Annotated in this window: 100 protein-coding genes and 1 riboswitch (1 of these 101 running past the window's edge); of the genes, 26 read left to right on the forward strand and 74 right to left on the reverse strand. The window is 72.2% G+C overall.

All coding sequences use genetic code 11. The features are described from left to right. Positions 1–288: hypothetical protein (locus ACZ6MA_RS15590; RefSeq protein WP_469434141.1), on the forward strand; the 288-nt coding region annotated here is incomplete at its 5' end. Between the two features lie 7 nt (positions 289–295). Here ACZ6MA_RS15590 and ACZ6MA_RS15595 read toward each other — a convergent pair. The 3 genes from ACZ6MA_RS15595 to thyX all read right to left on the reverse strand — a co-directional run bounded on the left by ACZ6MA_RS15595 (position 296) and on the right by thyX (position 3994). Beyond that, positions 296–1981, reverse strand: a complete 1686-nt coding sequence (locus tag ACZ6MA_RS15595) for a ribonuclease J (protein ID WP_365381243.1) — start codon at positions 1979–1981, stop codon at positions 296–298. Positions 1982–2119: 138 nt separating this feature from the next. Then, positions 2120–3019 (reverse strand): 4-hydroxy-tetrahydrodipicolinate synthase, encoded by a 900-nt coding sequence (gene dapA / locus ACZ6MA_RS15600; protein WP_469434143.1) that lies wholly within the window; start codon positions 3017–3019, stop codon positions 2120–2122. 234 nt (positions 3020–3253) lie between these two features. Further along, positions 3254–3994 carry an FAD-dependent thymidylate synthase gene (thyX, locus tag ACZ6MA_RS15605; protein ID WP_469434144.1) on the reverse strand — a complete coding sequence of 247 codons (741 nt, stop codon included), beginning with the start codon at positions 3992–3994 and terminating at the stop codon, positions 3254–3256. Between the two features lie 251 nt (positions 3995–4245). Between thyX and ACZ6MA_RS15610 the strand changes: the two genes are divergently transcribed. Together ACZ6MA_RS15610 and ACZ6MA_RS15615 are read left to right on the forward strand one after the other, a co-directional pair. Further along, a complete protein-coding gene (locus ACZ6MA_RS15610; protein ID WP_469434146.1) occupies positions 4246–4488 on the forward strand; it encodes a hypothetical protein in 243 nt (80 codons plus the stop codon). A gap of 110 nt (positions 4489–4598) precedes the next feature. Further along, the gene (locus ACZ6MA_RS15615; RefSeq protein WP_469434147.1) at positions 4599–5153 is read left to right on the forward strand and encodes a hypothetical protein; all 555 of its coding nucleotides are present in this window, start codon (positions 4599–4601) and stop codon (positions 5151–5153) included. A gap of 273 nt (positions 5154–5426) precedes the next feature. Here the strand turns inward: ACZ6MA_RS15615 and ACZ6MA_RS15620 are convergent, their stop codons facing one another. The 6 genes from ACZ6MA_RS15620 to eccD form a co-directional block, all read right to left on the reverse strand. Then, on the reverse strand, positions 5427–5885 hold the full coding sequence (locus tag ACZ6MA_RS15620) for a hypothetical protein (protein WP_469434149.1): 459 nt from the start codon (positions 5883–5885) through the stop codon (positions 5427–5429). Positions 5886–5890: 5 nt separating this feature from the next. After that, the gene (dapB, locus tag ACZ6MA_RS15625; RefSeq protein WP_469434150.1) at positions 5891–6643 is read right to left on the reverse strand and encodes a 4-hydroxy-tetrahydrodipicolinate reductase; all 753 of its coding nucleotides are present in this window, start codon (positions 6641–6643) and stop codon (positions 5891–5893) included. A 47-nt stretch (positions 6644–6690) separates the two neighbouring features. Beyond that, positions 6691–8070: a M16 family metallopeptidase gene (locus tag ACZ6MA_RS15630; RefSeq protein ID WP_469434151.1), complete on the reverse strand. Its 1380-nt coding sequence runs from the start codon at positions 8068–8070 to the stop codon at positions 6691–6693. After that, on the reverse strand, positions 8067–10283 hold the full coding sequence (locus ACZ6MA_RS15635) for a polyribonucleotide nucleotidyltransferase (protein WP_469434153.1): 2217 nt from the start codon (positions 10281–10283) through the stop codon (positions 8067–8069). Before ACZ6MA_RS15635 ends, ACZ6MA_RS15630 begins: the two co-directional genes overlap by 4 nt. 275 nt (positions 10284–10558) lie before the next feature. Beyond that, positions 10559–10846 (reverse strand): 30S ribosomal protein S15, encoded by a 288-nt coding sequence (gene rpsO / locus ACZ6MA_RS15640; protein WP_130880217.1) that lies wholly within the window; start codon positions 10844–10846, stop codon positions 10559–10561. Positions 10847–11058: 212 nt separating this feature from the next. Continuing rightward, entirely contained in the window at positions 11059–12525 is a 1467-nt protein-coding gene (eccD, locus tag ACZ6MA_RS15645) for a type VII secretion integral membrane protein EccD (protein ID WP_469434155.1), read from the reverse strand. Between the two features lie 259 nt (positions 12526–12784). On the opposite strand from eccD, the gene eccCa reads away from it, so the two are divergent. The 5 genes from eccCa to ACZ6MA_RS15670 all read left to right on the forward strand — a co-directional run bounded on the left by eccCa (position 12785) and on the right by ACZ6MA_RS15670 (position 20516). Then, on the forward strand, positions 12785–16738 hold the full coding sequence (eccCa, locus tag ACZ6MA_RS15650) for a type VII secretion protein EccCa (protein ID WP_469434156.1): 3954 nt from the start codon (positions 12785–12787) through the stop codon (positions 16736–16738). A gap of 110 nt (positions 16739–16848) precedes the next feature. Then, entirely contained in the window at positions 16849–17334 is a 486-nt protein-coding gene (locus tag ACZ6MA_RS15655) for a type VII secretion target (RefSeq protein WP_469434157.1), read from the forward strand. A gap of 15 nt (positions 17335–17349) precedes the next feature. After that, positions 17350–19593 carry a hypothetical protein gene (locus ACZ6MA_RS15660; RefSeq protein ID WP_469434159.1) on the forward strand — a complete coding sequence of 748 codons (2244 nt, stop codon included), beginning with the start codon at positions 17350–17352 and terminating at the stop codon, positions 19591–19593. Positions 19594–19694: 101 nt separating this feature from the next. Then, positions 19695–20261 carry a hypothetical protein gene (locus ACZ6MA_RS15665; RefSeq protein ID WP_469434160.1) on the forward strand — a complete coding sequence of 189 codons (567 nt, stop codon included), beginning with the start codon at positions 19695–19697 and terminating at the stop codon, positions 20259–20261. A gap of 21 nt (positions 20262–20282) precedes the next feature. After that, on the forward strand, positions 20283–20516 hold the full coding sequence (locus ACZ6MA_RS15670) for a DUF397 domain-containing protein (RefSeq protein WP_469434162.1): 234 nt from the start codon (positions 20283–20285) through the stop codon (positions 20514–20516). Positions 20517–20582: 66 nt separating this feature from the next. On the opposite strand, the gene ACZ6MA_RS15675 is transcribed toward ACZ6MA_RS15670, so the two are convergent. The 6 genes from ACZ6MA_RS15675 to eccB all read right to left on the reverse strand — a co-directional run bounded on the left by ACZ6MA_RS15675 (position 20583) and on the right by eccB (position 27330). Continuing rightward, on the reverse strand, positions 20583–20858 hold the full coding sequence (locus tag ACZ6MA_RS15675) for a WXG100 family type VII secretion target (RefSeq protein ID WP_469434163.1): 276 nt from the start codon (positions 20856–20858) through the stop codon (positions 20583–20585). Positions 20859–20893: 35 nt separating this feature from the next. Further along, positions 20894–21238 (reverse strand): WXG100 family type VII secretion target, encoded by a 345-nt coding sequence (locus ACZ6MA_RS15680; protein ID WP_469434165.1) that lies wholly within the window; start codon positions 21236–21238, stop codon positions 20894–20896. Positions 21239–21371: 133 nt separating this feature from the next. Then, entirely contained in the window at positions 21372–22808 is a 1437-nt protein-coding gene (locus ACZ6MA_RS15685; RefSeq protein ID WP_469434166.1) for an outer membrane protein assembly factor BamB family protein, read from the reverse strand. A gap of 55 nt (positions 22809–22863) precedes the next feature. Next, complete coding sequence (locus tag ACZ6MA_RS15690; RefSeq protein ID WP_469434168.1) at positions 22864–24324, reverse strand: outer membrane protein assembly factor BamB family protein; 1461 nt, start codon at positions 24322–24324, stop codon at positions 22864–22866. Then, positions 24321–25736, reverse strand: a complete 1416-nt coding sequence (gene mycP, locus ACZ6MA_RS15695; protein ID WP_469434170.1) for a type VII secretion-associated serine protease mycosin — start codon at positions 25734–25736, stop codon at positions 24321–24323. Before mycP ends, ACZ6MA_RS15690 begins: the two co-directional genes overlap by 4 nt. Positions 25737–25740: 4 nt before the next feature. Then, positions 25741–27330 (reverse strand): type VII secretion protein EccB, encoded by a 1590-nt coding sequence (eccB, locus tag ACZ6MA_RS15700; RefSeq protein ID WP_469434172.1) that lies wholly within the window; start codon positions 27328–27330, stop codon positions 25741–25743. A gap of 195 nt (positions 27331–27525) precedes the next feature. On the opposite strand from eccB, the gene eccE reads away from it, so the two are divergent. The 3 genes from eccE to ACZ6MA_RS15715 all read left to right on the forward strand — a co-directional run bounded on the left by eccE (position 27526) and on the right by ACZ6MA_RS15715 (position 32713). Further along, on the forward strand, positions 27526–28848 hold the full coding sequence (gene eccE, locus ACZ6MA_RS15705) for a type VII secretion protein EccE (protein ID WP_469434174.1): 1323 nt from the start codon (positions 27526–27528) through the stop codon (positions 28846–28848). Next, positions 28845–29618, forward strand: coding sequence for a hypothetical protein (locus ACZ6MA_RS15710; RefSeq protein WP_469434175.1), 774 nt, complete (start codon positions 28845–28847; stop codon positions 29616–29618). The genes eccE and ACZ6MA_RS15710 overlap by 4 nt, the downstream gene beginning before the upstream one ends. A gap of 377 nt (positions 29619–29995) precedes the next feature. Continuing rightward, positions 29996–32713 (forward strand): SCO5717 family growth-regulating ATPase, encoded by a 2718-nt coding sequence (locus ACZ6MA_RS15715; protein WP_469434177.1) that lies wholly within the window; start codon positions 29996–29998, stop codon positions 32711–32713. A gap of 82 nt (positions 32714–32795) precedes the next feature. Here ACZ6MA_RS15715 and ACZ6MA_RS15720 read toward each other — a convergent pair whose 3' ends face one another. The 9 genes from ACZ6MA_RS15720 to rimP all read right to left on the reverse strand — a co-directional run bounded on the left by ACZ6MA_RS15720 (position 32796) and on the right by rimP (position 45447). Next, entirely contained in the window at positions 32796–33761 is a 966-nt protein-coding gene (locus tag ACZ6MA_RS15720) for a bifunctional riboflavin kinase/FAD synthetase (RefSeq protein ID WP_469434178.1), read from the reverse strand. Between the two features lie 50 nt (positions 33762–33811). After that, the gene (locus ACZ6MA_RS15725; RefSeq protein WP_469434179.1) at positions 33812–37903 is read right to left on the reverse strand and encodes a trypsin-like peptidase domain-containing protein; all 4092 of its coding nucleotides are present in this window, start codon (positions 37901–37903) and stop codon (positions 33812–33814) included. A gap of 268 nt (positions 37904–38171) precedes the next feature. Next, positions 38172–39221, reverse strand: coding sequence for a tRNA pseudouridine(55) synthase TruB (gene truB, locus ACZ6MA_RS15730; protein ID WP_469434181.1), 1050 nt, complete (start codon positions 39219–39221; stop codon positions 38172–38174). Next, a complete protein-coding gene (gene rbfA, locus ACZ6MA_RS15735) occupies positions 39218–39703 on the reverse strand; it encodes a 30S ribosome-binding factor RbfA (RefSeq protein ID WP_130880200.1) in 486 nt (161 codons plus the stop codon). The genes truB and rbfA overlap by 4 nt, the downstream gene beginning before the upstream one ends. 31 nt (positions 39704–39734) lie before the next feature. Beyond that, a complete protein-coding gene (locus ACZ6MA_RS15740; protein WP_469434182.1) occupies positions 39735–40028 on the reverse strand; it encodes a DUF503 domain-containing protein in 294 nt (97 codons plus the stop codon). Between the two features lie 155 nt (positions 40029–40183). Continuing rightward, the gene (gene infB, locus ACZ6MA_RS15745; protein WP_469434184.1) at positions 40184–43261 is read right to left on the reverse strand and encodes a translation initiation factor IF-2; all 3078 of its coding nucleotides are present in this window, start codon (positions 43259–43261) and stop codon (positions 40184–40186) included. 146 nt (positions 43262–43407) lie between these two features. Beyond that, complete coding sequence (locus ACZ6MA_RS15750; protein WP_469434185.1) at positions 43408–43704, reverse strand: YlxR family protein; 297 nt, start codon at positions 43702–43704, stop codon at positions 43408–43410. 157 nt (positions 43705–43861) lie between these two features. Next, positions 43862–44911, reverse strand: coding sequence for a transcription termination factor NusA (gene nusA, locus ACZ6MA_RS15755; RefSeq protein ID WP_469434187.1), 1050 nt, complete (start codon positions 44909–44911; stop codon positions 43862–43864). Positions 44912–44913: 2 nt separating this feature from the next. Then, positions 44914–45447, reverse strand: coding sequence for a ribosome maturation factor RimP (rimP, locus tag ACZ6MA_RS15760; RefSeq protein ID WP_469434189.1), 534 nt, complete (start codon positions 45445–45447; stop codon positions 44914–44916). Positions 45448–45617: 170 nt separating this feature from the next. On the opposite strand from rimP, the gene ACZ6MA_RS15765 reads away from it, so the two are divergent. Genes ACZ6MA_RS15765 through ACZ6MA_RS15775 form a run of 3 tightly spaced genes read left to right on the forward strand, consistent with a single transcriptional unit; the run spans position 45618 to position 47601 of the window. After that, positions 45618–46127 (forward strand): hypothetical protein, encoded by a 510-nt coding sequence (locus ACZ6MA_RS15765; RefSeq protein WP_469434191.1) that lies wholly within the window; start codon positions 45618–45620, stop codon positions 46125–46127. Further along, positions 46124–46618, forward strand: a complete 495-nt coding sequence (locus ACZ6MA_RS15770; RefSeq protein WP_469434192.1) for a ferritin-like domain-containing protein — start codon at positions 46124–46126, stop codon at positions 46616–46618. The genes ACZ6MA_RS15765 and ACZ6MA_RS15770 overlap by 4 nt, the downstream gene beginning before the upstream one ends. Positions 46619–46647: 29 nt before the next feature. Continuing rightward, positions 46648–47601, forward strand: a complete 954-nt coding sequence (locus tag ACZ6MA_RS15775; protein ID WP_469434194.1) for an aminoglycoside phosphotransferase family protein — start codon at positions 46648–46650, stop codon at positions 47599–47601. Between the two features lie 890 nt (positions 47602–48491). On the opposite strand, the gene ACZ6MA_RS15780 is transcribed toward ACZ6MA_RS15775, so the two are convergent. From ACZ6MA_RS15780 to ACZ6MA_RS15840, 13 genes are all read right to left on the reverse strand, one after another. Continuing rightward, the gene (locus tag ACZ6MA_RS15780) at positions 48492–50195 is read right to left on the reverse strand and encodes a proline--tRNA ligase (RefSeq protein ID WP_469434195.1); all 1704 of its coding nucleotides are present in this window, start codon (positions 50193–50195) and stop codon (positions 48492–48494) included. A 103-nt stretch (positions 50196–50298) separates the two neighbouring features. Further along, complete coding sequence (locus tag ACZ6MA_RS15785) at positions 50299–50832, reverse strand: GNAT family N-acetyltransferase (RefSeq protein ID WP_469434196.1); 534 nt, start codon at positions 50830–50832, stop codon at positions 50299–50301. Positions 50833–50881: 49 nt separating this feature from the next. Beyond that, complete coding sequence (locus ACZ6MA_RS15790) at positions 50882–51727, reverse strand: GNAT family N-acetyltransferase (RefSeq protein WP_469434198.1); 846 nt, start codon at positions 51725–51727, stop codon at positions 50882–50884. Positions 51728–51900: 173 nt separating this feature from the next. Beyond that, positions 51901–53055, reverse strand: coding sequence for a flavodoxin-dependent (E)-4-hydroxy-3-methylbut-2-enyl-diphosphate synthase (gene ispG, locus ACZ6MA_RS15795; protein WP_469434199.1), 1155 nt, complete (start codon positions 53053–53055; stop codon positions 51901–51903). Positions 53056–53451: 396 nt separating this feature from the next. Beyond that, positions 53452–54753: a M50 family metallopeptidase gene (locus ACZ6MA_RS15800; protein WP_469434201.1), complete on the reverse strand. Its 1302-nt coding sequence runs from the start codon at positions 54751–54753 to the stop codon at positions 53452–53454. Further along, positions 54750–56027: a 1-deoxy-D-xylulose-5-phosphate reductoisomerase gene (gene dxr / locus ACZ6MA_RS15805; RefSeq protein WP_469434203.1), complete on the reverse strand. Its 1278-nt coding sequence runs from the start codon at positions 56025–56027 to the stop codon at positions 54750–54752. Before dxr ends, ACZ6MA_RS15800 begins: the two co-directional genes overlap by 4 nt. Positions 56028–56214: 187 nt before the next feature. Further along, positions 56215–58149, reverse strand: a complete 1935-nt coding sequence (locus ACZ6MA_RS15810; protein WP_469434204.1) for an acyl-CoA dehydrogenase family protein — start codon at positions 58147–58149, stop codon at positions 56215–56217. A gap of 190 nt (positions 58150–58339) precedes the next feature. Then, positions 58340–59047: a response regulator gene (locus tag ACZ6MA_RS15815; RefSeq protein WP_469434205.1), complete on the reverse strand. Its 708-nt coding sequence runs from the start codon at positions 59045–59047 to the stop codon at positions 58340–58342. Further along, on the reverse strand, positions 59044–60297 hold the full coding sequence (locus tag ACZ6MA_RS15820; protein ID WP_469434207.1) for a sensor histidine kinase: 1254 nt from the start codon (positions 60295–60297) through the stop codon (positions 59044–59046). The genes ACZ6MA_RS15815 and ACZ6MA_RS15820 overlap by 4 nt, the downstream gene beginning before the upstream one ends. Positions 60298–60472: 175 nt before the next feature. Beyond that, positions 60473–61453, reverse strand: a complete 981-nt coding sequence (locus tag ACZ6MA_RS15825) for an NADP-dependent oxidoreductase (RefSeq protein WP_469434209.1) — start codon at positions 61451–61453, stop codon at positions 60473–60475. A gap of 195 nt (positions 61454–61648) precedes the next feature. Continuing rightward, the gene (locus ACZ6MA_RS15830) at positions 61649–63094 is read right to left on the reverse strand and encodes an aldehyde dehydrogenase family protein (RefSeq protein WP_469434210.1); all 1446 of its coding nucleotides are present in this window, start codon (positions 63092–63094) and stop codon (positions 61649–61651) included. A gap of 503 nt (positions 63095–63597) precedes the next feature. Then, positions 63598–65274: a PucR family transcriptional regulator gene (locus tag ACZ6MA_RS15835; RefSeq protein WP_469434212.1), complete on the reverse strand. Its 1677-nt coding sequence runs from the start codon at positions 65272–65274 to the stop codon at positions 63598–63600. A 93-nt stretch (positions 65275–65367) separates the two neighbouring features. Beyond that, positions 65368–67635, reverse strand: a complete 2268-nt coding sequence (locus ACZ6MA_RS15840; protein ID WP_469434214.1) for an ATP-binding protein — start codon at positions 67633–67635, stop codon at positions 65368–65370. Between the two features lie 311 nt (positions 67636–67946). On the opposite strand from ACZ6MA_RS15840, the gene gabT reads away from it, so the two are divergent. Further along, complete coding sequence (gene gabT, locus ACZ6MA_RS15845; RefSeq protein ID WP_469434216.1) at positions 67947–69305, forward strand: 4-aminobutyrate--2-oxoglutarate transaminase; 1359 nt, start codon at positions 67947–67949, stop codon at positions 69303–69305. Positions 69306–69666: 361 nt separating this feature from the next. Next, the gene (locus tag ACZ6MA_RS15850) at positions 69667–70347 is read left to right on the forward strand and encodes a phosphatase PAP2 family protein (protein WP_469434218.1); all 681 of its coding nucleotides are present in this window, start codon (positions 69667–69669) and stop codon (positions 70345–70347) included. On the opposite strand, the gene ACZ6MA_RS15855 is transcribed toward ACZ6MA_RS15850, so the two are convergent. From ACZ6MA_RS15855 to ACZ6MA_RS15890, 8 genes are all read right to left on the reverse strand, one after another. Beyond that, positions 70271–70726 carry a bifunctional DNA primase/polymerase gene (locus ACZ6MA_RS15855; RefSeq protein ID WP_469434220.1) on the reverse strand — a complete coding sequence of 152 codons (456 nt, stop codon included), beginning with the start codon at positions 70724–70726 and terminating at the stop codon, positions 70271–70273. The two genes, ACZ6MA_RS15850 and ACZ6MA_RS15855, sit on opposite strands and share 77 nt — an antisense overlap. Before the next feature lie 194 nt (positions 70727–70920). After that, a complete protein-coding gene (locus ACZ6MA_RS15860; RefSeq protein ID WP_469434221.1) occupies positions 70921–72333 on the reverse strand; it encodes an NAD(P)/FAD-dependent oxidoreductase in 1413 nt (470 codons plus the stop codon). 4 nt (positions 72334–72337) lie between these two features. Continuing rightward, a complete protein-coding gene (locus ACZ6MA_RS15865; protein ID WP_469434222.1) occupies positions 72338–73153 on the reverse strand; it encodes an ABC transporter permease in 816 nt (271 codons plus the stop codon). After that, positions 73153–74091, reverse strand: a complete 939-nt coding sequence (locus tag ACZ6MA_RS15870; RefSeq protein WP_469434224.1) for an ABC transporter permease — start codon at positions 74089–74091, stop codon at positions 73153–73155. Before ACZ6MA_RS15870 ends, ACZ6MA_RS15865 begins: the two co-directional genes overlap by 1 nt. Further along, positions 74091–75260, reverse strand: a complete 1170-nt coding sequence (locus ACZ6MA_RS15875; protein ID WP_469434226.1) for an ABC transporter ATP-binding protein — start codon at positions 75258–75260, stop codon at positions 74091–74093. The genes ACZ6MA_RS15870 and ACZ6MA_RS15875 overlap by 1 nt, the downstream gene beginning before the upstream one ends. Positions 75261–75342: 82 nt before the next feature. Then, complete coding sequence (locus ACZ6MA_RS15880; protein WP_469434227.1) at positions 75343–76536, reverse strand: polyamine ABC transporter substrate-binding protein; 1194 nt, start codon at positions 76534–76536, stop codon at positions 75343–75345. Positions 76537–76934: 398 nt separating this feature from the next. Then, the gene (locus tag ACZ6MA_RS15885) at positions 76935–78449 is read right to left on the reverse strand and encodes a gamma-aminobutyraldehyde dehydrogenase (protein WP_469434228.1); all 1515 of its coding nucleotides are present in this window, start codon (positions 78447–78449) and stop codon (positions 76935–76937) included. Positions 78450–78683: 234 nt separating this feature from the next. Continuing rightward, on the reverse strand, positions 78684–79130 hold the full coding sequence (locus tag ACZ6MA_RS15890) for a DUF4190 domain-containing protein (protein WP_469434230.1): 447 nt from the start codon (positions 79128–79130) through the stop codon (positions 78684–78686). Between the two features lie 100 nt (positions 79131–79230). Between ACZ6MA_RS15890 and ACZ6MA_RS15895 the strand changes: the two genes are divergently transcribed. Beyond that, positions 79231–79911 (forward strand): NADAR family protein, encoded by a 681-nt coding sequence (locus ACZ6MA_RS15895; protein ID WP_469434232.1) that lies wholly within the window; start codon positions 79231–79233, stop codon positions 79909–79911. Here the strand turns inward: ACZ6MA_RS15895 and ACZ6MA_RS15900 are convergent. Then, on the reverse strand, positions 79851–80666 hold the full coding sequence (locus ACZ6MA_RS15900; RefSeq protein ID WP_469434233.1) for a DUF4190 domain-containing protein: 816 nt from the start codon (positions 80664–80666) through the stop codon (positions 79851–79853). The two genes, ACZ6MA_RS15895 and ACZ6MA_RS15900, sit on opposite strands and share 61 nt — an antisense overlap. A gap of 105 nt (positions 80667–80771) precedes the next feature. On the opposite strand from ACZ6MA_RS15900, the gene ACZ6MA_RS15905 reads away from it, so the two are divergent. Then, the gene (locus tag ACZ6MA_RS15905; RefSeq protein ID WP_469434236.1) at positions 80772–81794 is read left to right on the forward strand and encodes an adenosine deaminase; all 1023 of its coding nucleotides are present in this window, start codon (positions 80772–80774) and stop codon (positions 81792–81794) included. Between the two features lie 79 nt (positions 81795–81873). Then, complete coding sequence (locus ACZ6MA_RS15910; protein ID WP_469434238.1) at positions 81874–82638, forward strand: glycerophosphodiester phosphodiesterase; 765 nt, start codon at positions 81874–81876, stop codon at positions 82636–82638. 27 nt (positions 82639–82665) lie between these two features. Here the strand turns inward: ACZ6MA_RS15910 and ACZ6MA_RS15915 are convergent, their stop codons facing one another. The 3 genes from ACZ6MA_RS15915 to ACZ6MA_RS15925 all read right to left on the reverse strand — a co-directional run bounded on the left by ACZ6MA_RS15915 (position 82666) and on the right by ACZ6MA_RS15925 (position 85689). Beyond that, complete coding sequence (locus tag ACZ6MA_RS15915) at positions 82666–83829, reverse strand: polyamine ABC transporter substrate-binding protein (RefSeq protein WP_469434692.1); 1164 nt, start codon at positions 83827–83829, stop codon at positions 82666–82668. A gap of 14 nt (positions 83830–83843) precedes the next feature. Beyond that, entirely contained in the window at positions 83844–84164 is a 321-nt protein-coding gene (locus ACZ6MA_RS15920) for a hypothetical protein (RefSeq protein ID WP_469434240.1), read from the reverse strand. A gap of 73 nt (positions 84165–84237) precedes the next feature. Next, on the reverse strand, positions 84238–85689 hold the full coding sequence (locus ACZ6MA_RS15925; RefSeq protein ID WP_469139918.1) for a gamma-aminobutyraldehyde dehydrogenase: 1452 nt from the start codon (positions 85687–85689) through the stop codon (positions 84238–84240). Positions 85690–85866: 177 nt separating this feature from the next. On the opposite strand from ACZ6MA_RS15925, the gene ACZ6MA_RS15930 reads away from it, so the two are divergent. The 6 genes from ACZ6MA_RS15930 to ACZ6MA_RS15955 all read left to right on the forward strand — a co-directional run bounded on the left by ACZ6MA_RS15930 (position 85867) and on the right by ACZ6MA_RS15955 (position 92412). Continuing rightward, positions 85867–86355 (forward strand): Lrp/AsnC family transcriptional regulator, encoded by a 489-nt coding sequence (locus ACZ6MA_RS15930; RefSeq protein ID WP_469139917.1) that lies wholly within the window; start codon positions 85867–85869, stop codon positions 86353–86355. Further along, positions 86340–87719 carry an aspartate aminotransferase family protein gene (locus tag ACZ6MA_RS15935; protein WP_469434242.1) on the forward strand — a complete coding sequence of 460 codons (1380 nt, stop codon included), beginning with the start codon at positions 86340–86342 and terminating at the stop codon, positions 87717–87719. The genes ACZ6MA_RS15930 and ACZ6MA_RS15935 overlap by 16 nt, the downstream gene beginning before the upstream one ends. A 395-nt stretch (positions 87720–88114) precedes the next feature. Beyond that, a complete protein-coding gene (locus ACZ6MA_RS15940) occupies positions 88115–88852 on the forward strand; it encodes an ABC transporter ATP-binding protein (protein ID WP_469434243.1) in 738 nt (245 codons plus the stop codon). Then, positions 88834–90036: a hypothetical protein gene (locus ACZ6MA_RS15945; RefSeq protein ID WP_469434245.1), complete on the forward strand. Its 1203-nt coding sequence runs from the start codon at positions 88834–88836 to the stop codon at positions 90034–90036. The genes ACZ6MA_RS15940 and ACZ6MA_RS15945 overlap by 19 nt, the downstream gene beginning before the upstream one ends. A 92-nt stretch (positions 90037–90128) precedes the next feature. Further along, entirely contained in the window at positions 90129–91277 is a 1149-nt protein-coding gene (locus ACZ6MA_RS15950; protein ID WP_469434246.1) for an LOG family protein, read from the forward strand. Between the two features lie 184 nt (positions 91278–91461). Beyond that, positions 91462–92412, forward strand: a complete 951-nt coding sequence (locus ACZ6MA_RS15955) for a hypothetical protein (protein ID WP_469434248.1) — start codon at positions 91462–91464, stop codon at positions 92410–92412. Positions 92413–92505: 93 nt separating this feature from the next. Here ACZ6MA_RS15955 and ACZ6MA_RS15960 read toward each other — a convergent pair whose 3' ends face one another. From ACZ6MA_RS15960 to rpsB, 9 genes are all read right to left on the reverse strand, one after another. Further along, positions 92506–93567, reverse strand: a complete 1062-nt coding sequence (locus tag ACZ6MA_RS15960) for an ABC transporter ATP-binding protein (protein WP_469434249.1) — start codon at positions 93565–93567, stop codon at positions 92506–92508. Continuing rightward, positions 93568–95262, reverse strand: coding sequence for an ABC transporter permease (locus tag ACZ6MA_RS15965; RefSeq protein WP_469434251.1), 1695 nt, complete (start codon positions 95260–95262; stop codon positions 93568–93570). Next, positions 95238–96320, reverse strand: a complete 1083-nt coding sequence (locus tag ACZ6MA_RS15970) for a thiamine ABC transporter substrate-binding protein (protein WP_469434253.1) — start codon at positions 96318–96320, stop codon at positions 95238–95240. Before ACZ6MA_RS15970 ends, ACZ6MA_RS15965 begins: the two co-directional genes overlap by 25 nt. Beyond that, positions 96316–96421: riboswitch (TPP riboswitch) on the reverse strand. It overlaps the preceding gene by 5 nt. 38 nt (positions 96422–96459) lie before the next feature. Further along, entirely contained in the window at positions 96460–97566 is a 1107-nt protein-coding gene (gene rlmN / locus ACZ6MA_RS15975) for a dual-specificity RNA methyltransferase RlmN (protein WP_130880155.1), read from the reverse strand. A gap of 114 nt (positions 97567–97680) precedes the next feature. Next, complete coding sequence (locus ACZ6MA_RS15980; RefSeq protein WP_469434254.1) at positions 97681–98763, reverse strand: phosphatidate cytidylyltransferase; 1083 nt, start codon at positions 98761–98763, stop codon at positions 97681–97683. Continuing rightward, positions 98763–99320, reverse strand: coding sequence for a ribosome recycling factor (gene frr, locus ACZ6MA_RS15985; RefSeq protein ID WP_130880153.1), 558 nt, complete (start codon positions 99318–99320; stop codon positions 98763–98765). Before frr ends, ACZ6MA_RS15980 begins: the two co-directional genes overlap by 1 nt. A 169-nt stretch (positions 99321–99489) precedes the next feature. After that, positions 99490–100269, reverse strand: a complete 780-nt coding sequence (pyrH, locus tag ACZ6MA_RS15990; RefSeq protein WP_469434256.1) for a UMP kinase — start codon at positions 100267–100269, stop codon at positions 99490–99492. 162 nt (positions 100270–100431) lie between these two features. Continuing rightward, on the reverse strand, positions 100432–101268 hold the full coding sequence (tsf, locus tag ACZ6MA_RS15995; protein ID WP_469434258.1) for a translation elongation factor Ts: 837 nt from the start codon (positions 101266–101268) through the stop codon (positions 100432–100434). A 95-nt stretch (positions 101269–101363) separates the two neighbouring features. Further along, positions 101364–102245 (reverse strand): 30S ribosomal protein S2, encoded by an 882-nt coding sequence (rpsB, locus tag ACZ6MA_RS16000; RefSeq protein WP_365371563.1) that lies wholly within the window; start codon positions 102243–102245, stop codon positions 101364–101366. A 313-nt stretch (positions 102246–102558) separates the two neighbouring features. Here rpsB and ACZ6MA_RS16005 point away from each other — a divergent pair, with 313 nt between their 5' ends. Then, complete coding sequence (locus ACZ6MA_RS16005) at positions 102559–103314, forward strand: murein hydrolase activator EnvC family protein (protein ID WP_469434260.1); 756 nt, start codon at positions 102559–102561, stop codon at positions 103312–103314. Between the two features lie 121 nt (positions 103315–103435). Here ACZ6MA_RS16005 and ACZ6MA_RS16010 read toward each other — a convergent pair whose 3' ends face one another. The 16 genes from ACZ6MA_RS16010 to rpsP all read right to left on the reverse strand — a co-directional run. Then, positions 103436–103993, reverse strand: a complete 558-nt coding sequence (locus ACZ6MA_RS16010) for a TetR/AcrR family transcriptional regulator (protein WP_469434693.1) — start codon at positions 103991–103993, stop codon at positions 103436–103438. A 74-nt stretch (positions 103994–104067) separates the two neighbouring features. Beyond that, on the reverse strand, positions 104068–104904 hold the full coding sequence (whiG, locus tag ACZ6MA_RS16015) for an RNA polymerase sigma factor WhiG (RefSeq protein ID WP_469434262.1): 837 nt from the start codon (positions 104902–104904) through the stop codon (positions 104068–104070). A gap of 241 nt (positions 104905–105145) precedes the next feature. Further along, the gene (gene dprA, locus ACZ6MA_RS16020) at positions 105146–106366 is read right to left on the reverse strand and encodes a DNA-processing protein DprA (protein WP_469434264.1); all 1221 of its coding nucleotides are present in this window, start codon (positions 106364–106366) and stop codon (positions 105146–105148) included. Beyond that, positions 106363–107982 carry a YifB family Mg chelatase-like AAA ATPase gene (locus ACZ6MA_RS16025; protein ID WP_469434265.1) on the reverse strand — a complete coding sequence of 540 codons (1620 nt, stop codon included), beginning with the start codon at positions 107980–107982 and terminating at the stop codon, positions 106363–106365. The genes dprA and ACZ6MA_RS16025 overlap by 4 nt, the downstream gene beginning before the upstream one ends. After that, the gene (locus ACZ6MA_RS16030; RefSeq protein WP_469434266.1) at positions 107982–108341 is read right to left on the reverse strand and encodes a YraN family protein; all 360 of its coding nucleotides are present in this window, start codon (positions 108339–108341) and stop codon (positions 107982–107984) included. Before ACZ6MA_RS16030 ends, ACZ6MA_RS16025 begins: the two co-directional genes overlap by 1 nt. A gap of 82 nt (positions 108342–108423) precedes the next feature. Further along, positions 108424–108732, reverse strand: a complete 309-nt coding sequence (locus ACZ6MA_RS16035; protein WP_009714730.1) for a DUF2469 domain-containing protein — start codon at positions 108730–108732, stop codon at positions 108424–108426. Positions 108733–108771: 39 nt separating this feature from the next. Further along, positions 108772–109260: an NUDIX hydrolase gene (locus ACZ6MA_RS16040; RefSeq protein ID WP_469434268.1), complete on the reverse strand. Its 489-nt coding sequence runs from the start codon at positions 109258–109260 to the stop codon at positions 108772–108774. Then, positions 109253–109996 carry a signal peptidase I gene (lepB, locus tag ACZ6MA_RS16045; protein ID WP_469434269.1) on the reverse strand — a complete coding sequence of 248 codons (744 nt, stop codon included), beginning with the start codon at positions 109994–109996 and terminating at the stop codon, positions 109253–109255. Before lepB (ACZ6MA_RS16045) ends, ACZ6MA_RS16040 begins: the two co-directional genes overlap by 8 nt. Positions 109997–110079: 83 nt before the next feature. After that, positions 110080–111117 carry a signal peptidase I gene (gene lepB, locus ACZ6MA_RS16050; RefSeq protein ID WP_469434695.1) on the reverse strand — a complete coding sequence of 346 codons (1038 nt, stop codon included), beginning with the start codon at positions 111115–111117 and terminating at the stop codon, positions 110080–110082. Continuing rightward, positions 111059–112066: a signal peptidase I gene (lepB, locus tag ACZ6MA_RS16055; RefSeq protein ID WP_469434270.1), complete on the reverse strand. Its 1008-nt coding sequence runs from the start codon at positions 112064–112066 to the stop codon at positions 111059–111061. The genes lepB (ACZ6MA_RS16050) and lepB (ACZ6MA_RS16055) overlap by 59 nt, the downstream gene beginning before the upstream one ends. After that, the gene (gene lepB / locus ACZ6MA_RS16060) at positions 112029–112946 is read right to left on the reverse strand and encodes a signal peptidase I (RefSeq protein ID WP_469434272.1); all 918 of its coding nucleotides are present in this window, start codon (positions 112944–112946) and stop codon (positions 112029–112031) included. Before lepB (ACZ6MA_RS16060) ends, lepB (ACZ6MA_RS16055) begins: the two co-directional genes overlap by 38 nt. Before the next feature lie 45 nt (positions 112947–112991). Further along, entirely contained in the window at positions 112992–113339 is a 348-nt protein-coding gene (rplS, locus tag ACZ6MA_RS16065; protein ID WP_184739423.1) for a 50S ribosomal protein L19, read from the reverse strand. 132 nt (positions 113340–113471) lie between these two features. After that, positions 113472–114287: a tRNA (guanosine(37)-N1)-methyltransferase TrmD gene (gene trmD, locus ACZ6MA_RS16070; protein ID WP_469434274.1), complete on the reverse strand. Its 816-nt coding sequence runs from the start codon at positions 114285–114287 to the stop codon at positions 113472–113474. Next, positions 114287–114907, reverse strand: coding sequence for a ribosome maturation factor RimM (gene rimM / locus ACZ6MA_RS16075; protein WP_469434275.1), 621 nt, complete (start codon positions 114905–114907; stop codon positions 114287–114289). The genes trmD and rimM overlap by 1 nt, the downstream gene beginning before the upstream one ends. A 124-nt stretch (positions 114908–115031) precedes the next feature. Continuing rightward, positions 115032–115271: an RNA-binding protein gene (locus ACZ6MA_RS16080; RefSeq protein WP_362211881.1), complete on the reverse strand. Its 240-nt coding sequence runs from the start codon at positions 115269–115271 to the stop codon at positions 115032–115034. Between the two features lie 2 nt (positions 115272–115273). Continuing rightward, positions 115274–115343: the end of a 30S ribosomal protein S16 gene (rpsP, locus tag ACZ6MA_RS16085; protein ID WP_130880136.1), read on the reverse strand. The gene runs 371 nt beyond the window's last position; the window shows 70 of its 441 coding nt (coding positions 372–441); its start codon lies beyond the right edge, outside the window; the stop codon is at positions 115274–115276.

Raw genomic sequence — 115343 nt, forward strand, 5'->3', positions numbered from 1 at the left:
GGCGCTTCCCTTCGGTATTTCGTGTTCCGACTCTATCAGATCCTTTTCCGTGCCGTTCCCGGCTCGAATTCGTTTCCGATCCCCGTCGAAAGGGGTTTCGCCTTCTTGCTTTCGCTTTCCGGCGATTCCGACTTTATCAGGTTTCCCTGGGCCGGATTTCCACCTGCCTTCCGGAAGATCCCTTACGCACGAAGCGTTGCGGGTTCCCGTTGCGGCGGAGACGTAAACGTACTGGACGGCCGCGCCCGGATGCAAATCGGCACCGGCGCGGCCGTCCCATACGGGTGACGCTACGTCAGACCTCGACGACCACGGGGAGGATCATCGGACGCCGACGGTAGGTGTCGGACACCCACTTGCCCACGGAACGCCGGACCAGCTGCTGGAGCTGGTGCGGCTCCACCACGCCGTCGGAGGCGGACTTGGCGAAGGCTTCCTCGATCTTCGGGACGACCGCGGAGAACGAGGCGTCGTCGATGCCGGAGCCCCGGGCGTGGATCTGCGGGCCGCCCACGAGCTTGCCCGTCGCGCTGTCGACGACGAGGAAGACGGAGATGATGCCCTCGTCCCCGAGGATGCGGCGGTCCTTGAGCGAGGTCTCGGTGACGTCACCGACCGAGAGGCCGTCCACGTACACATAGCCCGCCTGGACCTTGCCGACGATCTTCGCGGCACCGTCCACCAGGTCCACCACGACGCCGTCCTCGGCGATCACGATGTGGTTCTTCGGCACCCCGGTCAGCGCGCCGAGTTCGGCGTTGGCGCGCAGGTGACGCCACTCGCCGTGGACCGGCATGAGGTTCCGCGGCTTGCAGATGTTGTAGAAGTACAGCAGCTCGCCCGCGGAGGCGTGGCCCGAGACGTGGACCTTGGCATTGCCCTTGTGGACGACGTTGGCGCCCCATCGGGTCAGGCCGTTGATCACGCGGTAGACCGCGTTCTCGTTGCCCGGGATGAGGGACGAGGCCAGGATGACCGTGTCGCCCTGGACGATCCGGATCTGGTGGTCGCGGTTGGCCATCCGGGACAGCGCGGCCATCGGCTCGCCCTGGGAACCCGTGCAGACCAGCACGACCTCGTCCGCCGGAAGGTCGTCGAGGGTCTTGACGTCCACGACGAGGCCGGCCGGAACCCGCAGATAGCCGAGGTCACGGGCGATGCCCATGTTGCGGACCATCGAGCGGCCGACGAAGGCGACCCGCCTGCCGTACTCGTGCGCCGCGTCCAGGATCTGCTGGATGCGGTGCACATGGCTGGCGAAGCTGGCCACGATGATGCGGCTCTGGGCACCGGCGAAGACCGTGCGCAGCACGTTGGAGATGTCGCGCTCGGGCGGGACGAAGCCGGGGACCTCGGCGTTCGTGGAGTCCGAGAGCAGCAGGTCGATGCCCTCCTCGCCGAGCCGCGCGAAGGCGGGCAGGTCGGTGAGGCGGCGGTCCAGCGGCAGCTGGTCCATCTTGAAGTCGCCGGTGTGCACGGCCATGCCGGCCGGGGTGCGGATGGCGACCGCGAGGGCGTCGGGGATGGAGTGGTTGACCGCCACGAACTCGCAGTCGAAGGGGCCGATGCGCTCGCGGTGCCCCTCCTTGACCTCGAGGGTGTAGGGGCGGATCCGGTGCTCCTGGAGCTTCGCCTCGATCAGCGCGAGGGTCAGCTTCGAGCCGATCAGCGGGATGTCCGCCTTCTCGCGGAGCAGGTAGGGGACGCCACCGATGTGGTCCTCGTGGCCGTGCGTGAGCACGATGCCTTCGATGTCGTCCAGACGGTCACGGATGGACGTGAAGTCCGGCAGGATCAGGTCGACTCCGGGCTGCTCCTCCTCGGGGAAGAGCACTCCGCAGTCGACGATCAGCAGACGGCCGCCGTACTCGAAGACCGTCATGTTGCGGCCGATCTCGCCGAGGCCACCGAGCGGGGTGACGCGCAGGCCGCCCTCGGGCAGCTTCGGCGGGGGACCGAGTTCAGGGTGCGGGTGACTCAAAAGACTCTCCTCACCACGCACGCCACATGCCTCTGGGGCACATGGCGCGCGTGACATTGGTGCACTTGCAGTTGTTTTCGGTGTTCAGTTGTGAAGTCTGTGGAGTTCCGGTCCCGCTATGCGGGGAACGGCCCCTGGTTACAGCTGTACCCCACCGCCGGAAAGATCGCGCTTGAGCTGCTCGGTCTCCTCCGGCGACAGCTCGACGAGCGGCAGTCGCAGCGGGCCGGCGGGCAGGCCCTGCAGGGCCAGAGCGGCCTTGGTGGTGATCACGCCCTGGGTACGGAACATACCGGTGAAGACCGGCAGTAGTCGCTGGTGGATCTCCGTCGCCTTGGTGACGTCCCCGGAGCGGTGCGCTTCGAGCAGCGCGCGCAGCTCGGGGGCGACGACGTGGCCGACGACGGAGACGAAACCGGCGGCGCCGACGGAGAGCAGCGGCAGGTTCAGCATGTCGTCGCCGGAGTACCAGGCGAGGCCGGACCGCGCGATAGCCCAGCTGGCGCGGCCGAGGTCGCCCTTGGCGTCCTTGTTGGCGACGATCCGGGGGTGGTCGGCCAGCCGGACGATCGTCTCGGTGTTGATCGGGACGCCGCTGCGGCCGGGGATGTCGTAGAGCATCACGGGCAGGCCCGTGGCGTCGGCGACCGCGGTGAAGTGCCGGTAGAGGCCTTCCTGCGGCGGCTTGTTGTAGTACGGGGTGACGACGAGCAGTCCGTGCGCTCCGGCCTGCTCGGCGGCGCGGGCCAGCTCGATGCTGTGCGCGGTGTCGTTCGTGCCGGCTCCGGCGACGACGTGGGCTCGGTCTCCGACGGCTTCGACCACGGCCCGTACGAGCTGGGCTTTCTCCGCGTCGCTGGTGGTGGGCGACTCGCCGGTGGTGCCGTTGACGACGAGGCCGTCGTTGCCGGCGTCCACCAGATGGGTGGCGAGCCGCTGGGCACCGTCGAGGTCGAGGGCACCTTCGGGCGTGAAGGGCGTCACCATCGCGGTCAGGACCCGCCCGAAGGGCGTCTGCGGTGTGGAGGTCGGAGCCATGGGGGCCACGCTACTCGTTGCTCACCGTGAGGTGCTCCCTCGGGGAGTGCGAAAGGGATCCCGGCACTGCCTGCTCGGGGGTTCAAGCAGTGCCGGGTCCGTTTGTTCAGCGTAGATGAAGGTGACGAAATGCCGCAATACGGACACTTCGCCTACCGGGCCGTACATCAGTGCGTCACATGATCACGTCACGCCCGCGTGGGCGGCCGTGACGCGGTGCGAGCGCACTCGCCCTTACGGGGCGACGCGGCCGTTCTTGTTGAAGGCGGCGTAGGTGAGCGGCATGAGCTTCGCCCACTCGGCCTCCATCTTCTCGCCGACCATCTCGATCTCCCGCTGCGGGAACGAGGGGACGGTCGCCAGCTCGTGCTGGGTGCGCAGCCCGAGGAAGTGCATCAGCGAGCGGGCGTTGCACGTGGCGTACATGGAGGAGAAGAGACCGACCGGCAGGACCGCGCGGGCGACCTCACGGGCGACGCCGGCGGCCAGCATCTCCTGGTAGGCCTCGTAGGCCCGGCGGTAGGAGTCCTCCATGACGCGGCTGGTCAGCTCGTGCTGCTCGGGGGTGCCGTCGACGAAGACGTACTTGCCCGGGCGGCCCTCCTGGACCAGCTTGCGGTCCTGGCCCGGAACGTAGAAGACCGGCTGGAGCTCGCGGTAGCGGCCGGACTCCTCGTTGTACGACCAGCCGACGCGGTGACGCATGAACTCGCGGAAGACGAAGATCGGAGCACTGATGAAGAAGGTCATCGAGTTGTGCTCGAAGGGGCTGCCGTGGCGGTCCCGCATCAGGTAATTGATGAGGCCCTTGGACCGCTCGGGGTCCTTCGTGAGTTCTTCCAGGGACTGCTCGCCGGCGGTGGAGACGCGAGCCGCCCACAGCACGTCGGAGTCGGCGGCGCTGTGCTTGACCAGCTCGACGGTCACGTCGCTGAGGAATCCGGGCTTGGCGGTCTCGGTGGGGCTGTCGGTCACCGACGGGGTCCTTCCAGTTGCGATGCTCGGGCGGCGACAAGCCTACGGGCCGCCACTGACACCCGGTCCGGCCTGACGCGCTGGCAACGCCGCCGAGTGCCGCCGAGTGCGGCCGGCCGAGCAGCACGGGTGGGGGAAGCGGGTCCCCGGTTGAGATTTTTCACAGAAGTTGTCGGAAACGGGCACCCACCGGGCCGAACGAACGTCCTTATAGGTAACAGCCGACTTCGAGGTTGCTAGGAGAGGTCTTCATGTTCCGCCGGCGAGAGCCCGTGCCGTTCGCCTTCGTCGCCGAGGCCGAGCGCTACCGCAGCAACGTCACGCCGCCGCCCCGAGATCGCGCGAGTCGGTCGCAGATAGCCGGCCGGGTGCTCGTGGGGCTGACGGTCACGACCGGGCTCGTCGGGGCGCTGTTGTTCGGCATGCCGTCGCTTGAGACGGGTCCGCAGAACACGCACCACGCGCAGCAGTCGGAAGCGTCCGACGGCCGTTGATCGAACGTACGGGGGCCCGACCACCCACCCTGGAGTGGTCGGGCCCCCGTACGCATCGATAACCTCACCGGGCACAGCCAGTGGAGCGTGCTCGTACGTGAGGAACCGTCGTGCCCCTGCCCTTCTTGACCGTCGATCGCGACGCCCTCGCGCCCGCCGCCGCGTCCGGCGAGAACCTGCCCTATGACGACCTCGACCGCTGGCGGCGTGCCTACCGCCCCGGCCCCTGGCGGGTCGGCGGCGCCGCGCTGGTGCTGCTGCTCGCCTCGTACGTGCTGTTCTCGACCCTGATCATCGCGCTCGCCGGTTCACTGCCCGGCGCGGGAATCTGCCTCGCCGTCGCCGCACTCATGATCACCGTCGCGGTGCGGCTGGTGCGCGTGGGGCTCTGGGTGAGTCCGCGGGGGCTGCGGCAGCTGCGGCTGGCGTCCGTCACTACCGTGGCGTGGTCGGAGGTCGCGGGCGTACGGACGGCCCAGCAGCCGGTCCGCTGGCTGGGCCTGCCGCGCACGGTGCAGGGGCAGGCCCTGATCGTCGACCTGGCAGGGGGCGGATCGCTTCCCGTGGTGGTCACCGACCGGAGCGGGGACTTCCTCGGCCGTCCGGAGGCGTTCGCCGTCGCGGTCGATGCCGTGGGCGACTTCGTCGCCGGGTATCGGGGTTGAGGGTTCGGCGGTCTCTTCGGCTGCGGGCCGTCGTTGCCGCCTGCGGCGGCGAGCCTCTCGCCTGGCCGGCGGTCTCTTCGGCTGCGGGCCGTCGTTGCCGCCTGCGGCGGCTCAGCGCCCTGCGGGCGCGTCCTCAATCGCCGGACGGGCTTGATTTGGCTGGGCCCGGCCGCAGCCAGCCCGGACGGGCTGAAATCAGCCCGTCCGGCGATTGAGGACAGAGCACAGCAGCCCGTCCGGCGATTGAGGACAACCGCCGCGTCGCCGTAAGGGCTACGCCTCGGCGCGGAGGGGTTTTCCGTCGTGCAGGGCGATCGCCCGTTGCATGGCCTTGCGGGCTCGCGGGGTGTCGCGGGCGTCGTGGTAGGCCACGGCCAGGCGGAACCACGAGCGCCAGTCGCCCGGGGCGTCCTCCGTCTCGGCCTGGCGGCGGGCGAAGACCTCGTCCGCGGAGTCACGGTCGATACGGCCGCTCGGGGTCCGCACCAGTTCGTCGACGGGCAGACCGCCCTCCGCGTCCAGCTCCCGCGCCAGCCGGTCGGCGGCGCGGGCGAACTTGGTGGTCTGGTACAGGAACCAGGCACCGATGAACGGCAGGACCAGCACGGAGACACCGAAGGCGACCGTGATCACCGTGCCCTGCTGGATGAGCATGACGCCACGGCTGCCGACCAGGACGAAGTAGGCGACCAGGACGGCGGCCAGGGCGAAATAGACGATCTTTGCGCGCACGGTTCTCAGCCCAGATCCAGGAAGTGTTCCAGCCCGAAGGTCAGGCCCGGGGTGTTCACCACGCGGCGCGCGCCGAGCAGGATGCCCGGCATGAAGCAGCTGTGGTGCAGCGAGTCGTGCCGGATGGTCAGCGTCTCGCCGGTGTCGCCGAGCAGCACCTCCTGGTGGGCCAGCAGCCCGCGCAGCCGCACCGAGTGCACCGGTACCCCGTCGACGTCCGCGCCGCGCGCCCCGTCCAGGGCGGTGGTCGTGGCGTCGGGCTGCGGGGCGCAGCCCGCCTCCCGGCGCGCGGCCGCGATGAGCTGCGCGGTGCGGGTGGCGGTGCCGGAGGGGGCGTCGGCCTTGTTCGGGTGGTGCAGCTCGACGACCTCGACCGACTCGAAGAAGCGGGCCGCCTGCTGCGCGAAGGCCATGGTCAGCACGGCCCCGATGGAGAAGTTCGGGGCGATGAGCACACCCGTCGAGGGCGACGCGTCGAGCCAGGAGTTCAGCTTCGCGAGGCGGTCCTCGGTCCAGCCGGTGGTGCCGACCACGCCGTGGATGCCGTGGGCGACGCAGAACTCGAGGTTGTCCATCACCGAGTCCGGGTGCGTCAGCTCGACCGCGACCTGGGCGCCCGCCCCGGTCAGCGCGTCCAGCTTGTCGCCCCGGCCCAGCGCGGCCACCAGTTCCATGTCCTCGGCGGCCTCCACGGCTCGTACGGCCTCGGAGCCGATCCGGCCCTGGGCGCCGATGACCGCCACGCGCAGCTTGCTCATCCTTGGTGCTTCCTTCTCTCGGGCCCGGCCTGTGGTCGGCCGGGCTCTCAGGCCACGACCGCGTCGAGCCGGGCCGCCTGCTTGTCCTTCAGCGGGCCGATGACGGACAGCGAGGGACGCTGCCCCAGTACATCGCGGGCCACTTCCCGGATCTCGTCCGGGGTGACGGCCGAGATGCGCGTCAGCATGTCGGAGACCGACATCTGCTCGCCCCAGCACAGCTCGCTCTTGCCGATGCGGTTCATCAGCGCGCCCGTGTCCTCCAGGCCGAGGACCGTGGAGCCGGAGAGCTGCCCGACGGCGCGGGTGATCTCTTCCTCGCCGAGCCCGTCGGTCGCGACCTTGTGCAGCTCGTCGCGGCAGATCTTGAGCACGTCGTGGACCTGGCTCGGGCGGCAGCCGGCGTAGACGCCGAAGAGGCCGCAGTCGGCGAAGCCCGAGGTGTAGGAGTAGACGGAGTAGGCGAGTCCGCGCTTCTCCCGGACCTCCTGGAAGAGCCGCGAGCTCATGCCGCCGCCGAGCGCAGTGTTGAGCACGCCGAGCGCCCAGCGGCGCTCGTCGGTGCGGGCCAGGCCCGGCATGCCGAGGACGACGTGCGCCTGCTCGGTCTTGCGGCCCAGCAGCTCCACCCGGCCCGCGGTGCGGATCGTGCGGCTGCCCGCGCGCGGGTCGACCGGCACGGCGTCCGTCCGGGAGAGGGCACCGGCCTTCTCGAACGCGGCGCGCACCTGGCGGACGACCTTGGCGTGGTCGACGTTGCCCGCGGCGGCCACGACCAGGTGGGTCGGGTCGTAGTGCTTCTTGTAGAAGCGGGCGATCTGATCGCGGGTGAGGGCGTTGATCGTGTCGACCGTGCCGAGCACCGGGCGGCCCAGCGGGGTGTCGCCCAGCATGGTGTGCGCGAAGAGGTCGTGCACGCAGTCGCCGGGGTCGTCCTCGGTCATCGCGATCTCTTCGAGGATCACGCCGCGCTCGGCGTCGACGTCGGAGGCCTCGATGAGCGAGCCGGTGAGCATGTCACAGACGACGTCGATGGCCAGCGGCAGATCGGTGTCGAGGACACGTGCGTAGTAGCAGGTGTACTCCTTCGCCGTGAACGCGTTCATCTCGCCGCCGACCGCGTCGATCGCGGAGGAGATGTCGAGCGCGCTGCGCTTGGAGGTGCCCTTGAAGAGCAGGTGCTCCAGGTAGTGCGTGGCGCCGTTGAGGGTCGGGGTCTCGTCGCGGGAGCCGACGTTGGCCCAGATGCCGAAGGTCGCGGAGCGTACGGACGGCAGGGTCTCGGTGACGATGCGCAGGCCGCCGGGAAGGGTGGTCCTGCGGACGGTGCCGATGCCGTTCTCGCCCTTGAGAAGCGTTTGGGTACGGGCGACGGCCCGCCCCTCCGAAGAGGTGCGGGCCGTCTTCCGTGTACTACGGGACGTCACTTGGCGGACTCGTCCTTAGCCTCGTCGCCGTCCTCGCCCTCGATGACCGGGATCAGCGAGAGCTTGCCGCGCTGGTCGATCTCGGCGATCTCGACCTGGACCTTGGCGCCGACGCCGAGCACGTCCTCGACGTTCTCCACGCGCTTGCCACCGGCGAGCTTGCGGATCTGCGAGATGTGCAGCAGGCCGTCCTTGCCCGGCATGAGGGAGACGAAGGCACCGAAGGTGGTGGTCTTGACGACCGTACCCAGGTAGCGCTCGCCGACCTCCGGCATGGTCGGGTTGGCGATGCCGTTGATCGTGGCGCGGGCGGCCTCGGCGGCCGGGCCGTCGGCGGCACCGATGTAGATGGTGCCGTCGTCCTCGATCGTGATGTCGGCGCCGGTGTCCTCCTGGATCTGGTTGATCATCTTGCCCTTGGGGCCGATGACCTCACCGATCTTGTCCACCGGGATCTTGACGGTGATGATCCGCGGGGCGTTCGGGGACATCTCGTCCGGGACGTCGATGGCCTCGTTCATCACGTCGAGGATGTGGAGGCGCGCGTCGCGGGCCTGCTTCAGCGCGGCGGCCAGGACCGAGGCGGGGATGCCGTCGAGCTTGGTGTCGAGCTGGAGCGCGGTGACGAAGGTCTTGGTGCCGGCGACCTTGAAGTCCATGTCACCGAACGCGTCCTCCGCACCGAGGATGTCGGTGAGGGCGACGTAGTGCGTCTTGCCGTCGATCTCCTGGGAGATCAGGCCCATGGCGATACCGGCGACGGGGGCCTTGAGGGGCACACCGGCGTTCAGCAGCGACATGGTGGAGGCGCAGACCGAGCCCATGGAGGTCGAGCCGTTGGAGCCGAGGGCCTCGGACACCTGACGGATCGCGTAGGGGAACTCCTCGCGCGAGGGCAGCACGGGCACGATGGCCCGCTCGGCCAGGGCGCCGTGGCCGATCTCGCGGCGCTTCGGCGAACCGACGCGGCCGGTCTCGCCGACGGAGTACGGCGGGAAGTTGTAGTTGTGCATGTAGCGCTTGCGGGTCACCGGGGAGAGGGTGTCCAGCTGCTGCTCCATGCGGAGCATGTTGAGGGTGGTGACGCCCAGGATCTGGGTCTCGCCACGCTCGAACAGCGCCGAGCCGTGCACGCGCGGGATGGCCTCGACCTCGGCGGCGAGCGTACGGATGTCCGTGACGCCACGGCCGTCGATGCGGACCTTGTCCTTGATGACGCGCTCGCGCACCAGGGACTTCGTGAGCGAGCGGTACGCGGCGGAGATCTCCTTCTCGCGACCCTCGAACTGCGGGAGCAGCTTCTCGGCGGCCACGTCCTTGACGCGGTCCAGCTCGGCCTCGCGCTCCTGCTTGCCGGCGATGGTGAGCGCCTTGGCCAGCTCGGGGCGGACGGCCGCGGTCAGCGCCTCCAGGACGTCGTCCTGGTAGTCGAGGAAGACCGGGAACTCGCCCTCGGGCTTGGCGGCCTTGGAGGCCAGCTCCGACTGGGCGCGGCACAGGACCTTGATGAACGGCTTCGCGGCCTCGAGACCGGCGGCGACGACCTCTTCGGTCGGGGCCTCGGCGCCGTCCGCCACCAGCTGGACGGTCTTCTCGGTGGCCTCGGCCTCGACCATCATGATCGCGACGTCGCCGTCCTCGAGGACGCGACCGGCCACGACCATGTCGAAGACGGCGTCCTCGAGCTCGGTGTGGGTCGGGAACGCCACCCACTGGCCCTTGATCAGGGCCACGCGGGTGGCGCCGATCGGACCGGAGAAGGGCAGGCCCGCGAGCTGCGTGGAGCAGGAAGCGGCGTTGATCGCGACCACGTCGTAGAGGTGGTCGGGGTTGAGCGCCATGATCGTCTCGACGATCTGGATCTCATTGCGCAGGCCCTTCTTGAAGGAGGGGCGCAGCGGGCGGTCGATCAGGCGGCAGGTGAGGATCGCGTCCTCGGAGGGGCGGCCCTCACGACGGAAGAACGAGCCGGGGATCTTGCCGGCCGCGTACTGGCGCTCCTCGACGTCGACCGTCAGGGGGAAGAAGTCCAGCTGGTCCTTGGGCTTCTTCGAAGCGGTGGTGGCCGACAGCACCATGGTGTCGTCGTCCAGGTACGCCACGGCGGAACCGGCGGCCTGCTTGGCCAGGCGGCCCGTCTCGAAGCGGATGGTGCGGGTGCCGAAGGTGCCGTTGTCGATGACGGCTTCGGCGTAGTGGGTCTCGTTCTCCACCAGTGATATCTCCTCGTCTGCGTCCCTGCCCGTGTGGCGGGGACGTTGGTGGAGGGGCGCCGCGGCTTGCTCTGTGCGGGCCGGTCTTCGATCGAAGCGCCCGGAATCCCTGTTCCGGGGGCCACTACCGAGGACCGGCGGCGAGGCCGGCGCCTCCTCCGTCATGCTCGTTCTTCGTTGTTCCGTTGTGGGACCAGACTACAAAGCTTCCGGGTCCCACGAGATACGCGAAGGGAGCGGCCCCCAGAGGTGGGAACCGCTCCCTTCACGATGTCCTACTTGGCGCCCGCGGCACCGCGGCGGATGCCGAGGCGCTCGACCAGGGCGCGGAAGCGCGTGATGTCCTTCTTGGCCAGGTACTGCAGAAGGCGGCGACGCTGGCCGACCAGGAGCAGCAGACCACGGCGGGAGTGGTGGTCGTGCTTGTGCGTCTTGAGGTGCTCGGTCAGGTCCGAGATGCGGCGGGTGAGCATCGCGACCTGGACCTCGGGGGAGCCGGTGTCGCCCTCCTTGGTGGCGAACTCGGTCATGATCTGCTTCTTCGTAGCGGCGTCGAGCGACACGCGTACTCCTCAAATTCTCAGTTCTCAGCCGCCGAGTGCCCCTGGTCTTGATCTCAGGGGAGCTTCCGTGACTCGGGAGGCGAGGTCCGCTGGGCGCTGTCCCCAGACGCCTTGCGGCGGTCCGGAGGCGCGTACACAAACGGCCACTACACACAGTACCAGCCGCGCCCGGCGGCACCGGACGGGCCCGCCCCGGTCCCGCGTGGTGCCCCTCAGGAGCTGGCCAGTCCCCGCACTGTGGCGTACACGTCAAGGACGGCGAGGGTCAGCGGGACGAGGGAGAGCAGAAGGGCGCTCTCAAAAATATCGGAGAGACGCCCCCAAAAGGGTGACAGCCCCTTGCTGGGGACGATCAGCGCGATGCCCGTGAGCAGGGCGGCCCCGGCGGTGACGGCGGCGGCGAGCCAGACCGTCCGGATGCCGAGTGGGCCGCCGTCGTGCTCGGTGAGGGCACGGACGGCGGCGGCCGGCGGATTCAGCGACAGTCCGAGGACCAGCAGGGCGAGGGCGCCGAGACCGGCGACGAGGACCGTGGTGACCTGCGCGGTGTAGCGGAAGAGACGGGCGCGCAGCAGCGTCGCCGAGCCCGCGGCGAGGGCGAGGGCCTGGGCCCAGGGGTCGGCGGAGAAGCCGAGGACGGCGGCCGCGCCGGCGACGACGGCCGAGCAGCCGCCGACGAGGCCGAGCAGCAGTTCGTGGCCGCGACGGGCCTGGGCGGCGATGCGCTCGGCGTCGACGGGCTCGGGGGTGTGGTCGCCGGACGGGGTGTCGAGGCCGTCGCCGGCCGTGGTGCGGGGCGCGGCGTAGCCGATGGGCAGCCGGGCGACGCGGGCGGAGAGGCCCGGCAGGAAGGCGACGGCGCCGAGGGCGACGGTGGCGCAGACGGCGGCGACGGCCGTGGGCCCGGCCTCGGTGAGGATCGCGCAGAAGGTGGCGAGGGTGCCGGTGGCGGAGGCGACGACGGCGGCGACGAAGGGGGCGTCGCCGGCGGGCAGCGCGGCGGCGAGGACGACGGAGCCGAGGAGGACGGCGACGCAGCCGAGGAGGAACTGGAGCCGGCCGACGCCCTCGCCCGCGGCCGGGGGCAGCACGCCGGCTCCGGCGGCCATCAGGTGCGGCAGGGCGGCCAGGCCGAGGGCGAGGGCGGAGCCGCGGTCGTCGTAGACCCGGGCCCGTACGGCGGCGAACGCCGTCAGGAAGAGGCCGACGGCGGCGGCGACGATGCCCGGCAGGCCGTGCGTGTCGTGGCCGAGTGGGTCGGCGGACCAGAGGGCGAACGCCAGCAGGACGAGCAGGACCGCGCCGCCCCACAGCCCGCCGACGCGCAGCAGCCGGTCGTCCCAGAGGGCGCGGTCGCGGGTGACGGCGGCGGCCACGGCGTCGGAGACGTCGTCGTGGACGGCGGGCGGCAGTGACGCGGCGAAGGGGCGCAAGGAGAGGAGTTCCCCGTCCAGGACGCGCTGGGCGGCCAGGGTGCGGGCGCCTTCGAGGACGGTGCCGTCGCGGCGTACGAGGTGGTAGCCGGTGGGAGTGCCCGGGGCCTGGGTCTGTCCGGTCAGCCGGAGGAGTTCGGGGTAGACGTCGGCGACGGCGATGTCCTCGGGGAGGGCGACGTCGATCCGGCTGTCCGGCGCGACGACGGTCACCCTGCAGAAGCCGGTCGTAGCGGACGTACTCACCTTTGGTGTCCCCCTGGGTTCGCGCTGGTTCGCGGTACTGCTTCGCGTGCGTGGCCGTGTTCGCCCCGGTTGTCCGCGGGTGCGGCTTTCGCCGCGCGACTGCGGCGGCCGGGCTTCGCTCGTGCATACGGACGGCTGGCCACCCTACCCGGGGAGAACGTCCGTACGCCGATAGGATCACCGTCTCGCGGCGGAGGCCGGGGCCACGGGGGCACCGCGCAGGGAACTTTCCCGCCGCGCCGAGGGGTTGAGGCAGTCCGTGAGCCAGGTCGTCGTCAAGCGCCAGCCGCGGGCTCTCCCGCCCGAGGTGCCGAGCGCGGAACTACGGCTGGAGTCCCCTCCCGAGCTGCCACGCGGCCGTCAGGAGGGCATGCTGATGCAGCTGTTGCCCACCTTGGGCATGGCCTCGTCGGCGGTGTACTTCTTCATGCCGGGGGCCGCCCCGATGATGAAGGTCATGGGCGTCCTGATGATGGTCTCGACGCTCGGCATGACCATCACCATGATCGTCCGGCATCGGCAGGGCACCCAGGGCGAGCTGGCGGACCTGCGCCGCGACTACCTCAAGTACCTCGCGCAGACGCGCAGGACCGTACGGCGGACCGCCCGCGCGCAGCGCGACGCCCAGTTCTTCACGCACCCCGCCCCCGACCAGCTGTGGTCGGTGGTCGCCGAGGGGAGCCGGGTGTGGGAGCGGCGGGTGAGCGACGACGACTTCGGGCAGGCCCGGATAGGGCTCGGCGCGCAGCAGCTCGCTACCCCGCTGGTGGCCCCCGAGACGGCTCCGATGGACGAGCTGGAGCCCCTGACGGCCGGTGCGATGCAGCGGTTCCTGGCCACGCACGGCTCGCTGGAGGGCATGCCGGTGGCGGTGTCGCTGCGGGCCTTCTACCACGTGACCGTCTCGGGTGAGCCGGAGACGGTGCACGGCGCGGCCCGTGCGCTGCTGGCGCAGCTCGTCACGCTGCACTCGCCGGAGGACCTGGTCGTCGCGGTCGTCGCGGGGCGTGGTGCGGCCGAGCGGTGGGAGTGGACGAAGTGGCTGCCGCACGTTCAGGTGCCGGGCCGGATCGACGGCGCGGGTGCCCGGCGGGCCATCGGTGACGACCTCGGGGAGCTGGAGGAGCTGCTGGCGCCGCGGCTGGAGGGGCGTACCCGGTTCAGCCGGGACGGCCAGCCGCTGCTGGACCAGCCGCACGTGGTGGTCGTCCTGGACGGTGCCGCGGTGCCGCCGGACTCCGCGTTCGCCGCCGCCGAGGGCCTGCAGGGCGTCACCGTCGTGGAGGTGGTCCCCGGCGAGCTGGACGAGGAGCGCGGCGGGCTGTCGGTGGTCGTCACTCCGGGCCGGCTGCTGCTCCAGTCGCAGGTCGCGGAGTACGAAGGAGAGCCGGACACGCTGTCCCCGGAGGCCGCCGAGGCGCTCGCCCGGCAGCTCGCGCCCCTGCGTATGGGCGGCGGCGACGATGACGAACCGCTGCTCGCCCATCTCGACTTCACGGACCTGCTGGCGTTGGGCGACGCGGGCTCGGTGGACACCTCGCGCAGTTGGCGGCCGCGGTCGGCGGCGGAGCGGCTGCGGGTGCCGATCGGGGTCGGCGAGGACGGCTCGCCCGTCATGCTCGACCTCAAGGAGGCGGCGCAGGACGGCATGGGCCCGCACGGGCTGTGCGTCGGCGCGACCGGCTCGGGCAAGTCCGAGCTGCTGCGCACCCTGGTGCTGGGGCTGGCGGTGACGCACTCCTCGGAGACGCTGAACTTCGTCCTCGCGGACTTCAAGGGCGGCGCGACCTTCACGGGCATGTCCCGGCTGCCGCATGTCGCCGCGGTCATCACCAACCTGGCGGACGACCTGACGCTGGTCGACCGGATGCGGGACTCCCTCACCGGTGAACTCCAGCGCCGGCAGGAGCTGCTGCGCTCGGCGGGCAACTTCGCCAATACGCACGACTACGAGAAGGCGCGGGCGGCCGGTGCCCCGCTGGAGCCGCTCGCTTCACTCGTCCTGGTGATCGACGAGTTCAGCGAGCTGTTGACGGCCAAGCCGGACTTCATCGACATGTTCATCCAGATCGGCCGCATCGGCCGTTCCCTGGGTGTGCATCTGCTGCTGGCCTCGCAGCGGCTGGAGGAGGGCCGGCTGCGCGGTCTGGAGACGTATCTGTCGTACCGCGTCGGCCTGCGGACGTTCTCGGCCGCCGAGTCCCGGACGGCGCTGGGCGTGCCGGACGCGTATCACCTGCCGTCCATTCCCGGTTCGGGCTACCTCAAGTTCGGCACGGACGAGATGACGCGTTGCAAGGCGGCGTACGTCTCCGCGCCCTACCGCACGGGCTCTCCCGGTCCGGCGGGCGCGGACCTGCCGGTGGAGCGCCGCCCGGTGCTGTTCACCGCCGCCCCGGTGCCCGTCACCTACGCCGCGCCGGACCCGGCGGCCCCCGCCCCGGGGGACGGCCCGTCCGACGACGCCCTGTCCGACACGGTCCTCGACGTCATCGTCCGTCGCCTCGACGGCCAGGGGCCGCCGGCCCACCAGGTCTGGCTGCCGCCCCTGGACGAGGCGCCCTCGCTCGACCAGCTGCTCCCGCCGCTCGCCCCGGTGGAGGGGCGCGGTCTGAGCGCGGACGGGTACGGCCGCCCGGGCGGGCTGGTCGTGCCACTGGGCCTGGTGGACAAGCCGTTCGAGCAGAAACGCGACGTGCTGCACCGGGACTTCTCGGGCGCCGCGGGCCACATGCTGGTCCTGGGCGGCCCGCGCTCGGGCAAGTCGACGTTGCTGCGCTCGCTGGTCGGCGCGTTCGCGCTCACGCACACCCCGGCCGAAGCGCAGTTCTACGGCCTGGACTTCGGCGGTGGCGGCCTGGCCGCCCTCGACGGGCTGCCGCACGTGGGCGGCGTCGCCTCCCGGCTCGACGCGGACAAGGTACGGCGTACGGTCGCCGAGGTCGCTGGGGTGCTGAACCGGCGGGAGGCATTCTTCCGCGACCACGCCATCGACGGCATCGCCACCTACCGGCGCCGGCGCGCGGCCGGGCAGCTGCCGGACGAGCCGTGGGGCGATGTGTTCCTGCTCATCGACGGCTGGCAGTCCTTCCGCACGGAATTCGAGCACCTCGAGCCCGTCATCACCGACATCGCCGCCCGGGGCCTCGGCTTCGGCGTGCACCTGGTGATCACCGCCGCCCGCTACATGGAGATGCGCGCGGCGCTGAAGGACCAGTTGCTGAGCCGTCTGGAACTGCGTCTCGGCGACCCCACCGACTCCGAACTCGACCGCAAGAGCGCCAGGAACGTCCCCGTGAACGCCCCGGGGCGCGGCATCACCCCCGAGACGTTCCACTTCCTGGGCGCGGTGCCGCGCGTGGACGGCCTGCCGGGCGGCGGCGAGGACCTCGCGGAGGCCACCGCCGATTTCGTCCGCTCGGTGGCGGACCACTGGCACGGCCCGCACGCGCCGCGGGTACGGATGCTCCCCCGCCTGCTGGCGGCCGAGTCGTTGCCCGCGGGCAACGCCGCCCCCGACCGGGGTGTCGCCATCGGTATCGACGAGATGAACCTGGAGCCGCTCTTCGTCGACTTCGACCGGCAGCCGCTGTTCGCCGTCTTCGGCGAGTCGGGGGCGGGGAAGACGGCGCTGCTGCGGCTGCTCATCAAGCAGCTCACCGAGCGGTACACGCCGGACGAGGCACTGTTCTGCGTCGGCGACTACCGGCGCGGGCTGCTGGAGTGCGTCCCGGAGCCGTATCTGGTGGGGTACGCGACCACGCAGAACGCGCTGGAGAAGTACATGGGCGACATGAACGCCCTCATCGCCGGCCGGATCCCCGGACCCGACGTCACACCGCAGCAGTTGCGTACGCGCGGCTGGTGGCAGGGGCCGCGGGCGTTCATCGTGATCGACGACTACGACCTGGTCTCCTCCTCGTCGGGCAACCCCATGAGCGCGCTGCTCGACAATCTGCCCTTCGCGCGCGACGCGGGCGTCAACATCATCCTGGCCCGCGATACGGCGGGCGCCGGGCGCTCGTCGTACGAGGCGTTCATCCAGCGCTTCAAGGAGCTGGGCGCCCAGGGTGTCCTGCTCTCCGGCCACCCGGGCGAGGGCGAGCTGCTGGGCGACATGAAGGCCCGACCCCTGCCGCCGGGCCGCGGTGTGTTCGTCTCGCGGCGCGAAGGTGCCGCGCTGATCCAGACGGGGTGGCTGCCGACGGAGTGAGGGCGGGGCGGGTACCACGGCACCGGTGAAGATCCACGGAAACGGTTCCGGGTGCCGGTGCCGGGCGCTAGCGTCGTACCACCTGCCGATGTCTGTGCCGGGGAGGGGACATGGTGCTCGACGAGGAGTGGGACCGCCGCTTCAATCCGCATCGCTACGACGGCTCCGGGAAGCTCACGGACGCGGCGATGCGGCTCGCGAGCTCGAAGGACGCGACGGGAGCGAGCGGGCCGGCGGGGCCACGGTGCTTACGGGTCTCCCCGTCCTTCCTCCGGGACAGGGCGGGCAAGGCGGACGAGGTCCGGGCCGCCTTCGGAAAGACCGACGACGCGGTGGCCGGCGACGGAAGCACCGCTTCGGCCGCCCGGGGCCTGGAGGGGTTCCGCTCCTCCCCCGCGTTCGCGGTCTTCCTCGACCGCTGGCGGCAGCGGATGAGCGGGCTGGAGCGCTCGCTGCGGCACGAGGTCGCGGCTCCGCTGCGCGCGGCGGCTCGTGACTTCCACGCCGACGACCAGCGGACGCGCGGCACGCTCGACAGGTTCAGCCGGCCCGACAGGGCTGACAGGGCTGACAGGGCTGACAGGGCTGACAGGTAAGGGCTCGCACAGATCATGTTGGGTTACCGGACCTTACGAGACGCGGACCTGGCCGCCCTGGAAGCGGCGGTCGAGGCGTGGCAGGCCCTGCCGAAGCGAATCCAGGGCGTGGGCGACAAGTTCGGCCACGAGGTCGAGAATCCGCTGTACGCCTGCGACTGGGAAGGCGAGGCGGCCACCGCCTGCTTCCGCACCCTGGCCCGCACACGGACGGAACTGCTGGCGGCGGCCGAGGAGGCCCGGGACGTCCACACCGTTCTCGACCACGCGCTCGGCCGCTTCCGCGCGGCCCGCAGGGCGCTGGACCAGGTCGCCGAAGCGGTGGCCCGGGACGGGCACTTGAGGCAGAACGAGGACGGGCGCGTGTACGCCGAGACCGGTTCCTCCGCCCTCACCAAGGGCTACCAGGAGACGGTCACCGCGCACAACGAGGCGGTGGCGCGGGCCCTGCGGTCCGCGACGGAGGCCGACGACGACCTCTACTGGGCTCTGCTGCAGGATCCCAACGGCTCCCGGGACGTGGGCTTCAACCGGGACGGTTACGACCGGGACGGCCGGCGGCAGGCCGAGCGGGACGCGGGCCGCGCCCTGGAACTGGCCGCCAAGGGGCCCGGCATGAGCGACGCGGAGCTGTCCCGGCTCAACGCGCTGCTCGGGGCCCACCGCGACGACCCGCTCTTCGGCGAACGCATCGCCACCTCGCTCGGTCCCGGGGGTGTGCTCCGGTTCTGGGCCGGCATGGCCGACCCCCGGCAGGTCGGCCCGGGCCGGGGCCGGCCGGAGCTGCTGCGGACGCTTCAGGAGCACCTCGGTGTCACCCTCGCCTCGGCGACACGGGTCGAGGGCAAGGCCATGGACTCCTGGAAGGCGGGGGTCATCGAGGCGGGCGGGAAGCGGATCGGCACCGATGCCGGGGGAAACCCGTGGGGCTTCCAGGTCATGAGCAACCTCATGCGGCACGGCGCGTACGACGGGAAGTTCCTCACCGCGTACGGCGACGCCCTCCTGCGCATGGACAAGAAGGTCGACAGCGGCGCCTTGTCCTTCTGGACGAACCCCGCCAACACCGCGGACCTCACCTACCACGGTGGCAGGAACGACCGCGGCCAGGACCCGATGACGGGCTTCCTCCAGGCCCTGGGCCACAGCCCGGAAGGCGCGGCGCGGTTCTTCGCGCGGCCGGCGGGCGTATCGGGCCCGGTGGACGAGGAGTCGGAGGTCAACAAGAACCTCTGGTACCTCGCCAAGGAGCGTCACTGGCACCCCGACGTCACCTTCACCGGTGACTCCGGCAGGATCGCGGGCCACAACGCGCTGGGCCACGCGCTGGAGTCGGCGACGACGGGCAGCCCGTACGACGCCCCGGCGGGCGCGGACCGTCGGAGCGGGGCGGCGGCGAGGGTGATGGAACAGGTCGCGTACGTCTACGGCGGCGACAACTCCCTGATCCACCGGCAGCCGGGCATCGCCGACAGCCTCGGCAGGATGGGAGCGGCGTACATCGACGACCTCAACTACGCCGTCTCCGGCATCGGCGACCACGGCGTCGGCCGGGACGCGGTGGCCTTCCCGGCGAAGTACGAGGGCCGGGCGGAGTTCGGCCGCTACGGGGCGATCGGCTTCCTCAGCACACTGGGTCAGAGCGAGACGGCACACGGGTATGTGTCCCGGGCCGAGCACCTGCATACGTTGAGCGCGCTGGACGCGAACCCGGCGACGGACGAGGCGGGTTACCGCCGGGGCCGGAGCGCGCTGCTGGCGGAGGCGGAGGTACGCGGCATCCTCGACCACGCCCGGGTGGAACAGGCGGCGGCGGAGCACGCGCACGATGCCGAGGAGAACAACAAGAGCTTGGCCCGGTCGACGGAGTGGAAGAAGTGGGTCGTGGGAGCCACGATCGGCGCGGGGGTGGCGGTCCTGCCGGTGCCGGGCGCGGCGGCGGTGGGTGCGTCGGTCGTTCCGCTGGCGGGCGAGACGGCGGGCGGGATGGTGAACACGTATGTGGGGCAGCGGTTCGACAGGGCGGCCGAGGCGGTGGAGATGCGGCCGGATGAGGCCGCCAAGGTGGACGAGAACCGCTTTTACCGCGCAGGCGAGAACGATATCGCGGATACCTATTACGCCTATTTGAGGAACCACAAGGAGTTCCAGCAGCGAGCCAGCGACGCCGACCTGGCACAAGACATCAAGAACAGGTACGGCGGCTCGGGTGCCGATATGGATGACCACCTGGGGCACGCACCTCACGAAAAGGAATAACCACCGTGGACGCCCCCAGAAAGGTAGCAGTGTGCACGATCCTCGCCCTGGCACCCCTGGGCTGCTCAGGCGGCAACCGTCCACAGGAGGAACCGTTGCACGTGTCCGCTTCGGACGCCTGCGGCTCGCTACTCACGAAAGCAGCGGCGAGGAATTTGGAAACCCTTGCCGGTCAAACGGAATTCATCGAGGATACCTACGCAGGAACCAAAAGGTTTTCAGCTGCGCTGCGCGCCTCTGAACTGGCACCGGAGGGGTGGGAGGAGCGGGAACTGTGCCGACTTATCACCAAGATTGACGCAGGGGGAAGGAAGAAGCGACTGGTCGTCTCCGTGGCCTTCTCATGGAGTGACACCGAAGTGGCCAAATCACGCCGCGAAACAGACAGAAAGACGAGTACGGGAGAGCTGACCCTTTACCCACTCGGATTGCGCGCCGAAGCCGATGCAGATGGTGCTGCCGTTTATTTCACATGCCGCGAAGGCGGTCGCCCGAAAAGCGCAAAGGTGCTGCGAGGAGACCTTTGGACGGCCAACACCAAACTCACAGGCCAAGCAGGCCGAAGCGCCCGGATGCATGTTCTCAACGCCGCCGCGCGCAGCGTAGCCCGGCAGCTCGGCTGCCTCGGCGCCGCCAATCTCCCCGAAACCTTCCAAAAGGTAACCTGAAAACCAAAGGAGAACCCGACAATGGCTGACGAGCAAGAAAAAGCCGAGCTGTACGCCATGGACATTTCCGACGCCGAGTGGCTCAGTGCCCCCGGGGATACCTCCGAGGAACGCGTCGAGATCGCTTATCTGGCCAACGGGGCCGTGGCCATGCGGTCGTCCGCCGAGCCCGAGACCGTGTTGCGCTATACCGAGGGCGAGTGGCGCGCGTTCGTGCTCGGGGTGCGGGACGGCGAGTTCGATCTCAAGCCCTGATACGCGGAGGGGGCGTGCCCGGACGGCAGTCCGTCCGGCACGCCCCGCATCAGGTCACCGGAACCGCTAGAAGCGGCCCGCGTTCTTCTTGTCCACGGCCTGGTAGCTGTGAGTGGCCTCGCGGAGGAGGTCGCCGATCTTCTGGAGGGTCTGGGTGAGGTCCTGCGCCGTGGCGTCCCAGCCGCGCTGGCGGGCGTAGAAGGCCTCCTTGGCCTCACCGTCCCAGTCGTCGACGACATTCTTGACCTGCGACTGCAGGTCCCCGAGGCGCTGCGCCATCGTCGTGGCGGACTTCTTCACCGAATCGGAGGCGTTGATGACGCCTTCGTATGTGATTTCCATCGGAACTCCCTGTCCTGCTGCGTCGTGGGCGAGTGCTACGAGGTGACGTTGAAGCGCGACAGGACACCGCTGCTGCCGGCACCGCCGTCGATCTTGAAGCTGTTCAGCCGGTCCGCTTCGTTCTGGTTGAACCCGTCACGGCTCGCCTGAAGGGCTTCGCGGGTGAAGTCCAGGTACTCGTTGAGCTTCCGGACGTCGTCGTTCACCCGCCGCTGCAGCTCGGCGTACTGCACCTGGGCGTCGCTTCGCCAGTGGGAGCTGATGCCGTCCACGACGGTGGTCAGGTTGCGGACGGTGTCGCCCAGCATGGTCTTGACCTCGTCGAGGTCGCCCACGGCCTTCCTGAGCTTTTCATCATGCGTACTGAGCTTGCCGGACATGATTCACCGTCTCCTTGTTGGGATTCGCCCCGTTGGCCGTGCCACCGCATCACTCTAGTCACATGCGGTGACTCCTCCAACTCATTTGAGTAGTCATTGAGTTGTGCTACTCAGTGGATCTGAGTAGCCGTACTCACCGGGGGTCCGGCTCGCTGATCGCGAGGACCATTCCGCTGTCCTCGGATCCGAACCCGCCGTCGTTCACGAGGAGCAGGCGTTCGTTGCGCAGCCGGGGGAAGCCCTCGGATTTCGCCATGGCCGATTCGTTCTTCAGGTCCTCGGACGTGCCCGTGTGGTCGACGGCGCGTACCGCCTTTCCGCTGGACGTGGCGACGTAGGAGAGCCGGCCGGGGCGGTCCGGGGTGGCGAAGGTGTAGGCGGCGAGCTGGCCGTCGCGTACCGATACGGGCATGGTCAGGCGGTTGGCGTCGGCCTTGAAGGTCCAGCGCTCCTTGCCGGTCGCGAGGTCGTAGGCCATGGTCGCGCCGCGGCCGGCGACGTAGAGGGTCGTCTTGTCGACCAGAGCGCCGGTGCAGCCGGATGTGGCGAGGAAGCAGGTGCCCCGCACCCAGAGGTTGTTGTAGGCGACGCGGGCCTTTTCCTTTCCGTTCTCCGGGTCCAGCACGATGAAGTCGTACTGGTTGTCGGGGCCGCCGTTGCCGGGGGCCTGGGAGAGGACCAGCGGGTTGGTGGAGATGATGGAGAGGTAGCCGTCATTGCGTTTGATGGTGCGGCTCCATCGCGACTTCTCCAGCTTCTCGGGGTTGATCGAGCGGATCTTGATGGTGTCCGATCCGCAATAGGTGAGGGCGATCAGCCGGTCACCGCCCGCGGAGTCGACCATTTCGCAGCCGTCGCGCTTCTCCTCCTCGACCCGCTTGCCGTCCTTGAGGCGCCGCGTCTGTTCGCCGTTGCCCCAGATCGCGTAGACGTGCTTGTCGTGGAGGGCGAGTTCGAGGGAGGCCTTGCCCCATTTACCGGGCGTGAGGGAATCGCCCGCGTCCTTCTCCGGGACGAGGAGTTCCTCCCAGATCCGGTGGCCGTCGCGCAGGTCGACGGCCATCAGGTGCGTACAGGCGCCGCTGAACTTGGCGGCGATGACGGCGACGTTCCCCTCGGACTCCCGGGAGGCCGAGCACAGCTGGCCCTGGAGGAGGAACGACCACTTCTTCGCGCCGGTCTTGATGTTGTAGGCGGTGACCATGTCCGGCTCGGCCTTGACCACCAGCGAGGAGGTGAACCAGGTGCCCAGCGCTTCCCTGGCGTCCTTCTCCGGCTTGGTGCGGGCCTTGGCCATCCACGCGACCCGGCCCGCGGCGGGACCGTTCGCGGTGGCGGCGGGCTTCTTCGCACCGGACGAGTCGTCACCGGTGAACGCCCACAGGGCGCCGCCGCCCGCGGCGAGCAGGACGGCGAGCACCAGGCCTATGAGAGCCGGTTTGCGCCAGGCGGGCGGACCGCTGCGAGGTGAGGGCGCGGAAGGGCCGGAGGGGCCGGAGGGCGGTGTCATCGGGGGCAGCGGCGCCGATGGCGGCTGGTGCGGATAGCCGTAGCTCGGTGGTTGCGTCACTGACTGGACTCCTGCGTTCTGGTTCTGGTGGCTCGGCGGGGCTGACAGGGGCGGGTCAGTGGAACGACATGATCATCGAGGGGTCGCTCATGCCCTCTTCCGGGACCAGGTAGAGGCGGTCGTCACGGAAGTAGGCGGTCCCGCGGCGGGCGAGCCAGTACTCGCGCTCGGCGGATTCCTGCGGCAGCTTCATGTAGACGGTCGGGGTGCCGTCGGCCGGGTCGAGGGAGAGCAGCTTGCCGCCCTCGTCCTTGGTGGCCATCTGGTAGACGAGCAGACGTCCGTCGCGCAGGGCGACGGGCCGGTTGGCGCGGTTGCCGCCGAGGGGGGCGGTCCAGCGCTTCTTGCCCGTGGCCAGGTCGAGCGCGACGATGGCGGTGACGCTCACCCCGTCGTCGTCCGTCCTGTCGCTGCGGGTGGAGAGGTACAGCGTCTTGCCGTCGGTCACCGTCCTCTCGCAGGACGCCAGCTGTCCCTTTCGGCACTCCTCGAAGTGGTACGGGCCCGCCGAGATGGATATCAGGGCCTTCAGATGACCCTTGTCGTCCAGCGTCACGATGTCCGAGGGCGAGTTGTCGTTCTCCCGGCCCACCGCCAGCACCGGGGGGTCGACGGAGAGGACGTTGTGCACCTCGATGCCGTCCATGACCTTCCAGGTCCACTTCTCCACGCCGGTCTTCGGGTCCACGTTCATCACGAACTGCCGCCCGAAGATCTGGCACTGGGCGACCGTGAGCTGCCGGTCGCCCTCGACGGCCGTGCCGCGTTCCATGCAGCCGTAGTCGCGGGGCTTGCGCTTGGCGCCGCTCTTGGCGTCGTAGACCAGGGCCTCGCCCACCTCGGCCACGTTGACCGTGCCGCGGCTGATGGCGATGTTGGCGGTGCCGCGCATGTCCTTGTTGCCCTGCGCGTTGACCATGTCCTTCGTCCACAGCTGACGGCCGCGCTCGATGTCGACGGCCATCAGCTTGTCGCACTCGAACTCGGCCTTGCCGTACACGATCACGGCGATGCCGTCGTCGGGCTTGGCCGAGCGCGTGCAGGCGAAGCCGGGGACGGGGACGGTCCAGCTGGGCTTTCCGGTGGCGGCGCTGTAGGCCGTCACCGTCTTCTTCGTGTTCATCACGACGTTGCCCTTGGCGAACCACAGCGGGGCCACCCGGTCGGCGTGGTCCTTGTCCGGGGAGGGCATGGGGACGATCCAGTCGAGCTTCGCGTCGACGGACCGGGTGGGCTTCGCCTCGGGCGCCGCCTTTTCGTCGCCCTTGCCCCACAGCAGCCAGCCGCCCGTGCCCGCTCCGGCGACGAGCAGCACGGCGAGCCCGATGAGAAGGCCCTTGCGGCGTGCGCCCGTGCGGGAGGCGCCCGAGGGCGGCCCGCCGTTCCCGGCCGGGGCCGGGCCGAACGGCTCCGGCGCCGGGCCGAAGCCCTGTGCCGCCGTGGGGGCCTGGTCGGGGGAGGGGCCCCAGGGCCGGGGCGGGCGCTGCGCGTCGTGTGGGGGAAGTGGCTGAGTCATGGGTTCCTTCGTGCCGGTGCCGCCTGGTGCGAGGGGCGGCGCTTGCGGTCTCTTACGACCATGGCCGAGCCCGCGATCACGGCGATCAGGACGGCCGTGCCGCCCAGGGCGTACGTCGCGAGCCGCACCTTACGTTCCTGGGGTGTCTCCCCCGGCGGCAGGGCTGCGGGCTGTGGGGCCGCGACGGTGCGGGCGGGGCCTTGGTGAGGTGTGACGCGGTCGATGGGGTGCTCGTCGTCGGTGAGGGCGCGGACGGGGTCGACGACTCCCCAGCCGATGTGCCGGTCGCGGGCTTCGGCGGCGCGTTCGGCGGTCTGCTCGATCTGCGCCACGACCTGGTGCTGTCGCCAGTCGGGGTGTTTGGCCCGGATGAGGGCGGCGACCCCGGCCACGTAGGGCGCGGAGAAGCTGGTGCCGTTGTCGACGCACTGGCCGCCGCCGGGCACGGTGGAGACCATCTCGACGCCGGGTGCGGCGACGCCGACGAACGGGCCGGACTGTGAGAAGGGGGCGCGTTCGTTGTTGCGGTCGGAGGCGCCGACGGCGAGCACGCCCGGGTAGGCGGCCGGGTAGGTGGCCTTCGACTTGCCGTCCTGCCCGTCGTTGCCCGCCGAGGCGATCACGACGACGTCGCGGGCGAGGGCCGCCTCGACCGCCAGCTCCAGATCGGAGTCGGGGTCCAGCCGGTCGGTGGTGTCCTGGGAGATGTTGATGACGCGGGCGCCCTCGTCCACGGCCTTCTTGATGCCCTGGGCGAGGGTCCGGGAGGTGCCGGTGCCCTTTTCGTCGTTCTGCCGGATCGGGATGATGACGGACTCCGGGGCGAGGCCGACGAAGCCACTGGCGGGGGACGGGCGGGCGGCGATGATGCCGGCGACCTTGGTGCCGTGGCCGACGGTGTCGACGGTGGCTCCCTGGCCCGCGGCCTCGTTCCCGCCGTCGTTTCCGCCCTCGTTCCCGCCCCGGGCCTCGCTCCGGCGCCCGTTCTTGTCGGCCTTACCAGCCTTGTCTGTCTTGCCTGCCTTGTCTGTCTTATCCGCCTTGTTCGCGCTCGCGGCCCGGTCCTTGGCCTCGGTGAGCAGATCGGCGCCGCTGCCGACGTCCACGGCGTCCTTGAGCTGGGGGTTCCTGGTGTCGACGCCGGTGTCGATGACGGCGACGCGTACCGGGCGGCCGTGGCTGTCCTTGCCCTTGGTGTGCTGCCAGAGCTGGTCGAGGAGTACGCGTTGCAGTGACCAGGGCGTGCCCTTGATGGGCTTCGCGGGGTACGTGCACTGGCCGCTTCCCGACAGGGTCCAGGGGGCCGCCTCGGCGGCCGGGCCGGCAGCGGCCGGCAGGGGGCCGGCGGCCCCGCTCAGGGCCGTCATAAGGAGGGCCGCCAGCAGGGTCGCGGTCATGGGTGTGGTCTTCATCAGGCTACGAACCCTGGGGCTGCTTGGCGCTGTTGGAGTCCAGGCGCGGTCCGGTCGGCAGGAAGGCGGACCAGTTCGCGGGCACCGGCACGGGGTCGACGTCCCGGTATCCGAGTCTGGTCCGGGCCTCGTCGGGCTGCTGCCGGCCGGCCTCGGGGGCGGCTTCGGCGGGGTCCGCCTCCTCGGCCGGCCCCGGGGTGGGGTTCCGGCCGATCCGCGAGGCGTCCTTGGCGCTGTCGTTGTTGGACTGCACGGCGTAGCGCAGACCGGTGTCGGCGACGAGGAAGACCGCGCCGCTCCTGGTCTGGCGCCCGGTGACCTGCCGGTAGAGGAGGCCGGAGCCGGGGGTGACGTAGGCGCTGGTGGCACCGTCGGGGATGGTGGCGGGGTAGTCGGTGCCCGCCCAGGTGCCCAGGTCGAGGGTGCCCTTGGCGCTCATCCCGCCGAACAGGCTGCACACGGTGTCGTGGCCGCCCGCGCCGGCGTCGACGGAGTTGGCCTGGCGCGGCACCAGGTCGGGCCAGTGCGAGGTGCCGTAGAACTCCTCGGCATCGGGGGTGAAGTCGGCGGCGCTGACCCGCTCGGGCGTGCCGGCCTGGCCGAGCGAGGCGAGCCCCTTGCTGTTGAGCAGCAGTTTGGCGACGAACTCCGAGACCCGCGCGACCTTGCCGGGCAGGACGACGTAGTGCTGGGTGCCGGTGCCGGCCGGGGCCTGGAGGATGGTGCCGACACGGTTGGCCCGGGTGCCGAGCGTGGGCACGCCGGCCGGTTCGCCGATGGCTCCGCGCACCTTGGGGAAGGTGATGGGCGTGCCGTCGTTGAACGTGCCGAGCCAGTCCTTCGTGACGGGCTGCGGGTGCGCGCCGTCGCGGAAGAGGGAGCGGAGCAGCAGGTTGTGTTCGGCGGTGTCGGCGGTGCGCCAGTCGGGGCCGCCGATGAGGTATTTGGTGCCCTTGGGGTCGATGAGATAGCGGGCGCCGTCCGGGCCCTGAACGTACAGGGCCTGGCCGCCCCGCAGCCGTTGGGATCCGTTCAGCCGTTTCCCCTTCGGGTCACGGTCCGAGAAAAGGAAGACCGCCTTTTGAGTGGTTTTCCCGTTGCCGCCGGGCTGTTGGCAGACCGCCCACTGCTTCTGTTTGCCCGCTTGACCGGCACTGGGCATACGGTCCGGCGCGTAGGGAATGCCGAGAGTCGGCCCGCGCGGAATATGGCCGTTGTCGAGTTCGGATTCGCGGACCTTGATGACGGATGCCTTGTCAGGGGTCAGCAGAAGCTTGGCGGAGGCCAGGTTGAGCACCGGGTGGAGCTGCTTCTTGCCGTCGGTCATGAGGACGACGTAGCGGGTGGTGGACTCGCTGCCGACGATGACGTGGGCCTCGGGGGTGTCCCAGCCCTTGGGGGCGGTGGGTCTGAACATGCCCCACGCGCCGAAGCCCGCCACGAGCAGGGCGCCGACGACGATGCCGGGGAGCACGGTGCGCAGCGGGCGCGGCGCTCCCTCTTCCGTTCCGCTGGGCGAGGGTCGCAGAAAGGCGGCAACTGTCCGTTTCTTCGCGAAAGTGTAGGCGTTGAGTTCATCCCGCCGTGATGCCATGTTGCGCCGTTTCTCCCCAGTATTCGGCTTCGGTTGACGGGCGCCGCCCTCGGCCCCGGTGTCGTACCGACCCTCTACTATGCCCGTAGGCGAGGGAAGCCCGACGTCGGGGATCTGTCCCGCAAGGGATGGTGCACGATTTCGGCGCGGGTATTGCCGGTGCATTTCGGTATATACGAGGGGGCTTTGACGGGGATGGCTGCCGCGACGCGCGTACGGGCGGCGGGAGGCACGGCGGGCCGGCCGGGGCCGGCGCCCCGGCCGGACTCCGCCACCCCTCCGGCGCCTTCGGGTGGTGCGGTGCTCCCGCGCCCCGCACGGGGGGCCGGGTCGTCGCCGTTGCGGCAGCTCGTGCTCGTCGAGATGGCGGTGGCCGTCGTGCTGCTCGGGTGGGCCGCGGGCCGGGCGGCGCTGGTGGTAGCGGCGGTGCTCGCCGTGCCGCTGCTGCTCCTGGCGGTACTGCGGCGGGGTCATCGGCCGGTCGTGGACTGGCTGACCACGGGTCTGGCGCTGCGGCGGCGGACGCGGCGCGCGGCGGAGCCCGCCGCGCCGGGCACGGATCCCCGGCTCGCGCCGGTCGTGGAGTGCGAACCCGCGCTGCGTACCGAGGCGTTCACCGCCCGCGAGCGCCGCGTGGTGGGCCTGGTCGGGGACGGGACGTTCCTGACGGCGGTGCTGCGGATCGAGGCCGTGGACGCACCGCTGCGCGCGCACCGCGCGGAGAAGGCTCTGCCGCTGGCCCTGTTGCGGGACGCGATGGACGTCGACGGCATCCGGCTGGAGTCCGTCCAGGTCGTGCAGAGCACCCTGCCGTCCCCCGCCCCGCATCTGCCCGCCCAGACGCTGACCGCCCGGAGCTACGCGCCGCTGCAGGCGCTGACGGGCTCCCCCGCCGTGCGGCTGACCTGGGTGGCGCTCAAATTCGACCCGGAGCTGTGCCCGGAGGCCGTCGCCGCGCGCGGCGGCGGCGCGACGGGCGCGCGACGCTGTGTGCTGCGGGCGGCGGACCAGTTGGCCAGCCGGCTGCACGGCGCCGGTTTCAGCGCCGTGGTGCTGTCGGAGGAGGAGCTGACGGCGGCGATCGCCACGGCCGCGAGTGTCAATCCGATGGCCACGGCCCAGGCGGGGCGCACGGGGACGGCCGTGCGCCGTACCGCCGAGACCGCCCGCGCCTGGCGCTGCGACGACCGGTGGCACACCACGTACGGGGTGGGCCGCTGGCCACGGCTGGGCCCGGCGGCGACTCCCCTGCCGCAGCTGGCCGCGCTGCTCACCGCCCTGCCCGCGCTGGCGACGACCCTGAGCGTGACGCTGGGCCGCGGCCGCACGCGCGGCGGGCGGCACGCGCCGACGGTGACGGGGCATGTGCGGATCACCGGGCGCGGCGCCGATGAACTCGCGGCGCTCGGCCGGGAGATGGAGCGGATCGCGCGGGCGGTGAAGGCCGGACTGGTCCGGCTGGACCGCGAGCAGGTGCCGGGTGTCCTCGCCACACTGCCGCTGGGAGGGACCCGTTGACGCATCCCACCACGCCCTTCCCGCCGCCGGTGCCCGCGGCGACGCCCGCTCCCGCCCCGGCGGCCCGTCGGCCGCGTTTCGGGTTCGGCTTGCCCGGGCCCCGTCGCGGGCGGCACGAGCTGTCGGCGGAGGAGTTCGACGCACTGGCGCTGCCGGTGGGGGACGACGGTGTCGTCATCGGCTCCGACGCGCAGGGCGCCCCCGCGGTCCTCGGCCTCGGCCGTCCCAGCCCTTTCGACGTGGTCCTGGTCGGCGGGGCGTGGACGGCGCAGATCATCGCCGTGCGTTCCGTCGCCACCGGGGCCCGGGTCGCCGTCGAGACCGGGCGCCGGCCGTTGTGGACGGGGCTCGCGCAGGCCGCCAACAGCGGGCAGCAGTGCGTCACCCTGCACGACGTGGGCCGTATGCCGCCGCAGGGCCCGTCGGTGCACAGCCCCGTGCTGGTCGTCCGTGACTGCGGCGCGCGACCGCCCCGGGGGCGCGTGGGACCCGCCCCCTGGCAGTCCGTGCTGACCCTGCTGCCCTATCTGAGTCCCGTCGCCGAGCGGCTGATGGGGAGCGCGGACCTCGTCGGCGTCCAGCGTGTCTCGCCGGAGGAGGCGCGGCAGGCGGGCCGCGTCATGGGGCTGCCGCACAAGGATGTGGACGCGCTGTCCACGCTCCCGGACGGTGTCACCCTGTGGTGCAATCCCCGGTCGCGGATGTATGTCACCACGCGACCGACCGAGCCCGAGGCGGGGTTGCTCGGTGCCGAGCGCCGCATGGACTGAGGGACGGGCCCTGGCCGCCGGTTCCCCGGGAAAACCGCCGGTCCCCCATGAAATACGCGGCAGATAACGGGACATGTCAGGAAGCGGCCGCCGTGCGTACGTTCCGCGTGGGCGTGCGCCTGTATGCCGGGGAGACGGCCGGGACGCCGAAAACGGGTGCCGGCGGGCAGGTGACGGCGGGGGCGGCTGATGGGTCGGGGACGGGCCTGCCGTGGCGATGCGGATGACGATTAGTCTTGGTGTGCGTACGCACGGGAGAACCCGACGCCGGGCCCCTCGCGTCACCCATGGGGGACCGGGCAGGCGGACGACGCGAACGGTCGGCCCCGACAGGCGGATCAATCGGGCGCCGGACCAAACCAGCAGCAGGAGGAATTGTGGGCAGCGATCGGAACGAGATCCGCGCGGCAGGGGACACAGCCGGCGAGGACCGGTCCGACGCCGGGCACGACTACGAGCACACCGGCGAGTTCACCATCGACTACTCGCCGCCCGCCTGGTACACGCAGAACCCGGCGCCCGCCCCGGCCCCGGCGGCGGCCCCCGCGACCGAGACCGCCGAGGGCACTTCCGCCGAAGGCGCCTTTGCCGCCGTGAGCGAGCCCGACGGGGCGGACGACGTTCCGCCGCCGCCCACCGGTGCCCCGCTGCCGTGGCCGCCCGCCCCGGACGAGGCCGCGGGCCCCGACGACCGGGCGAAGGCCGTCGCGGACGGCGCGGGTGCCCAGGGTGCCGAAGCCGATACCGCGGCGCGTCCGTCCCACGAGGCCGAGGCCCGTACGGACGAGGCTCCCACGGCCCCCGCTCCGGCGGCCTCCGCCACCTCGGACGACTCGGACACCCCGGGTACCCCGGACACCCCGGGTACCCCGGACGGCTCGGGTGTCACGGACGGTCCGGCAGCCCAGTCCTGGGATCCGCCGTCGTTCCCGCGGATCTCGCTGCCGCCGCTCCCCCCGAACTTCCCGCCCGCGAGCCCGGAGGCGTGGCCTTCGCCGGCACCGGACGCCGCCACGCCCGCCCCCGGCCCCGAGGCGCCGACGCCGCCGCCGGCCGCCCAGCCGGCCCCGCAGTCCTTCCCCGCGCCGCCCAACCCGGCGGCACCGCAGGGCGGTTACGGCTACCCGGGCCCGGACGCGCCGAGCGCCCCGGCCCCGGCGACACCCCCCGCACCCCCGGCCGTTCCCGCCCCCGCTCTTCCCGAGGGCGGTTACGGCTACCCGCGCCCCGACGTGGAGGCCGCGTCCGCGCCCACCGGACGGCCGCTGCCGAGTGCTTCGTCCGCCGAGAACCCTCCGGCGGCGCCCGAGGCCGACTCCCCCGCGCCGACCGGCGGTTACGGCTACCCGCGTACGGACGCGGAAGCCGCCCCCGAGCCGGAGCCGCAGCCCCCGCACGCCGCCGCGTCGGCCCCGGCGGCGCGCGAGGAAGGCCAGGGCACGGGCGGTTACGGCTACCCGCGCCCCGACGCACAGGACGCTCCCGCCGCCGTTCCCGCACCGCCGCAGGGCGGCTACGGCTACCCGGGCGCGGACGCGCCGGGCGCCCCGGCCCCCACCGCGCCGCCGGCCGCCCCGGCTCCCCAGGGCTACGGCTACCCGCTGCCGGAGGGCCACGGCCCCGCCGCCCCGCAGCCTTCGTACGACCGGCCCGGGGCGCTGCCCCCGGCCGCCGTCCCCGGGCAGCCGGTGCCCGGACAGCAGGGCCCCGTGGAGCCCGGCCCGTACCCGGCGGCTCAGCCGGGCCCGCCGCAGGCCCCGCACGCCGCCTACGCGGCGCCCGGTGCGCTGCCGCCCGCCGCGTCCCCGGTGCCGCCCGGCGCGATGCCCGACCCGGCGCGGCCCGGCGCCCCCGTCGACCCGCGGACCGGCGGCTGGCCGGCCGTGACGCCCGAGCAGCGGCAGCGGTCCGTGCACGGGGCGCCGCTCGGTTACACCGCGGCGGTGGAGCTGTCCTCGGAGCGGCTGCTCAAGAACAAGCCCAAGCCGAGGAAGCAGAGCGGCAACGGCCGGTTCAAGTTCGGCGGCAAGAAGGAAGAGGCCGAGCGGCAGCGCAAGCTGGAGCTGATCCGGACGCCGGTGCTGTCCTGCTACCGCATCGCGGTGATCAGCCTCAAGGGCGGTGTCGGCAAGACGACGACCACCACCGCGCTCGGTTCGACGCTGGCCAGCGAGCGCCAGGACAAGATCCTCGCGATCGACGCCAACCCCGACGCCGGAACGCTCGGGCGCCGGGTGCGCCGTGAGACCGGGGCGACGATCCGGGACCTCGTGCAGGCGATCCCGGGCCTGCACAGTTACATGGACATCCGCCGTTACACCTCGCAGGCCCCCTCCGGTCTGGAGATCATCGCCAACGACGTGGACCCGGCGGTCTCCACGACCTTCAACGACGAGGACTACCGGCGGGCGATAGACGTCCTGGGCAAGCAGTACCCGATCATCCTCACCGACTCGGGCACCGGTCTGCTCTACAGCGCCATGCGCGGCGTTCTCGACCTCGCCGACCAGCTGATAATCATCTCGACCCCGTCCGTCGACGGGGCGAGCAGCGCGAGCACCACCTTGGACTGGCTCTCCGCGCACGGTTACGCCGAGCTGGTCTCGCGCAGCATCACCGTCATCTCCGGGGTCCGGGAGACCGGCAAGATGATCAAGGTGGAGGACATCGTGTCGCACTTCGAGACCCGCTGCCGCGGTGTCGTCGTCGTGCCGTTCGACGAGCACCTGGCGGCGGGCGCGGAGGTCGATCTCGACATGATGCGGCCGAAGACCCGCGAGGCGTACTTCAACCTGTCCGCCATGGTCGCCGAGGACTTCGTGCGGGCGCAGCAGCAGCAGGGCCTGTGGACCTCGCACGGCGGCAACCAGCCGCCGCAGCTGGCCCCGCCGGTGCCGGGCGGCTACGCCCCGGAGCCCGGCCAGGGCGGCCCGGCGGGGTACCCCGGCCAGGGCGCGCCCCCGGCCCCCAACCCCTACGGCGGGCATCCGCAGCCCCACCAGCAGCCGGGCCCGTACCAGCAGCCGGGCGGCTGGCAGCAGCCTCCCCCGCAGGGTGACTACGGCTACCCCCAGCAGTACCCCCCGCAGCGGTAATCCCGGCGGACGCGAGAGGGCCCCGGGCTGCGTCGCAGCCCGGGGCCCTTCGTTTCCCTCGTACGCGGGACGCGCGGCGGCGTCAGCCGACCGCGGCGGCGCTGTCGTGGGCCGCGACCAGCTCCCGGGCCCGCTTCACGTCGTCCGCCATGCGGTCCAGCAGTTCCTCGATCGACGCGAACTTCTCCATCCCGCGCAGATAGGCGAGGAAGTCCACGGCGGCGTGCAGCCCGTACAGATCGAGGTCGACCCGGTCGATGGCGTAGGCCTCGACCGTTCGCTCGGTGGCGTCGAACTGCACGTTCGTGCCGACCGAGATCGCCGCGGGCATCGACTCGTCGCCGACGGTCAGCCAGCCCGCGTAGACCCCGTCCGCCGGGATCGCGGTGTGCGGCAGCGTCTCCACGTTGGCGGTCGGGAAGCCCAGCTCGCGGCCGCGCTGCGCGCCGCGCACCACGACGCCCTCGACCCGGTGCGGACGGCCGAGGATCTCCATGGCACCCGCCACGTCGCCCTCGCCGACCAGACGCCGGGTCAGGGTGGAGGAGAACGGCAGTCCGCCGCCCGCCTCGCCGGTCACGTACAGGTCGATGACCTCGACGTCGTAGTCGTAGGTGCCGCCCAGCTCCGTCAGGAAGCCGACGTCACCGGCCGCGCGGTGGCCGAAGCGGAAGTTCGGGCCCTCGACGACGAGGCGCGCGCGCAGCTTGTCGACGAGCACCTTCACCACGAAGTCGGCGGGCGAAAGCTTCGAGAACTCCGCCGTGAACGGCAGGATCAGCACCGCGTCCACACCGAGTTCCGCCATCAGCTCCGCGCGCCGGTGGTGCGGGGACAGCAGCGGCGGGTGGCTGCCCGGACGGACGACCTCGCTGGGGTGCGGGTCGAAGGTCACCACGACCGAGGGCACGCCCAGTTCACGCGCCCGCTCCACCGCACGGCCGATGATCAGCTGATGCCCGCGGTGCACGCCGTCGTACGAGCCGATGGTGACGACGCTGCGCCCCCAGTCCTGGGGGATGTCCTCCAAGCCACGCCAGCGCTGCACTCTGCCCGCTCCTCGCCCGAACCCGAACCTTTGTCTGTGATTACGCAGGACTAAGAGTGCCATGCCGGTAGACGGCGGTCCGCATCGGCCGGGGCACCGGCCGCCGGGTCCGCCGCCGTCACCGGGTCCGCCGCGTCGGCCGCGGAATCCGGAATGTCAGCGTCCGGCGATTCGGCCGTCAGCCTGACGCGCACGCCCGGGCTCACCACCATCGCCCACTGCGCCGGCGCGGTCCGCAGCCACCCCCGCACCTGGGCGCCGAAGGCCGGCACGTCACGGGCGAGCTGGGTGAGCCGCCGGTCGAAGCAGGCGGCTCCCTCCGGCGTACGGGCCATCAGCAGCCCCGTGCGGTGGACGAGGTCCCGGGTCCGTGCGCTGCGCTCGCCGGACCCGCCCACCACCGCCCGCAGGAGGGTGTCGAGGACGGTGACGTCCCGCTCGTGCGGCCCGTACTGCTCGCACTCCAGCAGCACCTCCAGCAGCTCCTGGCGCAGCGGGCGCGACACGGGCGTACCGGGGGCGGCCAGTACCGGTGCGAGCGCCCGGCGGACCTGGGCCGGGTGGGTCCGCAGCAGATCCGCGACCAGCGGGAAGAGGACGGCCCGGCCGGCCGGGCCCGCTTCCAGCCGCCGGTCGACGAACGCGGCGGCGTGCCCGGCACCCTCGGGGTGGTGCTCCAGGTGCTCGCGCACGAGCGCGGCCGCCCGGCGGGCGAGGGCGGGCGTGGTGACCTCGGCGAGGGTGCGCAGCACGTCGCCGGGCCCCTCCCCCGGCTGGTACAGCCGGGCGCGGAAGGCGGCGAGGACGGGCTCGGGGTGGGTGGTCAGGGCGGCGGCGAGGGCACCGGGCGGCAGGTGCGGGTCGCCGGCGGTGAAGCGGGCGATGGCCTGCGGGAGATGTTTGGAGCGGGTCTGCCGGTCGCGGACGAGGAGGGCGAGCGCGGCTCCGTGCAGGGTGCCTTCGGCGGGGCGGTCGAGCAGGGCGAGCGCGGAGTAGCGCAGCAGCTGCCGGTCGGCCTCGGTGGTGACGTTCGGGGCGGCCTTGAGGGCGTACGCGGCGGCGGCCACGTGCCGTTCGACGCGGTCGTGGTGGGCCCAGCGGTCGACGGCCCGGCACAGCGCGGACGGCTCGTCCTCGGCGAGGGCGGACAGCAGCTCGTCGGCGCGGGGGTGCGCGGCGTCCACGAGGGCCTCGGCCAGGTCGTCGACGGCGCGCCCGCGGTGGGTGTGCAGGAGGGCCTGGGCGGCGGTGGAGACGGTGGGGCGCACCCCGAAGCACGGGGCGCCGCCGTCGGGCGCGGTCTGGAGGGGGCGGTCGTCGCCGAACCAGCGGCACAGCAGGGGCTGTGCCGTGCACGGGTCGTCGGTGAGCACGGTCGCCACGGCGGTCAGGAAGCGGTCGGGCTGCGGCGCGGGCCGCTGCGGGACGGTGGCGGTGCCGGGGGGCGGCCCGTCGGCGGGGAGCAGCACGCGCAGCAGGTCGAGGCGGTCGGCGGTGCCGAGCGGCAGCCGGAGCCAGAACCACGGCCCGAATTCGGCGAGGCCGCCGAAGGTGCGGGTGGCCCCGCCGTCGAAGCCGCCGTGGGCGAGGGAGCGGGCGGTGACGCGCTCGGCGAGCAGGTGCAGGACGTCGAGGTAGGGGGTGGCGTCGGGGACGCGCAGCAACGCTTCGCCGAGCAGGTGCGCGGCCCACCAGACGGGGTCGGGGACGGTCCGGGGCGCCTGGTCGTCGGCCGGCGGCGGCTCCGGCGGCGTCGCTCCCGCGTCCGGTTCCGGCCCTTCCTCCTCGGGGGCCGGCATGGACCGGAGCGGGAGCGTCTCGACGGCGTGGACCAGCGCGCCGAGGCGGCGGGAGAGTTCGGCGGGGCCGGAGCGGCGGGCGAGGAGGAACAGCGCCTGGAGGACCGGGCCGATGCGGTGGCGCGGGACGGGCAGCGGCCGGGACGGCTTCCGCCCGGTGTCGCCGCCGCGCCGGGCGCGGCGGCGGGCCGCCGGCGTCGGGGCGGGCTCCTCTTCCCGCCGGGACGGCAGCCGCGCGGTGGCCGTCCCGGGGGTGCCCTCGGGCTCGTACCAGTGGTGGACCAGGGCGTGCAGCGCGGTGTCGAGGTCGAGGTGGGCGCCCTGGAGCCAGTCGGAGAACTCCTCGTGCGCGAAGCGGTAGCCCGTGCCGGCCGGTACGAGCAGGCCCTCGGTCAGCACCGCGGAGGCCCAGCCGGTGCGCCAGGGGAACAGCTCCTCGAAGGCCTCCCGTTCCAGCTCCCCCTGGCCCGGCCCCAGGCACCGCCGCGCGGCCTCGTGCACCTGCCCGGCGACGCGCGTGGCGAGCCGCCGCACCGCCGCACCGCGCGGGGGCGGGGTGCGTGCGGCGGCCAGCCGGACGGCGATCCGCAGGCAGACCAGATCGAGGTAGGCGGAGAAGACGTCCCACCGGTCGGGGGCCCGGTCCCCGGCGTCGCCGGCCGCCCTGCCGCCGGGGAGCGCGGCCTGGACCTCCGCGAGCAGCCGCAGGGCGAGGGGGTGGCAGGCATCGGCCGGGGAGACCGCGTCGGGGGCGATGGCGTAGGCGGCACGGGCTTCGGCGGCCTGACCGGGCGCGAGGTCGGTGAGCAGGACGCAGGGCGGCAGCGTGCGCAGGTGGGTCGCCGGTGACGGCACGTGCAGCGCGGCGCGCGGGAAGTGGGCACCGGCGCTCTCCCAGTGCTCCGGGCGGCAGGCGACGATCAGCCGGGTGGCCGTCTTCTCCAGCCAGTCCGCCGTCGCGGCCGTCCAGGCGGGCAGGGCGTGGGCGAGGCCGGGCGGCATCTCCTCGGGGCCGTCGAGGAGGACGAGGAGCGGGCGGCCCACCTGGTGCGCCATCTCCGCGACGGCCTCCGGGGTGGCGTCGGCGGGGTCTCCCACCGTGCCGTCGGCGCCGGCCGAGGCGGCGACGATCCGTCCCGCGGTCTCCAGCACCCGCGCGACGGCGTCCCGGACGCTCTCGTCCCCGGTCCGCAGGTCCGCGCCGCGCAGCCATACGGTCGGCGCGGGCTCGTCCCCCCGCGTCCGGCGCCCGGCGAGCGCCGCCAGCTCGGTCGTACGCCCCGTGCCGGGGTCGCCGACCAGTCCCAGCACGCTTGCCTCGCGGCTCCGGGCACCCGGACGGCCCGGCGGGCCGTCGTCCGGCTCGGGGCCGTCACCCCGGCGGGTCCCGCCGGCTTCCGGCGCCAGGCCGTCGGCCCGGCCGCCCCCGCCACCGCGGGGGCGGCTCCCCTGATCACTGCCCGGTCCGGCGTCCCCGGAGCCTCCGGACGATGCCGCCGAGTCCTCGCCGGGCCCTCCCCGGCCCGCGCCGGCACCGTCGTTCCGCCCGCCGGGGCCTTCGCTCGCGGTGGTGTCGTCGTCCTCGCTCAGGAACCGGGCGAACTCCCGCTCGGCCTCCGGGCGGGCCACGGGCTCGCTCCACGCCAGTGAGGTCGTGGCCGGGCCGAGGGAGGTCGCCGTGAGCTGCAGGCCGCCCGCGAGATTCAGCTCGGGGCCGTACGCGGGGACCGTGGCCGCGTTGCGGCGGAGGAGTTCGGCCAGGGGCCCGTCCGGGGCCGTCGCGGCGGCGGCGCGCAGGGGGATGGCGAAGCCGCCGGCCCGTTGTTCGGTGTGGAGCGCGGTACCGAGGACGGCGACGACCGCACCGGTGCGGGCGTCGATGACGGGGCCGCCCGTGGCCTCCTCGCCGAGCCGCAGCCCGTCACGCTCGCCGAGGGAGAGCTCCAGCGCGGCGCCGAGCAGATGGAAGCGGTCGGTCGCGGTGTAGATCACCAGGGCGTCGCCGACGACCTGGGCGGTCTGCCAGCGGCCCGCCCGCAGCCGGACCTTCGTGCCGCCCTCGACGCACTCGGTGCCCGCGACCGGCAGCGGCGGGACGCGGAGGCCCTCGGTGCGGACGAGGGCGAGGTCCGCGCCGGGCAGGGGGGTGACCGCCTCGACGCCGACCAGGCACGTGCGCTCGCCCGGCGCGTGCAGCACCAGACGGGCCAGGCCGTCGACCGCCTCGTGGCTGGTGATCACGGTGCCGCGGTCGTCGGCCACGAAACCCGTGCCGCGTGGCCGCCCGGCGAGATCGCGGATACGCACCAACGATTCGTCCGCATCGGCCCGCCGAAGACTCATCCGCCGATACCTCCCCGCCATGCCGGTTCGTTCCGACCGTAGGCAGCGGATGATCGGCGGGACAGATCACAAGCCGAACGCGCCCCCCTCCACCCCCGTTGTTCACTTCGAGCGCCTGCCCATTGGGGTGAATCCGCCGTGCCGGATGGATAGACGGCAGGACCGGGGTATCGCGTGCGGCGCGACGACGGCGCCGAACACGACAGAGGGCGGGCGCAGTGCGCCCGCCCTCTGTGCCGTACCGGAAGCTCGGCCCGGTGGCGGAAGGTCAGCCGAAGACCGCGAGGCTCTTCGCCTTGCCGCCCTGGTTCTCCACCAGCACCAGGAACCGGCCGTCCGGGCCGTAGACCGCGATCGGTCCCGTGGTGTCGAAGAGCGGGACCTTGATCCGGACGCCGTTGCCGAGCAGGCGGGCCTGCTCCTCGTTCACGTCCCAGCGCTGGAACGCCGCGGCGGCCGCGTCGGCGACCGGCATGACGGTCAGCTCCTCCTGGAGCTGGTCCAGCGTGCGGGCCTCGCCCAGCGCGTAGGGGCCGACCCGGGTGCGGCGCAGCGCCGTGAGGTGGCCGCCGACGCCGGTGTCGGCGCCGAGGTCGCGGGCGAGGGCCCGGACGTACGTCCCCGACGAGCAGACGACGGAGACGAGGAGGTCCTGCACCGGGGTGCCGTCCGCCGCCTCGGCCGGGTGCACGGCGTGCACCGCGAAGGAGGAGACCGTCACCGGGCGGGCCGGGATCTCGAAGTCCTCGCCCTCGCGGGCCCGGGCGTACGACCGCTTGCCGTCGATCTTGATCGCGCTGACCTTCGACGGGACCTGCATGATCGTGCCGGTGAGCTTGGCGACCCCGGCGTCGATCGCCTCGCGGGTGACCTCGGAGGCGTCGGCGGACGAGGTGATCTCGCCCTCGGCGTCATCCGTCACGGTGTTCTGCCCGAGACGGATGGTGGCCACGTACTCCTTCTCGGTCAGTGCGAGGTGACCGAGCAGTTTGGTGGCCCGCTCGACACCGAGGACGAGCACACCGGTCGCCATCGGGTCGAGGGTGCCGGCGTGGCCGACCTTGCGGGTCCGCGCGATGCCGCGCATCTTGGCGACGACGTCGTGCGAGGTGAAACCGGCGGGCTTGTCGACGATGACCAGACCGTCCGGGCAGGCCTTGCGGGGGCCTTTCGCCTTCGGGCGCTCCGGCCGGGCCGCGGACCCCTTGGGCTCGGCGGCCTCCGCGGCCTCGGCGGCCCGGGCGGGCTCGGCGGCGGGCCGGGCGCCCGCGTCGGCCGCCGGGGTCACCGGACGCTCGCTTGCTGCCTGGTCGTTCATTCGGAGGCTGCGCCCTTGCTGTCCGAGCCGTCCGAACCGGCGTCGTCGACGCCGTCCTCGTCCTCGCCGGGCTTGCGGTACGGGTCCGCGTCACCGGCGTACTGGGCGCCCGAGGACACCTCACGGACCTCCGCGTCCTTGGCCTTGGCCTTGGCGAGGAGGTCGTCGATGGTCCGGGCGTTGTCCGGCAGGGCGTCCGGGACGAAGGTCAGGGTCGGCGTGAAGCGGACCCCGGTCTCCCGGCCGACCGTGGAGCGCAGGATGCCCTTGGCGCTCTCCAGCGCGGCCGCCGAGGCGGCCCGCTCCTCGTCGTCGCCGTAGACCGTGTAGAACACGGTGGCCTGCTGCAGATCGCCCGTGACCCGGGTGTCGGTGATGGTCACATAGCCGAGCCGCGGGTCCTTGATCCGGCGCTGGAGGGTCTCCGCAATGATCACCCGGATGCGGTCGGCCAGTTTGCGCGCCCGCGCGTTGTCGGTCATGCGCCTACTTCTTTCTTCTTCGGTTCAGTCATCAGTCGTCGTCGCCGTGGATCCGCCGTCGTACCGACAGCAGTTCCACTTCCGGCCGCCCGGCGACGAGGCGCTCGCAGCGGTCGAGAACGTCCATGAGGTGCGCCGCGTCCCCCGAGACCGCCGCCAGGCCTATCTCGGCCCTGCGGTGGAGGTCCTGGTCGCCGACCTCCGCCACGCTCACCGCGTATTTGCGGTGCAGCTCGGCGACGATCGGACGGACGACGGAGCGCTTCTCCTTCAGCGACCGGACGTCGCCGAGGAGGAGGTCGAAGGACAGTGTCCCTACATACATGCGTTACGGGTGAAGCCCACCCGGGAGGCGTGTGGGGTACCCCCGGCGGTGGCCGGGAGGCAGCTGTTTGTACGAGCTCTTAGAACCGTACATGCAACGGCCGGGGCCGATCGACGGAAATATTCCGCCGACCGGCCCCGGTCGCTCTACGCAGATCAGCCGCGCGGCTTCTCGCGCATCTCGTACGTCGCAATGACGTCGTCGATCTTGATGTCGTTGAAGTTTCCGAGGTTGATACCGCCCTCGTAGCCTTCGCGGATCTCGGTGACGTCGTCCTTGAAGCGGCGCAGACCCTGGATCGTGAGGTCCTCGGCGATGACCTTGCCATCGCGGATGAGGCGAGCCTTGGTGTTGCGCTTGACCTCGCCGGAGCGGATGAGAACACCCGCGATGTTGCCCAGCTTGGACGAGCGGTAGATCTCGCGGATCTCCGCCGTACCCAGCTCGACCTCTTCGTACTCCGGCTTCAGCATGCCCTTGAGGGCCGCCTCGATCTCCTCGATCGCCTGGTAGATGACCGAGTAGTAGCGGACGTCGACGCCCTCGCGCTCGGCCATCTGCGTGGCACGGCCCTCGGCGCGGACGTTGAAGCCGATGACGATGGCGTCGGAGCCGGTCGCCAGGTTGATGTCCGACTCGGTGACCGCACCCACACCGCGGTGCAGCACGCGGATCTCGACCTCTTCGCCGACGTCGAGCTGGAGCAGCGAGGACTCGAGAGCCTCCACCGAACCGGACGCGTCGCCCTTGATGATGATGTTGAGATCCTGGACCAGACCGGCCTTGAGCACCTTGTCGAGGTCCTCGAGGGACACCCGGCGGGTGCGCTTGGCGAAGGCGGCGTTGCGCTCACGCGCAGCGCGCTTCTCGGCGATCTGGCGGGCCGTGCGGTCCTCGTCGACGACGAGGAAGTTGTCGCCGGCGCCCGGGACGTTGGTCAGACCGAGGACGAGGACCGGGGTCGAGGGACCCGCCTCTTCCACGTTCTGGCCCTTGTCGTCGAGCATCGCGCGGACACGGCCGTAGGCGTCACCGGCGACCATCGTGTCACCGACGCGGAGGGTACCGCGCTGGACGAGCACGGTGGCGACGGCGCCGCGGCCACGGTCGAGGTGGGCCTCGATCGCAATACCCTGCGCGTCCTGCTCCGCGTTGGCGCGCAGGTCGAGCGAGGCGTCCGCGGTGAGGACGACGGCCTCCAGCAGGGAGTCGATGTTCAGACCCTGCTTGGCGGAGATGTCGACGAACATGGTGTCGCCGCCGTACTCCTCGGCCACCAGACCGAACTCGGTGAGCTGACCGCGCACCTTGGTCGGGTCGGCACCCTCGACGTCGATCTTGTTGACCGCGACCACGATCGGCACGTCGGCCGCCTTGGCGTGGTTCAGCGCCTCGATCGTCTGCGGCATGACACCGTCGTTGGCCGCCACCACGAGGATCGCGATGTCGGTCGACTTGGCACCACGGGCACGCATGGCGGTGAACGCCTCGTGACCCGGGGTGTCGATGAAGGTGATGGCGCGCTCTTCGCCGTTGACCTCGGTGGCGACCTGGTACGCACCGATGTGCTGCGTGATACCGCCGGCCTCACCCGCGACGACGTTCGTCTTGCGGATGGCGTCCAGCAGTCGGGTCTTACCGTGGTCGACGTGACCCATGACGGTCACGACCGGCGGACGGGAGACGAGCATCTCCTCGCCGCCCTCGTTCTCACCGAACTCGATGGAGAACGACTCGAGCAGCTCGCGGTCCTCCTCCTCGGGGCTGACGATCTGAACCTGGTAGTTCATCTCGTCGCCGAGGAGCGTCAGCGTCTCGTCGGACACCGACTGGGTGGCCGTGACCATCTCGCCGAGGTTCATCATCACGGCGACGAGCGACGCCGGGTTGGCGCCGATCTTCTCCGCGAAGTCGGTGAGGGAGGCACCACGGGACAGGCGAATGGTCTCGCCGCCACCGCGGGGCAGCATCACGCCGCCGACGGACGGGGCCTGCATGGCCTCGTACTCCTGGCGCCTCTGCCGCTTCGACTTGCGACCACGACGCGCCGGACCGCCGGGACGGCCGAACGCACCCTGCGTGCCACCACGGGCACCGGGACCGCCGGGACGACCGCCGAAGCCGGGACGACCGCCGAAGCCGCCGCCACCACCGGGAGCGCCACCGCCACCGGGACGACCGGCGAAACCGCCGCCGCCACCGGGACGACCGCCGCCACCGGGACCGGCCGGACGGCCGGCGAAGCCGCCGCCGCCGGGACGACCGGCACCGCCGGGACGACCCGCGCCGCCGCCGGGACCGCGACCGCCGCCACCGGGACCCGGACGGGGACCGGCAGCCGGACGCTGCGGCATCATGCCCGGGTTCGGGCGGTTGCCCGCCGGAGCGCCACCGGGACGCGGAGCGCCACCGGGACCGCCCTGCGGACGAGGCATGCCACCGGGGCTCGGACGGGCGCCGCCCTGACCCTGGGGACGGGGAGCACCGCCGGGACCGCCCTGCGGACGGGGACCGCCGGGGCCGGGCCGGTCGCCGCCGGGACGCGGGGCGCCACCGGGACGGGGGGCCTGCGGGCGGGCCATGCCGGTGGAGCCACCGGAGGTGAAGGGGTTGTTGCCCGGACGGGGACCGGCCGGACGGGCGCCACCGGGACGCGGGGCACCCTGGCCCTGCGGACGGGGGGCACGCTCGGGGCGGCCGCCTTCGCGCTGACCGCCGTCACGACCGGCGGGCGCCGGACGGGCCGGACGCGGGCCGGGGGTGGCGCCGGGGCGCGGGCCGGCGGGGGCCTGCTGGCTCGGCTGGGCCGGGGCCGGCGCGGAGAACTCCGCGGCGGGCACCGGGGTGACCGGCGCGGGCTTGGCCGGAGCCGCCGGGGCGGGCTTCGGACCCGGGCGCGGGCCGGGGGTCGGCGCGCCACCCGCGGGCTTGGGCGTCGCGGGAGTCTCCGCGGCCGGCTTGGGGGCCGGGGCTGCGGGACGGGCCGGGGCACCCGGAGTGGGGGCACCCGGCTTGGCGGGCGCTGCCTTGCGCGGCGCCGCGGGCTTGGCAGCGGACTTGCCGGCGTTGCCGCCGGGCCCCTGCAAAGCGTCAGTCAACTTGCGGACTACAGGCGCCTCGATCGTCGAGGACGCCGAACGGACGAATTCACCAAGTTCTTGGAGCTTGGCCATGACGACCTTGCTCTCAACACCGAACTCCTTGGCGAGTTCGTATACCCGGACCTTAGCCACATCGCTCCTTCTAGGTCCGGGTTGTCCACCGGACCGTCGCTACTTCATGGGCGTACTCATCGCGTACTCATCGAGTGCTCATCGCAATCTCGACCTACTTCCAACTCGCGAGGTACCTGACCGCACGGTTTCCCGTGCCGTTCTTCTTACGGTGTTGCCTGGCGGTGCCGCTCGGCCTGATCGACATAGTGCCGAAGCGCCGAAGCATCGAACGGTCCCTGGCTTTTGAAGGCCCGGGAGAACGCCCGGCGGCGGACCGCCAGATCGAGGCAGACCAGTGTGGGATGCACGGAGGCACCCCGGCCGGGCAGCGTACCGCGAGGATCGGGGACACACTCGCCCTCGATCACCACGATCCGCAGCAGATCGCCCTTGGCCGCTCGCTCCCGGCACCCCACACAGGTGCGCTCAGGGCATGCGCGGGCATGCGTCCGGCCAGACACTGATTAAGTCTACCTCCCCGCGCCGACCTCACCCCTGTGGGGCGATGATCGGGCACATATGGATTTCGGCCACCCTTGGGGGCCGCTTCCGGATTCGGCTCCGGATGTCACTCGGTCCGGGCGGCGGGCCGCTGCCGACCCGCCGTCTTCCCGCTGGTCAGCCGCGGTAGCGGTCGGCCCGCTCGGACCGGTAGGGCTGCTCGGACCGCTCACCGCGGTCCGACTGGCCCTCCTGCTCGGTGTCCGGGCGGATGTCGATCCGCCAGCCGGTCAGCCGCGCCGCGAGGCGGGCGTTCTGGCCTTCCTTGCCGATGGCCAGGGAGAGCTGGTAATCCGGCACGGTCACCCGGGCGGAGCGCGCGCCGAGGTCCACGACCTCGACCTTGCTCACCCGCGCGGGGGACAGCGCGTGCGCCACCAGCTCCGCCGGGTCGTCCGACCAGTCGACGATGTCGATCTTCTCGCCGTGCAGCTCGGCCATGACCGCGCGGACCCGGCCGCCCATCGGGCCGATGCAGGCGCCCTTGGCGTTCAGGCCGGACCGGGTGGACCGGACGGCGATCTTGGTGCGGTGACCGGCCTCACGGGCGATGGCGGCGATCTCCACCGAACCGTCCGCGATCTCCGGGACCTCCATGGCGAAAAGCTTCTTCACCAGGTTGGGGTGGGTACGCGACAGCGTCACGGACGGGCCGCGGACACCCTTCGCCACCCGGACGACGTACGTCCGAAGACGCGTGCCGTGCTTGTACTCCTCACCCGGCACCTGCTCCTGGACCGGCAGGATGGCTTCCAGCTTGCCGATGTCGACCAGGACGTTCTTGGGGTCCTTGCCCTGCTGGACGACGCCCGCGACGACGTCGCCCTCACGGCCCGCGAACTCACCGAAAGTGATCTCGTCCTCCGCGTCGCGCAGACGCTGGAGGATGACCTGCTTGGCGGTGGTCGCGGCGATCCGGCCGAAGCCGGAAGGCGTGTCGTCGAACTCGCGGGGCTCCTCGCCCTCGGCGAGGTCCTGCGGGTCCTCCTTCGCCCACACCGTGACGTGGCCGGACGCGCGGTCCAGCTCGACGCGGGCGCGGCGGCGGCTTCCCTCGGTACGGTGGTACGCGATGAGGAGGGCCGACTCGATCGCCTCGACCAGCAGGTCGAAAGAGATCTCCTTCTCTCGCACCAGACCCCGCAGGGCACTCATGTCGATGTCCACGGCTACGCCTCCTCTTGACTCTCGTCGGTCTCGTCCTCGGCCATGTCGGCTTCTTGCGGGGACTTCCGGTTGAACTCGATCTCCACGCGGGCCTTCGTGATCTCCGCGAAGGCCAGCCTTCGGGTGGTGGGCTTGCGGCCCTTCACACCCGGTACCTCCAGGTCCAGCCCCTCGTCGTCGACGGCGACGATGCGCGCGACCAGCTCGCCGCCCTCGGTCAGCTGCGCCTTGATCAGGCGGCCGGTGGCCCGTACGTAGTGGCGGTGCTCGGTCAGGGGGCGGTCGGCGCCGGGCGAGGTGACCTCCAGCACATAGGGGGTCCCACCCATGACGTCCGTCTCGTCGAGCTTCTCGGAGATGGCACGGCTGACTTCCGCACACGCGTCCAGCTGCACACCCTCATCGGAATCGACCACGATGCGGAGCACACGGCGCTTGCCGGCCGGCGTCACCTCGACCTCTTCCAGATCCAGCTCTCGCGCGCTGACGAGAGGGGCGAGCAATTCGCGCAGCCTCTCGCTCTGGGTGGTGCTCATCCGGGTGACTCCTCGGCCGCGTGTGCTGTTGTGGGAATGTCGCGTGTCTGGTCAAAGCCTATCTGTTCCGGCAGCCGACTGACGATTCGGTGCCCGCTCCCCGGTCGGGTGACCGCGCGCCGGTACGCTCACATGCGGTGATCATGACCCGACCATGCGGAAAGAGGATCGTGTCGCGCACGACGACGACGCGGGGTGCCGGCGACCCGCGCAGACGCAGGGTACTGGCAGGCGGCGCGGCGGCCGTACTGGCGGGTGGCGGCGCCCTGCTGACCGGCTGTTCCGGCGGTCCCGGATCCCGCGACGGCGGCCCGGCGGCCGAGGAGCGGCTGCGCGTACGCGCCGGCCGGGACTCGGCGGCGCTGCTGGCCCGGTACGACGCGACGATCGGCGCGCACGCCCCGCTCGGTGACCGGCTGCGGCCGCTGCGGGACGAGGTCGCCCGGCACGCGGCGGCGCTCGGAACCCGCCCGTCCTCCGCCTCTCCTTCCGCGCAGGCCGCCCCCGCGGTCTCCAAGGACGCGAAGGCGGCGCTGGCCGCCCTCGCGGACGCCGAGCGGCGCACCGCCGACGCCCACACCGCGGCCCTGGCCGCCGCGCCGCCCGGACTCGCCCGCGTCCTCGCCTCGGTCGCGGCCTCCGGCGCGGCCCACGCCTACCTCCTCGGCGGTGTCGTGTGAGCGCCTCCCCCGGCTCCCAGGAGCACGGTGCGGCGCTGGAAGCGGCACAGGCGGCACTCGCTGCCGAGCACGCCGCCGTGTACGGGTACGGGGTCGTCGGGGCGCGCGTCGGGGAGGCGCGGCGGGCGGAGGCCCGGGAGGCGCATGACGCGCACCGGGCCCGGCGGGACGCGATGTGGCGCTCCGTCCGGTCACTGGGCGGCACGCCCGAGGCGGCGTCCGCCGCGTACGCGCTGCCGTTTCCCGTGGCGGACGAGGACGCGGCCGTGCGGCTCGCGGCGGAGCTGGAGAGCCGGATCGCCGCCGTCTACGCCGATCTCGTACGGGCCGCCACCGGTGCCCGGCGCCGCGAGGCCGCGGCGGCGCTGCGTGAGGCGGCGGTGCGGGCGGTGCGCTGGCGGGGCGGCAGCGTAGCCTTCCCTGGGCTCGTCGAGCGGGCTCCCCGAACCGGGCCCGGCAGTTCGCCGGACGGCGCGTCGAAGCGCCGCTGACCAGCACGGACGAAAAGGACAGCGCAGGCATGGCCAACGCGAACGACCGCCTCGAACCGCCGGAACGGCTGGTGCGCGCCCTGGGCCGTGCGGACCGGGAAGGCGAAGGGGGCGGCGCGGCGGCGCGGCGATGGCTCGCGGGCCTGCCCGAGAGCGCGCGGGAGTACCTGGCGCGCTGGGAGTTGACGCCCGAACGGGTCCAGACGCCGGGCGGCCGGAGCAGCATGGTCGTTCTCGTCCGGCAGTCCGACGGCACGCCCGCGGCGCTCAAGCTCGGCCTGCCGGACGGCGCGATCGCGGTGGAGCACGCGGCGCTCACCCACTGGAACGGCCGGGGCGCGGTGCGCCCGCTGCGCGCCGACCCGGACGCGGGTGCGCTGCTGCTGGAGCGGCTGCACGGAGACGTGAGCCTGCGCTCCCTGGCGGACGCGAAGGCGCTGCTGGAGGCCGCGGCGACGTTGCAACGCCTGTGGGTGCCGCCGGCCGAGGGGCACCCGTTCACGGGCGTCGCGGAGCACACCGCCGCACGGGCGGCCACCCTGCGCGAACTCTGTGCCGAGCCGTGGGCGGCGGATGTCCGCACGATGATCGACGAGGCGCTGGACCTGCGCGAGGGCCTGACGGCCGACGCCGCTGCCGGTGACGCGTCGCCGTCCCTGCTGCACGGCGACTACCACCAGGGCAACGTCCTGGCGGGCGACCGGTCGCCCTGGCTGGCGATCGGCCCGCGCCCCCTGGTGGGCGAGCGCGCGTACGACGTGGCCTGGCTGGTCCGCGACCGGCTCGACACCCTGCTGGCCGCCCCCGGCGCGCCCGCCGCGGCACGGCGCCGGGTGGCGAAACTGGCGGACTCCCTGGACGTCGACCGCGAGCGCCTGCGCGGCTGGACGGTCTTCCGGGCGGTGGAAGCGGGCATCCGCGAACTCTCCGAAGGCACCCGCCCGGCGGGCGAACTCCTCCTGGAATTCGCGGGCCTGCTGTGACGCTGGGCGCTCGCCTGACGGGGTGACCGGATTGCCCCGGGCCGCCCCGGGGCTGCGGCTGCCGCCACCCCGCCCGGCTTCGACCGAGCCCGAGCCGGGCCTCCCGGCCGAGTGTCCGGCCGACGGCGGTCACCCACCGCGCAAAGCCGCCCCGGACGGGCGGAGCCCGCCGCCGGGCGGAGCCCGGCCACAACGGGTTAGGGGGCCCAGAACCCCAACAGGCCCCGGCCGTCGGCGGAAGGCCGGCCGGCTTCGGCCGGGCGGGGGTCGGGCCTCGCGGCCGAGGGCTCGGCCGGCGGGCAGACCCCGCCCCGGCCGAGCACAAAACGAAGCCACCCATACCGGTGCCGCTGTCAGGAGGCCACCGCCTCCGGGCGGAGCCCGGCGTACAACGGGTCGGGAGACCCGAGACCCCAACAGGCCCCGACCGACGGCCGGAGGCCGGCCGGCTTCGGCCGGGCCCGAGCCGGGCCTCCCGGCCGAGTGTCCGGCCGACGGCCGTCACCCGTCGGCGAAAGCCGACCCAGACGGGCGGCTCCCGCCTCCGGGCGGAGCCCGGCGCACAACGGGTGAGGGGACCCAAGACCCCAACAAGCCCCGGCCGTCGGCCGAAAGCCGGCCGGCTTCGGCCGGGCCCGAGCCGGGCCTCCCGGCCGAGTGCTCGGCCGACGGGCCGTCACCCACCGGCGAAAGCCGACCCCGACGGGCAAACCCCGGCTCGGCCGAGCACAAGCGAAGCCGCCCGTGCCGGGGTCCAGCCGCCACGGGTCGGGGGCCCGAGTCCCCGACGGGCCCCGGCCGAAGGCCGGCCGTCGGCGGCGTCACCGCCGAGCGGAAGCCGACCCCGACGGGCGGATACCGGTCTTGGCCGAGCGCCGAGCGAACCCGTGTCAGACCTTCGCCAGTGCGGTCAGGCGGGTCAGGGCCTCGTCCACCGGCAGTTCCTCGCGGGTGCCGGTGCGGCGGTCCTTGAGTTCGACCACGCCGGTGGCGGCACCGCGGCCGACGACCAGGATCGTGGGCACGCCGATCAGCTCCGCGTCGGTGAACTTCACGCCCGGCGACACGCCCGCGCGGTCGTCGACCAGGACCCGGACGCCCGCGACGCCCAGCTTCTCGGCGAGTTCCAGGGCGAGTTCCGTCTGCGCGGCCTTGCCCGCCGCGACGATGTGCACGTCCGCCGGGGCGACCTCGCGCGGCCAGCACAGACCGGACTCGTCGTGCGTCTGCTCGGCGAGCGCCGCGACGGCCCGGGAGACGCCGATGCCGTACGAGCCCATGGTGACCCGGACCGGCTTGCCCTGCCGGCCCAGCACGTCGAGGCCGAAGGCGTCGGCGTACTTGCGGCCGAGCTGGAAGATGTGGCCGATCTCGATCGCCCGGCCGATCTCCAGGCCCGCGCCACAGCGGGGGCAGGGGTCGCCGGGCTCGACCACGACGACGTCGAGGTACTGGTCGACCTCGAAGTCACGGCCGCACACCACGTTGCGGGCGTGCGTGTCCGCCTTGTTGGCACCGGTGACCCAGGCCGTACCGGGCGCCACGCGGGGGTCGGCGAGGTAACGCACCCCGAGGCCCTGCGGGCCGACGTAGCCGCGTACGAGATCGGGCCGGCCCACGAAGTCCTCGGCCGTCACCAACTCCACGACGGCGGGCGCCAGGTGCTCGCCGAGCTTGCCGAGGTCCACCTCGCGGTCGCCCGGTACGCCGACGGCCGTGATCTCGCCGTCGACCTTGACGAGGAGGTTCTTCAAGGTCGCCGAGGCGGGCACGCCCAGGTGCGCGGCGAGGGTCTCGATGGTGGGGGTGTCGGGGGTGTCCAGCTCCTCGACGGGGCCGTGGGCCGAGGCGTCGGCGGGCGCCACGACCGCGGTGACCGCCTCGGTGTTGGCGGCGTAGTCACAGGCCGGACAGTCGACGAAGGTGTCCTCGCCGGCCCCGGCGGGGGCCAGGAACTCCTCGGAAGCCGAACCGCCCATCGCCCCCGAGACGGCGGAGACGACGCGGTAGTCCAGGCCGAGCCGCTCGAAGATCCGCGTGTAGGCCTCGCGGTGCAGCCGGTAGGACTCGGCGAGGCCCTCGTCGGTGGTGTCGAAGGAGTACGAGTCCTTCATCTGGAACTCGCGGCCGCGCAGCACGCCCGAGCGGGGACGCGCCTCGTCGCGGTACTTCGTCTGGATCTGGTAGAGGATCACCGGCAGGTCCTTGTAGGACGTGCACTGGTCCTTGACCGTGAGCGTGAAGATCTCCTCGTGCGTGGGCCCGAGCAGATAGTCGGCGCCCTTGCGGTCCTTGAGCCGGAAGAGGAGATCGCCGTACTCCTCCCAGCGGCCGCTCGCCTCGTAGGGCTCCTTGGGCAGCAGCGCGGGCAGCAGGACCTCCTGGCCGCCGATCGCGTCCATCTCCTCCCGCACCACGCGCGAGACGTTGTCCAGCACCTTCTTGCCGAGCGGCAGCCAGGTCCAGACGCCCGCGGACGTACGGCGGACGTACCCGGCGCGGACCAGCAGCTTGTGGCTGGCGGTCTCGGCGTCGGCCGGGTCGTCGCGCAGTGTCTTGATCATCGTCGTGGACATGCGCTGGACGTGGGCCATCGTGGTCTCCTGCTGCGTAGTGGGAATGCGAGGAGATTAGCGGCAGGGGACAACGGTCACGAAACGACTTACGTCCCCCCGGCGGGGGCCGCGGCCCGCCCCGTCAGTCCCGCAGGGGCAGCGGCGCGCCCATCACGGCGTACGGCCTGGGCGCGCTGGGGAAGTGCACCGGCCGGGCCAGATCCTGGTATCCGAGCTTGCGGTAGAGGGCCCGCGCCGGACTTTCCGTGTCGATGGCGGAGAGGATGCTGCGCGGCTCTTGCGCGCTCGCGGTGATCATGGTGATCAGCGACCGGCCGATCCGCCGGTTCTGGTAGGCGGGATGGACGTGCAGCTCGGTGATCACGAAGGCGTTGTCCAGCCAGCCGTCGGAGCCGGTGGCGCGCAGATACGGCTCGACGACCGTGGACCACCAGTGCGCGCGGTCGTTCGGCATGCCGTAGACGAAGCCGACCAGCCGGCCGCTTTCGGTGGTCGCCCCCAGGGCGCGGGCGCCGCGGCAGCCGAGGTGGCGGAGCACGATGTGCCGCCGTACGCCGATCTCGTCGTCGGTGAGCCCGAAGGCGAGGGCCTGCACGGCGAGCGCGTCGTCGACCCGCGCGGCGAGGTCGAGCGGTCCGACCACGATGTCATCCATGCCCGGAGGCTACCCGGGCGGCGGCCGCTTGTGCGGGGCCCGCGACAACTCAGAACAGCACGCTCGTGAACGCGCCGACTTCCTCGAAGCCCACCCGTCGGTACGCCGCGCGCGCGGCCGTGTTGTAGTCGTTGACGTAGAGGCTGACGACGGGTGAGACCTCGCGCAGGGCGTATCCGAGGACGGCGGCCATGCCGGTCTCCGACAGGCCCCGGCCCCGGTGCTCGGGGGCGACCCAGACGCCCTGGATCTGGCAGGCGAGGGCCGTCGCCGCGCCGATCTCGGCCTTGAAGACGACACGGCCGTCCTCGATGCGGGCGAAGGAACGCCCGGCCCCGACGAGCTCGGCGACACGGGCCTGATAGAGCAGCCCGCCGTCCCCGGCCAGCGGGGAGACGCCGACCTCCTCGGTGAACATCGCCACGCACGCGGGCATGACCACGTCCAGCTCGTCCCTGCGGATGCGGCGCACAAGCGGATCGGGGGCGATGTCCGCGGGCATGGCGCGGGTGACCATCAGGGGCTGGTGGGCGCGGACCTCACGGGCCGGGCCCCAGTGGGGTTCGAGGAGGGCCCACAGCTCGGTGGTCGCCTCGGCGGGGCCGACGATGGAGGAGCAGCGGCGGCCGGAGCGGCGGGCGCGGTCGGCGAAGGCCCGTACGGCCTCGGGTCCGGCGCAGATGGGGACGAGATTGGCACCGGCGTAGCAGAGGGCTTCGAGGCGGCCGGCCGCGTACCAGCCCCACATCTCGCCGCCGAGCCGCCAGGGGTCGAGACCCGCGGCCTGTACCCGGGCGGCGACGAAGGCGTTGGCGACGGGGTCGCGGTCGAGGACGGCGAGGGCCTCGTCGAGGTCGCCGGGCCCCAGGACCTTGGTGGTGGTCGTCGTCAACACGTGTGGGATTGCCTCACCGTCGCGGGCCGGAGGCCATGGGAACAGGTCTTGGCACTGTACCTCTCCGTCCCCTTCGTACACCTCCCCTGACCTCGGGGGTGGCCGCCGTGCCCCGCCGCGCGGGCGGGGCGGGGTCGTGGTCAGGGGCGGGTGACGCGTGGGGGGGGGAGGTGTCAGCCGACGCTGATCTGGGGCTCGCCGGAGGCGATGCCGTCCTTCTCCATCTGGGCGGCGAGCTTGAGCGCTTCCTCGATGAGGGTCTCCACGATCTTCGATTCCGGGACGGTCTTGATGACCTCGCCCTTCACGAAGATCTGTCCCTTGCCGTTGCCCGAGGCGACTCCGAGGTCGGCCTCACGGGCCTCACCGGGACCGTTGACCACACAGCCCATGACCGCCACCCGCAGCGGGACCTCCATGCCCTCCAGACCCGCGGTGACCTCCTCCGCGAGCTTGTAAACGTCCACCTGGGCCCGGCCGCAGGACGGGCAGGAGACGATCTCCAGCCGCCGCTGGCGCAGGTTGAGGGACTCCAGGATCTGGATCCCGACCTTGATCTCCTCCGCCGGCGGCGCCGACAGCGAGACCCGGATCGTGTCACCGATCCCCTCGGAGAGCAGCGCGCCGAAGGCGACCGCGGACTTGATCGTGCCCTGGAACGCCGGGCCCGCCTCGGTCACGCCGAGGTGCAGGGGGTAGTCGCACTGGGCGGCGAGCTGCCGGTAGGCGTTGACCATCACGACGGGGTCGTTGTGCTTGACCGAGATCTTGATGTCGCGGAAGCCGTGCTCCTCGAACAGCGACGCCTCCCACAGCGCCGACTCCACCAGGGCCTCGGGGGTCGCCTTGCCGTACTTGCGCAGCAGCCGCGCGTCCAGCGATCCCGCGTTCACCCCGATCCGGATCGGGGTACCCGCGGCGGAGGCCGCCTTGGCGATCTCCTTGACCTTGTCGTCGAACTGCTTGATGTTGCCCGGGTTCACCCGCACCGCCGCGCATCCGGCGTCGATCGCCGCGAAGACGTACTTCGGCTGGAAGTGGATGTCCGCGATCACCGGGATCTGCGATTTGCGCGCGATGACCGCCAGCGCGTCGGCGTCGTCCTGCGTCGGGCAGGCCACCCGCACGATCTGGCAGCCGGACGCCGTCAGCTCCGCGATCTGCTGCAGCGTCGCACCGATGTCCGACGTCCGCGTCGTCGTCATCGACTGGACCGACACCGGCGCGTCACCGCCGACGGCCACCGACCCGACCTGGATCTTGCGGCTGACCCGGCGGTCGGCGAGCTTGGTCGGGACGGACGGCATTCCGAGCGAAATCGCAGTCATGTGGCGAGCAACCCCAAGGTATGAATCAAGGTCCCGAGATCGGCGGGCTCCGGGATTCGAGATTACGGCACCGGATCGCCTCACGGCACATCCCACCGCGAAGACCACGCAAAGCCGGACGGCCGGACACAAAGCGCGTCCGGCCGTCACACTTGGGCAGGTGCCCGACTTTTTCGCCGGGGCCCCTGGGCCGTGTCCGGCGGATCATGTGGGCGGACACGGCCCGTGACGTCCGCACCACCGCTGCGCGGCGGTGTCCTCAATCGCCGGACGGGCTTGTATGAAGCCCGCTGGGGCCCCCAGCGGTAGCCGGGGGAGCTTGAGGACGCGCCCGCAGGGCGCTCGCCGCCGCAGCCGGCAAAGACGGCCGGTAGGCGAAAATCCGCCGGACACGGCCTAGGTCAAGCGCACGGGGTTCACGACGTCCGCGATCAGGACGAGCAGGGTGAAGCAGATGAAGATCCCGGCCACCACATAGGCCACCGGCATCAGCTTCGCCACGTCGAACGGGCCCGGGTCGGGGCGCCGGAAGACCTTGGCGAAGGCCCGGCGGACGGACTCCCACAGCGCGCCGGCGATGTGTCCGCCGTCCAGCGGCAGCAGCGGCAGCATGTTGAACAGGAACAGCGAGAGGTTGAAGCCCGCGACCAGGAAGAGCATGGTCGCGACCTGCTGCGACGGCGGGATGTCGAGGTTGAAGACCTCGCCGCCGACCCGGGCCGCGCCGACGACGCCCATCGGGGAGTCGGGCTTGCGCTCACCGTCGTCGAAGGCCGCGTTCCACAGGTCGGGGATCTTGCCCGGCAGAGCGATCAGCGATTCGACTCCGGACTGGATCATGTCGCCCATACGGTCGACGGACTGGCCGAAGGTCTGCGGGACGACACCGGTGGCGGGGGTGAAGCCGAGGAAGCCGGCCGTCACCGTCTCGCCCTTGACGGGCGTTCCCTTGCCGTCGTACTTCTGCACCTCGTTGGAGATGAGGTCCGCGGTCAGCGTCTTGCGCTGCCCGTCCCGCTCGACGGTGACCGTGGCCGGGCCGGTGGTCTTGCGGATGTCCTTCTGGAGGGTGGCCCAGTCCCCCACGCGGTGGCCGTTGAAGGCCACGATCTTGTCGCGGGGCCGCAGACCGGCCGCCTTGGCCGGGGAGTCCTTGGCGCCGGTGGGGCACTTGTCGGTCTTGGCCTTGGCCGAGACGACACAGTCCGAGACGGTGGAGACGGTCGTGGTCTGGGTGTTGATGCCGAACGACATCATCACGCCGAGGAAGATCACCACGGCGAGGACCAGGTTCATGAACGGTCCCGCGAACATCACGATCACGCGCTTCCACGGCTTGCGTGTGTAGAAGAGCCGGGATTCGTCGCCGGGCTGCAGTTCCTCGAAGGCGGCCGAGCGGGCGTCCTCGATCATGCCGCGCCACGGGGAGGTGGAGCGGGCGGTGATCTTCCCGTCCGCGCCGGGCGGGAACATGCCGATCATGCGGATGTATCCGCCGAGCGGCACGGCCTTGAGGCCGTACTCGGTGTCGCCCTTCTTCCGCGAGAAGATCGTCGGGCCGAAGCCGACCATGTACTGCGGCACCCGGATGCCGAACATCTTCGCGGTCGAGAGGTGCCCCAGCTCGTGCCAGGCGATGGAGAAGAGCAGGCCCACCACGAAGACGACTATCCCCAGGACGGTCATCAGTGTCGTCATACGCGGGCCTCCGAGGTCGCTTGAGCCGTACGGGCCGCCGATGCCGTCCGACCTGCCAGTTCACGGGCCCGGGCGCGTGCCCAGGTCTCCGCTTGCAGGACGTCCGGGACCGTGAGGTGGGTTCCCGCGGCAGGTGTGCCGTGTTCGGCGACCACCTCGGCGACGGTGTCCACGATGCCATTGAACGGCAGCCGGCCGGCGAGGAACGCGTCGACGCACTCCTCGTTCGCCGCGTTGAAGACCGCGGGCGCGGTGCCGCCGAGGCCGCCCACGTGCCGGGCGAGGGCGACCGAGGGGAACGCCTCCTCGTCGAGCGGGAAGAACTCCCAGCTGGACGCCTTGGACCAGTCGAAGGCCGGGGCCGCGTCCGGGACCCGCTCGGGCCAGCCGAGGCCGATGGCGATCGGGCCGCGCATGTCCGGCGGGGTGGCCTGGGCGAGGGTCGAGCCGTCGGTGAACTCCACCATCGAGTGGACGTAGGACTGCGGATGGACGACGACCTCGATGCGGTCGAAGGGGATGTCGTAGAGCAGATGCGCCTCGATGACCTCCAGCCCCTTGTTGACCAGGGTCGCGGAGTTGATCGTGATGACCGGGCCCATGGACCAGGTGGGGTGCGCGAGGGCGTCCTGGGGGGTGACGGAGGCCAGCTCCGCCTTCGTCCGGCCGCGGAAGGGCCCGCCCGAGGCGGTGACGACGAGCTTGCGGACCTCGGCACGGGTGCCGCCCAGCAGCGCCTGGAAGAGCGCGGCGTGCTCGGAGTCCACCGGGATGATCTGCCCCGGCGCGGCGATCTCCTTGACCAGCGGGCCGCCGACGATCAGCGACTCCTTGTTGGCCAGGGCCAGCGTCCGGCCGGCCTTGAGGGCGGCGAGGGTGGGCGCCAGACCGATCGAGCCGGTGATGCCGTTGAGGACGGTGTGGCACTCGCCGCGGGCGAGTTCCGTGGCCGCGTCGGGACCGGCCAGGATGTCGGGCAGCGGCTCGCGGCCGTACTGCGCGGCGAGCGCCTCGCGCAGGGCCGGCACCTTGTCGGCCTGGGCGACGGCGACCCGTTGCACCCGCAGCCGCCGGGCCTGCTCCGCGAGCAGCGCCACCCGGCCGCCGGCGGCCGACAGGGCCGTCACCACGAACCGGTCGGGGTTGCGCAGCACGAGGTCGATGGCCTGCGTACCGATCGAGCCGGTCGAGCCGAGGATCACGATCTCGCGCGGGCCACCGGAGGCGGGGGGCGCGGCGTAGCGCAGATGCGGGTCAGCGAGGGAGTCCGTCATGGGCTCCATTGTTGCCTCTTCCGTCCGGAAGGCGGACCGGGAGCCCCCTGCCGGTGCCGGTCCGCCCGCGGCGGTGGCGCCCTTCGGGCGCGTCCTCAAGCGCCGGACGGGCCTGATTCAGGCCCGTCCGGCGCTTGAGGACAGAGCACAGCAGCCCGCGGCGCTTGGGGACACCGCCGGGCACGGCCTAATGGAGGGGCCGGTGTACGTTCTCCGCCTTGGAGGGGCCGGGGGTGGCGTCGGCGATCCAGGGGCCTTCGCCGCTGGGGTCCACGATGCCGTGTTCCAGCCATGCGTAGCCACCGGACATCACACCGGCGACGACCTTGCGGTCGATGTCGTCGGTGTTGGTCCACAGCCGGCCGAACAGCTCCTCGACGCGGATGCGGGCCTGGCGGCAGAAGGCGTCGGCGAGCTGGTAGGCCTCGGTGCCGTGGTCGCCCTCGGCGCGCAGGGCCTCGGCGCGGACGCAGGCGGCGCTGATGGCGAAGAGTTCCGCGCCGATGTCGACGATCCGGCCGAGGAAGCCCTGCTTGGTCTCCAGCCGGCCCTGCCAGCGCGACATGGCGTAGAAGGTGGAGCGGGCGAGCTTGCGCGAGGACCGCTCGGCGAAGCGCAGATGGCCGGAGAGGTCCCGGTGGCCGGGCGGGTGGAATTCGGTGTAGGTGCGCGGCAGCTGTCCGGGGCCGGTGACGAGCTTGGGCAGCCAGCGGGCGTAGAAGCCGCCGGCGCGGGCGCCCGCCCGGGCCTTGTCGCCGAGGGTCTTCTCCGGGTCGATGAGGTCGCCGGCGACCGAGAGGTGGGCGTCGACGGCCTCCCGGGCGATCAGCAGGTGCATGATCTCGCTGGAGCCCTCGAAGATGCGGTTGATGCGCAGGTCGCGCAGGATCTGCTCGGTGGGGACGGCCCGCTCGCCGCGGGCGGCGAGGGAGGCGGCGGTCTCGAAGCCGCGGCCGCCGCGGATCTGCACCAGCTCGTCCGCCATGAGCCAGCCCATCTCGGAGCCGTAGAGCTTGGCGAGGGCCGCTTCGATGCGGATGTCGTTGCGGTCCTCGTCGGCCATCTGGGAGGAGAGGTCGACGACCGCTTCGAGGGCGAAGGTGGTGGCGGCGATGAAGGCGATCTTCGAACCGACGGCCTCGTGCCGGGCGATGGGCCTGCCCCACTGTTCCCGGACGGTGGACCATTCGCGGGCGATCTTCAGGCACCACTTGCCGGCGCCGACGCACATGGCGGGCAGCGAGAGACGGCCGGTGTTGAGGGTGGTGAGGGCGATCTTCAGACCGGCGCCCTCGGGGCCGATGCGCTGGGCGGCGGGGACGCGGACCTGGTGGAAGCGGGTGACGCCGTTCTCCAGGCCGCGCAGGCCCATGAAGGCGTTGCGGTTCTCGACGGTGATGCCCTCGGAGGCGGCCTCGACGACGAAGGCGGTGATACCGCCCTTGTGGCCCTCGCTCTTGGGCACCCGGGCCATGACGACGAGCAGGTCGGCGACGACGCCGTTGGTGGTCCACAGCTTCACGCCGTCGAGGACGTAGTCGTCGCCGTCCGGCACGGCGAGGGTGGCCAGCCGGGCCGGGTCGGAGCCGACGTCCGGCTCGGTGAGCAGGAACGCCGAGATGTCGGTGCGCGCGCAGCGCGGCAGGAAGGTGTCCCGCTGCTCCTGGGTGCCGAAGAGCTTGAGCGGCTGGGGGACGCCGATGGACTGGTGGGCGGAGAGCAGCGCGCCGATGGCCGGGCTGGCGGAGCCGACGAGGGCGAGGGCCTTGTTGTAGTAGACCTGGGTCAGACCGAGGCCGCCGTACTTGGTGTCGATCTTCATGCCGAGGGCGCCGAGTTCCTTCAGCCCCTCGATCGTCTCGTCCGGGATCCGGGCCTCGCGCTCGATCCGGGCGCTGTCGATCCGGGTCTCGCAGAAGTCGCGCAGCTTGGACAGGAACTCCTCGCCGCGCCGGACGTCCTCCGCCGCGGGAGAAGGGTGCGGGTGGATCAGGTCGAGCCGGAACCGGCCGAGGAAGAGTTCCTTGGCGAAGCTGGGCTTCTTCCAGTCCTGCTCGCGGGCCGCTTCGGCGACCTGGCGGGCTTCTCGCTCGGAGACCGGTCGTACGGATGGTGCGGACATCAGGCACCTCGCCGCTTGAAGTCGGGGCGGTTGTCCCGGTCGACTACCGACCGGTGCTACTCGTCCGTATGTACCTACCCGATCCCTCCGGGCTCTACCAGAGCGCGCGCAATGATCCGGCCCGCCGCGGGGGCCGGATCGGTGGGGCGGCCGGGCGTGTGCGCCCCGGCGCGGAGCGAGGGCGTGCGGGTCAGCGTCCCGCGCCGGGGGTGACGAGTCCGCTCTCGTAGGCGACCACCACGGCCTGGGCGCGGCTGCACAGGCCCAGCTTGGCCATGGCCCGGTTCAGATGGGTCTTGACGGTGGCCTCGCTGATGACCAGTTCGGTGGCGATCTGCGTATTGGACAGGCCGCGCGCGGTCAGCCGCAGCACCTCCAGTTCCCGGCCGGTGAGCGCCTCCAGCGCCCCCATCCGCGGCGGGACGGGGGCGGGCAGCCGGTGGGCGAAGGCCTCGACGAGGCGGCGGGTGACGGTCGGGGCGAAGAGCGTGTCACCGCCGGCGACGGCAGTGACGGCGGCCAGCAGCCGGTGCGGGCCGGCGTCCTTGAGCAGGAAGCCGGCGGCCCCGGCGCGCAGGGCCTCGTAGACGTACTCGTCGAGGTCGAAGGTGGTCAGGACGAGGACGCGCGGGGCGGGCACGCCGTCCCGCGCGGCGGCGGCCAGGATCCGCTCGGTGGCGGCGATGCCGCTGAGGCCGGGCATGCGGATGTCCATGAGGATCACGTCGGGCCGGTGCTCGGCGGCGGCCGCGACGGCTTCCTCCCCGTCACAGGACTCGGCGACGACCGTCATGCCGGGGGCGGCGCGCAGCAGGGCCGCGACACCCGCCCGGATGAGGACCTGGTCGTCCACGACGAGGACACGGACGTCCGCCGCCCCGTCAGCGCTTGCCGTCATTGCCCCGGCCCGTCCTTCTCCCGTGCGGCTCCGGCCGCTCCCTCGGACCGGGCGGCGGGCGGCAGGGGAAGCGTCAGCCGGACCTCGAACCCACCGTGCTCGCGCGGTCCGGCGGTCAGGCTTCCCCCGTAGATCCTGGCGCGCTCGCGCATGCCGATCAACCCGTGGCCGCCCGGCGATGCCGGGATGGCCGGAACCCGCCGTCCCCCGTCGTCGCTGACGCACACGGTCAACCGGTGCGGCCGGAATTCCACGCGGACGGTGGCCGTGGCGGGCCGGGCGTGCTTGATGACGTTGGTGAGCGCTTCCTGCACGACGCGGTAGGCGCACAGGTCGGGTCCCTGGGGCAGCCGTGCCCGCTCCCCCACGACCTCCAGCGTCACGGGCACCCCGGCGGCCCGTACCCGCTCGGCCGTCTCCTCCAGCCGGTCCAGGCCGGGGGCGGGCTGGTCGGGGCCGTCGCCGTCGCACCCCTCTTCCGGCCCTTCCGGGCCGACGCGGAGCACGTCGAGCAGGCGGCGCAGTTCCTCCAGGGCCTCGCCGCTGGAGGAGGAGATGGTGCCGAGGGCCTGCCGGGCGGTGTGCGGGTCGGTGGTGAAGACGTAGTGGGCGAGGCCCGCCTGCACGGAAATGACGGACATGTGGTGGGCGACCACGTCGTGCAGTTCCCGGGCGATGCGCACGCGTTCCTCGGCGACGGCGCGGCGGGCGTTGCCGTCGCGTTCGCGGCGGAGCTGCTCGGTGACGGCGGACAGCTGGGCGTTGCGCCGGGCCAGCCGGCGGGCGCTGTTGCCGAACCACCACAGCGCGGCCGGGGTCACGAGGCTCTGGGCGGCGACGGTCCACATGTTCCCGTGCGGGTTCGACAGCCCGGACACCACCCACAGCACGACGAGCCCGCCCGCGCACGGTCCGGTGGTGCGTGGCGGGCGGGCGGCGGCGACGGTGTAGAACGCGAGCATCGCGGCGGGCGCCTGGACGACGGGCCAGTAGCCGACGGCGACGTGGACGAGGTACAGCGCGCCAAGGGTGGTGAAGACGGTGACCGGCATCCGTCTGCGGCCCGCCGGCAGCATGTTGGTCACGACGGTCAGCGCGACGCCGGCCCCGTCCAGCGAACGCCAGCCCACGGGCGGCCGTTCGCTTCCCAGCAGCAGGGCGACCACGGTGAACCCGACGGCGAGCGGCACGTCCAGCGCGGCGCGCGGCGCTTGGACCATCCGCCGCGTCAGGGCTTGAGGCGTCAGCATCGCGGCAGCGTAGTGGCCGGCCGCCGGGCCGTCCTGGCCGCCCGCGGCGGCGGGCGCCCCGCGGGCGCGTCCTCAATCTCCCCCGGCTACCGCTGGGGGGGGACCCCCAGCGGGCTCGAATCGAGCCCGTCCGGCGCTTGCGGACACCACGACCCGGCGTCGGCCGCTCGGTCCGTCAGACGGGCACGGTGAGCACGATCTTGCCGGAGGTGCGGTCCGTCTCGCCGAGTTCGTGGGCCTTGGCGGCGTCCTCCAGGGGGAGGACGGCGGCGATCTCGCACCGGAGCCGTCCGGACTCGACCAGTTCGGTGATGCCGCGCAGGCCCGCCTGGTCCGGTTCCACCATCAGGCGGGTGGCGCGGACATCGCGGGCACCGGCCTCGGCGTACACCGACTCCTCCAGCGGGAGGAGCGAGACGAGGATGCCGCCGGGGCGCAGGGTGCGCAGCGAGCGGGCCGGGTAGTCGCCGCTGACGGACTCCAGGACGACGTCGATGTCACCGACGGTCTCGGCGAAGTCCTGCTCGTGGTAGTCGATCACCTCGTCGGCGCCCAGGCCGCGCAGGAAGGCGTGCTTGGCGGCGCTCGCCGTGCCGATGACGTACGCGCCGCGGGCCTTGGCGATCTGCACGGCGAGGTGGCCGACGCCGCCCGCCGCGGCGTGGATCAGGACGCGCTGTCCCTCCCGCACACCGGCGGTGTCGACGAGCGACTGCCAGGCGGTGAGCGCGGCCAGCGGCAGCGCGGCCGCCCGTACGTGCTCGATGCCGTGCGGCTTGGGCGCCAGGTGGCGGGCGGGGGCCGTCAGGTACTCGGCGTAGGCGCCGGCGGGGGCCGGGAAGCGGGGCATGCCGTAGACCTCGTCGCCGACGGTGTGGACGGTCACGCCGTCACCGACCTCCTCGACCACGCCGGACACGTCGAAGCCGAGGGTGAAGGGCGGCGTGTGGCCGGTGTAGAAGCGGCCGCGGGCCCGGGTCTTCCAGTCGACGGGGTTGACCCCGGCGGCGTGGACCCGCACCAGGACCTCCCCCGGCCCCGGCTCGGGGCGTTCGGTCTCGACCAGCTCCAGCACCTCGGGGCCGCCCGCCTTCTTCTGCTGGATGGCGCGCATGCGGCGAGGGGTGCCGGGGGTGGAGGTGGTGGCGTCGGACATGGGGTTTCTCCTCGCGGTGGTGCCGTTCGTTGCCTCCAGGCTGCCGGAGCGGAAGTCCCCCGGCGACTGGCCGTGCTGCCACTTCGCGCAAGGATCGGGCCATGGGCTTCCGGGGCCCGTCGGCGCGGGGAGAACGGCGGACGGCCGGGCCGCACCCGTGGTGCGTCCCGGCCGTCCGTCTGGCGGATCTGGTGCTTACAGGTCCAGGCCCGTCATGACCAGCACCCGTTCGTAGGTGTAGTCGTCCATCGCGTAGCGGACGCCCTCGCGGCCCACGCCGGACTGCTTGGCACCGCCGTACGGCATCTGGTCCGCGCGGTAGGACGGCACGTCGCCGACGACCACGCCGCCGACCTCCAGCGCGCGGTGCGCGCGGAAGGCGGTCTGCAGGTCGTGCGTGAACACGCCCGCCTGGAGGCCGTAGGGGGAGTCGTTGACGGCGGCGAAGGCGGCGGCCTCGTCGTCGGCCTTGGTGATCGTCAGGACCGGCCCGAAGACCTCCTCGCACGCGATCGTCACGTCGGCGGGGACGTCGGCGAGCACGGTCGGGGCGTAGGTGGCGCCCTCGCGCTTGCCGCCCGCGAGAAGCTTGGCGCCGGCCGCGACGGCCTCGTCGACCCAGGACTCGACGCGCTTGGCGGCGTCCTCGCTGACCAGCGGGCCGACCTCGGTCGCCGGGTCCGACGGGTCGCCGGTCACCTGGGCCTCGACGGCCGCGACGACCTTCGGCAGGAGCCGCTCGTACAGCGAGGCGTCGGCGATGACGCGCTGCACGGAGATGCAGGACTGGCCGCCCTGGTAGTTGGAGAAGGTGGCGATGCGCTGCGCAGCCCAGTCCAGGTCGGCCTCGGAGGACCAGTCGGCGAGGACGACGGCGGCGCCGTTGCCGCCCAGCTCCAGGGTGACGTGCTTGCGCGGCACGGAGTCGAGGATCGACCAGCCCACCGGGCCGGAGCCGGTGAAGGAGATGACCGGCAGCCGCTCGTCCTTGACGAGGGCGGGCATCCGGTCGTTGGGGACCGGCAGCACGCTCCACGAACCGGCCGGCAGGTCCGTCTCGGCCAGCAGCTCGCCGAGGATCAGCGAGGAGATCGGGGTCGCCGGGGCGGGCTTGAGGATGATCGGGGCGCCGACGGCGATGGCCGGGGCGACCTTGTGCGCGCTCAGGTTGAGCGGAAAGTTGAACGGCGCGATGCCCAGCACGGTGCCGCGCGGGACCCGGCGGGTCAGCGCGAGCCGGCCGACGCCGCCGGCGTCGGTGTCCAGCCGCTGGGCGTCACCGGCGTTGTAGCGACGGGCCTCCTCGGCCGCGAAGCGGAACACCGAGACGGCGCGGCCGACCTCGCCGCGGGCCCACTTGATGGGCTTGCCGTTCTCGGCGGAGATGAGCTGCGCGATCTCCTCGGTGCGCTCGGTCAGCCGCTTCGACACGTGGTCGAGGGCCGCGGCCCGGACGTGCGCGGGGGTCGCCGCGAACTCCTCGCGCACGGCGTGCGCGGCGGCGACGGCCTCCTCGACCTGCTCCTCGGTGGGGACGCTCACGGTGCCGACGAGACGGCCGTCCCAGGAGTTCGTGACGTCGAAGGTGTCCTCGCCGGTGGCCTCGCGGCCGGCCAGCCAGAACGCGTGGGGAGCAGTCACAATCCCGGCCCTTCCAGGTGGTGCTGATGATTGGCTCCCCCACCGTAGGTGCGCCACGGCCGGGGACCGATTGTCCGAGATGGCGCACACGGGGGCGCTGGCGCGCCGCAATGGCGGGGTGAGCCGGCTCCCAACGCCTTTGCGCTGGCCGCGCGGGCCCCCTGCCCGGCGGGGCCGCCCCCGCATGCGCGCTGCCGCGCGGGGTCCCGCAGCGGGGGCTGCCGGGCCGCCCGACGGGCGAGCCGCCTCCTGGCGCACTCACGCTGCCCGCGCGCGGGCCCCCCTTGCCCGGCGGGGGGCCGTCCCGGCATGCACGCGCTACCGCGAGGGGCCCGCAGCGGGGACTGCCGGGCCGCCTGGCGGATGAGCCGCTTCCTGGCGCGCCCCGGCCCAGCGGGCGCGCCGCCCCCGACACGGCTCCCGCCGGGCGCCCGGCGGGAGCCGTTCCGGTCTCTCGGCGGAGGCGTAGCCCGAAGCGCGGCAGCGCCCGGCGCCCGGGGCGGTTACTTCGAGGTGGCCTTGAGGGCCAGCCACAGTTCCATGCGGACGTCCGGGTCGTCCAGGGAGCGGCCGAGGATCTCCTCGACGCGGCGCATTCGGTAGCGGAGCGTGTGGCGGTGGACGCCCAGGTCGGCGGCGGCCGCGTCCCATTGGCCGTGTCGGGAGAGCCAGGCGCGGAGCGAGGCGACCAGGTCGCCGCGGCCCGTCGCGTCATGGTCGTGGAGGGCCCTGAGCATGCCGTCGGCGAAGGCCCGGACCGCCTCGTCGGCGAGGAGCGGGAGGACGGAGCCGGCGGCGACCTCCTCGTGCTCGACGAGGACCCGGCCGCGGCGGCGGGCCACGGTCAGGGCCTGTTCGGCCTGGTGGAAGGCGGTCGCGGCGGCGATCGCGACGGCTGGGGCGGACAGGCCGAGGACCACGTCGAGGCTGCCGTCGTCGGCGGCGGGAGCCACCCGTTCGCGCGGGGTGCGCGACGCGGTCGCGCGGTTCTTCGCCGCACCGCGGCGGTCCTCGATCGCCCGCGCGTGCTCGGCACAGGCGGCGACGGCCGCGCCGCCGTCCGGTACGAGGACGATCAGCCGGCCGTCGTCGGGGACGACGAGCACCGGCTCGGCCACCCGGCTCGCCGCGGTCTCCAGCGCGTCGGCGAGGGCGCCGAGCGGGTCGGGTGGAGTCGAGCGGGCCTCGCGCGGCTCCGCCGCCTCCGCCTCGCCGGACCCGTCGGCAAAGGCCTGGGCGACCAGCACCCGGAAGGGCGCGTCGAGCAGCCCGCCGTACAGCTCCCCGGCGACGCTCCGCGCGTGCTCCGGCTCGCCCGCCAGCAGCATCCGCAGTACCGCCGCGCCCAGCCGCTGTTCCGCGTCCCGCAGGGTCCGGGAGCGCTCGGTGGTGAGGGTCAGGAGCGCGACGGCGGAGTGCACGGCGTAGCGGTCGGCGGTGCCCAGCGGCGCGTCCGTGCCGACGGCGAGGACGGCACGGGTACGGCGGCCGGTGCCGAGCGACTGGAGTTCGACGCGGTCGGCCCCCTCGTCCCCGGGGTCCGCGCCGACGACGGCGCTGGCGGGTGCGGGCCGCTCCCGCAGCCGCTCGACGTCGGCGCCCAGCCGGGCGGCGCGGCGCTCGGCCCAGTCGGGGGCGGCGGCCACGACCGCGCCCGAGGCGTCGTAGAGCGCGGCCCAGCCGCCCAGGTGCGCGGCGAGCTTCGCCAGGAGCGCGGCGGGCCCGTCCGCGCCGAGCGCGGCCCGGGTCAGCTCGCGCTGGGCCTCGAAACCGGCGGTCACCGCCCGGTACTGGTCGGCGGCGATGGCCGCGGAGACGGCCTTGGTGATGGCGAGGAAGGGGGTGCGGCGGGGTACCTCCAGCAGGGGCAGCCCCTCCGCCCGGGCCGCCGCGACCAGCGCCTCCGGCACCTGTTCGTAGTTGACGCCGACGGCGAAGCCGAGCCCCACCACCCCGGCGCGGACCAGCCGACGCACATACCCGCGCATCGCCTCCGGGTCCTCGGCGTCGATCTTCATCGCGGTGATCAGCAGCAGCTCGCCGCCGTCCATCCACGGCACCGGGTCGGCCAGCTCGCTGACGTGCGCCCAGCGGACGGGGGTGTCCAGCCGGTCCTCCCCCGCGAGCACGGCGAGCTTGAGCGCGGAGTGGTGGACGAGTGAGGCGAGCGTAGGGGGCATGGCACCTTCGGAAGGGGCGTCTCGATGACTGTGCCGTCCCGTATGAACGGCTGTGACCGATTCTGCCTCAGTGGAGCATTCCGCGGCCAACGCTCACTTCCGGAGGTCCACCAGCACCGGCGGCGCGCTCCCCCCTTGCACGGACGTCACGGACAGCACCGCGTGCCCGGCGGGCACGGCGTGCGCCAGCTCGGAGGCGGACCAGCGTTCCCGCTCCACCTTGCGGACGGTGACCGACTGGGCGGTGACCGCGCGGCCGGTGATCACCCGCCGTACGACGTGGCTGGCGCGGGTCAGCGGCTCGTGGGCGATGACCTGCCGGTCGGTGATGTCGCGGGTCTCGACCCATTCCTTGCCCCAGACCTCGGCGAAGCGCGCGCCGTCCCAGGTGGTGACGCCGGAGAAGGCCATCCGGCAGCCGACCGAGCCGAGCAGGGCGCTGCGCAGCGCCTCGGGCACGTCGTCGAGCGTGCGGAGGGTGAGCACGGCCCCGGCATTGGCCGAGCGCAGCCGCTGCAGCCCGCGGACGGCCTCGGCGGTGATCGTATGGGTGGCGTCGTCGAGGACCAGACAGGTGAACAGGGAGCGGTCGGCGCGGCCGACGGCGGACTCCGTGAACTGCGCGAGGACGAGCCGGGCCAGCAGCCGGGACGCCTCGGCGTGGCCGCGCTCGGGCAGGTCGATCCGTACTCGCAGCGGGTGTTCGAGGCTGCGCAGCGAGAAGGTGCGGCCGGGGGCGGTGGTGTCGAAGAAGCGCGCGAAGGCGGGCCGGTCGAGGAGGGCGAGCCGGTCGGCGAGGAACGCCCCGGGGTCGTCGGGGCGCTGCGCCTGCCGTTCGCGGGCGTCGAGTTCCCGCAGGTGCGCGTCCAGGCCCGCGGACCGCAGGGCGGTGCGCAGCGCGGTGACGGCGTCGGCGGACCGGTCGAGGAGTTCCCGCAGTTCGGGTACGGACGGGAAGCGTCCGTGGGCGGCGCGGTAGGGGCCCAGCAGCTGGGCGAGCGCCGTGACGGCGCGCCGGGCGTCCCCGCTGGGGAGGCTGGAGGTCACATCGCCGACGAGTCCTTCGGCGAGTACTCCGGCGGCCTCGTCGGGGTCGTCGGTGCCCCCGTACAGATCGAGGTCGTAGGCGGAGTCGGGGCGCCCGATCTTCACCACGATGTCGAAGGACTCGTCCGGTGCGAGCCCGGCGCCCGCGGCGCCGACCACGACGACCGCACTCCGCCCGGCGAGTGCCTGCAGGCACAGCGATTCCAGGACGGGGCGCACCAGGCGTGCGGTCTTGCCGCAGCCGGGCGGGCCGACGGCGAGGAGCGAGGTGCCCAGCAGCCCCGGGTCGAGGGCGCAGCCGGCGCCCCGGTGGTCGTAGGGGTTGCGGTCGTCGTCGGCGGCGGTGCCGATGCGCACCTGCCGGGTGACGAGATCGTGCTGCGCGGCGCGTACGGGCAGATCGCGGGAGCCGGAGGGGTGGGCGCACGCGGCGGCGCCGTGGCGCAGCACGGTGTCGGTGAAGGAGGCGGGGCCGCCGGGCCGGGCCCGGGTCGACTCCCACGCGTGCGCGATGCGGGCGTGGTCGACGTCGTTCATCAGCCCGTGCCGGGCGTCGGCCGTCAGCCGGTCGGCGGCGTCGTGCGCCCCGGCGGCACGCAGCCGGGGCCACTGGGCGGGGTCCTCGCGGGGGGCGGGGGCGGCGGGGGCCGGGGTGCCGGAGTCGTCCCACAGCCGGCGCAGGGCGGGGGCGGCGTAACGGCGCCAGACCTGCGCCCAGCGGCCGAGGCGGCCGAAGACGACGAGCAGGACGCCGATGACGAGGGCGTAGTAGACGTACACCGTCCACACCGCGACCATGCCCTGGTGCCAGGCGTCCGGGGTGAGGGCGTACAGCGGCCAGATCCAGAACGGGCCGAGGTAGCCGTTCCACATCAGGGACCACAGCAGCCAGCCGCAGAGGAAGGAGATGACCGCCCCGCTGACCAGCGGTCGCCCGGCGATCCGGTCCGGTTCGTGCGGGGGCCTCGGCCGGTGGCCGAAGGCCCAGATGCCGGGGGCCGTCGCCGGGCGCGGGGTGCGCAGCCAGGCGAGGAAGGCCGATCCCGGCGGCGGGGCGGCGGGGACGCCTGCGGCGGGTGCGGCGGGTGCCGTGCCCCGCGGCGGCAGGGCGACGGGGCGCGGGGGCGCGGGAGGGGCGGCGGGCGCCGGGGCCGGCTGGGCGGGGGGAACAAGGGGTGCCAGAGGTGCCAGGGGTGCCGGCGGTACGGGCGGGGCGGGGGGCAGGGCAGGGGGTTTGGCCGGCGGGTCCGCCGGCCGGGGCAGCGTCCAGTCGCCTCGGGTGCCCGGTTCGCCGTAAGTGTCCTCGGTGTCCATCGCTGCCCCTTGCCCCCGACCAGCCGTCCTGCCGCCGTGCCCGCGTCCGCCGCCGCGGGTGCGTGCCGTCGTCGCTCAATCTAGTGGCCGTACGACGGGAGTTCAGCGTCCCCGGCGATGCCACGCCCGTAGCGTGCGCATGATCACTCGGAGGGTGCGCGCGGACGGCCGCCCGGGGCCGCCATGTCCGTGGCGGACAAGGCGACGCGCGCACTGCTCCCGAACGGAACATGCCGAGGCCCCTCCCCCCGCCCTAGCCTGCGACGTAAAAGCCCCTTTCGCCGCCTCTTTCTCTCACTGGAGCGCACCTCATGACCGAACTGACCGGAGGCCCGTCCCTTCCCCAGGAGCGCCGTGTCGTCACCGCGATCCCCGGCCCGAAGTCGCTGGAGCTGCAGGCCCGCCGTCTTCAGACGGTCGCCGGTGGCGTGGGTTCGGTGCTGCCGGTGTTCACCGTGCGCGCGGGCGGCGGTGTCATCGAGGACGTGGACGGCAACTCGCTGATCGACTTCGGTTCCGGCATCGCCGTGACCTCGGTGGGCTCCAGCGCGGAGGCCGTGGTGCGCCGCGCGTCCGCGCAGCTCGCCGACTTCACCCACACCTGTTTCATGGTGACCCCGTACGAGGGCTACGTGGAGGTCTGTGAGCAGCTCGCCGAGCTGTCCCCCGGCGACCACGCCAAGAAGTCGGCGCTGTTCAACTCGGGCGCCGAGGCCGTCGAGAACGCGGTGAAGATCGCCCGTGCGTACACCAAGCGCCAGGCGGTCGTCGTCTTCGACCACGGCTACCACGGCCGGACGAACCTGACGATGGCGCTCACCGCCAAGAACATGCCGTACAAGCAGGGCTTCGGCCCGTTCGCGCCCGAGGTCTACCGGGTGCCGGTGGCGTACGGCTACCGCTGGCCGACCGGTCCGGAGAACTGTGGCGCGGAGGCGTCCGCCCAGGCCATCGACCAGATCACCAAGCAGATCGGCGCGGAGAACGTCGCGGCGATCATCATCGAGCCGATCCTGGGCGAGGGCGGCTTCATCGAGCCGGCCAAGGGCTTCCTGCCCGCGATCGCCCAGTTCGCCAAGGACAACGGCATCGTCTTCGTCGCGGACGAGATCCAGTCCGGCTTCTGCCGCACCGGCCAGTGGTTCGCGTGCGAGGACGAGGGCATCGTCCCGGACCTGATCACCACCGCCAAGGGCATCGCGGGCGGTCTGCCGCTCGCCGCCGTCACCGGCCGCGCGGAGATCATGGACGCGGCCCACGCGGGTGGCCTCGGCGGCACCTACGGCGGTAACCCGGTGGCCTGCGCCGCGGCGCTCGGCTCCATCGAGACGATGCGCGAGCTGGACCTGAACGCCAAGGCCAAGCGCATCGAGGAGGTCATGAAGGGCCGCCTCGCCGAGATGCGGGACAAGCTGGACAACGGCGCCGTCATCGGTGACATCCGCGGCCGCGGTGCGATGATCGCGATCGAGCTGGTCGAGCCGGGCACCAAGACCCCGAACGCGGCGGCCGCCGGCGCCCTCGCGAAGGCCTGCCACGCGGAGGGCCTGCTGGTGCTCACCTGCGGCACCTACGGCAACGTGCTGCGCTTCCTGCCGCCGCTGGTCATCGGCGAGGACCTGCTGAACGAGGGTCTGGACATCATCGAGGCCGCCTTCGACCGTCTGTGATCTCCTCCCGTGGTCACGGGGGTGACCACGGGGAGTGGACACGCGGAGTGAAGAACATGTGCGGGGCAGGTGGTGGAGGGGTGATCCGGGTGTCCGGCCCGCCCTACCTGCCGTACGGTTTCTTCAGATGAGTGAAACACCCCGCCCGCAGGGGACTGCGGGCGATGCCGAGCCGGTGCTTCCCCAGTGCCGACCCGGTCGTGCCATCGCGCACACCACCGGAGCCCATGGCTCCGGGCATCCTCACCGATCGGATGACCGCCCGCCCCATACCCCCCGGGGCGCGCGGCCCACCGGTCACCACGGCGGCCTCGGAACCACCCCCCCTGTTCCGGGGCCGCCGACTTCGCGCCCGGCGGCGGTGACGTCACCCGCCGTTCTCCTCCCGGCACTGTGCGCGGTGCTCTTCGCCCTGGTCACCTGGCAGATCACCGCTCGCGGACCGGTGCGCGCCCTCGACGAGCGGCTGGGCCGCGCGGTGGTGGACTCGGCCGTCCCGGGGGCCGTCGCGGAGTTCTTCGCCGACCTCGGCAACACGGCGGTCGCGCTGCCCGTGCTGGCCGCCGCGATGATCGCGTCGGCCGTGCGGTCCCGGGCACCCGGCCGGTGGCTGCCCCCGCTCGCCGCGGCGCTCACGATGGGCCTCGTGCCGGCCCTGGTCGTCCCGGTCAAGAACGCGGTCGCCCGCCCCGGGCCGCCCGGGATGCCGCCCGGCGCGCACGACGGCTTCTTCCCCTCCGGCCACACCGCCACGGCGTGCGTCGCCTACGGCGCCGCGGTGCTGCTCCTGCTGCACCGGGCCCCGCCGGCGCCGTCCCGCGTACGCACCGTGACGGTCCTCGGATGCGTACTGCTCAACGCCGGCGTGGGTCTCGGACTGGTGCGGCGCGGCTACCACTGGCCGCTGGACGTGGTGGGTGCCTGGTGTCTGTCGGGGATGCTGCTGTGGGCCCTGGCCCTGCTGCTCAGCGGCCCGGGCCGGCGCGGCCGGGCCCGGCCACGGCCTCGTGCATCGCGAGTTCCAGCACCGCCGGGTCGTTGAGCGTGCCCGACCCGTCGGGCGGCACGATCCAGCGCAGCCCGCTCACGGGCCGCGCCGGGTGGGGGACGACGATCCACGCACCGTGCCCGGCCGCCCTGACACCGGTGGCGACCCAGCCGGCGGCCGTGCCCGGCGGGACGAAGAAACCCACGCGGCTGTCGGCGAGCACCGGGCCGGGCCGTCCGGCCCGTCGGCACAGCACGTCCAGGGTGGGATGGCCGAGCCCGCCGGGGAGGATGAGCACGTCCCACAGCCGGCCCGCGGGCAGCAGCGCCACCCCCAGGGGACCGCGCTCCCACTCCCACCGGCAGGTCTCGGGGTCGGGTGCCGCCGAAGCCAGCCACTCCACCGCGTTCCGCGCCCCCGCGTCGCCACTCATAGAGGGTTCCTCCGCTCCGTGTCCGCTTGTCTCGTTCTGCGTTCACGGATGAGAGGCCGTTCGGGGCGGATCATTACGCGGGTTCGTGCGGAATTTCCGCATGATCGGGTGGTGAAGGGCGCACTGGGCCGAGGGGCCACGCGCCGGGCGTGAGCGGGGGCGCGTGGTCGCGCCCCGCCCCTCGCGACGGCGGATCAGCTGTCGAAGCCCATGCCGACCTTGTCCATGGCCTTGAGCCAGAGGTTGCGGCGGCCGCCGTTCTCGTCGGCCCGGGTCATCGACCACTGGGTGATGCCGATCCCCACCGATCGCACCGGCTCGGGCGGGAACGGCAGCGGCTTGCTGCGGACCATCTCCAGTTCGGTGCGCTCGGTGCGCTCGCCGGAGAGCAGATCGAGCATGACGTCCGCGCCGAAGCGGCTCGCGCCGACACCGAGACCGGTGTAGCCGAGCGCGTAGGCGACCCGGCCGCCGTGCGCGGTGCCGAAGAACGCCGAGAAGCGCGAGCAGGTGTCGATGGCACCGCCCCAGTTGTGGGTGAAGCGCACGCCTTCGAGCTGGGGGAAGCAGCGGAAGAAGTGCTCGGCGAGCTTCTGGTAGGTGGCGGGGTGGTGGTCGTACTCGGAGCGGATCCCACCGCCGTAGTGATGGACGATGTCGTAGCCGCCCCACAGGATGCGGTTGTCGCGCGTGATGCGGAAGTAGTGGAAGTGGTTGGCCGCGTCACCGAGCCCCTGCCGCCGCTTCCAGCCGACGGCGGCCAGTTGCCCGGCGCTGAGCGGCTCGGTCATCAGCGCGTAGTCGTAGACCGGGGTGATGTACGGGCGCAGCCGCTTGACCAGCGAGGGGAAGGCGTTGGTGCCCAGCGCCGCGTGCCGGGCGAAGACCCGGCCGTAGGGCGTGCGGACGGCCACCCCGGCGTTGCGCGAGGACAGCTCGGTACCGGGGGTCTGTTCGTAGATCCGCACGCCGAGGTCCACGCAGGCGCGCTTGAGGCCCCAGGCGAGCTTCGCGGGGTGGAGCATCGCCACGCCCGTGCGGTCCCAGAGCCCGGCGAGGAAGGTCGGGGAGTCGACCTCGGCGCGCAGGGCGTCGCGGTCGAGGAACTCGTAGTCGGGGAGGCCGAGGGCCGTGACCTCGTCGGCGGCCTCCCGCAGCTCCTGCACCTGGTGCGGGGCGGTGGCGATGTCGATCTCGCCGGTGCGTTCGAAGTCGCAGTCGATGCCGTGGCGGGTGAGGGCGGCCTCGATCTCGTCGAGGTTGCGGCGGCCGAGCCGCTCCAGGGTGGTCAGTTCCCCGGGCCAGCGGGACTGGCCGTTGGCCCAGCCGTGGGTGAGGGAGGAGGAGCAGAAGCCGCCGTTGCGGCCGGAGGCGGCCCAGCCGACCTCCTGGCTCTCGATGAGGACGACGTCCCGGGCGGGATCGCGCTCCTTGGCGTTCAGCGCGGTCCACAGGCCGGAGTAACCGCCGCCGACGACGAGCAGATCGCAGTGCTCGTCGCCGACGAGCGCGGGGAGGGGGGCCGGCCGGGCGGGGTCGTCGAGCCAGTAGGGGCGCGGCGCGGCGTCGGAAAGTGATTGGACAGGGTTCATGGCACGAGCGGCCATGTTCTCAGCTCCTTTTGCGGCGTCCGCCGGCCAGCTGACCGACGAGCACGCACAGCACGGCGATGACGAACATCGCCGTTCCGATGACATTGATCTGAACGGGTGTGCCCCTTTGCGCGGATCCCCAGACGAACATGGGGAAGGTCACAGTGGAGCCGGCGTTGAAGTTCGTGATGATGAAGTCGTCGAAGGACAGGGCGAAGGAGAGCAGCGCGCCCGCGGCGATCCCGGGGGCGGCGATCGGGAGGGTGACGCGCAGGAAGGTCTGCAGCGGGGTGGCGTAGAGGTCCTGTGCGGCCTGTTCGAGCCGGGGGTCCATGCTCATCACGCGCGCCTTGACGGCGGTGACCACGAAGCTCAGGCAGAACATGATGTGGGCGATGAGGACGGTCCAGAAGCCGAAGGTGACGCCCATGTTGAGGAAGAGGGTGGCCAGCGAGGCGGCCATGACGACCTCGGGCATGGCCATCGGCAGGAAGAGCAGGGTGCTCACCGAGGAGCGGGCCCGGAAGCGGTAGCGGGCGAGCGCGAAGGCGATCATCGTGCCGAGGACGGTCGAGCCGATGGTCGCCCAGACGGCGATCTGGAGGCTGAGGGACAGCGAGCCGCACAGGTCGGCGACGCCGCAAGGGTCCGCCCAGGCGTCGGTGGAGAAGCGCTGCCATTCGTAGTTGAACCGGCCGTTGGGCTTGTTGAACGAGAAGACCGTCACGATGACGTTGGGCAGCATCAGATAGGCGAGCGTGGCCAGCCCGGCGATCACGACGAGGTTGCGGCGCAGCACGCGCAGCACGCGTGACGGGCCCGAGGGAGCAGTCATCAGACCAGGTCCTCCGTCCCGGACTTGCGGATGTAGAGCGTGACCATGGCGAGGATGGCGGCCATGAGGATGAAGGACAGCGCGGCGGCGGTCGGGTAGTCCAGGACGCGCAGGAACTGGGACTGGATGACGTTGCCGATCATCTTCTGGTCGGTGGAGCCGAGCAGTTCGGCGTTGATGTAGTCGCCGGTGGCGGGGATGAAGGTGAGCAGGGTGCCCGCGACGACGCCCGGCATGGACAGCGGGAAGGTCACCTTGCGGAAGGTGGTCAGGGGCTTGGCGTAGAGGTCGCCGGCCGCTTCGTGGAGCCGCGGGTCGATGCGTTCGAGGGAGGTGTAGAGCGGCAGGATCATGAAGGGCAGGAAGTTGTAGGTCAGCCCGCAGACGACGGCCAGCGGGGTGGCAAGCACGCGGTGGCCCTCGGTGATGCCGAGTGCGTCGGTGAGGCCGAGGACGTGCAGCGAGTTGAGGGTGGAGACGACGGGGCCGCCGTCGGAGAGGATCGTCTTCCAGGCCAGGGTGCGGATCAGGAAGCTGGTGAAGAACGGGGCGATGACCAGGATCATCAGCACGTTGCGCCAGCGGCCCGCCTTGAAGGCGATGAGGTAGGCGAGCGGGTAGCCGAGGGCGAGGCAGCCGACGGTGGCGGTGGCGGCGTAGCCGACCGAGCGCAGGAACTGCGGGTAATACTCGGTGGCCGCGTCCCAGTAGGTCGCGAAGTGCCAGGTGACCTCGAAGCCCTCTTCGAGCGAGCCGGTCTGCACGGAGGTGGAGGCCTGGTAGACGAGCGGCGCGGCGAAGAAGACGAGCAGCCAGAGGATGCCGGGCAGCAGCAGCCAGTAGGGGACGCGCCGCTTGCGGAGGGCCGCCGCGCGCAGCGCGGGCGGGGCCTCGGGGGCGGCGGCCCGGTCGGGGGCGGGGGCCTGCGGGTGTGCCATCAGGTGCCCTCCCCCGCGTCCGTGCCCGCCTCGATGCTCTGCGCGGCGTCGAGACCGAAGCTGTGGCCGGGGTTCCAGTGCAGGACGACCTCGGCGCCGGGGACGAGCCGGTGGTCGCGCTCGATGTTCTGCTCGTAGACGGCCAGCGGCGCGGCACCGGCGGTGACGGGGCTGTCGACGAGGTACTGGGTGGAGACGCCGATGAAGCTGGAGGTGGCGATGCGGCCGGTGACGCGGTTGCGGCCGTCGGGGACGGTGCCGGCGTCGTCGGCGTGGGTGAGGCTGATCTTCTCGGGCCGTATCCCGATCAGCAGCCGCCCGCCGGTGCGGGGGACGGTCGTACATCGCTCGGCGGGCAGCGCGAGTTTGGTGCTCGCGGCCTGGAGGACGAGGTCGCTGCCGGAGGCGTCGAGGACGTCGGCGGCGATGAGGTTGGAGGTGCCGAGGAAGTTGGCGACGAAGGTGGTGCGCGGCGTCTCGTAGAGGTCGGCGGGGGCGCCGAGCTGCTCGACCCGGCCGCCGTTCATCACCGCGACCGTGTCGGCCATGGTCATGGCCTCCTCCTGGTCGTGGGTGACGTGGATGAAGGTGATGCCCACCTCGGTCTGGATGCGCTTGAGCTCGAGCTGCATCTGGCGGCGCAGCTTGAGGTCGAGGGCGCCCAGGGGTTCGTCGAGGAGCAGCACCCGCGGGTGGTTGATCAGGGCGCGGGCGACGGCGACGCGCTGCTGCTGGCCGCCGGAGAGCTGCTGGGGCTTGCGGCGGGCGAAGTCGCCGAGCTGGACGAGGTCGAGCATGTCGCCGACCTGCTTCTTGACGGACTTGATGCCGCGCCGGCGCAGCCCGAAGGCGACGTTCTCGTAGATGTCGAGGTGGGGGAAGAGGGCGTAGCTCTGGAAGACGGTGTTGACGGGCCGCTTGTGCGGGGGGAGGGCGGTGACGTCGGCGCCGGCCAGCTCGACGGTGCCGGTGCTGGGGTCCTCGAGACCGGCGATCATGCGCAGGGTGGTGGTCTTGCCGCAGCCGGAGGCGCCGAGGAGGGCGAAGAACGAGCCGCCGGGGACGGTCAGGTCGAGCGGGTGGACGGCGGTGAAGGCGCCGTAGCTCTTGCTGATGCCGGTGAGCCGGACCTCGGTGCCGGTGTGCTCGGTCGGGGCGGTTGCTGTCATGGGTGTCGGTCCAGGGGTGTCGGAGGGCGCCGGGGGAGGTCGGCCGCGTACGGGGGGGACGGGGGTGAGCGGGTACGGGCTGTCAGGCGCCGGTGAGCTCGGCGAACCTGCCCTCGAACGCCTTGTCCTCCGCGGCGGACAGCGAGCGGAAGGCGTGTGCCTTCGCCGCCATCGCCTCACTGGGGATGATCAAGGGGTTGTCGGCCAGGTCCTTGTCGATTTTCGCGAGTTCCTCGCGGAGGCCCGCCACCGGGCTCACATAGTTGATGGAAGCGGCGAGCCGGGCCGCGACCTCGGGCTGGTAGTAGTAGTCGATGAGACGCTCGGCGTTCTTCTTGTGGCGGGCGTGATGCGGGACCAGAAGATTGTCGCTGGAAAGCATGTAGCCGGCGTCCGGGACCGCGAACCGGATGTCGGAGTTGTCGGCCTGGAGCTGCACGAGGTCCCCGGCCCAGGCGATACAGGCGGCGATGTCGCCCTTGTTGAGGTCGCCCGTGTAGTCGTTGCCGGTGAAGCGGCGGATCTGCCGGCGGTCGACGGCCTTTTGCAGCCGGTCGATCGCGGCGTCGTAGTCGTCGGCGGTGACGTGCTCGGGCCGCTTGCCCATGTCGAGCAGGGTGAGACCGACGGTGTCGCGCATCTCGGAGAGCAGGCCGACGCGGCCCTTGAGCTTGGGGTCGTCCAGGAGCTGGGAGACGGAGTCGACGGTGCGGCCGCCGGTCGCCTTGCGGTTGTAGGCGATGACGGCGGGGATGCCGGTCCAGGGGTAGGAGTGGGCGCGGCCGGGGTCCCAGTCGGGGGTGCGGAAGCCGGGGGCGAGGTTGGCGTAGGCGTGCGGGAGGTTGGCGGCGTCCAGCCGCTGCGCCCAGCCCAGGCCGATCATGCGGCCGGCCATCCAGTCCGTGACGCAGATCAGGTCGCGGCCGATGCCCTGGCCGGCGGCGAGCTGCTTGCTGACCTTGCCGAAGAATTCGACGTTGTCGTTGATGTCCTCGGTGTAGTCGACCCGGATGCCGGTGCGCCGCCGGAAGTCGTCGAGGGTGGGGCGGCTCTTGCCGTCCTCACCGACGTCGATGTACTCGGTCCAGTTGGAGAAGGAGAGCGTTCTCTCCGCCGCGGAGCGGTCCTCGGACGCGTCGTCCGTCCCGGTGCGTCCGGCGGGCGGGATACCGCAGCCGCCCAGCGCGCCGAGGCCGCCGAGCGTGAGCGCTCCGGCGCCGCCCGACCGCAAAAGGGACCGCCGGGTCAACGCCGCACGTGGCTGGTAGCGCTCCATTCGGAATGCCCTTTCCGTAGCTCCAACGGGCTTTGGACGAGGATCCTGACAGAGCCATTCGCCCTGAACAAGGGATTCCGTTGTTGCCTTTTGATTACGCGACCGATTCGGTGAGCCCTCGCGCGGGCGCGTCCACCCGCGCGAAAAGCCGGGGATTTCCGCGCACCATCAGAAAATACCGGCAGGCGGTGCGACGACGCGCACGACGGCGTTCCCGCCGGGCGCGGCGCACCGGCGGGGGCAGGGCCCCGATATCCGGGAACGGTCCGCTCCCGCGGCATTCGAGCGCGGGTGGCGGGCCGGGCAGCGCTTATCGCCCTTTGGCCGTGCGGACTAAGGCCGTGCGGAATTACGGCCGGCCCGGGGCCGGCCGGCATAAGGGTTTTCGTCGGCGGTTTTCAGCGGGCGCCGAACACCGTGCGGTGCCAGTCCTTTCGCGCGACCGCCGTATTGTCGTACATGACGTGTTTGAGCTGGGTGTACTCCTCGAAGGAATAGGCCGACATGTCCTTGCCGTAACCGGAGGCCCGGTGGCCGCCGTGCGGCATCTCGCTGATGATCGGAATGTGGTCGTTGATCCAGACGCAGCCGGCCCGCAGCTCCCGGGTGGCACGGCCCGTGCGGTAGACGTCCCGGCTCCAGGCGGAGGCGGCGAGTCCGTACGGGGTGTCGTTGGCCAGGGCGATGCCCTCGTCGTCACTGTCGAAGGGCAGCACGACCAGGACCGGGCCGAAGATCTCGGCCTGGACGATCTCGCTGTCCTGCGGGGCGCCCGTGATGAGCGTGGGGAGGTAGTAGGCGCCCTTGGCCAGTTCGCCGCCGGGGGCCTCGCCGCCGGTGACGACGGTGGCGTACGAGCGGGCCCGGTCGACGAAACCCGCGACCCTCTCCCGCTGGGCACGTGAGATCAGCGGACCGAGATCGGTCCGGTCGTCGAAGGGGTCGCCGAGCCGGACGGTGGCCATCAGATCGGCCACGCCGCGCACGAACGCCTCGTACAGCGGCCGCTGCACATACGCGCGGGTCGCGGCCGTGCAGTCCTGGCCGGTGTTGATGAGCGAGCCCGCGACCGCGCCGTGGACCGCGGCCTCCAGGTCGGCGTCGTCGAAGACGACGAAGGGGGCCTTGCCGCCGAGTTCCAGATGGATCCGCTTGACGGTGGCGGTGGCGATCTCGGCGACCCGCTTGCCCACGGCGGTGGAGCCCGTGAAGGAGGTCATGGCGACGGACTGGTGGCCGACGAGACGCTCGCCGGCGCCCTTCCCCGTCCCGCTGACGACGTTGACCACCCCGTCCGGGATTCCGGCGTCGGTGGCCGCCCGGGCGAACATCAGGGAGGTCAGCGGGGTCGTCTCGGCGGGCTTGAGCACGATGGTGTTGCCCGCCGCGATCGCCGGCAGGACCTTCCACGCCGCCATCTGGAGGGGGTAGTTCCAAGGGGTGATCGAGCCGACGACACCGATCGGCTCCCGCCGTACGTACGAGGTGTGGTCGGCGCTGTACTCCCCCGCCGACCTGCCCTCCAGATACCGGGCGGCGCCCGCGAAGAAGGCGGTGTTGTCGACCGTGCCCGGCACGTCGAACTCGGTGGTGAGCCTGATCGGCTTGCCGCACTGCGCCGACTCGGCCCGCGCGAAGTCCCCGGCCCGCTCGGCGAGCACGGCGGCGAACCGGGTCAGCGCGTCCGAACGCTCGCCCGGGGTGGCGCCCGCCCACTCGGGGAAGGCCCGCTCGGCGGCGGCCACGGCCGCGTCGACGTCGGCCTCCCCGGCCGGCTCGTAGCCGAGGATCTCCTCCCCGGTCGCCGGGTCGACGACCGCGAGCCGCCGGCCGGACGTCCCGGCCCGCGCGCTGCCGCCGATGTACTGGGCGCCCTCGGCGAACCGTTCCGTGGCGTCGAACCGTTGACTCATGGCGCACTCCTCCGCCGACCGCGATGACCTGGGACGGGCGTAGCTCCAACCGGTATCGGATGTCGATCCTGGCAGAGGTACCAGCTCACAACAAGGGATTCCGTCGCGGCGTTTTGGGTCCGCGACGGAATCAGTGAGCTGTGCCGCAATCAGTCGGCAAGGGGGCGAGCCCCGGGGAGCGCCTTCGGCGGGAGCCCTCGAACCCCTGGGGCGCCCCCTGGGAAAGCCGAACTCTTAGGAGAGCGCCCCGAGGGATCCCAGAAGGCTCGCGGCCAGCGCGAGCCATATGAGCGGAAGCGCCAGGGAGGTGATGCCGAGCGCGAGGCCGGCGGTGGCGGCACCACGGTTGAACGCCTCGCCCTTGGTCACCCGAGAGCGGCCGACGCCGCCGAAGATGATCGCCAGGATGCCGAGGACGAAGGCGAAGAACCACAGGATGCCGGTCAGCCCGCACACCGCGCCGACGATGCCGCACACCAGGCCCGCGGTGCCCATGCCGTTGCGCGGCTGCGCCGCCATCGGGTACCCGGGGTAGCCGACGGGCTGTTGGGCATAGGGCTGGACCGGAGGCGCCGCCGGGTAGTTGGTGGCCGCCGGATAGCCGTAACCCGGCTGCGACGGGGTGGGCGGCTGTTGCGGGGGCTGGGGCGTCGCGTAAGGGTTCTGCTGATAATCGGACATGGTGGGCTCCTCCATGAAATGGCGTCGGGCAATGCTATGGCCAGAGATCACACGGAGTCAGCCACGTTCCGCTGTCGGTGCCGGGTGACAGAATGACGGCATGAGTGACAACGGGGGCGACAACAGGGGTAGCGGCGTGCGGAACGGGAGCGGACACGAGTCGGCCCCGGCGGCGGAAGCGGTCGCCGACGGTCCGCGTTCGGTCGCGGAATTGCGGGCGGCCCTCGCGCGGGGCGAGCGCGTCAAGTACGTGTATTTCTGGGGACACCGGCCGCGCCGGGACGGCAGCGTGGGGCCGAGTTGCTTCAGCCAGTGGTGGGAATCGCCGTTCTCGGTGGACGGCGTCGCCTATGCCACGGCCGAGCACTGGATGATGGCGGGCAAGGCCCGCCTCTTCGGCGACCTTGAGGCGGAGGCTCGGGTGCTGGCGGCCGGCCACCCCAAGCAGGCCAAGGACGCGGGCCGTTCGGTGCGCGGATTCGACGAGGACATCTGGCGGCGGCACCGCTACGCGCTGGTGGTCGAGGGCAGTGTCCACAAATTCGCGCAGCACCCGGAGCTGAGCGCCTATCTGCTCGGCACCGGGGACCGGGTATTGGTGGAAGCCAGTCCCCTGGACCGGATCTGGGGCATCGGGCTGGCCGCCGACGACGAGCGGGCGGCGGACCCGGACCGGTGGCTCGGGGAGAATCTGCTGGGCTTCGCGCTGATGGAGGCCCGTCAGCGGCTGGCGGGCGCCGGGAAGGTGAGCGAGGCGGGTCCGGGCGGCGCCGGCATATAGGCGCCGTAGGTCGCGTCGGGGTCGTCGGGGGCGTACCGGGTGTCGTCCTCCTCGTCGTCGATGTTGATGTAGACGACGACCATCAGGGCGGTGGCGACGAGCGCGGCACCGCCGAGGATCAGCCCCGCGAGGGCCTGCCCGGCGTTGGTCGCCTCCCCCGAGCGCGTCTTGCCGCGGCCTATCGCGCCGAAGACGATCGCGAGCACCCCGCATATGAAGCTGAACACCAGCGTCCAGCACAGGGCCGTGCCGATGATGCCGAGCACGAGGGCGGCGACGCCGAGGCCGTTGTTGGGTGTCATCCGGGGCGCCTGCCAGCCCTGCCCGTAGGCGGCGGCCGGCGGGTAGCCGTAGTCCCCCTGACCGTACGGGGGTTGCCCGTACGGCGGCTGCCCGTAGGGCGTCTGCCCGCCGTAGGGCGGCACGGGCGGCTGGGGGTAGCCGGACGGGGTGTACGGGGCCTGGCCGTAGGCGCTGCCGCCCGGGTACGCGCTCGGCGTCCCCGGGCCGGTCGGCGCGAGCGGCACGGGCGGCACCCCGCCGGACGCCGGCTCGGCGGGAGCGGGGGCCGGTGCGGCGGCGGGCACGGCCGTCTGGGTGGGCTGCGACGGGAAGGCGGGTGCGGGCGGCGCGGCGGCGGCCGTCGGCGGCTCCCCGGCGGGCCGGGGGTCCGGCTTCTCCAGCGGCACACGGTGCTCCGGCGGGGCCCAGGGGCTTGTGCCCCGCGGCTCCGGCTGCGCGTCCTTGTCGGACATGTCCCTCCCCTGTCGTTATCCCGTCATGCTAAGGCCTGGGCACGGCGGCGTCGCCCGCCCCGCATACGATGATCGGCACCTACCGAACCGCCCTGGAGGCCGTGCATGTCCGTACTCGACTCGTTCATCGCCGGGCTTCCGAAGGCCGAGCTGCATGTCCACCATGTCGGCTCCGCGTCCCCGCGCATCGTCGCCGAGCTGGCGGCCCGCCACCCGGACTCGCCGGTGCCGACGGATCCCGAGGCCCTCGCGGACTTCTTCACCTTCCGTGACTTCGCGCATTTCATCGAGGTCTATCTGTCCGTGGTCGACCTGATCCGCGACGCGGAGGACGTACGTCTGCTGACGTACGAGGTCGCCCGCGACATGGCCCGGCAGAACATCCGCTACGCCGAACTCACCGTCACCCCCTACAGCTCGACCCGGCGCGGCATCCCCGACGCGGCGTTCGTGGAGGCCATCGAGGACGCCCGCAAGTCCGCGGAGGCGGAACTGGGTGTGGTGCTGCGCTGGTGCTTCGACATTCCGGGCGAGGCCGGTCTGCGCTCGGCCGAGGAGACGGCCCGGATCGCCTGTGACCTGAAGCCCGAGGGCCTGGTCTCCTTCGGGCTGGGCGGCCCGGAGATCGGTGTGCCCCGGCCGCAGTTCAAGCCCTACTTCGACCGGGCCATCGCCGCCGGGCTGCACAGCGTCCCGCACGCGGGGGAGACGACGGGGCCGCAGACCATCTGGGACGCCCTCGTCCACCTGCGCGCGGAGCGCATCGGACACGGCACGAGCGCCACGCGGGACCCGAAGCTGCTGGCCCATCTCGCGGAGCGGCGCATCCCGCTGGAGGTCTGCCCGACCTCGAACCTGGCCACCCGCGCGGTGACCGACCTGGACGCGCATCCCCTCAAGGAGATGGTCGCGGCGGGCGTGCTGGTCACGATCAACAGTGACGACCCGCCCATGTTCGGCACGGACCTCAACACGGAGTACGCGGTCGCCGCCCGGCTGCTGGACCTCGACGCGACCGGTGTCGCGGCCCTCGCGAAGAACGCCGTCGAGGCGTCCTTCATGGACCCCGCGGGCAAGGCGGCACTGGCCAAGGAGATCGACGCCTACACCGCACTCTCGGGAAGCTGACCGGCCGGGGCGGGCAGCGGGGCGCGAGCCGGCGTGCCGGACCGCCCTGCCCCGACCTGACTCCCGCCACAATGGACCCATGGCCATCACGGACACCAAGGACACCGGCACCGAGGACGAGCGCGGGAGCATCGGCGTGGCGCGGGCGGGCGCCGGACCGGCCGTCCCCGCCGGGGCGTTCACCGCCGTCGCCCACCGCGGCGACCCCTACGTCCATCGCGAGAACACCCTCCCCTCGATCCGTTCGGCGCTGCGGGCCGGGGCCGGGGCGGTGGAGATCGACGTCCGGCTGACCCGCGACGGCGTGCCCGTCCTGCTGCACGACGCGGACCTGTGGCGTCTGTGGCGCCACGACGTGCGCCTCTGCGCGGTGTCGGCCGCCGAGTTGCGCGAGCTGACCGGCGGCGAGGTGCCGACCCTGCGCGAGGCGCTCGCCGAACCGGGCCCGGGCCGGCTGTTCATCGATCTGCCGGACGCCTCGGCCGCCAACGAGACCGTCGCCGAGGTGCACGCCGCCGGTGCCGCCGACCGCGTGTACTACTGCGGCGGCCCGGCCTCGATGCGCGCCGTCCGCCGCGCGGACGCCGAGGCGGAGACCGCGCTCACCTGGACCACCGTCGCCCCGCCCCGCGCCACGCTGCTCGCCGAGCTGCGTCCGCGCTGGCTCAACTACCGCTTCGGGCTGGTGAGCCGGGAGCTGGTCGCCCGCGACCACGCCCTGGGACTGCTGGTCTCGGCGTGGACGGCGGACACCCGGTTCACCATGCGCCGGCTGCTGGCCGCCGGTGTCGACGCGATCACCACGAACCGCATCGGTACCCTGCGCTCGCTGCTGCCCGCCTGAGGCAGCGCACGGCCTGGCCCCCGGGTCTCACAGACCGACGATCTCGTTCCACTCCTTGGTGAAGCCGGGGCGCTCCTTGGAGGTCATGTCGCGAGCGGTGGCCAGGCGCTTGCGCATGTCGTCGCTGGGGAAGACCAGAGGGTTCTCCGCCAGCTCCGCGAGTTCCTTGTCCTGCGACGAGGCGAGGACGTCCCGCGCGGCCGGTACGGGACAGACGTAGTTGACCGCGGTGGCCAGTCGCGCGGCGACGTCGGGCCGGTAGTAGTAGTCGACGAGCCGCTCCGCGTTGCGCTTGTGGCGGGCGAGGTTGGGGATCATCAGGCTCTCGGCCCACAGCTCCGCGCCCTCCTCCGGGACGACGAACTCGATGTCGGGGTTGTCGGCCTGGAGCTGGATGACGTCACCGGAATAGGCCTGGCAGGCCAGGACGTCACCGGAGGACAGGTCCTTGATGTAGTCGTTGCCGGTGAAGCGGCGGATGTGGCGCTTGCGGACGAGACGGCGCAGCCGGTCGGTCATGGTGTGGAAGTCGTCGGCGGTCCAGCGGGTGACATCGGCGCCGTTGCCCTGCATGAGCAGGCAGAACGCCTCGTCCAGCCCGGCCAGGAGGGTGACCCGGCCGCGCAGGTCGTCCTTCCACAGGTCCGAGGTGTGCCGGATCTCGCGGCCGAGCTTCTTGCGGTTGTAGGCGATGCCGGTGATGCCGGACTGCCAGGGAACGGCGTGCTTGCGCCCCGGGTCGAAGGGGGGCTCGCGCAGCAGGGGGTCGAGATGGCGGGTGACGTTCGGCTGCCGGGAGCGGTCCATCTCCTGCACCCATCCCAGGTGGACGTAGCGCGCGCACATCCAGTCGCTGACCACGACGAGGTCCCGGCCGGTGTCCTGGTGGTTCATCAGGGCCGGGCTGACCTTGCCGAAGAACTCGTCGTTGTCGTTGATCTCCTCGGTGTACTTCACCGATACGCCGCTGGCCTTCTCGAACTCCGCCAGGGTCGGCCGGACCTCCGCGTCCTCTTCGTCGGTGTCGATGTAGAGCGGCCAGTTGGCGAAGACGAGCCGCTTGTCGCTGCCGGAGCGGTCCGCCGCGGCCCGGTCCCCGGGGCGCACATACGCGGCCGGTACGCCGCAGCCGGCGAGCGCGGCGCCTCCGGCGCCGGCGCCCAGAGTGCGCAGCAGGGACCGGCGGGTCAGGGACGTCACGGCGTTCACTCGCATTCCGGCAGGAGGGTCGGTCGGATCTTCGCGGACAAGGTACGGCCTGTCCGGGAGGGCCGGGCGGGAGCGGTTGTGTGGACGACGAGCGCGCTCGGGGCGCACAGGGCGGCGGCCGACCGGAGTACGAGGAGGCTCATCGCCCGGGCGTCGATGATACCGAGGACGAGGCCGTTGCCGACGCCCGGGCACAGCAGCAGGCCGGCGGCCTGGAGATGCCCATTGAGCCCGTCCGGCGATTGAGGACGCGCCCGCAGGGCGCCCGCCGCCGCAGGCGGCACGAACCGGCCCGCAGCCAAAAGTCCGCCGAGCACGGAAACAGCGGTGGCCCCACCGGAGGTCCCGGTGGGGCCACCGCCCGTCACACCCCGACACCCCCGGAGGGGATCAGTCGAGCGACGTCATCACGTGCTTGACGCGGGTGTAGTCCTCGAAGCCGTAGGCGGAGAGGTCCTTGCCGTAGCCGGACTTCTTGAAGCCGCCGTGCGGCATCTCGGCGACCAGCGGAATGTGGGTGTTGATCCACACACAGCCGAAGTCGAGCTTCTTCGACATCCGCATGGCGCGCCCGTGGTCCTTGGTCCACACCGACGAGGCCAGGGCGAATTCCACGCCGTTGGCGTACGTGACGGCCTGCGCCTCGTCCGTGAAGGGCTGGACGGTGATGACCGGTCCGAAGACCTCGTGCTGGACGATCTCGTCGTCCTGCTTGAGCCCGGAGACGACGGTCGGGGCGTAGAAGTAGCCCTTCTCGCCGACCCGGTGGCCACCGGCCTCGACCTTGGCGTGGGCGGGCAGCCGCTCGATGAAGCCGCTCACCTGCTTGAGCTGGTTGGCGTTGTTGAGCGGGCCGTACAGCACATCCTCGTCGTCCGGCTGTCCGGTCTTGGTGTCCGTGGCGGCCTTGGCCAGCGCGGTCACGAACTCGTCGTGGATCGACTCGTGCACGAGCACCCGGGTCGCGGCCGTGCAGTCCTGGCCCGCGTTGAAGTAGCCCGCGACCGCGATGTCCTCGACGGCCTTGGCGATGTCGGCGTCCTCGAAGACGACGACCGGCGCCTTGCCGCCCAGCTCCAGGTGGACGCGCTTGAGGTCCTTGGAGGCGGACTCGGCGACCTGCATGCCGGCCCGTACGGAACCGGTGATGGAGGCCATGGCGGGCACGGGGTGCTCGACCATCAGCCGGCCGGTCTCGCGGTCACCGCAGATGACGTTGAAGACGCCCTTGGGGTGGCCCAGCTCCTCCAGCACCCCGCCGATGATCTCGGCGATGAGGACGGTGGAGGCCGGGGTGGTGTCCGAGGGCTTGAGGACGACCGTGTTGCCCGCGGCGAGGGCCGGGGCGAACTTCCACACGGCCATCATCATCGGGTAGTTCCACGGCGCGACCTGCGCGCAGACGCCGATCGGCTCACGCCGGACGATGGAGGTCAGCCCCTCCATGTACTCGCCCGCGGAGCGGCCCTCCAGCAGGCGGGCGGCACCGGCGAAGAAGCGGATCTGGTCCACCATCGGCGGGATCTCTTCGCTGCGGGTGAGCCCGATCGGCTTGCCGGTGTTCTCGGACTCGGCGGCGATCAGCTCCTCCGCGCGCGCCTCGAAGGCGTCGGCGATCTTGAGGAGGACCTTCTGCCGCTCCGCGGGCACCAGGTCCCGCCAGGCCGGGAACGCTTCCTCGGCCGCGGCCATGGCCGCGTCGACGTCCGCGGCACCGGACAGCGCGGCGGTGGCGTACGCCTCGCCCGTGGTCGGGTTGACCACCTCGGTGGTGCGGCCGTCGGCGGCGTCCCGGAACTCCCCCGCGATGTAGTTGCGCAAACGGCGCAGCTCGGTGGTCACTGTGCCACCCCTCCTGTCTGATGTCCGATGGATGAGACACAGCCTAGTCACTGGGGCAACGCTTTCGACATACCCGTCAGCGGTGAACGACGGATTCAGTTAAATCGCATCGCTTTCGCAACGAATTTCATTGCTCCAGGGTTGCGAGACGGCCGAGTCCCATGCACAGTGGTGCTCGTGGCCACTCGTAGCGCAGATCCAAAAGGCGTGCACGGCACGCCGCCGATCGATGCCGTCTCCCTGGCGATCATCGAACAGCTCCAGGAGGACGGCCGCCGCCCTTACGCGGCGATCGGCAAGGCCGTCGGCCTCTCCGAGGCCGCGGTCCGGCAGCGCGTACAGAAGCTTCTCGACCAGGGCGTCATGCAGATCGTCGCCGTCACCGACCCGCTCACCGTGGGGCTGCGGCGGCAGGCGATGGTCGGCATCAACGTCGAGGGCGACCTCGATCCGGTCGCCGACGCCCTGACCGCGATGGACGAGGTGGAGTACGTCGTCATGACCGCGGGCTCCTTCGATCTCCTCATCGAGATCGTCTGCGAGGACGACGACCACCTCCTGGAAATGATCAACAAGCGCATCCGGACCCTCCCGGGCGTGCGCTCGACCGAAAGCTTCGTCTACCTCAAGCTCCGCAAGCAGACCTACACATGGGGAACCCGATAGCCGTGAGCAAGGACCTCTCCCAGACGGCGTACGACCACCTGTGGATGCACTTCACCCGCATGCAGTCGTACGAGAACGCCCCCGTGCCGACCATCGTCCGCGGCGAGGGCGCCTACATCTTCGACGACAAGGGCAAGCGCTACCTCGACGGTCTCGCCGGGCTCTTCGTGGTCCAGGCCGGCCACGGCCGCGCCGAACTCGCCGAGGCGGCCAACAAGCAGGCGCAGGAGCTGGCCTTCTTCCCCCTGTGGAGCTACGCCCACCCCAAGGCGATCGAGCTGGCCGAGCGGTTGGCGCACTACGCCCCCGGCGACCTCAACAAGATTTTCTTCACCACCGGTGGCGGCGAGGCCGTCGAGACCGCCTGGAAGCTGGCGAAGCAGTACCACAAGCTCACCGGCAACCACACGAAGTACAAGGTCATATCCCGGGCCGTCGCCTATCACGGCACCACCCAGGGCGCCCTGTCCATCACCGGCCTGCCGGCGCTGAAGGCCCCCTTCGAGCCGCTGGTCCCCGGTGCCCACAAGGCCCCGAACACCAATCTGTACCGCGCGCCGATCCACGCCGACGACCCCGAGGCCTTCGGCCGCTGGGCCGCCGACCAGATCGAGCAGCAGATCCTCTTCGAGGGCCCGGACACCGTCGCGGCCGTCTTCCTGGAGCCCGTGCAGAACGCGGGCGGCTGCTTCCCGCCGCCGCCCGGCTACTTCCAGCGGGTGCGCGAGATCTGCGACCGGTACAACGTGCTGCTCGTCTCGGACGAGGTCATCTGCGCCTTCGGCCGCCTCGGCACGATGTTCGCGTGCGACAAGTTCGGCTACGTGCCGGACATCATCACCTGCGCCAAGGGCATGACCTCGGGCTACTCCCCGCTCGGCGCCACCGTCGTCTCCGACCGCATCGCCGAGCCGTTCTACCGGGGCGACGCGACGTTCCTGCACGGCTACACCTTCGGCGGCCACCCGGTCTCCGCGGCGGTCGCGCTCGCCAACCTCGACATCTTCGAGCGCGAGGGCCTCAACCAGCACGTGCTGGACAACGAGTCGGCGTTCCTGTCGACCCTGTCCAAGCTGCACGACCTGCCGATCGTCGGCGACGTCCGGGGCAACGGCTTCTTCTACGGCATCGAGCTGGTGAAGGACAAGGCCACCAAGGAGTCGTTCACCCCCGAGGAGTGCGAGCGGCTGCTCTACGGCTTCGTATCGAAGAAGCTCTTCGAGAACGGTCTGTACTGCCGGGCCGACGACCGCGGCGACCCGGTCATCCAGCTCTCGCCGCCGCTGATCGCCGATCAGTCGACGTTCGACGAGATCGAGCAGATCGTCCGCGGCGTCCTCACCGAGGCCTGGACGAAGATCTGACGGCGCCTCGGGCGTCGGCGCCCTGAACGGGACCCGACGGGCGGCCCACCGGCCCGTCCCCCGGCCGTGGTTCCCCGCGCGCACCCCCACACCCCACCACGCGCGCGGGGGACCACGGTTTTCCCTCGCCCCGGCGGCCCCGGGCGGCCGGGACCGGCCCGGCTCACGCGCCGTCGCACCTCCGCTCGCGCGGGCCGCGCGGATGCGCTCCGACGGGCTCCGGCTCAAAAACGACCCTCCGGGATGAGCCCGACCGGAGGAAACTGGGCCGCTCCCGCGTCGAGCCTGGGCGGAGGCTAGGATCCCCGTTCCGTACGGTGCCAGTGACCCAATGGCCTCCCGGTTCGTTCACCCGGACAGGGGAACGGACCCTTCAGCGACCCGAGGTGCTCGACATGGTGGCCCCGCCGGACAACGACGTGCTCTGGGCACGCGGTCTGCATTACGCCTACAGCGGTTCCCCCGCTCTCGCCGGTGTCTCCATCGGCGTCCGCGAAGGCGAGATCCTCGCCGTCACCGGGCCGCGCGGCTCCGGGAAGACCACACTCCTGAGGTGCCTCTCGGGCCAGCTCCTGCCCGACCCCGGCGAGGTGTGGTTCAACAGCGCGCCCGTGCACACCCTCTCCCGCTCGGCACGGGAACGGCTGCGCCGGGAGCGCTTCGGCTGGATCGGCAGCGAACCGCACCTGCTGCCCGAGCTGACCGGCTGGGAGAACGCCGCCCTGCCCCTGCTGGCCCGCGGCGTCGGCCACCGTGCCGCCAAGCGGACCGCCGGGGAGTGGCTGGAGCGCCTCGACGTCGGCGACTGCGCCCGCAAGCGCCCGGGGTCCCTGCACCAGGCGCAGCGCCAGCGGATCGCCATCGCCCGGGCGCTGGCGGGCGAGCCGACGGTGGTCTTCGCGGACGAGCCGACGGCCCCGCTGCACACCACCGACCGGGCCCAGGTACTGCGCACCCTGACCACGGCCGCGCGCTCGCACCGGATCACGGTCGTCCTCGCCACGCTCGACGACGAGAGCGCCACCCTCGCCGACCGTACGGTCACCTTGACCGACGGCCGCCGGGGCGGTGCGATCCCGGCTCCGGAGTCGCCCGGTGGAGAGGGCAGGGCCGCGTGCTCAGTCTCCGCCTAGCGCGCGGCGCGCACCCGCTCGTCCTGCTGCGCCGGCTGCTGGTCGCCGCCGCCGCGTCGGGAGTCGGTTTCCTGCTGCTGTGCACCCTGGGGTACGCGGTGGCCCACCCCAAGGAGCCCGAAGGCTCGCTCGTACGGCTCCTGTGGTGTGTGGTGCCGCTGGCGGCGGCGGTGCAGTTCGCCGTCGCCGTCGCCCGTACGGATCCCGCCACCCGTCCCCGGGACGGCCTGGACGCCGTCGGCCTCGGGCCCGTGGCGCTGTCGCTGCTGGCCGCCGCGTCGACGGCGCTGTCCTGCGCGGTCGGCAGCTGCGTCGCGCTGCTCGGCTACCTCGAACTCCGCGGCGACCTCCATCTGACGCCGCTGGGCGGCTCCGCGGCCAAGCCGCTGGACGGGGGCGAGCCACTGCCCTGGGCCGCGGCCCTGACCCTGCTGTCCGTGGTGCCGGTGCTGGCCGCCGCGGCGTGCGCGGTCATGGTACGCCCCGGTGAGCGGACTCCCGAGGGCCTCGCGGCCGACGCCACCGCCCCCGCCGCCAAGGCTCCCGGGCCGAAGCGCGCTCACAGCGGTCTGCCCTGGGGCGTCGCCGTGATCGCCACCGGACTCGCCCTGGAGTCCTACGCGAGTGACGGACCGGCACCCCCCGCCGAGGCGCTGCTGAACCTGCCCGGACAGGGCGACGGCGCCTCCCCCGGTCTCGTCGGCGGTTGGCTGCTGGTATGTCTCGGCCTCTGTCTGGCCGGGCCGGGGCTGACTTACTGGTGCGGGGTGCTGCTGTCGGCCGGCCGGCCCGGACCCGTACGCCTGCTGGCCGGGCGCATACTGCAGGACGCCGCCCCACGGCTCGGCCGGCCGCTCGGCGTGCTGTGCGCGGTCGCCTCGGCGGCCCTGGCCGCCGTCGAGCTGTACGGGGCGGCCTGGGAGCCCTCCGGCGCCCGTCCCTTCGGCCCGCTCACCGGCCTCGGCGCGGCGCTCGTCATGGCCTGCGTCACGGCCACGGCGCTCACCGCCGCCCTGGACACCCGGCAGTCCCGCGCCGATGTCGCGGCGACCTTGCTGCGGCTGGGCGTCCCCGCCTCGCTGCTGCGCGGTGCGGCCGCCGTGCGCACCTGCGCGCTGGTGGCCGTGATGGCCCCGCTGACCTGGGTGGTCGGGGAGTTGGCGGCCATGCCGCTGACCCGGTGAGGCGGGACGGGCCGCACAGCGCGGGCCGACGTGGCGACGCCCCGGCCGGGGAAGGCCGGAAGGGGCCCCGGGCCAGGACCTAGCATGGCGGGATGCAGCCGAACACCCCTTCCCCAGCTGGTTCCCCCGCCGACTCCCCTCTGGGGTCCGACCGTGAGATCGAGACCCTGGAGGAGTTCGACCGGGCCGTCGCCGCGGGCTCGCTCGGCGGATACCGCGTGCAGTCCGTCGACCTGACGGCCCGTACGGCCGAGCTGGCGGCCGTGGACACCATGGAGGCCGTGTTCCTCGGCTGCCCGATGGAACCCGAGGCGGCCGCGAAGGTACGGGCCGGGGGCGCACTGGTCTTCCCGCCCGTGCCCTTCCTGCCGTTCAACCCCTACCGGGCCGCGCTCTACCGCCCGCAGGAGCTGTTCGAGGGCCTGGAGAAGGGCTACGAGAACACCCCGGACGCCCTCGCCTACGCGTGGTTCGAAAGGACCAAGTCGGACGGTGACATATTCGCCTCGATGCTGCGGAGCATCCACGACGACGCCGTGTCCGACGCGCTGGACGAGCAACTGGCCGGGCAGCGCGTGGTGGGCGTCATGGGCGGTCACGCCCTGCAGCGCGGCTCCGCCGGGTACGCCGGGGCGGCCCGGCTCGGCCGGTCGCTGGCCCGCGCCGGTCTGACCGTCGCCACCGGCGGCGGGCCGGGCGCCATGGAGGCCGCGAACCTCGGCGCGTACGCCGCGCCCCTGGCGGACGCCGTGCTGGACGAGGCCCTGGAGCTGCTGGCCGGCGTCCCGCACTTCACCCCCTCGGTCGCCGAGTGGGCGGCCGCCGCGTTCACCGTGCGGTCGGCCTTCCCCGGCGGCGGGCCCTCGGTGGGCATCCCCACCTGGTTCTACGGACACGAGCCGCCGAACGCCTTCGCCTCGCACATCGCGAAGTACTTCGCGAACGCCACCCGTGAGGACGGTCTGCTCGCCCGCGCGAGCGCCGGAGTGGTGTTCCTGCCGGGCGCGGCGGGCACCGTGCAGGAGATCTTCGACAACGCGACGCCCAACTACTACCAGTCGCGCGGCGAGCCGACCCCGATGGTGCTCGTGGACCGCGCGCACTGGACGCGGGAGCTGCCGGCCTGGCCCCTGCTGGAGGCGCTGGCGGCCGGGCGGCCGATGGCCGGGCGCATCGCGCTGGTCGATTCGGTCGACGAGGCACCGGAGGCACTGGCCCGGCTCACGGCGCAGCAGGGCTGAACGGGCCGGGGCGAGCGAGGGGCGAGCGGGGCCGGGGGGTGCGCGGCGGGCGTGGCCGACGGTGGCCCGCCGTGCTCCCGCGCACCACAAGCCCTTGACTATTTCTTGACCCAAGGCAACTTCCGCGCGGAAAAACGCGTCTGCTTCAGGAGCACGACGGTTTATCAGGCGAACGGAGCTATTGGTGATCATCGGCCTTCTGACGGCTGTCGCGGCCTCGGCCTGTTACGGCACGGGCTCGGTCCTGCAAGCCGTGGGATCGCGCAAATCGGCCCGCCGGGAGGCCGCGGCGGCCTCCACGACGGGTACGACGCAGCATGGCGGCCCCAGTCTCTCCTCCACCGCCAAGGCCGCGGTGACGTGGGAGTTCATGGTCGGTACGGTGCTGGACTTCCTCGGCTTCGGACTCGGCGCGCTGGCCGCTCGGATGCTGCCGCTGTTCCTCTCCCAGACCGTCATCAGCGCCAATCTCGTCGTCACCGCCGTACTGAGCATCAAGCTCCTGGGCATCCGGCTGACCAAGCCCGAGTGGCTGTCGATCGGTGTCGTCTGCTCGGCGCTGGTCCTGCTGGCCACCGCCGCGGGCCACGAGGGCAACGGCGACGCCGCACGGTCCACCCACTGGTGGCTGCTGATCATCTCGCTGGTGCTGATGATCGGCGGCACGATCGCCGTCCGTCTGCTGGGGTCGAAGTCCGCGATCCTCGCCGGTCTGCTGTCCGGCCTGGGCTTCGGCGCCATCGGCGTCGGCGTGCGCATCCTCGACGGCATCGACCCGTTCGACCTGCCCACGCTGATCGCCGACCCGGCGCTGTACGCCATCCTCATATCCGGCACCATCGGCATGTACCTGCACACGGTCGCCCTGCAGATCGGCTCGGTCAACGGTGCCACGGCCGCCCTCGTGGTCGGCGAGACCGTTCTGCCCGGCATCATCGGGGTGCTGATGCTCGGTGACAGCTCCCGTGACGGCCTCGCCTGGATGGCGGTCACGGGCTTCCTGCTGGCCGTGGCGGGCGCGGTCGCGGTCGCCTGGTACGGCGAACCGGAGAGCGCGGTGGCCCCGGAGCCCGGACCCGCGGCGCGGGACCTCGCACCGGCCCCGGCGGAACCGGCCCCCACGAAGACGGGCTGAGCTGCGGTCACCGTCATGAGAGAGCCCCCCGCGCCGTCCTCGGGACGGCGCGGGGGGCTCTCTCGTCCCGGCTGGGACGGGCCTCGTTCCGGCTCAGTCGGCGGTGCCGTCCTCGGCGGGGCCGAGCACCACCACCTCGTCCACGTCGAAGCCGACGCCCACGCGGGCGCCCGGCTCCGGAGCGCCCCGCAGGTCGCACGCCGCCTCCAGCTCCGGCCCGGCGGAGGGCCGCAGCAGCACCACCACGTGGTCGCCGCGGAACGTCCGGCCGGTGACCGTGCACGGCAGGCCCTCCGACGCGGGCAGCAGCCGCACCCCGGCGGGGCGCACGAGCAGCCTGCACCTGCCCTGCCGTGACCCGGCCGGCACGGGCACGCTCCCCCACACGGTGTCGGCGCGCTCACCGCCGACCGTCGCCCCGACCACGTTGTCGAAGCCGAGGAAACGGGCCACGAACTCCGACGCCGGCCGCTGCCACACCTCCAGCGGCGTCCCGGCCTGGGCGATCCGCCCGTCGCGCATCACCAGCACCCGGTCGGCGAGCGCGAAGGCCTCGCCCTGGTCGTGGGTGACCGCCAGCACCGTGGTGCCGAGCCGGCCGAAGAGCTGCCGGAGTTCCACGACGAGGCGCTCGCGCAGACCGCGGTCGAGCTGGCCGAGCGGCTCGTCGAGCATCAGCAGCCGCGGCCGGGGCGCGAGCGCCCTCGCCAGGGCCACCCGCTGCTGCTCGCCACCGGACAGCGCCGCGACGGACCGCCGCTGCGCGCCCGGCAGGCCCACCATGTCGAGCAGCTCCGCGACACGGCGCTCCGCCTCCGCGCGCCCGACCTTGCGCATCCGCAGCCCGAAGCCGACGTTGCCGCCGACGTCCCGCTGCGGGAAGAGCTGGTGGTCCTGGAACATCAGGCCCACCCCGCGCCGGTGGACGGGCACGCCGCCCTGGTCGGCGCCGGAGAGGAGGACCCGCCCGCCGTCCGCGGGCTGCAGCCCCGCGACGACCCGCAGCAGCGTGGACTTGCCGCTGCCGCTCGGCCCGAGCACACAGACCGTCTCGTGCTCGGCGACCGCCAGGTCCACCGCGTCCAGGGCCGTCCGCCCGCCGAAGCGGACGGTGACGTTGTCCAGGCGCAGCAGGTCCTGGTGCGACGGGGACATCTAGAACTCTCCCGAACGGTCGGTGCGCACGCGCTCCAGTACCAGCAGCGCCGCCGCGCACACCAGCATCAGGATGGTGCTGAGGGCCATGGCCTGGCCGTAATTGAGTTCCCCGGGGCGGCCGAGCAGCCGGGCCACGGCCACCGGCAGGGTGGGGTTGTCGGGGCGGGCGATGAAGACGGTCGCCCCGAACTCGCCCAGCGACACGGCGAAGGCGAACCCCGCCGCGACCGCCAGCGCCCGTCCGACGAGCGGCAGGTCCACTTCGCGCCACGCGCGCAGCGGGGACGCTCCGAGCACCGCCGCCGCCTCGCGCAGCCGCGCGTCCACCGCGCGCAGCACCGGCAGCATGGTCCGGACGACGAAGGGCACGCCCACCAGGGCCTGGGCCAGCGGGACCAGGATCCAGGAGGAGCGCAGGTCCAGCGGGGGCTCGTCCAGGGTGATCAGGAAGCCGAAGCCGACGGTCACCGCGGAGGTGCCGAGCGGCAGCATGAGCAGCGCGTCGAAGCCCCGTACGAGCCGTCCCGCCCGGCGGGTCAGCGCGGCCGCGGCGAGGCCGCCCACGACGACGGCGATGCCGGTGGCGGCCAGCGCGTAGGCCAGGGAGTTGCCGATGGCTTCCAGGGGGGCGACGACGAAGGTGCCGCCGTTGTCGTCCGCCGAGGCCAGCGCGCGGTAGAACGCCGGGCCGTAGCCGTCGGACCCGTCGAAGGAGCGCAGGACGAGCACGACGAGCGGCACCAGGATCAGCAGCGCCACCACGGCCAGCACGGACGTCAGGAGCGCCCATTGCGCCGCCCCCCGCGGGCGGCGGGAGGTGTGGGAGGCGTCGACGAGCTTCAGCGCGGACTCCCGCCGCCGGACGGTCCGGGCGTGCACGCCCAGCAGCAGGCCCACGGCCACGAACTGCACGAGGGTGAGCACGGCGGCCGTCGGCAGGTCGAGCAGCCGTGCGGTCTGCTGGTAGATCTCCACTTCCAAGGTGGCGTAGCGGGGGCCGCCGAGGATCTGGACCACGCCGAAGGAGGTGAAGGTGAAGAGGAAGACCATGAGGGCGGCGGCGGCCACGGCGGGTGCGAGCGCCGGCAGCGTCACCCGGCGCCAGGCGGCGAGGCGCCCGGCGCCCAGGACCCGGGCCGCCTCCTCCTGGCGTGGGTCGAGCTGGGCCCAGAGGCCGCCGACGGTCCGGACGACGACGGCGTAGTTGAAGAACACATGGGCCAGCAGGATCGCCCAGACCGTGGTGTCCAGGCGCACCCCCCACAGCTCGTCCAGCAGGCCGCCGCGTCCGAGCAGGGCCAGGAAGGCCGAGCCGACCACGACGGTCGGCAGGACGAAGGGGACGGTGACCACGGCCCGCAGCAGTCGCTTCCCGGGGAAGTCGAAGCGGGCGAAGACATACGCGCCGGGCAGGGCGAGGGCGAGGGTCAGGGCCGTGGAGGCGAGGGCCTGCCAGGTGGTGAACCACAGGACGTGGCCGATCCGCTCGTCGCCGAGCACCTCGCCGACGCGGGCGAACTGCCACCGTCCGCCGTCCTTGAGCCCCCGGGCCACGATGGCGGAGACCGGGTAGGCGAAGAACAGACCGAAGAAGGCGACCGGCAGGGCCATCAGGCCGAGCCGGACCGCCGTCTGCCGGGAGAGCCCCTTCGGTCGCTTCGGGGCGGCTACTTCAGGACGAGCGAGGACCATGCCTTGACCCACTGGTCGCGGTTCTTGGCGATCTTCTCCGGGGCGAGGGTCGCGGGATCGGTGATCTTGGCACCGAACCGGGTGAATTCCTCGGGCAGCGCGGCGTCCTGGTTCGCCGGGTTGACGAACATCTGCAGCGGCATGTCCTCCTGGAACTTCTTGCCCAGCAGGAAGTCGATCAGGGCCTGGCCGCCCTCGGTGTTCTTCGCGCCCTTCAGCAAGCCGGCGAACTCCGTCTGCCGGAAGCAGGTGCCGGTCGCGACACCGGTCGGCCCCTCCTTGGGCAGCGGCTTCGCACCGAGCACCTCGGCGGGCGGGCTGGACGCGTAGGAGACGACGAGCGGCTTGTCGCCCTTGGCCTTCTTGCCCGCGGCGGAGCCGGAGAAGCGGTCGTTGTACGCCTGCTCCCAGCCGTCCACGACCTCGACGCCGTTGGCCTTGAGCTTCTTCCAGTAGTCCTGCCAGCCGGCGTCGCCGTACTTGGCGACGGTGCCCAGCTGGAAGGCGAGACCGGGGGACGAGGTGGCCGCGTTCTCGGTGACCAGGAGGTTCTTGTACTCCGGCTTGATCAGGTCGTCGAAGGACGCCGGCGGGCTGAGCTTGTGGCCGGCGAAGTACGCGCGGTCGTAGTTCACACAGATGTCGCCGAAGTCGACGGGCGTGACCCGGTGCTCGGCGGCGTCGGCCTGGAGCGCCTTGGGGACCCGGTCCAGGCCCTTGGCCTCGTACGGGGTGAACAGGCCGTTGTCGAGGGCCCGCGACAGGAGGGTGTTGTCGACGCCGAAGAAGACGTCGCCCTGCGGGTGGCTCTTGGAGAGGACGGCCTGGTTGACGGCCGTCCCGGCGTCCCCGCTCTTGAGCACCTTGACCTTGTACCCGGTGGTCCGGGTGAACTCCTTGAGCACCGCGTCCGACGCGGCGAAGGAGTCGTGCGAGACGAGCGTGACGGTCTTGGAGCCGGCGCCGGAGTCGTCCGAACCGCCGCAGGCGGCCAGCACGGGCACGCCGAGCGCGGTGATGACGGCCGCGCCGACGGCACGCCGGAGGGTGGTGTTCATGAGTGGGTTGACTCCCTACGCCGGTATGACCCGGATCAGGTCCGAGGGTCTGCGGCCCGTGCCGCACTCTCAGCGCTGTGCGCGCTCCCCTGTCGGATGTTCATTTGTGCGAGGTGTTCGCCTGGGCGAGTGGACAGTATCAGCGCTCGGCGGCGGCGAGCTGACCGCACGCTCCGTCGATCTCCTGGCCGCGCGTGTCACGCACGGTGACGGGCACGCCGTGCGCGGCGATCGCCTGGACGAACGCCCGCTCGTCCTCCGGCCGGGAGGCGGTCCACTTCGAACCCGGGGTCGGGTTGAGCGGGATGAGGTTGACGTGCACGCGCTTGCCCTTGAGGAGCCGGCCGAGCAGGTCACCACGCCACGCCTGGTCGTTGATGTCCCGGATGAGGGCGTACTCGATGGAGATCCGGCGGCCGGACTTCTCCGCGTACTCCCAGGCGGCGTCGAGGACCTCGCGGACCTTCCACCGGGTGTTGACCGGCACGAGGGTGTCGCGCAGCTCGTCGTCCGGGGCGTGCAGCGAGACCGCGAGACGGCACTTGAAGCCCTCGTCGGCGAAGCGCAGCATCGCGGGCACCAGGCCGACGGTGGAGACGGTGATGCCGCGCTGCGAGAGCCCGAGGCCGTCCGGCTCGGGGTCGGTCAGACGGCGGATCGCGCCGACGACGCGCTTGTAGTTGGCGAGCGGCTCGCCCATGCCCATGAAGACGATGTTGGAAAGCCGCGCCGGGCCGCCGGGCACCTCGCCGTCGCGCAGGGCGCGCATGCCGTCGACGATCTGGTGCACGATCTCGGCGGTCGACAGATTGCGGTCCAGCCCGGCCTGGCCGGTGGCGCAGAACGGGCAGTTCATGCCGCAGCCGGCCTGGGAGCTGATGCACATGGTGACCCGGTCGGGGTAACGCATGAGCACGGACTCGACCAGCGTGCCGTCGTGCAGCCGCCACAGGGTCTTACGGGTGGTGTCGCTGTCGCACGAGATGTGCCGTACGACGCTCATCAGCTCCGGCAGCAGCTCGGCCGCGAGCTTCTCGCGGGCCGCCGCCGGGATGTCCGTCCATGCCGCCGGGTCGTGCGCGTACCGGGCGAAGTAGTGCTGGGACAGCTGCTTCGCGCGAAACGGCTTCTCGCCGATCGCGGCGACGGCTTCGCGGCGCTCGGCGGGGGTGAGGTCGGCAAGGTGCCGCGGGGGCTTCTTGGCCCCGCGCGGCGCGACGAAAGTGAGTTCTCCGGGTGCAGGCATGGTCCTACCAGTGTCGCAGACATACGGAGAGGGGCCCGCCGCCCTGTGGACAACGTGCCCCTCACCGAAAAAACCGCAGGTCAGGCCATTGGACGAGGAAGACCCCGCCGCGGCTCAGGTGCTGCCGACGAAGACGACCAGCAGCAGCCACACCACCGGGGCGGTCGGCAGCAGCGAGTCCAGCCGGTCCATGATCCCGCCGTGGCCCGGCAGCAGGGCGCCCATGTCCTTGATGCCCAGGTCCCGCTTGATCATCGACTCGCCGAGGTCGCCCAGCGTGGCGCTGACCGCGACCGCGAGGCCCAGCAGCAGACCCTGCCACCACTGCCCGCCGTCGATCAGGAAGTGCGTGCACAGCGCGCCCGCCACCATGGCGAACGCCACCGCGCCGAGCAGCCCCTCCCGGGTCTTGCCGGGGCTGATGCGCGGCGCGAGCTTCTTCTTGCCGAACCGCCAGCCCACCGCGTAGGCACCGGTGTCGCTGACCACCGTGAGCAGCAGGAAGGTCAGGACCCGCCAGGCGCCGTCGTCCGCGGCCAGCATCAGCGCCACGAACGTGGCGAGGAAGGGCACGTAGAAGGCCGCGAAGATGCCCGCCGTGACGTCCCGGAGGTAGTCCTCGGGCGGCTCCGTCATACGCCATACGAGCACCGCGAGCGCGGTGAAGGCCATGGCCACCCACGCGCCCTCGGCGCCGTTCACGAAGCCGGCGACGACCATGGCGGCGCCACCGACCGCGAGCGGCACGAGCGGCGCCCGGATGGCCTTCTTCTCGGCCAGCCGGGAGGTCAGCTCCCACAGCCCGACGACCACGGCCACCACGATGACGCCGAGGAAGACGGGCTTGTAGACGAACAGGGAGGCGAGGATGACGGCACCGAGGCCGACACCCACCCCTATCGCCGCCCGCAGATCGCGCCCGGCGCTCTTCTTCGCCGCGTTCGCCGTCTGAGGGGCAGCGGGCTCCTGCGGCCGGATGTCGGGCTCCTGTTCGTCGCGGAACAGGGGGCCGCCGAAGTCAGCGGCCCCCTGATCACGGTCGTCCTGGTCTCCGCCTGCGTCGGGCACGATGGGCATGGGGCGAGTCTGCGCCGCGTAGGCCGCCTCGTGCACAGGACCCGCCGAACCGGCGGGTCCCTGGTCGGTGGACCCTGCAAAACCGACGCGCGGCGGGGCCCCCCAGGATGCGTCGTTCATCAGACCTCGAGGAGCTCGGATTCCTTGTGCTTGAGCAGCTCGTCCACCTGAGCGACGTACTTCTGGGTGGTGTCGTCGAGCTCCTTCTCCGCGCGACGCACCTCGTCCTCGCCGGACTCCTTGTCCTTGACGAGCTTGTCGAGGAGTTCCTTGGCCTTGCGGCGGATGGAGCGGATCGAGATCTTGGAGTCCTCGGCCTTGGTCTTGGCGACCTTGACGAACTCCTTGCGGCGCTCCTGGGTCAGCTCCGGGAAGGTCACCCGGATGATGTTGCCGTCGTTGCTGGGGTTGACGCCCAGGTCGGAGTCGCGGATGGCCTGCTCGATGTTGCGCAGCGCGCTCTTGTCGAACGGGGTCACCACGGCCATGCGCGGCTCGGGGACCGAGAACGACGCCAGCTGGTTGATGGGCGTCAGCGCACCGTAGTAGTCCGCCACGATCTTGTTGAACATCGCGGGGTGCGCACGCCCGGTGCGGATCGCCGCGAAGTCCTCCTTGGCGACCACGACGGCCTTCTCCATCTTCTCCTCGGCCTCGAGGAGGATCTCTTCGATCACCACTTGCTCCTGGTGTTATCAGTAAGCAGAGCCTCGCCCCTGCGCGCGTCTTCTCCTGCACGGTGTCCGACCGGCAGGCAGTTGTCCATCCCCGTGCCGAGGTCTTCCCGCGGCCCGGAGTTGCCGCCCGTGCCGGCACCTGGCCGGTCCGGGCGGTTGTGCGAGCCCGTCAGGCCCGCGTGCTCTGGTCGCTCACCAGCGTGCCGATCTTCTCACCCTTGACCGCGCGCCCGATGTTGCCCTCGGCGAGCAGCTCGAAGACGAGGATCGGCAGCTTGTTGTCCATGCACAGGGTGATGGCGGTGGCGTCGGCGACCTTGAGGCCGCGGGAGAGGACCTCGCCGTATTCGAGGGCGTCGAACTTCACCGCGGCGGGGTTCTTCTTCGGGTCGGAGTCGTAGACCCCGTCGACACCGTTCTTGCCCATCAGGATCGCCTCGGCGTGGATCTCCAGGGCGCGCTGGGCGGCGGTGGTGTCGGTGGAGAAGTAGGGCATGCCCATGCCGGCGCCGAAGATCACGACGCGGCCCTTCTCCAGGTGGCGCACGGCGCGCAGCGGGATGAACGGCTCGGCGACCTGGCCCATGGTGATGCCGGTCTGCACCCGCGTCTCGATGCCTTCCTTGACCAGGAAGTCCTGGAGGGCGAGGCAGTTCATGACCGTGCCGAGCATGCCCATGTAGTCCGAGCGGGCCCGGTCCATGCCGCGCTGCTGCAGCTCGGCGCCGCGGAAGAAGTTGCCGCCGCCGATGACGACGGCGATCTCGTAGCCCTCGCGGACGACCGCCGCGATCTCCCGGGCGATGGCGTGCACGACATCGGGGTCGACGCCGAGCCCTCCGCCGCCGGCGAAGGCCTCGCCGGACAGTTTCAGCATGAACCGACGGCGCTTGCCGCGGTCGGTGCTCTCGTCGTCGGCGGCCTGTGGGGCGTCCGCACCCTGATTCATTGGAGATCTCCTCGTGCACATACGAAGAAGGCCATTGCCGGATGGGTCCTTATCAGATCCCTGTACGGCAATGGCCTCCTCGTCACATCAGCGGCCGGCCGGTGGACGGTCGGCTGCGTACGACCCTAGCGGGTCGCAGGTCATTCGCGTCCTGCTGACGGCTCAGGCGCCGACGCGGATGCGCGCGAAGCGCTTGAGCGTGACACCGGCCTCGTCCAGGATCTTCTGGACGGTCTTCTTGTTGTCCTTGGCGAACGGCTGGTCCAGCAGCACGCTCTCCTTGAAGAAACCGGTGACGCGACCCTCGACGATCTTCGGCAGGGCGGCCTCGGGCTTGCCCTCCTCGCGAGCGGTGGCCTCGGCGACGCGGCGCTCGTTGTCGACGACGTCGGCCGGGATCTCGTCACGCGAGAGGAACTTCGGCGCGAACGCGGCGATGTGCTGCGCGACGTCCTTGGCGACCTCGGCGTTCTCCTTGTCGAGCTCGACGAGGACACCGACCTGCGGCGGCAGGTCCGCGGCCGTGCGGTGCATGTACGCGGAGACGAAGCCGTCGGCGAAGCGCGCGAAGCGGTCGACGACGATCTTCTCGCCGAGGGTGGCGTTGGCCTCGTCCACGAACGCCTGGACGGTCTTGCCGGACTCGATCTCGGACGCCATGAGCGCCTCGATGTCGGCCGGGGCCGTCTTGGCGACGTGGGCGGCGAGCGCGTCGGCGACGGTGACGAACTTGTCACCCTTGGCGACGAAGTCGGTCTCGCACTTCAGCTCGACCAGCACACCCGAGGTGTTGTCGTCGGCGATGACGGAGACGACGGCACCGTTGGAGGTGGTGCGGCTCTCGCGCTTGGCCACGCCCTTCAGGCCCTTGACGCGAACGATCTCGACGGCCTTCTCGACGTTGCCCTCGGCCTCGTCCAGCGCCTTCTTGCAGTCCATCATGCCGGCGCCGGTGAGCTCACGGAGCTTCTTGACGTCAGCGGCGGTGAAGTTCGCCATTTTCGTGAATCTCTTCTCGAAAGTCGTTGTGACTACGGTGCACGACGGGGGCGGCGCGTTCCGCGCCGACCCCGTCATCTACCGCGACTGAGTGGTCAGGCCTGCTCGGCGTCCGCGGCCGGGGCCTCGGGGGCCTCGGCAGCGGCCTCGGCGGGCGCCTCGGCGGCGGCCTCGGCCGGCTTCTCGGCCTCGTCGGACTTCTTGTCGCCCTCGAGCAGGTCGCGCTCCCACTCGGCCAGCGGCTCGCCGGCGGCCTTGTCGGCCTTGGCGTCACCGGTGGCGGCACCGGAACGGGCGATGAGGCCCTCGGCGACGGCGTCGGCGATCACGCGGGTGAGCAGCGTGACGGAGCGGATCGCGTCGTCGTTACCCGGGATCTTGTAGTCGACCTCGTCGGGGTCGCAGTTGGTGTCGAGGATCGCGACGACCGGGATGCGGAGCTTGCGCGCCTCACCGACGGCGATGTGCTCCTTCTTGGTGTCCACGATCCAGACGGCGCTGGGCACCTTCTGCATCTCGCGGATGCCGCCGAGGGTCTTCTCGAGCTTGGTCTTCTCGCGGGAGAGGACGAGCAGCTCCTTCTTGGTGAGGCCGGACGCGGCCACATCCTCGAAGTCGATGAGCTCGAGCTCCTTCAGGCGCTGCAGGCGCTTGTAGACGGTCGAGAAGTTGGTGAGCATGCCGCCCAGCCAGCGCTGGTTGACGTACGGCATCCCGACACGGGTCGCCTGCTCGGCGATGGCCTCCTGGGCCTGCTTCTTCGTACCGACGAACATGATGGAGCCGCCGTGCGCGACGGTCTCCTTGACGAACTCGTAGGCGCGGTCGATGTACGACAGCGACTGGAGCAGGTCGATGATGTAGATGCCGTTGCGCTCCGTGAAGATGAAACGCTTCATCTTCGGGTTCCAACGACGGGTCTGGTGACCGAAGTGGACGCCGCTCTCCAGCAGCTCCCGCATCGTGACGACGGCCATGGCCGCGCTCCTCGTATTGCTCGGTTCCACGGCGGCCGGGCGGCCGCCGCTCCTGACGCCCCGGCGTGCCCGCCGGGAGGGCGCTCTTGCGAGAAGCCGTTCCACGGACCGAGAGACACGGCCACCGTGCTGCCCGAAAGGGACTGACGCGCCAGTGGCGGGGCGTGCGAAGTCGATCCGGTGACCCGGATCGCCATGAGAAGTGTACGGGACCGGTGAAGGCCCGGGTGACGGCGATGTCCACAACCCGCGAGTAGTCCACAGATCCGGGTCAAGATCCCCACCGGACGGCGCAGTGCGGGACGGTGACGGCATGCGACGACTCGGCACGGCCGTGCGAGCCCTCACCCTCTGGGCGCTGCCGGCCATCATCCTGTGCGGCACGGCTTCGGCCGCGGTTTCGGCGGCGGATTTCCCGAGGGGTCCGGCCGCGCGTCCGGGGGCGGGCCCGGGGGCGGCGAGCCCGGGAAGGGGTCCGGCCCCGGGCCCGCGAGGGGAGGCGGCGGGCGGCCGTCCCCCACCGGGCCGGACTGCCGCACCCACCGACGGCGCGGGGCGGGCGGCCGGCGACCGGGCCTGGCCGGTCGGCGGGGCGCGCGGGGCACGGCCCCTGGTCGTGCGGGGCTGGGACCCGCCTCCGGAGCCCTGGAAGGCGGGCCACCGCGGGGTGGATCTCGCCGCCGTCACCGGGCAGCCGGTCCGGGCCGCGGCGCCGGGCACGATCGCCTTCGCCGGGCCGGTCGCCGGGCGCCCGGTGCTGGTGGTGGAGCTGTCCGGCACCGGCGCCCCGCCACTGCGCACGACGTACGAGCCGGTACGGGCCACGGCGCGGGTGGACGACCGGGTGGCGGCGGGAGAGGTGATCGGCACGCTGGCGGGCGGGCCGTTGTTCTCCCACTGCCGGAACGGCGTGGGAGGTGCCCCCTCCCCGGCAGGCTGTCTGCACTGGGGGCTGCGGCGCGGTGAGGCCTATCTCGATCCGCTGAGCCTGCTGCCGCCGGAAATACTCCGCCGCGGCCCGTCCCGTCTGCTCCCGCTGACCGGCGCCTTCCCGCCGCTTCCTCCGTGAGGCGGGGGCGGCGTATCGATGCCGATGCCTTCGGGGTGGCGTCCGCCGAAGAGGCCGTAGCGGTCATAGGAGCCGGAGGGGCAAGGCGTCCAAGGAGGCCGCAGTGCCCGAGGCGGAGGGGTCAGCCCCGGACGCCGCGCAGGGCCATGGAGACGGCGGCTTCGGTGATCCGGTGCGGCTCCTCGGCCGCGCCCAGCTCGATCCGGCGGACCGCGGCGTCCACCACGCCCTGGAGGAGCATGGCGGCCAGTCGCGGCTGCTCGTGGCCCAGGTCCACGAGGGCCTCGACGACCATGGCGATCAACCCGCCGTGCGCGGCGCGGATCTTCTCGCGCGCGCCCGCGTCCAGCTCGCCGGCCGAGATGGCGACCACGGCACGGTGACGGCGGTCGCCGACGAGCGCGAGCTGCTGCCGCACATAGGCCTCGATCTTCGCCTCGGGCGTGTCCGCCCGGTCCATCGCGGCCTCGACCTCCGCCGCCCAGACGGGGAAGTCGACGGCGCACAGCTCCTCGACGACCGCCGCCCGCGAGCGGAAGTACTCATAGACCGAGGACCGCGCGAGTCCGGTGCGCTCGGCGAGTGCGGGGAAGGTCAGCGCCTCCGTACCGCCTTCGGACAGCAGGGAGCGGGCGGCGTCCAGCAGGGCGCCGCGCTGCATCGTCCGGTGCTCGGCCACGGAGGCCGCTCGAATCCTGGGCACGCGTCCACTCTACGGACCCACCCCGTCACGGACGACGCTGGAGGGACGATTCAGCGTCCGACATCCGCCAGCTTGGCCCGCAGCTGAAGCACCGACTTGGTGTGGATCTGACTGACCCGGCTCTCGGTGACACCGAGCACCTGCCCGATCTCCGCCAGCGTGAGTCCCTCGTAGTAATACAGGGTGACCACGGTCTTCTCCCGCTCCGGGAGGGTGTTGATGGCCCGGGCCAGCAGCCGGCGCAGCTCGTGGTCCTCGGCCACCTCGACCGGGTCGTCGGCGGCGGTGTCCTCCAGCGTGTCCATCAGGCTGAGCCGCTCGCCGCCCTCCTCACCGGCGTGCAGCAGGTCTTCCAGCGCCACCACGTTGGCGAGGGACAACTGGCTGAACACGGCGTGCAGTTCCTCCAGGGCGATGCCCATCTCGGCGGCGACCTCCGCCTCGGAGGGGGTGCGGCGCAGCTCGGCCTCCAGCGTGGCGTAGGCGCGCTCTACGGCGCGCGCCTTCTGCCGGACCGAGCGGGGGATCCAGTCCAGCGCGCGCAGTTCGTCGATCATCGCCCCCCGGATCCTGGTGATGGCGTAGGTCTCGAACTTGATGGCCCGCGCGGGGTCGAACTTCTCGATGGCGTCGATCAGTCCGAAGATCCCGGAGGAGACGAAGTCGGCCTGCTCGACGTTGGGCGGCAGCCCGACGCTGACCCGGCCCGCCACGTATTTCACCAGCGGCGAGTAGTGCAGGATCAGCTGCTCCCGCAGCCGTTCGTCGCCCGAGGCCTTGTACGACCGCCACAGCTCGTCGAGCGTCGAGGGCGCGGGAGGGCGCGCGGCGCCGCGGGCTGCGGGCGGCGCGGCCGCGCGGTCGGACCCGGAGGTGTGCTGGGGCATGCGTCGTCTTGAGCCGTTCTGGTGTGACGTGGATCGAGGGGGTACGAATGGCCGGATTCCCGTGAGCGTAGCGTGACTGAGACGTCGCGGTCAGCGAAGGGAACTCCTTCGGTGATGCGCGGATATGCTCCGCCGTCCGCGCCCCGGCAGGGCGGCCGCCTGGTGGTACGGCGGCCGAACGGAGCTCGCCGCATCGGCTGCCTCGGTCATCGCCTTAACCTTTTCACCCGATCGCCCCAGGTCAAGTACCGCCTCGCCGCACAGTCGGGCGTCGTCCGGGGGGCTTGGGGGTGCCGGATGTTGACGGCGGCCGGACCAACTGCCAGAGATCACCACGGCGTTCGACGAACCCCAGGGCCTGGAGTTCATAGAGCCCGGCGAGCGTCCGGTCCCGGCTCAGGGCCCCGTCCCGGGCGATGTCGTCGAGGTGGCCGCCGCCCCGCCCGGGCACGGCCTCCAGCACCGCGGCCGCCGTGGGCTCCAGCAGATCCCGGGCCACGATCGGCCCGCGTCGCTCGGGCGCCAGCTCACCGATGTCGCCGACCAACTCGGCGACCTCGTCGGCGTCGGTCACCAGGGTCGCCTCCTCGCGCAGCAGTTCGTGCACACCGGCCGACAGTCCGGAGGTAACGGGCCCCGGAACGCCCATGGTGTACCGGCCCAGGTGCCGTGCGCGGCGCGCCGTGACCAGGGATCCGCTGCGGTATTCGGCCTCCACGACCAGCGTCCCCCGCGTCAACGCGGCGATGACGCGGTTGCGCAGCACGAAGCGGCTCCGGGTGGGATGACCGCCCGGTGGCAACTCCGCGAGGACGAGACCCTGTTCCGCGATGCGGTCGATCAACTCGGTGTGTCCACGCGGATAGGGCACATCCACCCCCGAGGCCAGCACGGCCACCGTCGCCCCGCCGGCGGCGAGCGCCCCGCGGTGCGCCGCGCCGTCGACGCCGTAGGCGGCACCGGAGACCACCACCCAGCCGCGCTCGGCCAGCCCGGCCCCGAAGGTGGCCGCCACATGCGATCCATAGGCGGTGCAGGCCCGGGCACCGACCACGGCGACGGAGCGCAGCGCCCAGAGCCGCACATGAGGGCGGCCGCGGACCCACAGGCCCAGCGGCCGGGCGTCCCCGAGGTCGTCGAGCTGCCGGGGCCACTCCCCGTCGCCGGGGCACAGGAAGCGGCCTCCCAGCCGGGCCACGGCATCGAGGTCGCCCGCGGGGTCGAGGCGGGCGGCGCGAGCCCGGCACCCCGCCAGCCGCTCCTCGCGCGCGCCCTTGGGCGGCTGCCCCTCCCCTGTCAGCCCCCGGACCACGGCGGTGGCTCCCAGCTGCCGCACCCAACGCCCCACCGTCTCGTCCCCCGGCTCGGTCAGCCGCGTCAGCGCGGCCCTGGCGAGCCGTTCGCCGTCCGGGACGCGGCCCGGCGGGGAGCCGGGGACGGCGTCCGGGGCGGGGCCCGTCATGCCGGGGCTCCGGCGAGGGCGGCCGCGCCGCGCTGGAAGCCCGTCCGCAGTTCGAGCGCGTGGTTGACGTCCACCGCCTCGGGGCGGTCGTGTCCCGCGAGGTCCGCCAGCGTCCAGGCCACCCGCAGCACCCGGTCGAGGCCACGTGCCGTCAGCAGCCCCCGCTCCATGTCGCGTTCGGCCTCGGCCAGGGCTTCCGGGGCGGCGCGCCAGCGGGTCCGCAGCTCGTGCCCGGGTACTTCGCTGTTGGTGCGCCAGGGGGTGTCCGCGTACCGGCACAAGGCCCGGTCCCGGGCGGCGCGGACGCGCGCGGCGACCTCGGCGGTCGACTCCGCCCCGTGCCCGGCGCCCAGGCCGACCAGCTCGGACCGGGCCACCGGCTCGACCGTCACCCGCAGGTCGACGCGGTCCATGAGGGGCCCGGACAGGCGCGCCCGGTACCGTCTGACCGTCTGCGGGGCACAGTCGCACCCTTCACCGGTCAGTCCGTGCCGTCCGCACGGGCAGGGGTTGGCGGCCAGGGCGAGAAGGAACCGGGCGGGCAGTCGCATCACCCCCGCGGAGCGGGCCACGATCACATGCCCCGACTCCAGGGGCTGTCGGAGGGCGTCGAGCACCCGCCCCGAGAACTCCGGGGCCTCGTCCATGAACAACACGCCCCGGTGTGCCAGCGACACCGCCCCGGGGCGGGGCATCCCCGAACCGCCGCCGACGAGCGAGGCCATAGACGCGGAATGGTGGGGCGCGCAGTACGGTGCCCGCTCGACGAGCGGCTGACCGGCGGGCAGCACCCCGGCCACCGAGTGCACCGCGGTGACCTCCAGGGATTCCTGCGGGGTGAGCGGCGGCAGCAGACCGGGAAGCCGCTCCGCGAGCATGGTCTTGCCGGCCCCCGGCGGGCCCTGGAAATAGAGGTGGTGGCGGCCGGCCGCGGCGACCTCCAGCGCCCGGCGGGCTCTGCTCTGGCCCGCGACCTCGGCGAGATCCGGCCGGCGCTCGCCGAGGATGGCAGCCGCCCCGATGCCCACCCCCGGCACCGACAGCCCGGCCAGCATCGGGTCGGGGCTGCCTTCGCGCGGCCGGTCCTCCTCCTCGGGCACCGGCTCGTCCGTCAGGATCGCGATCAGCTGGCGCAGGCTGCGGACACCGAGCACCGAGACGCCGGGCACCAAGGAGGCCTCGGCCGTCGTACGTTCGGGGACGACGACCTGGCGGTAGCCGGCCTCGGCGGCGGCGAGCACCGCGGGGAGGACGCCGCGCACCGGACGGACCCGGCCGTCGAGGCCCAGCTCACCGATCATCATCAGATCGGCGATCTCGCGCGGGTCGATGCGCTCGGCGGCTCCCAGCACCGCGCAGGCCACCGCCAGGTCGAAGCCGCTGCCGCCCTTGGGGACCGAGGCCGGGCTCAGACCGACCGTCAGTTTCTTCTGCGGCCACTCCGCTCCGGAGTTCACCACCGCGGCGCGGACCCGGTCGCGGCTCTCGACGAGGCTCTTGTCGGGGAGACCGACGAGGGTGAAGGCCGCGACCCCCGGCTCCAGATCGGCCTGGACCTCGACCACGACCCCTTCGACACCGACGAGGGCCACCGAGCACGTTCGGGCGAAGCCCATCAGGCCACCCCCTTGACGTGCTCGATGACGGGGGCGCCCCGGTCGGGGACGACCACTCCCACCAGATCGATGCGCACCCCGCCCGGTGGCGGTCCGCCGTGCCGCTCCAGCCAGCGGGCGGCGAGCCGCCGCAGCCGCTCGGCCTTGACCGTCCGCACCGCGGCCATCGGGTGTTCGTAGGGCCCCGCGCGGCGCGCCTTGACCTCACAGATCACCAGGGCGTCGCCGTCGGACGCCACGATGTCGATCTCACCTTCCCGGCACCGCCAATTGCGGTCCAGGATCCTTATCCCCGCCTCGGCCAAACGGCGCACGGCCAGTTCCTCGCCGTAGCGGCCCAGCGCTCCTCGGGCGTTCACGGGCACCACCTCCGGCACCGACTGTGCCGCGCCCGCCCCCAACTATTGGATCTTGGTGGATAACCCGTCGGTTGTGGATAACTCAGCCACCCGGAAGGTCGAGATCGCTCTTGTTCAGCTCCTCGATGTTCACGTCCTTGAACGTGAGCACCCGCACCTGTTTCACGAACCGGGCCGGGCGGTACATGTCCCACACCCAGGCGTCGGCCATCGAGACCTCGAAGAAGACCTCGCCCTGCACGGAGTGGACCTGCATCTCGTAGTCGTTCGTCAGATAGAAACGACGCTCGGTCTCGATCACGTATTTGAACAGACCGACGACATCGCGGTACTCCCGGTAGAGCTTCAGCTCCATCTCGGTCTCGTACTTCTCGAGGTCCTCGGCGCTCATGGCATGTTCCCCTTCAGCCGTGCGTCCCCCCATTGTGCGTCAGGCGCGCTCAGTCTCCAGGAGCACCGGCGTACTCGGGGGTCCCTCGTCGAGCAGCGTACGCAGCAGCTCGCCGAGCCTGGTCGGATACACCGTCTCACGGGCCGAGAGGAGTTCCTCGCAGGTCCACCACCGCAGGCCCGTGACGCTGCGGCGCTCCAGTTCGGTCCCGCCGCCGGTCCACTGCCCCGCCTGCCCGGTGCGGGCCAGGAAGTAGCACTCCTCCTGGTCCCAGCGCCGCCCGTCGAAGGGGAAGGAGCAGAACCGGCGCCAGAGCACCGGGCCCAGTTCGATCTCTGTGATCCCCGTCTCCTCGGCCAGCTCCCGGCGCGCCGCCTGCTCCCAGGTCTCGTCGCCCTCCAGCCCGCCGCCCGGGGTGAACCACCAGGTGCTCGTGGGATCGGCCGGCTCGAAGCCGTTCAGCAGCAGGACGCGGTCCCGCGCGTCGAGCAGGATGACCCGCGCCGCCCTGCGCACGCCGTCAGCCATGCGCTACCGCCATCGCCCTTCCGTTCCTGCTCAGCCGGCGTGCGAGGGGTCCGTACGCCGCACCGCCCAGGATAAGCGCGGCCCCGGCGACGACGGAGGTCACCACGAGCGGCAGCGGTCCGGGCCGTGAGGTGCCGCCCGGCAGCGCGGCGAAGGTGGCGGGCCGGTCGATCATGCCCCAGCCGGCCATGGGCCATGCGGTGGCGTCCACGCGCGCCTTGACCGCCGTGCGCGGCACGGACCCCTGGCCGGCGTCGGTCAGGTGGGTGCGGGAGTCCAGGGAGCCGGCCCGGTGGTCACCGAGGAGGAAGAGCTGCCCGTCGGGCACGGTGGCGGCGAAACCGGTCGGCGAGGCCGGCCCCGGGCCCGGCACGTACGGCTCCTCCAGGGGCTCGCCGTTGATCGTGATCCGGCCCCGCCGGTCGCAGCAGGCGACCTTGTCGCCGCCGACGCCGACGACCCGCTTGACCATCGGCTGGTCGGCCCAGAGCCGGTCCTCGAAGACGACGACGTCCCCGCGCCGCACGTCCGCACCGTGGATCCGCTGGGCGAGGACCCGGTCGCCGATGCCGATGGTGGGCGACATCGAGTTGGTGGGCACGGTGTAGGGCCGGTAGAGGATGGCCCCCGCCACGAACCCGCCGAGGAAGAGCAGCAGACCGACGGCCACGGCCAGCCCGGACAGTCTCCTGCCCGTGCGGCCGTGGCCGTCGGTCGTCCCTGTCGTCTGGCTCATCCCCTGCCCCCGCGCCGTGTAGAAGATCGGATTCCATGCCCGGGGGCATGGAATCGCACACTACCCGGCGGTACGGACGCGGGTCAGCCCTTCGGCACGGCCTTCCTGGCCGTCCGGTTCCGGCGCCAGAGCACCAGCGGTACCGCGCCGGCGAGCCCGAGGGCCGGCGGCGCCACGGCCGCGCCGAGCCCCTTCTGGTCGAAGGTGTCCGGGACGGGCAGGGTGGACCAGCGGTTGACCGGCCAGGCGATGACGATCGCGCGGCCGACGACCTCGTCCTCCGAGACCGTGCCCTGGAACTTGTCCAGGTCCTGGTGGTAGCGCGAGTCGAGGGAGTTCTGACGGTGGTCGCCCATCACCCAGATCCGGCCCTCGGGGACCTTGATCGGGCCGAACGGCTTGTCACCGCAGGGGGTGTTGCCCGGGAAGATGTACGGCTCCTTGAGGGCCTTGCCGTTGACCGTCACCGGGTCGTTGTTGCCCTTGCACTCCACGGTGTCCCCGCCGACCGCGATGACCCGCTTGATCAGGTCCTTCTCCTCCGCGGAGGGCATCAGGCCGATAAAGCTCAGGACCTTCTGGATCCCGCCCGCGACGGGGCCGGGGTCCGCCGTCGTCGTCTCGTCGAGCCAGCCGCCCGGATCGTGGAAGACCACCACCTCGCCGCGCTCGGGCTTCGAGCCGAACCACGGCGTCAGCTTGTCCACCAGTACCCGGTCACCCCGCTGCAGGGTGTCCTGCATCGAGTCGGAGGGGATGGAGAACGCCTGGACCAGGAAGGTCTTGATGAGCAGGGCGAGCAGCAGGGCGATGCCGATGAGGATCGGCAGTTCCTTCCAGAAGGATCGTTGCTTCTTGGGCGCCCGCCGGTCGTCCTGCCGCGCGTCGCTCTCGGGCGTCACATCGCCGGGGTCCGCGCCCGGCGATCCGCCTGTCGGTCCATCCACCGGTCCACCCGTCAATTCCTGCGAAGAATGGGGCGCCTGCGAGGTCTGAGGCTCCTGGGTCGGCTGGGACGCCTGGGACGCGGCCGCCTCCGGCGCCTCGCCCACGGGCGGCTGCTCAGCTTCCCCGGGCCGCTTTTCCGGCTCTCCGTGACCGGAACGGGCGCCTACCGCCAAATCCCCCACATCCACTCCTCACTCCGCGCTGCCGCCTGTCGTACATACGACGCAGGCCCACCACTCCCATAACGAGCGGGAGTTCCGCAGGGCTCGGGAGCTGGATCAATCCTTGCCGATCCATGAGGGACACACTATTCGGCGAACCGCGCGCCGACGTCCTCGTACCCGGCGCGTTGCCGACCGATGCGAAGGTGTTCGGCTCGGCCAGCCGCCGCCAGTGGCCGAACGGCCAGGCGATGACCGTGGCGCGTCCCACCACCAAGTCCTCGGCGATCGTGCCGTTCCCCGGCTCGTCCAGGTGATAGCGCGAATCGGCCGAATCCGAGCGGTGATCACCCAGCACGAAAATCCGGCCGGGCGCCACCTTCACCTCGAATTTCAACTGCGAGGGAACGTCGCCGGGGTTGAGATACGGCTCATTGAGCGGCGTCCCGTTGACGGTGACCCTGCCGTCCTCGTCGCAGCACTTGACGGTATCGCCGCCGACCCCGACGACCCGCTTGATCAGATCCTGTTCGTCGGCGGACGGCAGCAGGCCGATGAACGTCAGGAACTGCTTTCCCTGCTTGATGACCACCGGATCGGGCCCGGCCTTCGGCTCCCCGTCGAGCCAGCCGCCCGGGTCCTTGAAGACCACGACGTCACCACGCTCGGGCCGGGACCCGAACCAGGGCGTGAGCTTGTCCACCAGCACCCGGTCACCGATCCGGATCGTCTGCTCCATCGAGCCGGAGGGGATCACGAACGCCTGCACCAGGAACGTCTTCAGCACCAGCGCGATCAGCAGCGCCACCGCTATGAGGATCGGCACCTCCTTGACCGCGGACCGGCGCCGCCGCCGCTTGACTCGCCGTGCCGCCTTCCGCCGCGCGGCCCGCCCGCCCGGAGCCGGCTCCGTACGGCCCCGGCTACCCATGCGGGCTCCCGCCGTGCCCCGGCGCCCCATTCCCAGGCACCCCGTGCCCAGGCGTTCCGTGCCCCGGCTCCGGGACGCGGGCGAAGGCGTCGGGGCGTTTCACCGACGTCATCCGGCCGAAGGGCCAGCCGATCCAGTCCGCCCGCCCGATGACCCGGTCCACCGGGACCGTGCCGCCACCGGGCTCGCCCAGGTGGTCACGGGAGTCACGGGAGTCACTGCGGTGGTCGCCCATCACCCAGAGCCTGCCTTCCGGCACCACGATGTCGAACGACACCTGGGAGGGGGCGTCGCCGGGGTGGAGGTAGTCCTCGAGCACCGGCGTGCCGTTCACTTCGAGCCTGCCGCGCCGGTCGCAGCAGCGGACCCGGTCGCCGCCGGTCCCGACGACCCGCTTGATGTAGTCGGTCTCCGCCGGCCGCATCAGTCCGACGGCCGAGGCCCCCTCGCGCACCAGTGCCGCCACCGGGTTCTCGGCCGGTCTGCCCTGGATGAAGGAGTCGGTGCCGTCGAAGACCACCACGTCACCGCGGCGCGGCTCGTCGCCGAAGCGGTAGGCGAGCTTGTTGACCAGCACCCGGTCGCCGACCCGGAAGGTGTTCTCCATCGAGCCGGAGGGGATCAGGAAGGGCTGCACGAGATAGCTGCTGACCAGGAGCAGGAAGACCATGCAGGCGGTCAGCAGCAGCCCCGCCCGGCGCAGCGGTCCGCCGCCGGTCAGCCACTGCCCCACGGCGGCGAGGGGAGAACGTCCGGAAGGGGCCGCCGAACCCTCGGGGCTCCCGTGTGCACGCTCGTCGGGCCCGGCCGGGGAGTCCCCGGAAATACGCGCGGAGCGCGACCCCTGCTCCTCCCCCTTGACGGGTTCTGGAGAGCGGTCGCGCTCCGAAAGCTGTGCGTCGGTGTCCATCGAGCCGAAAGCCTATCCGGCCCGGCCAGAACCCCCGACAGAAGCTCAGTTGTCGCGCTTCTCCTTGATCTTCGCGGCCTTGCCGCGGAGCTCACGGAGGTAGTACAGCTTGGCGCGACGCACGTCACCGCGGGTGACCAGTTCGATCTTCTCGAAGATCGGGGAGTTCACCGGGAAGGTGCGCTCGACGCCGACGGAGAAGGAGACCTTGCGGACCGTGAAGGTCTCGCGGACGCCCGCACCCTGGCGACGGATAACGACACCCTTGAACTGCTGCACGCGGGAGCGGTTGCCTTCGATGACGCGAACGTGAACGTTCACGGTGTCACCCGGGCGGAAGTTCGGGACGTCCGTGCGCAGCGACGCGGCGTCGACGTTGTCGAGAAGGTTCATAGCCGTCTGCTCTCCTCGCCGATGCCACAGGTCATCAGCGGAAATTAGTCATGATGATGGGGGTGTGCCGAAACGTCGGGCGAACGTCGTTCCCCCTGTGGCAGGGGCGCGCGCCGGACGCAAGGCAACGGCTTATTCTTCCACGTCCGGGGCCAGTGGCCCAAATCGGCCGTCGGGCCCCGGCGCCCAGCCCAGGATCGAGAGGGTTTCGCGGTCCTTCTTGTCGAAGGCGACCGGGTCGGTGCGGCGGATCAGGTCGGGCCGGTTCTCCACCGTGCGCCGGAATGCCTCGTCGCGGCGCCAGCGGGCGATCTTGCCGTGGTGGCCGCTGAGCAGGACGTCCGGGATGCCGCGGCCGCGCCACTCCGGAGGCTTGGTGTAGACCGGGCCTTCCAGGAGGTCGGCCATGGCGCCGGGGGCGAAGGAGTCGTCCCGGTGCGACTCGGCGTTGCCCAGCACACCGGGCAGCAGCCGGGCGATGGCCTCGACCATCACCAGGACCGGGGCTTCGCCGCCCGCCAGCACATAGTCGCCGATGGAGACCTCGCGCACGTCGAGGCGGTCGCCGTACTCCTCGATGACGCGGCGGTCGATGCCCTCGTAGCGGGCGGGGGTGAAGACCAGCCACGGCTGCTCGGACAGTTCCACGGCGAGCTGCTGGGTGAAGGGCTTGCCGCTGGGCGTCGGGACGACCAGGACGGGGCGGGTCTCGCCGTCCCCGGACTCGATGACGGCGTCGAGCGCCTCGCCCCACGGCTCGGGCTTCATGACCATGCCGGGGCCGCCGCCGTACGGGGTGTCGTCGACGGTGTTGTGCCGGTCGTGCGTCCATTCCCGCAGGTCGTGGATGCGCACATCGAGCCGGCCACGGGCCCGGGCCTTGCCGACGAGCGAGACGTTCAGCGGCTCCAGGTACTCGGGGAAGATCGTGACGACATCGAGCCGCATTACACGTCACCCTTCTCGTCGTCGTCCGCCGTGCCGGGCTCGGCGGCCGGAGAGGAGTCGGCGGGCTCGTCGGCCGCCTCGGCGGCCCGGGCGCTCGCGATCACGGCCTGGTCGGTGTCGATCAGGCCCGGCGGCGGGTCGATGATCGCGCGCTGTGCCTCCAGGTCGATCTCCGGCACGATCTCGGCGACGAAGGGGATCATCACCTCGCTGCCGTCGGGGCGCTCCACGATGAACAGGTCCTGCGAGGGCAGGTGGGAGATCTCGGTGATCCGGCCGATCTCGATCCCGTCGACGGTGACGACGTCGAGGTCCATCAGCTGGTGGTCGTAGAACTCCTCGGGGTCCTCGGGGACGTCCGCGGGGTCGACCTCGGCGATCAGGAGGGTGTTGCGCAGCGCCTCGGCGCCCGTGCGGTCCTTGACGCCGGCGAACCGCAGCAGCAGCCGGCCGCTGTGCACCCGGCCGGTCTCGATGGTCAGCGGCCCCACCCCGGCGGGGTCCGTGGCCAGAACGGCGCCGGGGCCGAGCCGCAGCTCGGGCTCGTCCGTACGCACCTCAACCGTGACCTCGCCCTTGATCCCATGGGCGCGGCCGATCCTGCCGACTACCAGCTGCACTGTGAATCCTTCTCTGCTTCCGCGTAGGGCTTCCGCCCGCGGACGCGGTTTTTGCGTACGAACGCGACAACGGGCCGGGAAGGGCCGTAACCCTTCCCGGCCCGTGCCGGTGCTCTATCGCTTCTCAGCGGACCTGATCCACGTCGACGAGGTCGACGCGGATACCACGGCCGCCGATGGCGCCCACGACGGTGCGCAGTGCGCGCGCGGTGCGGCCGTTACGGCCGATCACCTTGCCGAGGTCATCGGGGTGCACCCGGACCTCGAGCACGCGACCACGACGCAGGTCGCGTGAAGCGACCTGCACCTCGTCGGGGTTGTCGACGATGCCCTTTACGAGGTGCTCAAGGGCCTCCTCGAGCATCCTCAGGCCTCGGTCGACTCAGCGGACTCGGCCGCGGCGGCCTCGTCCTTCTTCTCCGACTTCTTGGCCTTC

This window comes from Streptomyces sp. NPDC042259, assembly GCF_055582085.1.

What these genes read in the sequence shown, in the direction of transcription:
- dapA (WP_469434143.1), bottom strand. Translation starts at nt 3,019, where the DNA reads ATGGCTCCGACCTCCACACCGCAGACGCCCTTCGGGCGGGTCCTGACC.
- ACZ6MA_RS15610 (WP_469434146.1), top strand. Translation starts at nt 4,246, where the DNA reads ATGTTCCGCCGGCGAGAGCCCGTGCCGTTCGCCTTCGTCGCCGAGGCC.
- dapB (WP_469434150.1), bottom strand. Translation starts at nt 6,643, where the DNA reads ATGAGCAAGCTGCGCGTGGCGGTCATCGGCGCCCAGGGCCGGATCGGC.
- ACZ6MA_RS15655 (WP_469434157.1), top strand. Translation starts at nt 16,849, where the DNA reads ATGGTGCTCGACGAGGAGTGGGACCGCCGCTTCAATCCGCATCGCTAC.
- ACZ6MA_RS15660 (WP_469434159.1), top strand. Translation starts at nt 17,350, where the DNA reads ATGTTGGGTTACCGGACCTTACGAGACGCGGACCTGGCCGCCCTGGAA.
- ACZ6MA_RS15670 (WP_469434162.1), top strand. Translation starts at nt 20,283, where the DNA reads ATGGCTGACGAGCAAGAAAAAGCCGAGCTGTACGCCATGGACATTTCC.
- ACZ6MA_RS15675 (WP_469434163.1), bottom strand. Translation starts at nt 20,858, where the DNA reads ATGGAAATCACATACGAAGGCGTCATCAACGCCTCCGATTCGGTGAAG.
- ACZ6MA_RS15680 (WP_469434165.1), bottom strand. Translation starts at nt 21,238, where the DNA reads ATGTCCGGCAAGCTCAGTACGCATGATGAAAAGCTCAGGAAGGCCGTG.
- ACZ6MA_RS15690 (WP_469434168.1), bottom strand. Translation starts at nt 24,324, where the DNA reads ATGACTCAGCCACTTCCCCCACACGACGCGCAGCGCCCGCCCCGGCCC.
- mycP (WP_469434170.1), bottom strand. Translation starts at nt 25,736, where the DNA reads ATGAAGACCACACCCATGACCGCGACCCTGCTGGCGGCCCTCCTTATG.
- eccB (WP_469434172.1), bottom strand. Translation starts at nt 27,330, where the DNA reads ATGGCATCACGGCGGGATGAACTCAACGCCTACACTTTCGCGAAGAAA.
- eccE (WP_469434174.1), top strand. Translation starts at nt 27,526, where the DNA reads ATGGCTGCCGCGACGCGCGTACGGGCGGCGGGAGGCACGGCGGGCCGG.
- ACZ6MA_RS15725 (WP_469434179.1), bottom strand. Translation starts at nt 37,903, where the DNA reads ATGAGTCTTCGGCGGGCCGATGCGGACGAATCGTTGGTGCGTATCCGC.
- truB (WP_469434181.1), bottom strand. Translation starts at nt 39,221, where the DNA reads ATGAACGACCAGGCAGCAAGCGAGCGTCCGGTGACCCCGGCGGCCGAC.
- rbfA (WP_130880200.1), bottom strand. Translation starts at nt 39,703, where the DNA reads ATGACCGACAACGCGCGGGCGCGCAAACTGGCCGACCGCATCCGGGTG.
- ACZ6MA_RS15740 (WP_469434182.1), bottom strand. Translation starts at nt 40,028, where the DNA reads ATGTATGTAGGGACACTGTCCTTCGACCTCCTCCTCGGCGACGTCCGG.
- rimP (WP_469434189.1), bottom strand. Translation starts at nt 45,447, where the DNA reads ATGAGCACCACCCAGAGCGAGAGGCTGCGCGAATTGCTCGCCCCTCTC.
- ACZ6MA_RS15775 (WP_469434194.1), top strand. Translation starts at nt 46,648, where the DNA reads ATGGCCAACGCGAACGACCGCCTCGAACCGCCGGAACGGCTGGTGCGC.
- ACZ6MA_RS15780 (WP_469434195.1), bottom strand. Translation starts at nt 50,195, where the DNA reads ATGGCCCACGTCCAGCGCATGTCCACGACGATGATCAAGACACTGCGC.
- ACZ6MA_RS15785 (WP_469434196.1), bottom strand. Translation starts at nt 50,832, where the DNA reads ATGGATGACATCGTGGTCGGACCGCTCGACCTCGCCGCGCGGGTCGAC.
- ispG (WP_469434199.1), bottom strand. Translation starts at nt 53,055, where the DNA reads ATGACTGCGATTTCGCTCGGAATGCCGTCCGTCCCGACCAAGCTCGCC.
- ACZ6MA_RS15800 (WP_469434201.1), bottom strand. Translation starts at nt 54,753, where the DNA reads ATGACGACACTGATGACCGTCCTGGGGATAGTCGTCTTCGTGGTGGGC.
- dxr (WP_469434203.1), bottom strand. Translation starts at nt 56,027, where the DNA reads ATGACGGACTCCCTCGCTGACCCGCATCTGCGCTACGCCGCGCCCCCC.
- ACZ6MA_RS15810 (WP_469434204.1), bottom strand. Translation starts at nt 58,149, where the DNA reads ATGTCCGCACCATCCGTACGACCGGTCTCCGAGCGAGAAGCCCGCCAG.
- ACZ6MA_RS15815 (WP_469434205.1), bottom strand. Translation starts at nt 59,047, where the DNA reads ATGACGGCAAGCGCTGACGGGGCGGCGGACGTCCGTGTCCTCGTCGTG.
- ACZ6MA_RS15820 (WP_469434207.1), bottom strand. Translation starts at nt 60,297, where the DNA reads ATGCTGACGCCTCAAGCCCTGACGCGGCGGATGGTCCAAGCGCCGCGC.
- ACZ6MA_RS15825 (WP_469434209.1), bottom strand. Translation starts at nt 61,453, where the DNA reads ATGTCCGACGCCACCACCTCCACCCCCGGCACCCCTCGCCGCATGCGC.
- ACZ6MA_RS15835 (WP_469434212.1), bottom strand. Translation starts at nt 65,274, where the DNA reads ATGCCCCCTACGCTCGCCTCACTCGTCCACCACTCCGCGCTCAAGCTC.
- ACZ6MA_RS15840 (WP_469434214.1), bottom strand. Translation starts at nt 67,635, where the DNA reads ATGGACACCGAGGACACTTACGGCGAACCGGGCACCCGAGGCGACTGG.
- gabT (WP_469434216.1), top strand. Translation starts at nt 67,947, where the DNA reads ATGACCGAACTGACCGGAGGCCCGTCCCTTCCCCAGGAGCGCCGTGTC.
- ACZ6MA_RS15855 (WP_469434220.1), bottom strand. Translation starts at nt 70,726, where the DNA reads ATGAGTGGCGACGCGGGGGCGCGGAACGCGGTGGAGTGGCTGGCTTCG.
- ACZ6MA_RS15860 (WP_469434221.1), bottom strand. Translation starts at nt 72,333, where the DNA reads ATGGCCGCTCGTGCCATGAACCCTGTCCAATCACTTTCCGACGCCGCG.
- ACZ6MA_RS15865 (WP_469434222.1), bottom strand. Translation starts at nt 73,153, where the DNA reads ATGACTGCTCCCTCGGGCCCGTCACGCGTGCTGCGCGTGCTGCGCCGC.
- ACZ6MA_RS15870 (WP_469434224.1), bottom strand. Translation starts at nt 74,091, where the DNA reads ATGGCACACCCGCAGGCCCCCGCCCCCGACCGGGCCGCCGCCCCCGAG.
- ACZ6MA_RS15875 (WP_469434226.1), bottom strand. Translation starts at nt 75,260, where the DNA reads ATGACAGCAACCGCCCCGACCGAGCACACCGGCACCGAGGTCCGGCTC.
- ACZ6MA_RS15880 (WP_469434227.1), bottom strand. Translation starts at nt 76,536, where the DNA reads ATGGAGCGCTACCAGCCACGTGCGGCGTTGACCCGGCGGTCCCTTTTG.
- ACZ6MA_RS15885 (WP_469434228.1), bottom strand. Translation starts at nt 78,449, where the DNA reads ATGAGTCAACGGTTCGACGCCACGGAACGGTTCGCCGAGGGCGCCCAG.
- ACZ6MA_RS15890 (WP_469434230.1), bottom strand. Translation starts at nt 79,130, where the DNA reads ATGTCCGATTATCAGCAGAACCCTTACGCGACGCCCCAGCCCCCGCAA.
- ACZ6MA_RS15895 (WP_469434232.1), top strand. Translation starts at nt 79,231, where the DNA reads ATGAGTGACAACGGGGGCGACAACAGGGGTAGCGGCGTGCGGAACGGG.
- ACZ6MA_RS15900 (WP_469434233.1), bottom strand. Translation starts at nt 80,666, where the DNA reads ATGTCCGACAAGGACGCGCAGCCGGAGCCGCGGGGCACAAGCCCCTGG.
- ACZ6MA_RS15905 (WP_469434236.1), top strand. Translation starts at nt 80,772, where the DNA reads ATGTCCGTACTCGACTCGTTCATCGCCGGGCTTCCGAAGGCCGAGCTG.
- ACZ6MA_RS15910 (WP_469434238.1), top strand. Translation starts at nt 81,874, where the DNA reads ATGGCCATCACGGACACCAAGGACACCGGCACCGAGGACGAGCGCGGG.
- ACZ6MA_RS15935 (WP_469434242.1), top strand. Translation starts at nt 86,340, where the DNA reads ATGGGGAACCCGATAGCCGTGAGCAAGGACCTCTCCCAGACGGCGTAC.
- ACZ6MA_RS15940 (WP_469434243.1), top strand. Translation starts at nt 88,115, where the DNA reads ATGGTGGCCCCGCCGGACAACGACGTGCTCTGGGCACGCGGTCTGCAT.
- ACZ6MA_RS15950 (WP_469434246.1), top strand. Translation starts at nt 90,129, where the DNA reads ATGCAGCCGAACACCCCTTCCCCAGCTGGTTCCCCCGCCGACTCCCCT.
- ACZ6MA_RS15960 (WP_469434249.1), bottom strand. Translation starts at nt 93,567, where the DNA reads ATGTCCCCGTCGCACCAGGACCTGCTGCGCCTGGACAACGTCACCGTC.
- ACZ6MA_RS15965 (WP_469434251.1), bottom strand. Translation starts at nt 95,262, where the DNA reads ATGGTCCTCGCTCGTCCTGAAGTAGCCGCCCCGAAGCGACCGAAGGGG.
- ACZ6MA_RS15970 (WP_469434253.1), bottom strand. Translation starts at nt 96,320, where the DNA reads ATGAACACCACCCTCCGGCGTGCCGTCGGCGCGGCCGTCATCACCGCG.
- rlmN (WP_130880155.1), bottom strand. Translation starts at nt 97,566, where the DNA reads ATGCCTGCACCCGGAGAACTCACTTTCGTCGCGCCGCGCGGGGCCAAG.
- ACZ6MA_RS15980 (WP_469434254.1), bottom strand. Translation starts at nt 98,763, where the DNA reads ATGAACGACGCATCCTGGGGGGCCCCGCCGCGCGTCGGTTTTGCAGGG.
- pyrH (WP_469434256.1), bottom strand. Translation starts at nt 100,269, where the DNA reads ATGAATCAGGGTGCGGACGCCCCACAGGCCGCCGACGACGAGAGCACC.
- tsf (WP_469434258.1), bottom strand. Translation starts at nt 101,268, where the DNA reads ATGGCGAACTTCACCGCCGCTGACGTCAAGAAGCTCCGTGAGCTCACC.
- rpsB (WP_365371563.1), bottom strand. Translation starts at nt 102,245, where the DNA reads ATGGCCGTCGTCACGATGCGGGAGCTGCTGGAGAGCGGCGTCCACTTC.
- ACZ6MA_RS16005 (WP_469434260.1), top strand. Translation starts at nt 102,559, where the DNA reads ATGCGACGACTCGGCACGGCCGTGCGAGCCCTCACCCTCTGGGCGCTG.
- whiG (WP_469434262.1), bottom strand. Translation starts at nt 104,904, where the DNA reads ATGCCCCAGCACACCTCCGGGTCCGACCGCGCGGCCGCGCCGCCCGCA.
- dprA (WP_469434264.1), bottom strand. Translation starts at nt 106,366, where the DNA reads ATGACGGGCCCCGCCCCGGACGCCGTCCCCGGCTCCCCGCCGGGCCGC.
- ACZ6MA_RS16025 (WP_469434265.1), bottom strand. Translation starts at nt 107,982, where the DNA reads ATGGGCTTCGCCCGAACGTGCTCGGTGGCCCTCGTCGGTGTCGAAGGG.
- ACZ6MA_RS16035 (WP_009714730.1), bottom strand. Translation starts at nt 108,732, where the DNA reads ATGAGCGCCGAGGACCTCGAGAAGTACGAGACCGAGATGGAGCTGAAG.
- ACZ6MA_RS16040 (WP_469434268.1), bottom strand. Translation starts at nt 109,260, where the DNA reads ATGGCTGACGGCGTGCGCAGGGCGGCGCGGGTCATCCTGCTCGACGCG.
- lepB (WP_469434269.1), bottom strand. Translation starts at nt 109,996, where the DNA reads ATGAGCCAGACGACAGGGACGACCGACGGCCACGGCCGCACGGGCAGG.
- lepB (WP_469434270.1), bottom strand. Translation starts at nt 112,066, where the DNA reads ATGGGGCGCCGGGGCACGGCGGGAGCCCGCATGGGTAGCCGGGGCCGT.
- lepB (WP_469434272.1), bottom strand. Translation starts at nt 112,946, where the DNA reads ATGGACACCGACGCACAGCTTTCGGAGCGCGACCGCTCTCCAGAACCC.
- rplS (WP_184739423.1), bottom strand. Translation starts at nt 113,339, where the DNA reads ATGAACCTTCTCGACAACGTCGACGCCGCGTCGCTGCGCACGGACGTC.
- trmD (WP_469434274.1), bottom strand. Translation starts at nt 114,287, where the DNA reads ATGCGGCTCGATGTCGTCACGATCTTCCCCGAGTACCTGGAGCCGCTG.
- ACZ6MA_RS16080 (WP_362211881.1), bottom strand. Translation starts at nt 115,271, where the DNA reads ATGCTCGAGGAGGCCCTTGAGCACCTCGTAAAGGGCATCGTCGACAAC.